Origin of the sequence: Hymenobacter humi (assembly GCF_042665855.1) — a bacterium.
Lineage (GTDB): Bacteria > Bacteroidota > Bacteroidia > Cytophagales > Hymenobacteraceae > Hymenobacter > Hymenobacter humi.
Genome location: NZ_JBHTEK010000001.1, coordinates 1,916,753 through 2,029,758, shown reverse-complemented (window position 1 = coordinate 2,029,758; position 113,006 = coordinate 1,916,753). Strand labels below are relative to the sequence as shown.

At 60.8% G+C, this 113,006-nt stretch carries 110 protein-coding genes and 16 pseudogenes (2 of these 126 running past the window's edge); 50 read left to right on the top strand and 76 right to left on the bottom strand.

Annotation, left to right across the window (positions count from 1 at the left end; all coding sequences use genetic code 11):
• From ACFQT0_RS11350 to ACFQT0_RS11310, 9 genes and pseudogenes are all read right to left on the bottom strand, one after another.
• A protein-coding gene (locus tag ACFQT0_RS11350; protein ID WP_380202821.1) for a branched-chain amino acid aminotransferase crosses the window boundary here: on the bottom strand, positions 1–711 show its 5' portion. It extends 354 nt beyond the left edge of the window; only the first 711 of its 1,065 coding nucleotides appear in the window; its start codon is at positions 709–711; its stop codon lies beyond the left edge, outside the window.
• Between the two features lie 160 nt (positions 712–871).
• Positions 872–1,427: pseudogene (locus tag ACFQT0_RS11345) on the bottom strand (cob(I)yrinic acid a,c-diamide adenosyltransferase).
• A 49-nt stretch (positions 1,428–1,476) separates the two neighbouring features.
• Positions 1,477–2,196 (bottom strand): ABC transporter ATP-binding protein, encoded by a 720-nt coding sequence (locus ACFQT0_RS11340; protein WP_380205988.1) that lies wholly within the window; start codon positions 2,194–2,196, stop codon positions 1,477–1,479.
• A 505-nt stretch (positions 2,197–2,701) separates the two neighbouring features.
• Positions 2,702–3,367 (bottom strand): hypothetical protein, encoded by a 666-nt coding sequence (locus ACFQT0_RS11335; RefSeq protein WP_380202819.1) that lies wholly within the window; start codon positions 3,365–3,367, stop codon positions 2,702–2,704.
• A complete protein-coding gene (locus ACFQT0_RS11330) occupies positions 3,286–4,854 on the bottom strand; it encodes a hypothetical protein (RefSeq protein WP_380202817.1) in 1,569 nt (522 codons plus the stop codon). Before ACFQT0_RS11330 ends, ACFQT0_RS11335 begins: the two co-directional genes overlap by 82 nt.
• Positions 4,855–4,985: 131 nt before the next feature.
• Positions 4,986–5,165, bottom strand: coding sequence for an Asp-tRNA(Asn)/Glu-tRNA(Gln) amidotransferase subunit GatC (gene gatC, locus ACFQT0_RS11325; protein WP_380202815.1), 180 nt, complete (start codon positions 5,163–5,165; stop codon positions 4,986–4,988).
• Between the two features lie 129 nt (positions 5,166–5,294).
• A complete protein-coding gene (locus ACFQT0_RS11320) occupies positions 5,295–5,420 on the bottom strand; it encodes a hypothetical protein (RefSeq protein ID WP_380202813.1) in 126 nt (41 codons plus the stop codon).
• Between the two features lie 8 nt (positions 5,421–5,428).
• Positions 5,429–6,124 carry a lysophospholipid acyltransferase family protein gene (locus ACFQT0_RS11315; protein WP_380202811.1) on the bottom strand — a complete coding sequence of 232 codons (696 nt, stop codon included), beginning with the start codon at positions 6,122–6,124 and terminating at the stop codon, positions 5,429–5,431.
• Between the two features lie 74 nt (positions 6,125–6,198).
• Positions 6,199–6,765: an NUDIX domain-containing protein gene (locus ACFQT0_RS11310; RefSeq protein ID WP_380202809.1), complete on the bottom strand. Its 567-nt coding sequence runs from the start codon at positions 6,763–6,765 to the stop codon at positions 6,199–6,201.
• A gap of 472 nt (positions 6,766–7,237) precedes the next feature.
• On the opposite strand from ACFQT0_RS11310, the gene ACFQT0_RS11305 reads away from it, so the two are divergent.
• Both ACFQT0_RS11305 and ACFQT0_RS11300 read left to right on the top strand, forming a co-directional pair.
• Positions 7,238–7,489 carry a hypothetical protein gene (locus tag ACFQT0_RS11305; protein WP_380202807.1) on the top strand — a complete coding sequence of 84 codons (252 nt, stop codon included), beginning with the start codon at positions 7,238–7,240 and terminating at the stop codon, positions 7,487–7,489.
• A 108-nt stretch (positions 7,490–7,597) separates the two neighbouring features.
• The gene (locus ACFQT0_RS11300) at positions 7,598–8,176 is read left to right on the top strand and encodes a ribonuclease HII (RefSeq protein WP_380202805.1); all 579 of its coding nucleotides are present in this window, start codon (positions 7,598–7,600) and stop codon (positions 8,174–8,176) included.
• Between the two features lie 24 nt (positions 8,177–8,200).
• On the opposite strand, the gene ACFQT0_RS11295 is transcribed toward ACFQT0_RS11300, so the two are convergent.
• The 5 genes and pseudogenes from ACFQT0_RS11295 to ACFQT0_RS11275 form a co-directional block, all read right to left on the bottom strand.
• Positions 8,201–8,644, bottom strand: coding sequence for a response regulator (locus ACFQT0_RS11295; RefSeq protein ID WP_380202803.1), 444 nt, complete (start codon positions 8,642–8,644; stop codon positions 8,201–8,203).
• Positions 8,645–8,701: 57 nt separating this feature from the next.
• On the bottom strand, positions 8,702–9,235 hold the full coding sequence (locus ACFQT0_RS11290; protein WP_380205987.1) for a sensor histidine kinase: 534 nt from the start codon (positions 9,233–9,235) through the stop codon (positions 8,702–8,704).
• 57 nt (positions 9,236–9,292) lie between these two features.
• A pseudogene (locus tag ACFQT0_RS11285) lies at positions 9,293–9,412 on the bottom strand (histidine kinase); the annotation flags it as partial.
• A gap of 124 nt (positions 9,413–9,536) precedes the next feature.
• Positions 9,537–10,079 (bottom strand): annotated as a pseudogene (locus ACFQT0_RS11280) (CHASE3 domain-containing protein); the annotation flags it as partial.
• 183 nt (positions 10,080–10,262) lie between these two features.
• Entirely contained in the window at positions 10,263–10,499 is a 237-nt protein-coding gene (locus ACFQT0_RS11275; protein ID WP_380202801.1) for a hypothetical protein, read from the bottom strand.
• Between the two features lie 386 nt (positions 10,500–10,885).
• On the opposite strand from ACFQT0_RS11275, the gene prfB reads away from it, so the two are divergent.
• Positions 10,886–11,963, top strand: a protein-coding gene (gene prfB / locus ACFQT0_RS11270; protein WP_380202799.1) for a peptide chain release factor 2 whose coding sequence is annotated in 2 segments (ribosomal slippage) — positions 10,886–10,945 and positions 10,947–11,963 — 1,077 coding nt in all. Because the reading frame shifts where the segments join, the coding sequence is not laid out codon by codon here.
• Between the two features lie 106 nt (positions 11,964–12,069).
• On the opposite strand, the gene ACFQT0_RS11265 is transcribed toward prfB, so the two are convergent.
• Genes ACFQT0_RS11265 through ACFQT0_RS11250 form a run of 4 tightly spaced genes read right to left on the bottom strand, consistent with a single transcriptional unit; the run spans position 12,070 to position 16,872 of the window.
• On the bottom strand, positions 12,070–13,602 hold the full coding sequence (locus tag ACFQT0_RS11265; protein ID WP_380202797.1) for a SusD/RagB family nutrient-binding outer membrane lipoprotein: 1,533 nt from the start codon (positions 13,600–13,602) through the stop codon (positions 12,070–12,072).
• Between the two features lie 45 nt (positions 13,603–13,647).
• The gene (locus tag ACFQT0_RS11260) at positions 13,648–15,072 is read right to left on the bottom strand and encodes a hypothetical protein (RefSeq protein WP_380202795.1); all 1,425 of its coding nucleotides are present in this window, start codon (positions 15,070–15,072) and stop codon (positions 13,648–13,650) included.
• A complete protein-coding gene (locus ACFQT0_RS11255; RefSeq protein ID WP_380202793.1) occupies positions 15,048–15,917 on the bottom strand; it encodes a hypothetical protein in 870 nt (289 codons plus the stop codon). The genes ACFQT0_RS11260 and ACFQT0_RS11255 overlap by 25 nt, the downstream gene beginning before the upstream one ends.
• Positions 15,889–16,872 carry a carboxypeptidase-like regulatory domain-containing protein gene (locus ACFQT0_RS11250; RefSeq protein WP_380202791.1) on the bottom strand — a complete coding sequence of 328 codons (984 nt, stop codon included), beginning with the start codon at positions 16,870–16,872 and terminating at the stop codon, positions 15,889–15,891. Before ACFQT0_RS11250 ends, ACFQT0_RS11255 begins: the two co-directional genes overlap by 29 nt.
• A 1,364-nt stretch (positions 16,873–18,236) precedes the next feature.
• Between ACFQT0_RS11250 and ACFQT0_RS11245 the strand changes: the two genes are divergently transcribed.
• The 7 genes from ACFQT0_RS11245 (at position 18,237) to ACFQT0_RS11215 (ending at position 28,736) form a co-directional block, all read left to right on the top strand.
• A complete protein-coding gene (locus ACFQT0_RS11245) occupies positions 18,237–20,492 on the top strand; it encodes a SusC/RagA family TonB-linked outer membrane protein (RefSeq protein ID WP_380205986.1) in 2,256 nt (751 codons plus the stop codon).
• A 234-nt stretch (positions 20,493–20,726) separates the two neighbouring features.
• On the top strand, positions 20,727–21,380 hold the full coding sequence (locus ACFQT0_RS11240; RefSeq protein WP_380202789.1) for a hypothetical protein: 654 nt from the start codon (positions 20,727–20,729) through the stop codon (positions 21,378–21,380).
• A gap of 222 nt (positions 21,381–21,602) precedes the next feature.
• Positions 21,603–22,895: a SusD/RagB family nutrient-binding outer membrane lipoprotein gene (locus ACFQT0_RS11235; protein WP_380202787.1), complete on the top strand. Its 1,293-nt coding sequence runs from the start codon at positions 21,603–21,605 to the stop codon at positions 22,893–22,895.
• Between the two features lie 38 nt (positions 22,896–22,933).
• Complete coding sequence (locus ACFQT0_RS11230) at positions 22,934–23,533, top strand: hypothetical protein (RefSeq protein ID WP_380202786.1); 600 nt, start codon at positions 22,934–22,936, stop codon at positions 23,531–23,533.
• A gap of 569 nt (positions 23,534–24,102) precedes the next feature.
• The gene (locus tag ACFQT0_RS11225) at positions 24,103–26,631 is read left to right on the top strand and encodes a SusC/RagA family TonB-linked outer membrane protein (RefSeq protein ID WP_380202784.1); all 2,529 of its coding nucleotides are present in this window, start codon (positions 24,103–24,105) and stop codon (positions 26,629–26,631) included.
• Between the two features lie 113 nt (positions 26,632–26,744).
• Positions 26,745–27,314, top strand: coding sequence for a hypothetical protein (locus tag ACFQT0_RS11220; protein ID WP_380202782.1), 570 nt, complete (start codon positions 26,745–26,747; stop codon positions 27,312–27,314).
• A 69-nt stretch (positions 27,315–27,383) separates the two neighbouring features.
• A complete protein-coding gene (locus tag ACFQT0_RS11215; protein ID WP_380202780.1) occupies positions 27,384–28,736 on the top strand; it encodes a RagB/SusD family nutrient uptake outer membrane protein in 1,353 nt (450 codons plus the stop codon).
• Positions 28,737–28,812: 76 nt separating this feature from the next.
• Here the strand turns inward: ACFQT0_RS11215 and hslU are convergent.
• The 4 genes and pseudogenes from hslU to lon all read right to left on the bottom strand — a co-directional run bounded on the left by hslU (position 28,813) and on the right by lon (position 34,214).
• A pseudogene (hslU, locus tag ACFQT0_RS11210) lies at positions 28,813–30,223 on the bottom strand (ATP-dependent protease ATPase subunit HslU).
• Positions 30,224–30,397: 174 nt separating this feature from the next.
• Entirely contained in the window at positions 30,398–30,598 is a 201-nt protein-coding gene (locus ACFQT0_RS11205) for a hypothetical protein (protein ID WP_380202778.1), read from the bottom strand.
• Between the two features lie 18 nt (positions 30,599–30,616).
• The gene (gene porQ / locus ACFQT0_RS11200) at positions 30,617–31,423 is read right to left on the bottom strand and encodes a type IX secretion system protein PorQ (RefSeq protein WP_380202776.1); all 807 of its coding nucleotides are present in this window, start codon (positions 31,421–31,423) and stop codon (positions 30,617–30,619) included.
• A 363-nt stretch (positions 31,424–31,786) separates the two neighbouring features.
• Positions 31,787–34,214, bottom strand: a pseudogene (lon, locus tag ACFQT0_RS11195) (endopeptidase La).
• A gap of 372 nt (positions 34,215–34,586) precedes the next feature.
• Here lon and ACFQT0_RS11190 point away from each other — a divergent pair.
• Together ACFQT0_RS11190 and ACFQT0_RS11185 are read left to right on the top strand one after the other, a co-directional pair.
• Positions 34,587–36,674: an OmpA family protein gene (locus tag ACFQT0_RS11190; protein WP_380202774.1), complete on the top strand. Its 2,088-nt coding sequence runs from the start codon at positions 34,587–34,589 to the stop codon at positions 36,672–36,674.
• Positions 36,675–36,783: 109 nt separating this feature from the next.
• Positions 36,784–37,224 (top strand): hypothetical protein, encoded by a 441-nt coding sequence (locus tag ACFQT0_RS11185; protein ID WP_380202772.1) that lies wholly within the window; start codon positions 36,784–36,786, stop codon positions 37,222–37,224.
• Between the two features lie 8 nt (positions 37,225–37,232).
• Here ACFQT0_RS11185 and ACFQT0_RS11180 read toward each other — a convergent pair whose 3' ends face one another.
• The 5 genes from ACFQT0_RS11180 to ACFQT0_RS11160 form a co-directional block, all read right to left on the bottom strand.
• A complete protein-coding gene (locus ACFQT0_RS11180) occupies positions 37,233–37,415 on the bottom strand; it encodes a hypothetical protein (RefSeq protein ID WP_380202770.1) in 183 nt (60 codons plus the stop codon).
• Positions 37,412–37,687: a hypothetical protein gene (locus tag ACFQT0_RS11175; RefSeq protein WP_380202768.1), complete on the bottom strand. Its 276-nt coding sequence runs from the start codon at positions 37,685–37,687 to the stop codon at positions 37,412–37,414. The genes ACFQT0_RS11180 and ACFQT0_RS11175 overlap by 4 nt, the downstream gene beginning before the upstream one ends.
• Before the next feature lie 147 nt (positions 37,688–37,834).
• Entirely contained in the window at positions 37,835–38,587 is a 753-nt protein-coding gene (locus tag ACFQT0_RS11170) for an IS5 family transposase (protein ID WP_380199736.1), read from the bottom strand.
• A 244-nt stretch (positions 38,588–38,831) separates the two neighbouring features.
• The gene (locus tag ACFQT0_RS11165; RefSeq protein WP_380202766.1) at positions 38,832–39,296 is read right to left on the bottom strand and encodes a nucleotidyltransferase; all 465 of its coding nucleotides are present in this window, start codon (positions 39,294–39,296) and stop codon (positions 38,832–38,834) included.
• A gap of 172 nt (positions 39,297–39,468) precedes the next feature.
• Positions 39,469–40,965 (bottom strand): GH3 family domain-containing protein, encoded by a 1,497-nt coding sequence (locus tag ACFQT0_RS11160; protein WP_380202764.1) that lies wholly within the window; start codon positions 40,963–40,965, stop codon positions 39,469–39,471.
• Positions 40,966–41,109: 144 nt separating this feature from the next.
• Between ACFQT0_RS11160 and ACFQT0_RS11155 the strand changes: the two genes are divergently transcribed.
• Together ACFQT0_RS11155 and ACFQT0_RS11150 are read left to right on the top strand one after the other, a co-directional pair.
• Positions 41,110–41,544 (top strand): OsmC family peroxiredoxin, encoded by a 435-nt coding sequence (locus ACFQT0_RS11155; protein ID WP_380202763.1) that lies wholly within the window; start codon positions 41,110–41,112, stop codon positions 41,542–41,544.
• 203 nt (positions 41,545–41,747) lie between these two features.
• The gene (locus ACFQT0_RS11150; protein WP_380202761.1) at positions 41,748–42,242 is read left to right on the top strand and encodes a hypothetical protein; all 495 of its coding nucleotides are present in this window, start codon (positions 41,748–41,750) and stop codon (positions 42,240–42,242) included.
• A 12-nt stretch (positions 42,243–42,254) separates the two neighbouring features.
• Here the strand turns inward: ACFQT0_RS11150 and dnaA are convergent, their stop codons facing one another.
• The 9 genes and pseudogenes from dnaA to ACFQT0_RS31640 all read right to left on the bottom strand — a co-directional run bounded on the left by dnaA (position 42,255) and on the right by ACFQT0_RS31640 (position 48,779).
• A complete protein-coding gene (dnaA, locus tag ACFQT0_RS11145) occupies positions 42,255–43,700 on the bottom strand; it encodes a chromosomal replication initiator protein DnaA (RefSeq protein WP_380205985.1) in 1,446 nt (481 codons plus the stop codon).
• Between the two features lie 43 nt (positions 43,701–43,743).
• Positions 43,744–43,809 (bottom strand): annotated as a pseudogene (locus tag ACFQT0_RS11140) (hypothetical protein); the annotation flags it as partial.
• 152 nt (positions 43,810–43,961) lie between these two features.
• Positions 43,962–44,904, bottom strand: a pseudogene (locus ACFQT0_RS11135) (bifunctional metallophosphatase/5'-nucleotidase).
• A 101-nt stretch (positions 44,905–45,005) separates the two neighbouring features.
• Positions 45,006–45,728, bottom strand: coding sequence for a 5'-nucleotidase C-terminal domain-containing protein (locus tag ACFQT0_RS11130; RefSeq protein WP_380202759.1), 723 nt, complete (start codon positions 45,726–45,728; stop codon positions 45,006–45,008).
• A gap of 104 nt (positions 45,729–45,832) precedes the next feature.
• Entirely contained in the window at positions 45,833–46,285 is a 453-nt protein-coding gene (locus tag ACFQT0_RS11125; protein WP_380205984.1) for an outer membrane beta-barrel protein, read from the bottom strand.
• Entirely contained in the window at positions 46,171–47,091 is a 921-nt protein-coding gene (locus tag ACFQT0_RS11120) for a hypothetical protein (RefSeq protein ID WP_380202757.1), read from the bottom strand. Before ACFQT0_RS11120 ends, ACFQT0_RS11125 begins: the two co-directional genes overlap by 115 nt.
• Positions 47,092–47,151: 60 nt before the next feature.
• The gene (locus ACFQT0_RS11115; RefSeq protein ID WP_380202755.1) at positions 47,152–48,036 is read right to left on the bottom strand and encodes an outer membrane beta-barrel protein; all 885 of its coding nucleotides are present in this window, start codon (positions 48,034–48,036) and stop codon (positions 47,152–47,154) included.
• The gene (locus ACFQT0_RS11110) at positions 47,982–48,422 is read right to left on the bottom strand and encodes a hypothetical protein (protein WP_380202753.1); all 441 of its coding nucleotides are present in this window, start codon (positions 48,420–48,422) and stop codon (positions 47,982–47,984) included. The genes ACFQT0_RS11115 and ACFQT0_RS11110 overlap by 55 nt, the downstream gene beginning before the upstream one ends.
• A 108-nt stretch (positions 48,423–48,530) precedes the next feature.
• Positions 48,531–48,779: a hypothetical protein gene (locus tag ACFQT0_RS31640; RefSeq protein WP_449272060.1), complete on the bottom strand. Its 249-nt coding sequence runs from the start codon at positions 48,777–48,779 to the stop codon at positions 48,531–48,533.
• Positions 48,780–48,782: 3 nt separating this feature from the next.
• Between ACFQT0_RS31640 and ACFQT0_RS31635 the strand changes: the two genes are divergently transcribed.
• The 4 genes and pseudogenes from ACFQT0_RS31635 (at position 48,783) to ACFQT0_RS11080 (ending at position 54,483) form a co-directional block, all read left to right on the top strand.
• Positions 48,783–50,564, top strand: a complete 1,782-nt coding sequence (locus ACFQT0_RS31635; RefSeq protein ID WP_449272059.1) for a methylmalonyl-CoA mutase family protein — start codon at positions 48,783–48,785, stop codon at positions 50,562–50,564.
• A 134-nt stretch (positions 50,565–50,698) separates the two neighbouring features.
• Positions 50,699–52,907 (top strand): annotated as a pseudogene (gene scpA, locus ACFQT0_RS11090) (methylmalonyl-CoA mutase).
• A 290-nt stretch (positions 52,908–53,197) separates the two neighbouring features.
• Positions 53,198–53,884: an outer membrane beta-barrel protein gene (locus tag ACFQT0_RS11085; protein WP_380202747.1), complete on the top strand. Its 687-nt coding sequence runs from the start codon at positions 53,198–53,200 to the stop codon at positions 53,882–53,884.
• Between the two features lie 179 nt (positions 53,885–54,063).
• The gene (locus ACFQT0_RS11080) at positions 54,064–54,483 is read left to right on the top strand and encodes a DUF1304 domain-containing protein (RefSeq protein WP_380205982.1); all 420 of its coding nucleotides are present in this window, start codon (positions 54,064–54,066) and stop codon (positions 54,481–54,483) included.
• A 145-nt stretch (positions 54,484–54,628) separates the two neighbouring features.
• On the opposite strand, the gene ACFQT0_RS11075 is transcribed toward ACFQT0_RS11080, so the two are convergent.
• Positions 54,629–56,080 carry a S8 family serine peptidase gene (locus ACFQT0_RS11075; protein WP_380202745.1) on the bottom strand — a complete coding sequence of 484 codons (1,452 nt, stop codon included), beginning with the start codon at positions 56,078–56,080 and terminating at the stop codon, positions 54,629–54,631.
• Between the two features lie 400 nt (positions 56,081–56,480).
• Between ACFQT0_RS11075 and ACFQT0_RS11070 the strand changes: the two genes are divergently transcribed.
• The 3 genes from ACFQT0_RS11070 (at position 56,481) to ACFQT0_RS11060 (ending at position 58,510) form a co-directional block, all read left to right on the top strand.
• Positions 56,481–56,882: a hypothetical protein gene (locus tag ACFQT0_RS11070; protein WP_380202743.1), complete on the top strand. Its 402-nt coding sequence runs from the start codon at positions 56,481–56,483 to the stop codon at positions 56,880–56,882.
• Between the two features lie 117 nt (positions 56,883–56,999).
• The gene (locus tag ACFQT0_RS11065) at positions 57,000–57,755 is read left to right on the top strand and encodes an SDR family NAD(P)-dependent oxidoreductase (RefSeq protein ID WP_380202741.1); all 756 of its coding nucleotides are present in this window, start codon (positions 57,000–57,002) and stop codon (positions 57,753–57,755) included.
• 497 nt (positions 57,756–58,252) lie between these two features.
• Positions 58,253–58,510, top strand: coding sequence for a hypothetical protein (locus ACFQT0_RS11060; RefSeq protein WP_380202739.1), 258 nt, complete (start codon positions 58,253–58,255; stop codon positions 58,508–58,510).
• Here ACFQT0_RS11060 and ACFQT0_RS11055 read toward each other — a convergent pair.
• The 5 genes and pseudogenes from ACFQT0_RS11055 to ACFQT0_RS11035 all read right to left on the bottom strand — a co-directional run.
• On the bottom strand, positions 58,507–59,055 hold the full coding sequence (locus ACFQT0_RS11055; protein WP_380202737.1) for an ankyrin repeat domain-containing protein: 549 nt from the start codon (positions 59,053–59,055) through the stop codon (positions 58,507–58,509). The two genes, ACFQT0_RS11060 and ACFQT0_RS11055, sit on opposite strands and share 4 nt — an antisense overlap.
• Before the next feature lie 87 nt (positions 59,056–59,142).
• Positions 59,143–59,883, bottom strand: a complete 741-nt coding sequence (locus ACFQT0_RS11050) for a J domain-containing protein (RefSeq protein WP_380202735.1) — start codon at positions 59,881–59,883, stop codon at positions 59,143–59,145.
• Positions 59,884–60,081: 198 nt separating this feature from the next.
• Positions 60,082–61,107 (bottom strand): aspartate--ammonia ligase, encoded by a 1,026-nt coding sequence (asnA, locus tag ACFQT0_RS11045; protein ID WP_380202733.1) that lies wholly within the window; start codon positions 61,105–61,107, stop codon positions 60,082–60,084.
• A gap of 564 nt (positions 61,108–61,671) precedes the next feature.
• Positions 61,672–62,607: an NAD(P)/FAD-dependent oxidoreductase gene (locus tag ACFQT0_RS11040; protein WP_380202731.1), complete on the bottom strand. Its 936-nt coding sequence runs from the start codon at positions 62,605–62,607 to the stop codon at positions 61,672–61,674.
• A 148-nt stretch (positions 62,608–62,755) separates the two neighbouring features.
• Positions 62,756–62,839: pseudogene (locus tag ACFQT0_RS11035) on the bottom strand (hypothetical protein); the annotation flags it as partial.
• A gap of 289 nt (positions 62,840–63,128) precedes the next feature.
• Here ACFQT0_RS11035 and ACFQT0_RS11030 point away from each other — a divergent pair.
• The 6 genes and pseudogenes from ACFQT0_RS11030 to ACFQT0_RS11005 all read left to right on the top strand — a co-directional run bounded on the left by ACFQT0_RS11030 (position 63,129) and on the right by ACFQT0_RS11005 (position 67,138).
• Complete coding sequence (locus tag ACFQT0_RS11030) at positions 63,129–63,839, top strand: GAF domain-containing protein (protein WP_380202729.1); 711 nt, start codon at positions 63,129–63,131, stop codon at positions 63,837–63,839.
• Positions 63,840–63,892: 53 nt separating this feature from the next.
• Positions 63,893–65,058: pseudogene (locus ACFQT0_RS11025) on the top strand (1-deoxy-D-xylulose-5-phosphate reductoisomerase).
• 130 nt (positions 65,059–65,188) lie between these two features.
• Positions 65,189–66,073, top strand: a complete 885-nt coding sequence (locus tag ACFQT0_RS11020) for a site-2 protease family protein (RefSeq protein WP_380202727.1) — start codon at positions 65,189–65,191, stop codon at positions 66,071–66,073.
• Positions 66,036–66,536, top strand: coding sequence for a site-2 protease family protein (locus tag ACFQT0_RS11015; RefSeq protein ID WP_380202725.1), 501 nt, complete (start codon positions 66,036–66,038; stop codon positions 66,534–66,536). The genes ACFQT0_RS11020 and ACFQT0_RS11015 overlap by 38 nt, the downstream gene beginning before the upstream one ends.
• 87 nt (positions 66,537–66,623) lie before the next feature.
• Positions 66,624–66,866: a DUF6702 family protein gene (locus ACFQT0_RS11010; RefSeq protein WP_380202723.1), complete on the top strand. Its 243-nt coding sequence runs from the start codon at positions 66,624–66,626 to the stop codon at positions 66,864–66,866.
• Positions 66,857–67,138, top strand: a complete 282-nt coding sequence (locus ACFQT0_RS11005; RefSeq protein WP_380205981.1) for a DUF6702 family protein — start codon at positions 66,857–66,859, stop codon at positions 67,136–67,138. Before ACFQT0_RS11010 ends, ACFQT0_RS11005 begins: the two co-directional genes overlap by 10 nt.
• A gap of 23 nt (positions 67,139–67,161) precedes the next feature.
• On the opposite strand, the gene ACFQT0_RS11000 is transcribed toward ACFQT0_RS11005, so the two are convergent.
• The 3 genes from ACFQT0_RS11000 to ACFQT0_RS10990 all read right to left on the bottom strand — a co-directional run bounded on the left by ACFQT0_RS11000 (position 67,162) and on the right by ACFQT0_RS10990 (position 70,457).
• On the bottom strand, positions 67,162–67,827 hold the full coding sequence (locus tag ACFQT0_RS11000) for a DUF2461 domain-containing protein (protein ID WP_380202721.1): 666 nt from the start codon (positions 67,825–67,827) through the stop codon (positions 67,162–67,164).
• 181 nt (positions 67,828–68,008) lie between these two features.
• Positions 68,009–69,349: an alkaline phosphatase family protein gene (locus tag ACFQT0_RS10995; RefSeq protein WP_380202719.1), complete on the bottom strand. Its 1,341-nt coding sequence runs from the start codon at positions 69,347–69,349 to the stop codon at positions 68,009–68,011.
• On the bottom strand, positions 69,303–70,457 hold the full coding sequence (locus ACFQT0_RS10990; RefSeq protein WP_380202717.1) for a beta-propeller fold lactonase family protein: 1,155 nt from the start codon (positions 70,455–70,457) through the stop codon (positions 69,303–69,305). The genes ACFQT0_RS10995 and ACFQT0_RS10990 overlap by 47 nt, the downstream gene beginning before the upstream one ends.
• Before the next feature lie 597 nt (positions 70,458–71,054).
• Here ACFQT0_RS10990 and ACFQT0_RS10985 point away from each other — a divergent pair.
• From ACFQT0_RS10985 to ACFQT0_RS10975, 3 genes are all read left to right on the top strand, one after another.
• Entirely contained in the window at positions 71,055–71,474 is a 420-nt protein-coding gene (locus ACFQT0_RS10985; protein WP_380202715.1) for a L,D-transpeptidase family protein, read from the top strand.
• A 185-nt stretch (positions 71,475–71,659) separates the two neighbouring features.
• Positions 71,660–72,046, top strand: a complete 387-nt coding sequence (locus tag ACFQT0_RS10980) for a hypothetical protein (RefSeq protein WP_380202713.1) — start codon at positions 71,660–71,662, stop codon at positions 72,044–72,046.
• 2 nt (positions 72,047–72,048) lie between these two features.
• Positions 72,049–72,747 (top strand): hypothetical protein, encoded by a 699-nt coding sequence (locus tag ACFQT0_RS10975; RefSeq protein WP_380202711.1) that lies wholly within the window; start codon positions 72,049–72,051, stop codon positions 72,745–72,747.
• 295 nt (positions 72,748–73,042) lie between these two features.
• Here ACFQT0_RS10975 and ACFQT0_RS10970 read toward each other — a convergent pair whose 3' ends face one another.
• Together ACFQT0_RS10970 and ACFQT0_RS10965 are read right to left on the bottom strand one after the other, a co-directional pair.
• Complete coding sequence (locus ACFQT0_RS10970; protein ID WP_380202709.1) at positions 73,043–73,639, bottom strand: DUF5723 family protein; 597 nt, start codon at positions 73,637–73,639, stop codon at positions 73,043–73,045.
• On the bottom strand, positions 73,594–74,454 hold the full coding sequence (locus tag ACFQT0_RS10965; RefSeq protein WP_380202707.1) for a hypothetical protein: 861 nt from the start codon (positions 74,452–74,454) through the stop codon (positions 73,594–73,596). The genes ACFQT0_RS10970 and ACFQT0_RS10965 overlap by 46 nt, the downstream gene beginning before the upstream one ends.
• 129 nt (positions 74,455–74,583) lie before the next feature.
• Here ACFQT0_RS10965 and meaB point away from each other — a divergent pair.
• Positions 74,584–75,590: pseudogene (gene meaB, locus ACFQT0_RS10960) on the top strand (methylmalonyl Co-A mutase-associated GTPase MeaB).
• Here meaB and ACFQT0_RS10955 read toward each other — a convergent pair.
• A complete protein-coding gene (locus tag ACFQT0_RS10955; protein WP_380202705.1) occupies positions 75,574–76,059 on the bottom strand; it encodes a hypothetical protein in 486 nt (161 codons plus the stop codon). The pseudogene meaB and the gene ACFQT0_RS10955 overlap by 17 nt on opposite strands.
• 351 nt (positions 76,060–76,410) lie before the next feature.
• Between ACFQT0_RS10955 and ACFQT0_RS10950 the strand changes: the two genes are divergently transcribed.
• Together ACFQT0_RS10950 and ACFQT0_RS10945 are read left to right on the top strand one after the other, a co-directional pair.
• Positions 76,411–76,944, top strand: a complete 534-nt coding sequence (locus tag ACFQT0_RS10950; RefSeq protein WP_380202703.1) for a carboxypeptidase-like regulatory domain-containing protein — start codon at positions 76,411–76,413, stop codon at positions 76,942–76,944.
• Positions 76,854–77,291 (top strand): hypothetical protein, encoded by a 438-nt coding sequence (locus tag ACFQT0_RS10945; RefSeq protein WP_380206160.1) that lies wholly within the window; start codon positions 76,854–76,856, stop codon positions 77,289–77,291. The genes ACFQT0_RS10950 and ACFQT0_RS10945 overlap by 91 nt, the downstream gene beginning before the upstream one ends.
• A gap of 68 nt (positions 77,292–77,359) precedes the next feature.
• Here ACFQT0_RS10945 and ACFQT0_RS10940 read toward each other — a convergent pair whose 3' ends face one another.
• Complete coding sequence (locus tag ACFQT0_RS10940) at positions 77,360–78,112, bottom strand: IS5 family transposase (RefSeq protein ID WP_380199736.1); 753 nt, start codon at positions 78,110–78,112, stop codon at positions 77,360–77,362.
• A gap of 77 nt (positions 78,113–78,189) precedes the next feature.
• Here ACFQT0_RS10940 and ACFQT0_RS10935 point away from each other — a divergent pair, with 77 nt between their 5' ends.
• Complete coding sequence (locus ACFQT0_RS10935) at positions 78,190–78,477, top strand: DUF202 domain-containing protein (protein ID WP_380202701.1); 288 nt, start codon at positions 78,190–78,192, stop codon at positions 78,475–78,477.
• Between the two features lie 15 nt (positions 78,478–78,492).
• Here the strand turns inward: ACFQT0_RS10935 and ACFQT0_RS10930 are convergent, their stop codons facing one another.
• The 11 genes and pseudogenes from ACFQT0_RS10930 to ACFQT0_RS10880 form a co-directional block, all read right to left on the bottom strand.
• Positions 78,493–80,421: a DUF5916 domain-containing protein gene (locus tag ACFQT0_RS10930; RefSeq protein WP_380202699.1), complete on the bottom strand. Its 1,929-nt coding sequence runs from the start codon at positions 80,419–80,421 to the stop codon at positions 78,493–78,495.
• On the bottom strand, positions 80,394–81,083 hold the full coding sequence (locus ACFQT0_RS10925) for a carbohydrate binding family 9 domain-containing protein (protein ID WP_380202697.1): 690 nt from the start codon (positions 81,081–81,083) through the stop codon (positions 80,394–80,396). The genes ACFQT0_RS10930 and ACFQT0_RS10925 overlap by 28 nt, the downstream gene beginning before the upstream one ends.
• A 167-nt stretch (positions 81,084–81,250) precedes the next feature.
• Positions 81,251–81,418, bottom strand: a complete 168-nt coding sequence (locus tag ACFQT0_RS10920; RefSeq protein ID WP_380202695.1) for a hypothetical protein — start codon at positions 81,416–81,418, stop codon at positions 81,251–81,253.
• Positions 81,415–82,590 (bottom strand): hypothetical protein, encoded by a 1,176-nt coding sequence (locus tag ACFQT0_RS10915; RefSeq protein ID WP_380202693.1) that lies wholly within the window; start codon positions 82,588–82,590, stop codon positions 81,415–81,417. The genes ACFQT0_RS10920 and ACFQT0_RS10915 overlap by 4 nt, the downstream gene beginning before the upstream one ends.
• An 11-nt stretch (positions 82,591–82,601) precedes the next feature.
• Positions 82,602–83,650 (bottom strand): annotated as a pseudogene (locus ACFQT0_RS10910) (M56 family metallopeptidase).
• Positions 83,651–83,658: 8 nt separating this feature from the next.
• Positions 83,659–84,210 carry a hypothetical protein gene (locus ACFQT0_RS10905; RefSeq protein WP_380202691.1) on the bottom strand — a complete coding sequence of 184 codons (552 nt, stop codon included), beginning with the start codon at positions 84,208–84,210 and terminating at the stop codon, positions 83,659–83,661.
• Positions 84,197–84,622, bottom strand: coding sequence for a BlaI/MecI/CopY family transcriptional regulator (locus ACFQT0_RS10900; protein ID WP_380202689.1), 426 nt, complete (start codon positions 84,620–84,622; stop codon positions 84,197–84,199). Before ACFQT0_RS10900 ends, ACFQT0_RS10905 begins: the two co-directional genes overlap by 14 nt.
• 189 nt (positions 84,623–84,811) lie before the next feature.
• Positions 84,812–85,177: a dihydroneopterin aldolase gene (gene folB, locus ACFQT0_RS10895; RefSeq protein ID WP_380202687.1), complete on the bottom strand. Its 366-nt coding sequence runs from the start codon at positions 85,175–85,177 to the stop codon at positions 84,812–84,814.
• Positions 85,178–85,337: 160 nt separating this feature from the next.
• Entirely contained in the window at positions 85,338–85,946 is a 609-nt protein-coding gene (locus ACFQT0_RS10890; RefSeq protein ID WP_380202685.1) for a hypothetical protein, read from the bottom strand.
• A gap of 51 nt (positions 85,947–85,997) precedes the next feature.
• A complete protein-coding gene (locus ACFQT0_RS10885) occupies positions 85,998–86,396 on the bottom strand; it encodes a DivIVA domain-containing protein (RefSeq protein ID WP_380202683.1) in 399 nt (132 codons plus the stop codon).
• 111 nt (positions 86,397–86,507) lie between these two features.
• On the bottom strand, positions 86,508–87,449 hold the full coding sequence (locus tag ACFQT0_RS10880; protein ID WP_380202682.1) for a WD40 repeat domain-containing protein: 942 nt from the start codon (positions 87,447–87,449) through the stop codon (positions 86,508–86,510).
• A 274-nt stretch (positions 87,450–87,723) separates the two neighbouring features.
• Here ACFQT0_RS10880 and ACFQT0_RS10875 point away from each other — a divergent pair, with 274 nt between their 5' ends.
• Both ACFQT0_RS10875 and ACFQT0_RS10870 read left to right on the top strand, forming a co-directional pair.
• On the top strand, positions 87,724–88,293 hold the full coding sequence (locus ACFQT0_RS10875; protein WP_380202680.1) for a 4'-phosphopantetheinyl transferase family protein: 570 nt from the start codon (positions 87,724–87,726) through the stop codon (positions 88,291–88,293).
• Positions 88,294–88,333: 40 nt separating this feature from the next.
• Positions 88,334–88,915: a redoxin domain-containing protein gene (locus tag ACFQT0_RS10870; RefSeq protein WP_380202678.1), complete on the top strand. Its 582-nt coding sequence runs from the start codon at positions 88,334–88,336 to the stop codon at positions 88,913–88,915.
• Between the two features lie 216 nt (positions 88,916–89,131).
• On the opposite strand, the gene ACFQT0_RS10865 is transcribed toward ACFQT0_RS10870, so the two are convergent.
• The 13 genes and pseudogenes from ACFQT0_RS10865 to ACFQT0_RS10805 form a co-directional block, all read right to left on the bottom strand.
• Positions 89,132–89,965, bottom strand: coding sequence for a transglutaminase-like domain-containing protein (locus tag ACFQT0_RS10865; protein WP_380202676.1), 834 nt, complete (start codon positions 89,963–89,965; stop codon positions 89,132–89,134).
• Positions 89,966–90,252: 287 nt separating this feature from the next.
• Positions 90,253–90,978: a hypothetical protein gene (locus ACFQT0_RS10860; protein WP_380202674.1), complete on the bottom strand. Its 726-nt coding sequence runs from the start codon at positions 90,976–90,978 to the stop codon at positions 90,253–90,255.
• Positions 90,975–91,373 (bottom strand): GntR family transcriptional regulator, encoded by a 399-nt coding sequence (locus ACFQT0_RS10855; RefSeq protein ID WP_380202672.1) that lies wholly within the window; start codon positions 91,371–91,373, stop codon positions 90,975–90,977. The genes ACFQT0_RS10860 and ACFQT0_RS10855 overlap by 4 nt, the downstream gene beginning before the upstream one ends.
• 14 nt (positions 91,374–91,387) lie before the next feature.
• Positions 91,388–92,158: a hypothetical protein gene (locus ACFQT0_RS10850; RefSeq protein ID WP_380202670.1), complete on the bottom strand. Its 771-nt coding sequence runs from the start codon at positions 92,156–92,158 to the stop codon at positions 91,388–91,390.
• On the bottom strand, positions 92,142–92,747 hold the full coding sequence (locus ACFQT0_RS10845) for an ATP-binding cassette domain-containing protein (RefSeq protein ID WP_380202668.1): 606 nt from the start codon (positions 92,745–92,747) through the stop codon (positions 92,142–92,144). Before ACFQT0_RS10845 ends, ACFQT0_RS10850 begins: the two co-directional genes overlap by 17 nt.
• 80 nt (positions 92,748–92,827) lie before the next feature.
• A pseudogene (locus tag ACFQT0_RS10840) lies at positions 92,828–92,995 on the bottom strand (ATP-binding cassette domain-containing protein); the annotation flags it as partial.
• 129 nt (positions 92,996–93,124) lie between these two features.
• Positions 93,125–93,709 (bottom strand): hypothetical protein, encoded by a 585-nt coding sequence (locus ACFQT0_RS10835; protein ID WP_380202667.1) that lies wholly within the window; start codon positions 93,707–93,709, stop codon positions 93,125–93,127.
• 235 nt (positions 93,710–93,944) lie between these two features.
• On the bottom strand, positions 93,945–94,130 hold the full coding sequence (locus tag ACFQT0_RS10830) for a hypothetical protein (RefSeq protein ID WP_380202665.1): 186 nt from the start codon (positions 94,128–94,130) through the stop codon (positions 93,945–93,947).
• Positions 94,123–94,695: an AAA family ATPase gene (locus ACFQT0_RS10825; protein WP_380202663.1), complete on the bottom strand. Its 573-nt coding sequence runs from the start codon at positions 94,693–94,695 to the stop codon at positions 94,123–94,125. The genes ACFQT0_RS10830 and ACFQT0_RS10825 overlap by 8 nt, the downstream gene beginning before the upstream one ends.
• A 24-nt stretch (positions 94,696–94,719) precedes the next feature.
• Positions 94,720–95,106, bottom strand: coding sequence for an FEKKY domain-containing protein (locus ACFQT0_RS10820; RefSeq protein ID WP_380202661.1), 387 nt, complete (start codon positions 95,104–95,106; stop codon positions 94,720–94,722).
• A gap of 54 nt (positions 95,107–95,160) precedes the next feature.
• Positions 95,161–96,789 carry an acyl-CoA carboxylase subunit beta gene (locus ACFQT0_RS10815; protein ID WP_380202660.1) on the bottom strand — a complete coding sequence of 543 codons (1,629 nt, stop codon included), beginning with the start codon at positions 96,787–96,789 and terminating at the stop codon, positions 95,161–95,163.
• A gap of 100 nt (positions 96,790–96,889) precedes the next feature.
• Positions 96,890–97,900 carry an MlaD family protein gene (locus ACFQT0_RS10810; RefSeq protein WP_380202658.1) on the bottom strand — a complete coding sequence of 337 codons (1,011 nt, stop codon included), beginning with the start codon at positions 97,898–97,900 and terminating at the stop codon, positions 96,890–96,892.
• 116 nt (positions 97,901–98,016) lie between these two features.
• On the bottom strand, positions 98,017–98,757 hold the full coding sequence (locus tag ACFQT0_RS10805; RefSeq protein ID WP_380205980.1) for an N-acetylmuramoyl-L-alanine amidase family protein: 741 nt from the start codon (positions 98,755–98,757) through the stop codon (positions 98,017–98,019).
• Between the two features lie 303 nt (positions 98,758–99,060).
• Between ACFQT0_RS10805 and ACFQT0_RS10800 the strand changes: the two genes are divergently transcribed.
• The 11 genes and pseudogenes from ACFQT0_RS10800 to rplS all read left to right on the top strand — a co-directional run bounded on the left by ACFQT0_RS10800 (position 99,061) and on the right by rplS (position 110,047).
• Positions 99,061–102,117 (top strand): putative LPS assembly protein LptD, encoded by a 3,057-nt coding sequence (locus tag ACFQT0_RS10800; protein ID WP_380202656.1) that lies wholly within the window; start codon positions 99,061–99,063, stop codon positions 102,115–102,117.
• Between the two features lie 141 nt (positions 102,118–102,258).
• Entirely contained in the window at positions 102,259–102,645 is a 387-nt protein-coding gene (locus ACFQT0_RS10795) for a hypothetical protein (RefSeq protein ID WP_380202654.1), read from the top strand.
• A gap of 161 nt (positions 102,646–102,806) precedes the next feature.
• Positions 102,807–103,619: pseudogene (gene panB, locus ACFQT0_RS10790) on the top strand (3-methyl-2-oxobutanoate hydroxymethyltransferase).
• Positions 103,620–104,053: 434 nt separating this feature from the next.
• A pseudogene (creD, locus tag ACFQT0_RS10785) lies at positions 104,054–105,537 on the top strand (cell envelope integrity protein CreD).
• A 142-nt stretch (positions 105,538–105,679) separates the two neighbouring features.
• A complete protein-coding gene (locus ACFQT0_RS10780) occupies positions 105,680–106,390 on the top strand; it encodes an RluA family pseudouridine synthase (RefSeq protein ID WP_380202652.1) in 711 nt (236 codons plus the stop codon).
• A 227-nt stretch (positions 106,391–106,617) separates the two neighbouring features.
• The gene (locus tag ACFQT0_RS10775) at positions 106,618–107,406 is read left to right on the top strand and encodes an acyl-CoA desaturase (RefSeq protein WP_380202650.1); all 789 of its coding nucleotides are present in this window, start codon (positions 106,618–106,620) and stop codon (positions 107,404–107,406) included.
• 164 nt (positions 107,407–107,570) lie between these two features.
• On the top strand, positions 107,571–108,116 hold the full coding sequence (locus ACFQT0_RS10770) for a 30S ribosomal protein S16 (protein ID WP_380202648.1): 546 nt from the start codon (positions 107,571–107,573) through the stop codon (positions 108,114–108,116).
• Between the two features lie 35 nt (positions 108,117–108,151).
• Positions 108,152–108,373 carry a hypothetical protein gene (locus tag ACFQT0_RS10765; protein WP_380202646.1) on the top strand — a complete coding sequence of 74 codons (222 nt, stop codon included), beginning with the start codon at positions 108,152–108,154 and terminating at the stop codon, positions 108,371–108,373.
• Positions 108,358–108,786, top strand: a complete 429-nt coding sequence (gene rimM, locus ACFQT0_RS10760) for a ribosome maturation factor RimM (protein ID WP_380202644.1) — start codon at positions 108,358–108,360, stop codon at positions 108,784–108,786. The genes ACFQT0_RS10765 and rimM overlap by 16 nt, the downstream gene beginning before the upstream one ends.
• A gap of 81 nt (positions 108,787–108,867) precedes the next feature.
• Entirely contained in the window at positions 108,868–109,545 is a 678-nt protein-coding gene (trmD, locus tag ACFQT0_RS10755; protein WP_380202642.1) for a tRNA (guanosine(37)-N1)-methyltransferase TrmD, read from the top strand.
• Between the two features lie 123 nt (positions 109,546–109,668).
• Positions 109,669–110,047: pseudogene (gene rplS / locus ACFQT0_RS10750) on the top strand (50S ribosomal protein L19).
• 126 nt (positions 110,048–110,173) lie between these two features.
• On the opposite strand, the gene ACFQT0_RS10745 reads toward rplS, so the two are convergent.
• The 3 genes from ACFQT0_RS10745 to ACFQT0_RS10735 all read right to left on the bottom strand — a co-directional run bounded on the left by ACFQT0_RS10745 (position 110,174) and on the right by ACFQT0_RS10735 (position 111,375).
• Entirely contained in the window at positions 110,174–110,422 is a 249-nt protein-coding gene (locus ACFQT0_RS10745) for a hypothetical protein (RefSeq protein ID WP_380202640.1), read from the bottom strand.
• The gene (locus ACFQT0_RS10740) at positions 110,401–110,586 is read right to left on the bottom strand and encodes a hypothetical protein (protein WP_380202638.1); all 186 of its coding nucleotides are present in this window, start codon (positions 110,584–110,586) and stop codon (positions 110,401–110,403) included. The genes ACFQT0_RS10745 and ACFQT0_RS10740 overlap by 22 nt, the downstream gene beginning before the upstream one ends.
• Before the next feature lie 153 nt (positions 110,587–110,739).
• Positions 110,740–111,375 (bottom strand): hypothetical protein, encoded by a 636-nt coding sequence (locus tag ACFQT0_RS10735; protein WP_380202636.1) that lies wholly within the window; start codon positions 111,373–111,375, stop codon positions 110,740–110,742.
• A 336-nt stretch (positions 111,376–111,711) separates the two neighbouring features.
• On the opposite strand from ACFQT0_RS10735, the gene ACFQT0_RS10730 reads away from it, so the two are divergent.
• The 3 genes from ACFQT0_RS10730 to ACFQT0_RS10720 form a co-directional block, all read left to right on the top strand.
• Positions 111,712–112,119, top strand: a complete 408-nt coding sequence (locus ACFQT0_RS10730; protein ID WP_380202634.1) for a 6-pyruvoyl trahydropterin synthase family protein — start codon at positions 111,712–111,714, stop codon at positions 112,117–112,119.
• A complete protein-coding gene (gene folE, locus ACFQT0_RS10725) occupies positions 112,112–112,771 on the top strand; it encodes a GTP cyclohydrolase I FolE (protein WP_380202632.1) in 660 nt (219 codons plus the stop codon). Before ACFQT0_RS10730 ends, folE begins: the two co-directional genes overlap by 8 nt.
• Positions 112,772–112,884: 113 nt before the next feature.
• Positions 112,885–113,006: the 5' end (the start) of a TIGR01777 family oxidoreductase gene (locus ACFQT0_RS10720; RefSeq protein WP_380202630.1), read on the top strand. Its footprint extends 814 nt past the window's final position; the window shows 122 of its 936 coding nt (coding positions 1–122); it begins with the start codon at positions 112,885–112,887; the stop codon falls past the right edge of the window.

The following is a 113,006-nucleotide window of genomic DNA, read 5'->3' as shown; positions in this document are numbered from 1 at the left end:
GGCGTTCATCGTGCCCGACTCCTCCACGTACTGGTGCTCCGAGGCATCGGTCCAGATGAGCTGGTTGTAGCCTTCCTGCTGAGCCAGCTTGGTGGGGTACATGGCCGCGCCGTAGTTGCCGGCGTTTTTGGCGTAGCCGGCGCCGCCCTGGGCCGCCCGCACGTACTTCTGCTCGAAGCGCACGCGCAGGGGCTTGTTGTAGTACAAGCCCACGGGGCTCGTGAAAATCATGAAACGGTACGACTCCGAAGGCCGCACGCCGATGAAGCCATCGGTGGCAAACATGAACGGACGGATGTAGAGCGAGCTGCCCTCGGCGGTGGGCACCCAGGCCGAATCGACGCGGATGAGCTCGCGCAGGCCCTGCATAAACAGCTCCTCGGGCACCGTGGGCATGCACATGCGCTCGGCCGAGGTGTTGAGCCGGGCCCAGTTGTCGAAGGGGCGAAACAAGGCCACGCCGCCGTCTACCTGGTGGTAAGCTTTCATGCCCTCAAAAATGGCCTGGCCGTAGTGCAGGGCCGAGTTGGCGGGGCTCACGGCCATGTTGCCGTAGGGCACAATCTGGGCCTCCTGCCATTCGCCGTTGTGGTAATCCATGGCAAACATGTGGTCGGAGAACACCTTGCCGAACTCCAGGTTGCTGGGGTCGAGCTCGGCGAGGCGCGATGCCGTGGTACGCTGCGTGCGAATGGGGAGAATGTCAATCATAACGTTAATTTTTCGGGGTAAAGTGGGTGGGATTTTCCGCGTACGGAGGATGGAGGGAGTGTGGCTGTAATTATAAAATCAACAGAAAGTTCGGCAAAAAATTTATAGCCTTTCAAGCATTGGCCAAATGTTTTGAAAGGATTGACAACGAGAACCCGAATTAGCTTAAAGTCGTGCCTTCCAGGTCACCTCTTCTACGCCCAGGCTCGTGGGCCATGTAGCGGCTTAGGACGAACAGGTAGTCCGACAAACGGTTCAGGTAAACCACCACCAGGCTCGGCCACGAACGACTCTTCGCTGAGCTGAATGACCATGCGCTCGGCACGGCGGCACACGCAGCGGGCCACGTGGGCGTGGCTCACGGCGGGGTGGCCGCCCGGCAAAATAAACGCCCGCAGCTCGGGCAGCTCGGCATTCATGCGGTCCATTTCGTCTTCGAGCAGCGTCACGTCGGCCTCGTGCAGGTCGGGCAGCTTCATCTTCGACTTCTCCGGGTCGGCGGCCAGGGCCGAGCCCATGGTAAACAGCCGGTCCTGGATTTCCTTGAGCAGCGGGCGGCGCGTGGCGTTCACGTCCTGGTCGCGCACCAGCCCAATGTGCGAGTTGAGCTCGTCTACGGTGCCGTAGCACTCGATGCGCAAGCTGCTCTTCGGCACGCGCGTGCCCCCAATGAGGGAGGTAAGGCCTTTGTCGCCGGTTTTGGTGTAGATTTTCATGGGCTGGGTACGGTTCCGACCACGCTCCCTCTTCGCAGAAGGCGGACGCTTAGTGGTTGGCTAGGATGTGGGTCCGAACTTCGGAGTTGACTTCGTCGGATTCAATCAGGCCGTCGCGCAGGCGCACAATGCGGTGGGCGTAGCGGGCTATGTCCTCTTCGTGCGTAACCATGATGATGGTGTTGCCCTTGGAATACAGGGCCTCGAACAAATCCATGATTTCGTGGCTGGTCTTGGAGTCGAGGGCGCCAGTCGGTTCGTCGGCCAGCAGCACGCTGGGGTTGTTCACCAGGGCCCGGGCAATGGCCACGCGCTGGCGCTGGCCGCCGCTTAGCTCGTTGGGCCGGTGCAGGGCCCGGTCGGCCAGGCCCACGGACCGCAGCGATTCCATGGCCCGCTCGTTGCGCTCGCGCTTGTTCAAGCCGGCGTAAATGAGGGGCAGCGCCACGTTGTCGAGCGCCGAAGCCCGGGGCAGCAGGTTGAAGCTTTGGAAAACGAAGCCAATTTCTTTGTTGCGTACCTCCGCCAGTTGGTTGTCGCTCATGCGGCTCACGTCCTGGCCGTTCAAGATGTACTGCCCCTTAGTGGGCGTATCAAGGCAGCCGATGATGTTCATCAGCGTAGACTTGCCCGAACCCGACGGCCCCATGAAGGCCACGTACTCCCCGCGCGGAATCTGGATGCTCACCGAGCGCAGCGCGTGGATGACCTCCGCCCCCATGACGTAGGTTTTGGCGATTTCCGTGGTTTCAATGACGTTCGTATGCATGGGACAGGGGAGCTTATTGCAGAGGTGAGGAGGCCGGAGCCCCAGAGAAAGATGCCGCCGCCGCCGCGCGGCTGCGCGGTGCGCGGCGTACTCAGCAGCTAAAGTAGCAAAGGTGGAGGAGGATAACTGCCGGCGCAGCTGCGCCAGGGCATCGGCGGCGTACTCGGTCAGTCCCGCATCGGCCGCCGCCAATACGTAGGCCCTCAACAGCGGCAGCGATTCAGGGTTTTCGTCGAGGCCCGCCCGCAGGGTTTCGTACGCCTTGGGAAAGTCGCGGCGGCGCGTGTAGAACGTAGCCGCGGCCAGGATAGCGGGCTCATTGAAAGGCGCTTCCCGCACAATGCGCTGGTAGTTTCGGGCAGCTTCGGCGGCGTGGTTTTGCTGCTCGGCTTGCCGGGCTTGCGCCAGCCAGTTGTTGCCAATGCGAGTGGTGGGCACCGCGGCCGGGGCAAAGCTCCCGGCCGCCTGCTGCAGCGCAAACCGCCCCCGCTGCCGTTGGGCCGAATCAGTAGAAGTCGCCAAGCGGGCTGCCACTGCGCGGGCCGAATCGGGTCGGCCGCTTAGCGCCAGCGCGTACACCCGCGGCTCCCAGGCCTCGGTAGCTCCGTGCGCGGCCGCAAACGCGAGCTGGTCGGCCGCTGTGGCGTACTGCCCCTGCTGGAGCTGCCACAGCCCCAGCAGCTGCTGGTAGTACGCGGCACCGGCTTCGGTGCCGGTGGCCAGGGGCAACAATAGGTGGCGAGCGGTTTGCTCCTCCCCGCGCATGCCACGCCAGGGCCTGCAGAAACAGCAACTGTTCGTAGTAGTTGGCGTTGGCCGGCTCGTTGGCTATCTGCGACAGCCGCCGGAGCAGCGCGGGCGTAAGCTGGTCTTTACGCTTGGTCACGTTGAACAGCACCACGTGGTAGAGTTGGGCAAAGCTGGCGTCGTCCAGTTGCTGCACGCTCGCGGGCAGCACCACGGGCGCAGCGCCGGCGGCCGAATCCACTTGCAGCTGCAGCAGTGTGTAGTTGCTTGCCACGGCGGGTTCGTCGGCTTTCACCTGGAGTTCCTGGCTCAATTTCCGGGCTTCGGCCAGCAGGTTCTGGCTCAATAAAAACCCAAACTGATTGGTGCGGCTGGGGTAGCTGCCCGGGGCCGCCTGCTCGGCCTTGTCCAGGTAAAACGCCACCGAATCGGTGAGCGAGGTCCGGGTAAATAGTTGAGCCAGGTCGCTGGCCAGGGCGCGCTGCGCGGCTGCGCTTTCAGCCCGCGCCGCAGCACGTCGAGGCCCTCAAACAAGTCGGTGGGCTGGTCGTAGAGGCCGGCCAGGCGCAAGGCCACTTTCTCGTTGGGCTCGCGCCGCAGGGCGCGGTGCAGGGCGTTGATTTCGTTCTGGCGCTGCTGGCGGAAGCGGTACAGCGCCGCCCGGCCCGGGGCGTGCAAGTCGCCGCGGTAAAGCACGTCGCCGGCTTCGGCGTAGTAGCGCTCGGCCAGCAGGGCCAGGCTTGCGTCGTCGGGCGTGGCTTCGCTTTGCTGGCGCGTCAGGTCGCCGAGGTTGTTGTACTCGCCGGCGGCCACCTGGTCGGGCAGCGGGCGGTTGTTGCGCACCTGCACCATGATGAGGGCGCCCACCGCCAGAATGTACACCGGATAAAGTGGCAGCCGGCGCGGCTCAAACACCACCTTGTACACCCGCAGCCGCTTGCCGATGAGCGGCGCAAAGTTCATGAGCACATACGCCAGAAAGGCCCCGCCCAGAAACAGCAGCGCCTGGGCCGTGAAGTCGCGCGCCGCCCGCAGCAGCGGCGTATTGGCCGTGGCAAAAGCATAGCCCAACGCACCGCCTGCCGCCATGAGCAGCAGCGGGTACAGCTGGGCGGCCCGGGTGTACGGCACCCAGTCGCCATACGAGGGCGCGCGCAGGCGCAAGCCCAGGCCGGCCGCCACCACGGCCGGTAGCAGCAGAACCAGGGGGTCGAGGTTTACCCCGGGGAAGAGCTGCAGCGTGCCGTTGTTCCAGACCAGCCAGAACAAGGCGCCCAGGTACAGCCCACTAGCCAGCAAAAAAGGCCCCAGCCCAAACCGGTTGCCCGGCTGCTCGGCCTGGGTGTTGAACCAAAGCAGCGCCCGGATATTCTCAAAACCCACCCACAGCACCAGCAGCGCCACGCTTACTGCGCCACTCGTGGTGGCGTAAGCAGCGAGCTGCAGGGTCGTTTCGGTGGCCGACAGGTCGCTTTTCGCAAACAGCAGCGCGCACAGGCCCGCTACCAATACCCCAAAAATCAGCCAGCGCCACACCAGGCGCACGCCCTCGGCGAAGGCGTGCAGCCCAAAAGCCACGCCGCCCAGCAGCCCCAGCGCCAGGTACAGGAAGTAGCGCTTGTCGCTCTCGAATACGCCCAGCACGTCGAGGTTGAGCGACATCAGCAGGAATATCACTGGCACCATACCCGCCACAAACGGCGTGCGCTCGAGCGTGCTCACCACGGCCACCCAGCCCGCCAGCGCAAACGCCAGCAGCAGCAAAAACACGCCCGCCGCCAAGGGCTGCGTAAATGGGCCGGCCACGTCGTGGGTCAAACTCACAACAAAGCCGCTTGCCTGCACGGGCAGGCGCACGGGGCCCGCCACCACGTGCTCTATCGTGAGCGGCACCGCCTCCAGGTGGGGCACGAGCCTGCAGGGGCAGCGTGGCATCGTTGCCCGTGAAATAGTAAAAGATGGCCAGCCCAACGGCCAGCGCCGCTAGTACGGCGAGCCAGCCGGGCAGCCCCAGCCGCTTCGAGAGGTGTGGCGTCACTCCGTTATTCCAGCACTTTGGGCACCCGGAAATAATCCGAGTCCTTGCGCGGGGCGTTGCGCAGGCCATCCTGGTGGCTCACGGTGTTGCGGGCTTCGTCGTCGCGCAGCACGTTTATCTCCTGCGACAGATGCACCAGCGGCTCCACGCCCGTCGTGTCGAGGCCTTCGAGCCTGGGCCACAAAATCGAGGATGTTGTTCAGGTCGCCGAGCATTTGCTTCTCGCGGGTTTCGTCAAATTCGAGGCGGGCCAGATGGGCCAGGCCGCGCAGGGTGCCAAGGTCGGTGCTCAAGGGAAGTGCAGAAATATGAGTTACAAATCAGAAACCACCGACTGCGATGGCTCCGGGGAAATGGGGCGTTTTGGGGCGCGCCACGTGCTGGGGCCGGGCTTCACGGCCCCGTGGGGCAGGAAGTCGCCCGCGAGTTGGGCTGCCACGTGCTGCTTCAGGGCCGGCAGGTCGGCCAGGGTGAGCCCCGCGGTGGGAATGGGCGGATGAAAAACGATTTTGAGGGGGTGGAAGCGCACGCGCAGGCTTTTTCCACGTCGGGCATGAACATGTGGTTCAGGGGCATGCCCACCGGCACCAGGGGTACGCCGGCCTCGATGGCCAGCTGAAAGGCGCCGTCGCGCAGGGGCAGCAGCTCTTTGCCCGGGTTAGGCGAAATGCGACCCTCGGCAAAAATGGCGATGCTTTGGCCCGCGGCCAGGGCCCGCCGGGCCTCCACCATGGCGCGGCCCCGGCTCACGGCGCTGCTGCGGTCTACGGTGATGTACACCCGGCCAAAAATGGGGCCCCACACCGGCACCTTGGCCAGCGAAGCCTTGCCCATCATTTGCAAAAAGCCGGGGATGTACTTAAACAGCATCATGATGTCGATGTAGGAGCCGTGGTTGGCCACGTACACGCACGGCTGCGGGTTGGGCCCGGGGCTTTCGCGCACCACTTCTACCGGCACGCCCCACATCGTGATGGAGAGCTTCGACCAAAACCGGTTCAGGGCATGCACCACGCCGCCACCGTCCGGGCGCCGGCTAAAAAACCACTGCAACGGATACGTGAGCACAAACGGCACCAGGAACCAGAACGTGGCCCAAGTGGTGTACAAACGATGGCCGAGGTAACGAAGCAGGTGGCGCATAGCCGCAAAGTTAAGCACTCGGGCACAGGCATGGTGCAATGCAGTAAAAAGGCCGGGGCGGGCCCGCTCCTGCCTCAGCCTTGCCGACTTGCCAGCACTCTTTCGGCCTTCAGCAAGCCCGCCACACTGATGCCGTCGGTGATGCGGTCGTCCATGGCCATGCGCACGGCTTCGGCCAGGGGCAGTTTCCAGAGGCGCAGGTCCTCGGTTTCTTCGGGCTCCAGGTCACCCTGGGTCAGCTCTTCGGCCAGGTACACAAAGCCTTCTTCGTCGGTCACCGAGTTGGAAGTGTGCAGGCGGGCGATGCGCGTCCAGCGGGCGGCCGTGAGGCCGGTTTCTTCCTTGAGCTCGCGTTGAGCCGATTCCAGAATGTCGCGCTCTATCAGGCCGCCGCCCATGGGAATCTCCCAGCTGTATTCGTTGAGCGGGTAGCGGTACTGGCCCACCAGCCAGGTATTGCCCTCCGCATCCACCGGCACAATACCCAGGGCCTTGTTTTTCATGCTCACCACCCCGTAGATGCCCCGCCCGCCGCCGGGGTTCAGCACCTGGTCTTCGCGCACCGAAATCCACGGGTTCTGGTATTTCACTTCTGTGCTCAGGGTTTGCCAGGGGTTGTGGGTTTCGTCGAAATCGGACACAGTAATTAGCGTTATTAAAGAAGAATCAATTCAAAGGAAGACGTAAAATTACGCCTGGCGGCGCAACGCCAAGCCGCCCGCGGTTCTTGGTATTGTTCCATACGCCGGGCTCAGGTGTTCATTGGCGGGGTAAAATTTACGGTTAGTCCATATTTTCTTGCAAACCCCCTTATGATTTTGTACCTTTGAGTCATAAGTACCCCCGCACGGGCTGGAAATGTGGAAAGGAAGGACCTCTCGTGCGGCGGCGTTCTGGCTGAAAAGGTGGGGTAGACACCTTCAAGCCAGACCCGCCACTTTAAGGCCACTGCACTTGTGCAGTGGCCTTTTTTATGCGCAATTCGCGGCGAAAAAGCTGGGAGAATTCGTAATGCATTGGGAATAAAACCGGTGCACTTAAGCTTTCAACCCTGGCCTGTGCCGGGCCGTACCACTGGTACCGGCCGCCCACATTCCGGCCGGCATCTTACCTATGGCTCAGTCGAAGTCCAAATCCACTCAGAATTCCAACTCCCAGGAACACGACCCGCTCTTTAACCTCAAGCATGCGCAGGCAGAGGCCGACCTGGCGGCAAAAACCCAGGGCCTCGGCCCAATCACGAATGAGTACGTGAGCACCGACGAAGACAGCGAAATCGACGAGGGCCCGCGCGACAGCCAGGGCTTCCGCCGCGGCGAAAACGGCAGCGACATCATTGGCAGCAGCGCCGGCGACCACAAGTAAGCTTGCCTTGCCAACACTTCCGACGCCCGGTCGGCCGCCTCTACTGCGGCCGACCGGGCGTTGTTTTTAGCTCAACCCGGGCTCTCCCATCGTTATTTTTGTGCCCTTATGCCTCTTTTAGCCAGCCACACCGGCCACCCTCTCGAAGCCGGCCTCGACGAAGCCGGACGCGGCTGCCTGGCCGGACCCGTGTTTGCGGCCGCCGTTATTCTGCCCTCGGATTTCAACCCGCGCTTTCTCAACGATTCCAAGCAGCTCACGGCCAAGCGGCGCGAGGCCCTTCGCCCCATCATCTGCGCCGAGGCCGTAGCCTGGGCCGTGGGGCAAGCCTCGGTCGAAGAAATTGGCAGCCTGAACATTGCGCAGGCCAGCTACCTGGCCATGCACCGGGCCGTGGCGGCGTTATCGCCGGTGCCCACCCACCTGCTGGTCGATGGCAACCGGTTTAAGCCGATGGCCGGGTTTGCGCACACCTGCATTATTGGCGGCGATGGCATCTACCGCAACATCGCGGCCGCTTCCATCCTGGCCAAGACCTTTCGCGACGAGCACATGCAAGAGCTGGCGGCCGCATTTCCCGGCTACGGCTGGGAGCAAAATGCCGGCTACCCGACCCAAAGCCACCGCGCCGCCATTCGCGCACACGGGCCCAGCCCGCACCACCGCATGGGGTTTCGGCTGCTGTAGCTAGCAGATTGAGTTAACCGTAACCTAGTCCTTCAGCCGAAGCAGGTCCAGAAACAGACTGAAGCCGTCGACACTGGTCCCGCCTTCGCCAAATTTATCAAAGCTTAACGGCTTGATGATGTAGCCGCTCACGGCCGCCTGCTGTGCCTTGAGTCGTTCCGACTCCAGATCCGACGTCGTCATAATGAAGACGTTGAGCCCCACGAACTCGGGGTCGGAACGCAGGATTTCGAGTAATTCCAGGCCGTTCATGCGGGGCATGTTGATGTCGAGCATCACCACATTAGGCTTGGCAATTTTTGTTTCGTCGCCCTCGCCACGGAGCATTTTGAGGGCATCGCGGCCGTTGCGGGCGTGCACCAGGGGAACGTTGATGTTTTGGCGGCGCAGTTCACGCTGCACGTTCATGACGTCCATCTGGTCGTCTTCCACGAGCAGAATGCTGGGCGTGGGATTATCGGAGGACATAGGCTAAGTAGATGTCAACAGCGGGAATATGCCCGCAAAAGCAGCACGAAGCTGTTATCAAGTAGGCAGTGGTACGGCAGAATTGGCAGCGGCGGCCATCGCCGGGGCCGGGGTCTTCACTTTGGGTGGATGCTTGGGCCAGGTAAAAACAAACTTAGCGCCCTGTCCCTCCGCCGATTTCACCCCAATACGGCCGCCTTGGCGCTCCACAATTTTTTTCACAATGGCTAGGCCCACGCCGGTGCTTTCCAGGGTGTCGCGCTCGGTGAGGGTCTGGAATATCACGAAAATACGGTCGTGGTATTCCGGGTCGATGCCGGGCCCGTCGTCCTTTACCGAAAACAGGTAGAACTCGCCCGCGTCGTCGCAGCCTATCTGCACGGTTCCGGTCTCGGGGTGGTCGTGGTACTTGAGGGCGTTGCTGATGAGGTTGGTGAACACCTGCTGCAGCTGCACGACATTGGTGACGAGCGTAGGCAGGAAAAACGGCAGCTCAACTTTGAAGCCGGCCGGCGGGTTGAGCGAGTCGACCACCTCCCGCAGCAGGGTGCGCACAAACACGGTTTCGTCGGCCTGCGCCACCCGGCCCACGCGTGCCAGGTCCAGAATGCCGGAGATGAGCTTCTCCATGCGGTGCACGCGCTGACGCATCATGCCCAGAAACTCGCGAATGTGCACGGGCAGCTCGTCCTTGCCCATGTCTTCCTCTATCCAGCGCGAGGCGCTCTCGATGCCCCGTAGCGGGGCTTTCAGGTCGTGCGATACCACGTAGGCAAACTGGTCGAGCTCTTGGTTGCGGCTTTCGAGCCTGGGCGATGTTGGCCCCCACGGTGCGCGCCATCACGTTCAGCGCCGAGGTGAGCTCGCTCACTTCGTCGTGCTCGGTGTCCACAATCTGGCTGCTGTAGTCCCCGCCGGCCATTCGCTGGGCCAGGTCCAGCATGCTGCGCAGGCGCCGCGCAAACACCCGCACAATGTAGAGCGCCCACAGCAGCCCCAGCACCAGGGCGGCCACGGCCAGTCCCGCCGACAGCCACTGGGCCCGGTTGATGCTCTCGTCAAGCCGCTGGCGCAGCAGCGCGCGGGTTTGGGCCTCGCGCTGCTCGAATGCCGCCAGCCGCTGCCGGATGTTGTCCATTATCTGCTTGCCGGTGAGGCTTTCGGTGAGCCGGCGGTGGGGCATGCCCTCCAGGCCGCTCTGCCGCACATCGCGGCGGCGGGCCTCCCGCTTTTCCGCTATCAGCAAGTGGCTGTAGCCCGACCACTGCTGAAACAGCCGCTGGGTCTGGTCCACGAGCTCGACCTGCGGCGGCGCGTCGGCCACCAGGGTGCGGAGCTGGGCAAACCGGCCCACCAGCTCCCGCTCGCTTTCGTAGTACGGCCCCAGGGTCTGCTCATTGCCAATCAGCAAGTAACCCCGAAAGCCCGTTTCCATGTCGATGATGTTGCGCAGCAAAGTGCCCGCCTGGTTTGTGACGCGTTGGGAAGCTTCCACCCCTGCGAATTGCGCAGCACCTGGCCCGCCAGCTGGTAGTAGAATAACACCACCACGGCAAATAGCGCCAGCAACAGCACAAACCCGGCAAATAGCTTTGTAGTAAGCGTGACTTTCATTTGGTTAGCGCCCGTGCGCATCGTTCAGGCCTCCCGTACGCAGCTTGGCTTCCATGGTTCGGAGTAGCGCGGCCATTTCGTCGGATATCACCTGGAGCTTGCCATACCCGGCGGTCGATTCCCCTACCTGGCCGGCTCGGTGCATGTCCATCAGGCGGTTTGCTTCCTGATGGATGAGTACGTGCTGCCGGTCAAACTGCCGGGCTTCGGGCAGGTGCGCGTACGCGCCGGTGCCGCGCATGCGCTCGGCTATCCACAGGCCCAGGCTGCACTGCTCGGGGTTGCGCAGGGGCCTTCGTCGCCCCCGTTGCCAAACAGAAAGGAACGCAGCTTGCTTTTAAAATGCACGTGCTTGATGTGCGCGGATTCAAAATCCCGTTTTACCTCTTCAATCGTCATAAGCCAAGTGGTACGGCCCGGGCCAATCCTTCTTTTTTAGTTAGGGAGTGTACGGCCGTTCTGCAAAACGTATGGTCCGTTCCGGTAATTCGGCCCCAATTTAAGCCGCAGCCCGCTTGCAAGACGGCACCCTGCGCCAGAATGCGGTACTTTCGTGCTTTGACCACCCCTGGGCTCGGCCAGTGTTGCATTCCGCAGTGCTGTGCCCCCTTTCACTTTTCCCCCACCATGACCCAAGACCAGATAAAGGACTTGAAGGGCCGCGCCGAGGCCCTGAGGAGGTATCTTTGACTACGATGCCCGCAAAGAACAAATAGCCACGGCCGAGGCCCAAACCATGGCTCCCGGCTTCTGGGATGACTCGAAAGCTGCCGAAGCCACGCTGCGCGAAGTAAAGGCCATTAAGACCTGGACCGACGACTTTGAGGCGGTGCAGCAGGCCCTGGCCGACACCGAAGTGCTCTTCGATTTCTACAAGGAAGGCGACGTGCCCGAAGCCGAAATGCAGGCCGACTACGAGGCGACTACCAAAAAGGTAGAAGAGCTCGAGTTTAAGCGCATGCTCTCCGACGAGGAAGACCAGTTGTCGGCCATCATCGACATCAACCCCGGCGCCGGTGGCACCGAAAGCCAGGATTGGGCCGAGATGCTGATGCGCATGTACATCATGTGGGCCGAAAGCCACGGCTTTGGCGTGAAGCAAATCAGCTACCAGCCCGGCGAAGGCGCGGGCATCAAGTCGGCGTCGTTGGAAATCGACGGCGACTTTGCCTACGGTTACCTCAAAAGCGAGATTGGGGTGCACCGGCTGGTGCGCATGTCGCCGTTCGACAGCAGCGGCCGGCGCCACACCTCGTTCGCGTCGGTGTTCGCTTACCCGGTGATTGATGACACCATCAACATCGAAATCAACCCGGCCGATATCTCCTGGGACACGTTCCGGGCCGGCGGCGCCGGTGGCCAGAACGTGAACAAGGTGGAAACGGCCGTGCGCCTCACGCACGCTCCGTCGGGCATCATCATCGCCGTGCAGATTGAGCGCAGCCAGCTCATGAACAAGGAGCACGCCCTGCGCATGCTCAAGTCGCGCCTCTACCAGATAGAGATGGACAAGCGCCACGCCGAGCGCGACAAGGTGGAAGCCACCAAGAAGCGCATCGACTTCGGCTCGCAGATTCGGAACTACGTGCTGCACCCCTACAAGCTCATCAAGGACCTGCGCACCGGCATCGAGCGTACCGACGTGCAAAACGTGCTCGACGGCGACCTGGATGAGTTCATCAAGGGCTTCCTGATGCAGAGCTAGCTCAATTTCGGCGGGCCTGCTGCTAAAAGCCAGTTGGCCGTTTTAGCTCAATAAAAAAGGGCTGCCCGATTGGGCAGCCCTTTTTTATATTCCGGTTGAGCTAGAACTAGTCTAGAACGTCCCAGAAAATGGGGGTGTACTGGTCGGTTCCAGCAGGGATGTTCTTCTCGTTCGTGCTTACCTCAGACAGTGGGTAAATCAAACGCTTCGAAATCTTGCCGGGCGTGGTAGCCTCCAGCGAAATGTTGAATTTCGGCTGGCCCGTGCGGCGGAAGTCAGCCCAAGCCTCAGTGCTGGCAACCGAGTTCATAGCCAGGTACTTCTGGTACAGAATAACGTTCTGCTTCGAAGGAGCCAGGGTGTAGTCAACCTTGGGGTTGGCAGCGTTGTCCAGGATGTACTTTTCGTACTCCGGAACACCAGCCGTGGTAGCCGTAGCGGCAGCAATGGAAGTAGCAGCGCCAGTGGCCGAACGGTAGAAGTACATGAAGGAAGCTTTGATGCCATTCATGTAGTCATCTTTAGCAACACCGGTCAGGCCTAAGCTACGAGCTTCAACTTCAGCTTTCGAGAAGAGGTGCTCGGAGAGCAACATCAGAACCGTAGGAGCGTTGGCGCCCTTCAGCAAGCCACCACCGTTGAGGAAGCGCGAAGCAACCAACGGAGCAGTGAAGGAAGGAGGGCTACGCTCACCCAGGTCGGTACCGATGTAACCGGGAGTGGTAACACCAGCTACCGTTCTGCCACCTACCGTGTACAGACGAACTACGCGTGGGTCTTTGTTCTCCACGTACTGGTTGATGATGTAGTTGGTAGGCAGCTGATAGAGCTGCTCCAGGGCGTTCGAACCAGCCGACGTAAAGCCGTAGCGGTTGTAGAAGGGGTTTTGCTGGCCAGCGGCCTGGGCGTAGCCGGGCTGAGCTACCACGTCGGTAGTGATGAAACCATCCTTCGCGGTTTGCAGAGCAGCCAGCTCCGTTTTCACATAGGGAAGTAGGCTTGCCACTTCGGCCTGGCGCAACAACACGCGCAGTTTCAGGCTGTTGGCAAACTGCTTCCATTTTACCATGTCGCCGCGGAACACGATGTCCTCGTTGCCTACCAGCGTACCGGTAGTGCCGGCTGCATCGATATCGGCAATGGCACCGTTCAGCTGCACGATGAAGTCCTTGTAGATATCCTGGGCTTTATCGTAAGTCGGAGCCGTGTTGGCGGCACCCTGCAAAGCGGTGAAATAAGGAATATCACCGTACTCGTCTACCAGCAGCTGAAAGTTGTAAACCTTCATGATGCGGGCAATGGCCGCGTGGCGGGGATAGCCATTGGCCGTGCCTTCCGTCTGAATGAGGTTATAGTCATTCAGGTTGTCGTAGGTAGCCGACCACAAACCCTGCTGGAACGTGTTGGTGTAGTTGTAGGTACGCTCTTCGGTGTAACCGTTTACTACGCCCGACTTACCCCAATAGCCGGCAGCAAAGCTGGCGAAGTGGTTGTAGCTGGGGTTGTTGCCGTTGTAGTTGGCAGCGGTGGTAGACAGGGCCGAGGCGAGGATGGCATCAGGCAACACCTTCGTAGGGCTGTTGACGTTGGTGTTGATGTCCAGGAAATCCTTACAACCCGTGGCAGCAGTGGCGAGCACTGCTACACAAAGCATTCTGAAAAGTATTTTCATTGATAAATAAGATTAGAAAGTTGCGTTGAGGCTAGCACCGTAGAACTTGGTCGGAGGCGTCTGCAGGTTGGTGTTGATACCAATAGCGTTCGAGTTCGAGAAGCTGAATTCCGGGTCGGTGTAGATGTTCTCCTTGGGCACCCAAGTGAACAGGTTCCGGCCGTAAAGATTCACCGATACGCCTTTTACAAAGCTGGCTTTCTCCAACAGGGTGGCAGGCAGAGCATAGCTCAGCGACACCTCACGAATCTTGAAGAATTTGCCCGAGGTCACGAAGTTCTCAGCAACGCCACGGTTGTAGGCCGTGCTGGCCCAGAACTCGGCACCGCCGGGAGTCAGACCAGCCGAGTTGGGCACGTAGGTTTTGCCATCGGCACCGAGGATAGCCGAATTCGGGAACACGAAGTCCTGACGGCCATAGGTAGCGCTGCGCTGGCCACGGCCGGTGAAGTCGAGGTCTTCGCCGATGCTGTTGTACACCACATAGCCGGTGCGGAGTTCGCCCTGGCCAGCCAGGGTCAGGCCTTTGTAGCCGATGCTGGCGTTCATGCCATACTTGTGCTTGGGCTGGGTGTTGCCGAATACTTTAGAGTCGGTAGCACGCAGGGGCACGTAGCGGGCTTCGCCGGTGAAGGGGTCCTTGATGGTGGTCATTTTCACCAGGCCGTCTTCGGTGCGCTGGTAGTACGAGCCACGCAGCACGGGGTAAGGCTGGCCGGGGATGGCGTACAGCTGGGCGTTGCCACCCGTGGAGAGAGCCAGCTGGGAGATGCCTGCGGGCAGCGAAATAACTTCGTTGTTGTTGTAGTTGTAGTTACCACCTACGGTCACGGTCAGGCCGTTCTCAACACGAATGGGGGTCAGGTTCAGGTCAGCTTCGAAACCACGGTTCTGCACTTCGCCAGCGTTGAGCAGCAAACCGCTATAGCCGGAAGCAGTCGAGATGCTGGTGTTAACCGTTTGGTTGGTGCTTTTCTGGGCGTAGTACGTAACGGCACCCGAAACACGACGCTGCAGGAAGCTCATTTCCAGACCGGCTTCGAACGACTGGGTTTCCTCGGGCTTGAGGCCGGGCTGAACCAGGCCGCCGTTTGCCGAGAAGGATGCCAACGAACCGAAGGGGTAGCCAGGGCCGAGGCCATACGTAGAGTTCAGCGCGTAAGCACCGGCCGTGTTGTACACGCCAATACCGGTTGCGCCACCCAAGTTCACCTGGCTCACTTTGGTGATACCAGCGCGGATTTTACCATAGTCCAGGAAGGAAACATCCTTCAGGGTCGGAATGGCGTTGGTGAAGATGAACGATGCATCAACGCCGGGGTAGAAGAAGCTGCGATTCGACGCGTCCAGGATGGAGATGTTGTCGTTGCGGCCCGAGCCGTGCAGGTAGAAGAAGTCCTTGTAGCCCAAGGTCAGGTCGGCGTAGAAGGCGTACACACGCGTTTTGGCGCTGCCGTCGCCGCCACCCAGGTTACCGATGCGGTTGCCGAGGTTGAACAGGCCGGGGTAGCCAAAGCAGTCGACGATACCGAGTTGAAGCGGCTGTCGGTCTGCTGCACGTTGTTGCCGAGGATAGCCTGTACGGTGATGTCACCGAAGGTTTTGTCCAGGCTCAGGAACAAGTCCGAGTTGATGCGGGTGAAGCTGCTGGCCAGGTCCTGCACGTAACCGTTTACGCCGGTGCCCGACTTGTTGGTGTTGTGGTCCTGAGTGTACTTGTCGTAGGTGAACTTGTCCTGGGTCACCAGGCTGTTCTGCGAGATAGAGGTAGTACCCAGGCGGTAATTGGCGCGCAGGTAGTCCGTCACTTTGTACGACAGGTCCACGTTACCCTGAACCGTGTTGCGCTTGTCACGCGTGCGGTTGTTGTCAATCAGGAAGTAAGGGTTCTGGTAGAAGGCGTTGTAGTAGCCGTTCGGGTTAGCGAACTTGTTGGTACGCCAGTCTTTGTACGAAGTGAGGGGAGCCATCACCGTCGTGTTGATCAGGCCCCAGTAAATGGAGCTGGCCTGGTCCAGGTTAGAGGTAGCATTCACGTCCGACTGCGAGTACGAAGCGTTGATGCCAGCCGTCAGGCGGCCCAGCTCACGCGAAGCGTTCAGGCGGAAGGTGTTACGGTCGAACTTATCGTTCGGGATGATGCCGTTGTTGTGCACGTTCTGGTACGAAGCAAAGAACTTGCTCTTCTCGTCGCCACCCGAGAACGTCACCCCGTTCTGCGTCTGGTAGCCTTTGTTGAAGAACTTGTTCACTTCATCCGGACGGGCTTTGTACTCTAGCATCTGTACCGAACCGTCGGCCAGAGGCTCGCCGAAAGAGCGCATGGAACCGTCGAAACGGGGGCCATACTGCTGGTTTTCGAAGCCCTGGTACTGGGTGTCGTAGTTCTGGTCGGGCGTGTTGTCGGCCGTGAACTTGGGCAGGGTGCTGGTGTAGGTGTTGGCACCGGGGCCAAACTCGGTCTGGAACTTGGGCAGGAACGAAACCGACTCCAGCCTGCGAAGTGTGCGAGAACGTAACCTGGGGCGTGGTACCACCCTTCTTGGTGGTGATAATCAAGGCGCCGTTGGAAGCCTGCGAACCGTACAGGGCCGCAGCGTTAGCACCTTTCAGTACCGAGATAGCAGCGATGTCGTCGGGGTTCAAAGCAACCAGAACGTCGTTCGTGGAGATGATACCGTCGATTACGATGAGGGCTTCGTTGTTACCGGTCAGCGAGCGGGTACCACGCAGGGTAACACGCACGCTGGGGTTCACGCCCGAGTTCAGCGTCTGAATCTGCAGACCCGAAACCTTACCGGCCAGACCGTTGGTCACGTTGGTGGTACGAGCCTGGGTAATCTCCTTGGTGTCAAGCGTAGCGGTGGCATAACCCACTTGCTGCGACTGACGCTGGATGCCCAGTGCACCGGTTACCACTACTTCGCCCAGCTCCTTGGCATCCGCTGCCAGGGCAACGTTGTAAGTAGCGTCGGCGCTGATGGGCTGCTCAACAGTCGAGAAACCGATTGAGCTGAAGCTGAGCGTGGTGGCCGAAGTGGGCACGCTCAAGGTGAAGCTACCATCGGCATTCGTGGAAGCTCCCACAGTAGTCCCCTTCACGAGGACGGTGGCTCCGGGCAGACCCTGACCGGTGGACCGGTCAGTTACGCGCCCCGATATGGAGCGGTCCTGCGCATAAACCTGCTGCAACAGGCCGGTCATCAGGAGCATGACCATACATAAGAGTTTTTTCATTTGGTTGGTTTGTTGGTGAGTGAAAAGGTGAAAAAAGAAAACAAAAGTGGGTGAATTAGCAATTATAGCCAAAAAATGGAGTCCTTGGTAAGCCATGCCTACTTAAACCCGCAATTTCTGTCATGTGATGGCTGCTTTGAGAATCCTTCGTTAGCACGTAGGCCAGTGCTACTGCCTGCTAACCGGGAACTATAGCACAAACGGCAACTGCCGCATAAATTACTACTAAAGAGCATGTTGACTTAATTGAGCCGGCTGCAACCGGCTAGCTACGCCTTGTAAATTGACCCTTGCCGCTTGTAGGTCTTGCTGTACTATGGTCAGCTGCTACCGCTCTTTCTGTCATTCAGCAATGGCATAGACAGTTCTAAAAGCAAAACAAAGACAACTAAGTAACCCAGCAGAAGACCTCCCTTTTAGGCTCAATTAGTTGGCAAGGTATTACAAGTTTTTCTTATCTGAGAGTAATGCAGTTGATTTTTTGATTAGCGCTAAGTTATCAGGAGTTAAAAGATTTTGTTTTAGCGTTTTCGCACAGCAGTCCCGCCCACGTTTCAGGGTGCGCCTACTTTCCCTGAATAGCTCAGCTTTTCCGACAAAGCACCTGGCCTTCATTTGCCAAAGGCCGGGTGCACGGGGTTGGCCCTATCTGTATTGCCTCGCGCCCGGGCCCGCTAGCCAAGAACAAGCCATCCTGCTTTATCTGGCATCCGCTAGCCCAGGCGCCTCTATTACTTCAGCTGCCATCCTGAACCTTGGACCTATCGCGCATCAAGCCGGGTGGAAAGACCTTCTCACGTGTGCACGCATCGTTGAGCCGGGAGAAGATGCTGCCTTTAGGAAGTCGGATGAGCGGGACAACGAAGCAGGCAAGGTGCGCCGCTCGGCATGACGGCCTGTTTGGATGCGCTCTCAGGACGAGAAGACGTTTAGCCCTCGGTCCGGTGGGAGCATCCCGACCAACTATGGGCGCGTCCCAAATCACCCGAACGGCCTACCCGGGTGCAATGCTCCGCCCGCCACACCGCGGCAAGTAGGCAACAAGCCCGAGCTTACCCTCACGGGCAGAATTGTTTACGGAGTTAATTAGCATTATAATCACATTCGTTTAATACCATATTTAATTTTAAACTAATTTAAATCCTTCGATATACAACTAACTCAACCTTTCGAATGCGCCACGAAATGACAATATCTACAACATAAGCAAAGAATTGTTGCCAATTTTTGATAATTCATACGTTTCTCCAATAGGCATTAGGGGTTTTCATTTATTATTCAATTTTTTTCGCAAATTCATTTTCTGCGGCTTATTTTTGAACACATAAGCTTCTCTCACCTTTTTTTACTTCATTTTTTTGTCCATGAAAAAAGTCATACTCATGAGTTTTGTGCTCATGTTTACCTTCCTTCAAGGGGTACTCGCGCAAACGCGAACTATCTCGGGGCGGGTAACCGACCAGAAGACCGGCGATGGATTACCAGGAGTAACCGTGCTGCTAAAAGGCACGACCAACGGCATTTCCACCGGCGCCGATGGCGCTTATACCCTGACTGTACCCGAAAGCGGCGGTACGCTCGTTTTTTCTTCCGTGGGCATGACTACCCAGGAACGGCCAATTGGCAGTGGGGCGCAAATCAATGTCAACCTGGTCCAGGACAGCAAGCAGCTCAGCGAGGTGGTAGTAACCGCCATGGGTATTGAGCGGGACAAGCGCACGCTGGGCTACGCCACCCAAGAGATTAAAGGCGGAGACCTTGCTCAAAAGTCTGAGCCCAATGTGGTAAATGCCCTACAAGGCAAGGTTTCCGGGGTTAACATCACCGGTGCCAGTGGATTGGCAGGCTCCTCAACGAACATCAACATCCGCGGCATTACCTCATTAACGGGCAGCAATCAGCCTTTGTTTGTGGTAGATGGTATTCCCATCAGCAACGAAACCGACCGCACTAACGGCGGCGCGGCCGGAACCCTTTACGGGGCACAGACTGCTAACCGGGCGGCCGACATCGACCCCGAAAACATTGCCAGCATTAGCATTCTGAAAGGTCCGGCTGCCGCGGCCCTCTATGGCTCGCGGGCTTCCTCAGGCGCTATTCTAATCACTACGAAATCGGGCGCTAACATCAGCAAAAAGCTGGAAATAAACGCTACGACGGGCGTCAACATTCAAAACGTACTCGGCTTGCCGGATTTTCAGAACGATTACGGCCAAGGGAATGCAGGCACGAACACCACGGCCAATGGCGCGGGTGATATATTCTCCGGCTCCCGGAATTCCTGGGGCCCCCGCTTTGGCACCACACCCACCCGGGCCAACGGCTTATTGCTTGCCGACGGCAGCTTATTGCCCTACCAGGCATATCCGGACAATATCCGCGACTTTTTCCGCCAGGGAGTCCTGTATACGAATGGGGTGCAGCTAGCCGGTAATAACGGGGCGTCGAATTTTTCGCTCAACGTCAACAATACCAACCAGAAGGGTATTACCGAAGTGTCCACCCTCAAGCGCACGAACGTGCAGTTGGGCGGAGCCACGACCCTACAAAACAAAGTAAAGATTTCGGGCTCGGTCAACTTTTCTCAAACCGACCAGCTGGGTCCTCAAACCGGTAACGGTGGCAGCGCATTTGGCACCTTAGGGGCGGTTCCGCGGAGCTTCGACTTGCAGGGACAGCCTTACCAATCGGCTACGGGCGCCAACTTGTTCTTCCCCGGCGCAGATAACCCGAACTGGAACCTTCGCAATGCAAACACCACCAGCAATGTAACCCGCTTCATTAACGTAGCCAGCATTGGTTACGATTTTACCCCGTGGCTGAGTGTTACTTACCGCGCAGGCCTGGACGCTTATACCGACCGGCGCAAACAAATAGCTGCCATTGGTTCCGCGCGGAACCCAAGCGGTCTGATTTTTCAGGATAACATTCAATACGCCGAATTTACCGGTGACCTTTTGGTTACAGCCAAAAAGGAAAACCTTTTCCTGGATAAGTTAAACTCAACGTTGGTAGTCGGCCAGCAAATCAACCAGCGACGTCGCAACGAGCAATACGTCTCGGCACAATCGCTTTCTTTGCCCGGCTTCTTTAACACAAGCAACGCTGCCAACTTTAACGGTAGCGGGGAGAATACTTCGGTTCGGCGTCTGCTGGGCTATTACGCTGACTTAACGCTGGCTTACAACAATTATCTGTTTTTGGAAGGAACAGCTCGTGTTGACCAATCATCAACGCTACCCAAAAACAACAACACCTACCTGTATCCCTCTCTGTCAACCGGCTTCGTATTTACCGATGCCTTCAACATTGACACGGACTTTTTCTCCTACGGTAAAATTCGGGCGAACGTAGCTCGCGTTGGCCGAGATGCAGACCCGTATGTGTTGGACACTTACTATGCGCAGGCTGGCCAGGGCAACAACGTGGCCAACGTTACCTTCCCTTTCAACGGGATAGTGGGCTTCACTCCAAGCACTACCCTGGGTGGCGGCGAAGTGCTAAAACCAGAATTCACCAAATCGGCAGAAATTGGGATTAACCTGGGTTTTTTCAATAACCGACTGACCCTGGATGGTACCTACTTCAAAACCATCACTCGAACCAGATTCTGCCGGTAACTCTCCCCGCTACCACCGGCTACACCAGCTTCTACACCAATGCGGGCCGGCTCGACAACAAGGGCTTTGAGGTGTTGGCCACAATTACGCCCGTAAAGTCCGCTTCGGGATTCAACTGGGACATTACGGCTAACTATACCCGGCTGCGCAACAAAGTGGTATCCATCTATCCAGGCATCACCAGGCTCGCGGGTTCCGGGTAGCGGATTTATTGGCTCCCTCCCCTCCTTTGTGGTGGGCCAGCCCTATGGGGTTATCCTGGGCCAGAAGAAAGCTACGGCCCCAGATGGTCAGTATCTGATTAATGGCAAAACCGGGCTCTGGGAGCCCGAACTCAGTGCACAGGTCACGGCCGACCCCAACGTGGACTGGCAGGGTGGCGTGACGAACTCCATGTCCTATAAGGGGGTTTCGTTCTCTTTCCTGGTTGACGCCATCGTAGGCGGCGACATTCTTTCCTTCACGCAGGCTGCTTATCGCAACGCCGGCATGCTGAAAGAAACGGGTAAGGACCGTGAACTCCCCCGTATCATTCCGGGTGTAATCAAGAACGCGGACGGCACTTATCGGCCCAACAACATTCAGATTGACGCGCAAAGCTTCTGGAGCAACCAGGGCCTGCAAAGTGAACTGAGTATTTTCGATGGTACCCATTATACCCTGCGGGAAGTGTCTTTGGGTTATACCCTGCCTAAGGGTTTACTCGAGCGCACTCCGTTCGGTAATGTCTCCCTCTCCCTCTCCGGCCGCAACCTGTTCTACATTGCCCCCAATGCCAACTTCTTCCCGGAAGTAAACACGCAAGGAGCCGGCAACATTCGTAGTCTGGACTTGCAAGGTCCGCCCAGCGTGCGCAGCTATGGCGCTTACCTGCGGTTTACTCTCTAAAGGAATTCTGAAATTTCATATGAAGAATCTATCTGTTCTCCGGTATTCTGCATTTTTCGCAGTTGCCGTAGCAGCTGTGAGCTGCTCTCCTGACAAGTTTCTGGATGTCAATACAAGCCCCAACCAGACAAACAAAGTACCCCCTCCGTACAGCTGCCTACCATTACCATTGGCACGGGCTTCGTACTAGGCAACACCCTGGGCCGCGACGCCGGCCTGTTTGTGCAGCACTATGCTGGCCTGGCCAACCAGCCCGCCACCGAGGACCGGTACGTTATCAACGGCAACTTCGATAACGAGTGGCGTTTCGATCTGTACACTTACAACCTGAACGGTGCCCAGACCCTGATTAAGAGCACCCAGGAGACCAGCCCCGCCTATGCTGGTATTGCCAAGCTCATTAAGGCCTATAACTTTGCGTTGACGACGGACTTTTGGGGCGATATTCCTTACTCGAAAGCCTTACAGGGATTAGAGACGCTGCAGCCGACCTTCGATAAGCAGGAAGACATCTACAAAGGTGCAACCGGTATTCAAAGCCTTTTCGACCTCGTGCGGGAGGGCATGGCCGACCTGGATAAAACCAGCAACACGTTTACTCCGGGCGCTGATGACATCGTTTACAAAGGGAACCTGGCCAAATGGAAGAAAGTGGGCAACATGCTGCTGCTCAAGTTCGCCAACACCATCAGCCGAAGAGACCCCGCCCTGGCCACGAAGGTTATCAACGAGGTGCTCGCAAAAGGAGCTAACGGCAGCGCTGCAATCGATGCAAATGCGGATGACTTTGAAATCCCCTTTGGTACGGCAGTAGGCAATACGAATCCTTTCTATTCCTACAACATCACGAACCGGCCCGACGACCAGATGGCCAGCACGCGCTTCCTGGACTCGCTTACCGCCTTGAAAGACCCACGTCTGCCCAAGTACTTCACGACAACACCGAACAATACATCCGCCACAAATACTACAGCGTTTGGCAAATTCACTGGGTTTGAAAATGGCAACAATGCTACCCCACCAGTGAGGACCAACCGCTCGGTATACAGTACTTATGTACTGGGGGCGGGAGGCCAGGCACCCGTTCGCGTTCTCACCAACTTTCAACGGGCCTTTATTCTGGCTGAATCGGCTATAAGCCTTAAAACCGCTGGCGACGCCAACAAGCTTTTTCAGGAAGGCATTCGTCGGTCGATGGAAAAAACAGGCCTTACCACTGCCGAGATAGATGCGTACTTCGCGGCCAACCCTGGTATTGTAAACCTGGGCGGTACCGATACGCACAAAATCAACCAGATAATTACCCAGAAATGGATTGCTTGGGTAGGCAATGGCTACGAAGCGTACAACGATTACCGGCGTACAGGCTTCCCACGTTTGCAGCCGGCGTTAAATGTCACCGTTACGCCGAATATTCCAAACCGTCTCCTGTACCCGCCGGCTGAAGTATCTGCAAACGAAAAAAATATTCCTGCTGCCGTAATTACTGACCGTGTTTGGTGGGATGTTGACTAACGTCCTTCTGCTTCACCCACTTTCACTCGCTTTTCGTCATGAAAAATCTTGCTTTAAAGTTTTTTGTCCTTGTCCTCTTATCTGCAAGCTTTGCAGCCTGCAAAAAGGATTATGGCAATGTGCTCGGTCCTCTTGAGGACAGCGTTGCTCCTATTCCTGTTACGGTTACCAACCAGGAGTTTTTTGAGCGCTTTCCCATCGTAACAACTAAGGTGGATGCTGCCGGCAATGGCAACTTCTCCATTGTCTTCAGCATTCCTGCTGATAAAGGCAAAATCAAGGAGATTACAAAAGTGGCTATGGGCAACAGCGGGGTAGAATACCTGCAGGATTCGCGCTACCCCAACTACCTGACTGTGGCCAAAGCTGGCAATGGCTCCAACACCATCACGTTCGAGTCGGATCTGAACGCCGTGCGGGATTATAGCAAGCGGCTTACGGCTGCATTTGCAACTTTGCCGTCCAGCGCAACCAAGGCAGCGGCCTTTTCTTTCACAGGCACCTCGACGGGTGGAGCCGGCACGCTCACGCCGAACACCAACCCCCAAACGCCGAACCAGCTGCGGTTCTTCTTCCTCTTGACGCTGGACAATGGCCAGCAACTTATCCCAACGGAGGTGGATGTACGGCTGCTGTAGCCCACGCGCTGCGAAGGCATAGGCAAGGCTATTGCTCCGCTTTAGCTCTACAAACCATAGAAGTCCCGGCGCTCCGTCGGGACTTTTTGCCCTATCTACTGCTGCAGTTCAACAGCCAAACAGCTGATATGCACTGGAACGGCTTAAAAGGAGCAGCCACCTGTGGGAGGCAACGCCTCTGCTTTAAGGGCGCTGTGCATGCACCTTGGCACGAAAGAATCAGCCCGATTCGAAGTCTGGCAGAAAACAGCTCTGCATTCTGCAAGGAGCTGTTTTTTATTTTGTAGGCACTTAGCAACAGCTTAACTGGCTGCCGGACAATACCTAAGCCAAAAATTAAAATAATTCAATTGTCACTATCTATTGCCCAGTTTATTTGGAAGTTTTCAGCTTTAACTATGAAAAAGCTAATTCCACAAAAACTCTGTTTTTTTATCAAACTCAAAAGAATTTTATCAAAAATTGAAAGTTTTTTCTTCAATACAGCAACTGCCCCTTATTTTTGACAATACAATAATCACCCAACACTCTTTTAACTTCAAGTTTCTGTTCATGAAAAAATCTTACTCATGAGTCTCGTGCTCATGTTTACTCTCCTTCACGGCGCGATGGCTCAAACCCGCACCGTATCAGGTCGGGTAACTGACCAAGCTACTGGCGGCGGTTTGCCCGGCGTTACAGTACTATTGAAAGGCACCACCAATGGGGTTTCCACCAATGCAGACGGTGCTTTCAGCCTAAGTGTACCTGAGGCAGGCGGCACTTTGGTATTTAGCTCAGTGGGCATGACCACGGTAGAGCGCGCCATCGGAACCGACTCGCAGTTTGCAATTGCCCTGGCAACCGACGCCAAGCAGCTGACGGAAGTAATCGTGACCGGTTACGGTGCCCAGCAGGAGCGCCGCGACGTTATCGGTTCCATTGCTTCGGTAAAAGCAGCGGACTTCAAAGACCAGCCCATTGTGGGTGTTGACCAGGCCCTGCAGGGCCGGGCAACTGGTGTGCAGGTTTCGCAAAACTCGGGCACGCCCGGCGGCAGCATCAGCGTTCGGGTGCGTGGTGCGGCTTCCATTGGCGCCAGCAACGAGCCTCTGTATGTAGTTGACGGTCTGCCCGTTGTTACAGGCAACACGTCGCAGCTTGGTGCCGGCAACCAGCAGACCAACGGTCTGACCGATATCAACCCCAACGACATCGAATCCATTGAAGTACTGAAGGATGCTGCCTCGGCTGCCATCTATGGTTCGCGTGCTTCCAACGGCGTGGTGCTCATCACCACCAAGCGTGGCAAGTCTGGCAAAGCCCGCATCGACCTGGACTACTACACCGGCGCCCAGAGCGTATGGAAGCGTCCTGAGGTAATCACCGGCTCTCAGCAAACCCAGCTTTTCCTGGAAGCTGCCGCCAACCGCTACCCTGCTAATGCTAACGGTAACTATCCTACCAACTTTGGCCCTGCGGCGGCTCCTTACGTATTCCGCACCAATGCTGACCTGGCTGCTTATATCTACGGCCCCGGCAACGTAGGTGCCGCCGACGCTAATGGCGTACGTGACTACGTTACCCCCGCTGGCAACCCTATCCGCCCGCTCAGCCAGTTCCAAAACCCCAGCATGGCTACCAACACCGACTTTATCAGCAAAGTGTTGCGCACGGCTCCCATCAACAACTACGGCCTGACGTTCTCGGGCGGTACGGACGCTAACCGCTTCCGCGTTGCCGTAAACTACTTCGACCAGCAGGGCACCATCGTGGGCTCAGGCTTCAAGCGCGGCAGCGCCCGCCTGACCATGGACAACAAGCTCTCGGAGAAGGTCCGCATGGGGGCTTCCATGGGCCTGACCCAGAGCAACAACAACCGTATCAACAACGACAACAGCATCTACGGCGTGCTCACCACGGCCCGTCTGTACGCTACCGACCTACCGGTTTACAACCAGGACGGCACCTACTACAAGAACGGTTCGATTGAAAACCCCGTCGCTGCGGCTCGGGAGCCTTTCATCAAGAGCACCAACAACCGTTTGCTTGCCAGCCAGTACACGGAGTTTGAAATCATCAAAAACCTGAAGTACCGCGCTACTTTCGGCCTCGACTACACTTACGGCCGCGACGACCGTTTCTACTCGACGCTGACCAACGCCGGTCTCGCTGTGCGCGGTGAGGCCACCCTGGCCACGGTACAGGACCTGAACTACAACCACATCAGCGCCTTAAACTACTCGAAGACGTTTGCCGAAGACCACACCGTGAGCGCGCTGCTCGTGGGTGAGTACCAGCGCGACAACTACCGTGATGCGTACCTGCAGGCTACCGGCTTCCCCAGCAACGCCATTCGCGAACTCTCGGCTGGTGCTACCAAAGTAGCCGCTACTTCCAGCTCCACGGGCAACGCTTTGCTCGGCGCCCTGGCCAAAATCGACTACTCGTTTAAGGGCCGCTACTTGCTGGGTGCTTCGGTACGTCGTGACCAGGGCTCCCGTTTTGGTGCCGACAAACAGGTTGGTTACTTCCCGTCTGCTTCGGCCGGCTGGCGTGTATTGGATGAGTCTTTCCTGAAAGACCAGACCATCGTGAGTGAACTGAAGCTGCGCGGCAGCTATGGCCAAACCGGCAACCAGCCCTCCGGCAACTTCGGCTCGCGCGGCCTGATTGGCCCCGGCGCCAATTACCTCGACCAGGGCGGCCTGGCCCTGACCCAGCTTGCTAACCCCGACCTGAAGTGGGAGCGCACCAAGCAGACCAACGTAGGCCTTGACCTCGGCTTCCTGCAGAACCGCTTCTACATCTCGGCCGACGTGTACCAGCGCAAGACCGATGACCTGCTGCTCGCCCAGCGCCTCCCCAGCGACACCGGCTTCCTGAGCTACAGCGCCAACATTGGCAACATCGAGAACAAAGGCATTGAGCTGGCCCTGACGACCATCAACTTCCGCAACGAAGGCACTGGCTTCAACTGGGAAACCAACTTCAACTTCAGCGTAAACCGCAACAAGGTGACGAAACTGTCTGACCCCAGCATTACGGGTTCGGCCCAGGGCTTCGGCAGCCGCCTCATTGTGGGTCACCCCTCGGTGCTTTCTACGGCTACCGTGTAGACCACATCTTCCAGTCGCAGGAAGAAATCAATGCCCTCGACGCCAACGCTAAAGCCAAGAGCGGTTCTACCTCGGCGCTTTACCAGACCAGCCTGACCAAGCCCGGCGACATCATGTTCAAGGACCTGAACGGCGACGGCCGCATCACGGCCGACGACCAGGAGGTTATCGGCAACGCGCAGCCCAAGTTCTATGGCGGCATCACCAACAAGGTTAGCTTCATGAACTTTGACTTCAGCGCTTTCCTGCAGTACAACGTGGGCAACAAAATCCTGAACACTGGCAAGAGCTACACCCAGGGCATGAGCACCACCTACAGCCAGGATATTGCAGTGCTGAACCGCTGGACCCCGGCCAACACCAACACCGACATTCCGCGTGCTGTGTACGGCGACCCCAACCAGAACAACCGTGGCTCGGACCGCTTCCTGGAAGATGGTTCGTACGCTCGCCTGAAGAGCGTAACCCTGGGCTATACCCTGCCCTCGGTGCTGGCTACCCGCGCTCACCTGCGCACGGTTCGCGTGTTCGCACAGGCTCAGAACCTGGTAACCTTCACCAACTACTCGGGCCTCGACCCGGAGGTAAGCACCTTCAGCGGTTCGAACACCTCGATTGGTACCGACTTCTTTACTTATCCCCAGGCCCGCACCATCACCGGTGGTGTTACGCTCGGCTTCTAATCTTTTTGCTTCACTATAACCATGCAAATAATGAATTTTCGTCAGCTTGCTACGCGTTCGGCCCTGCTCTTGAGCCTGGGACTGACGGTAGGGGCGTGTGACAAATTGGTGAATGTTGAGCCCCAAAACAGCATCAGCTCGGACAAAGGCTTCACCACCAAAGAAGACGCAGCAGCCGGCTTGCTGGGTGCTTACGATGCTACGCAATCTTCGGACTATTATGGTCTGGCATTCCCGACCATGGCCGATTTGATTTCGGGTGATGTTCGCCACGTGGGCACGTTCGTTACTACCTACGGCGTAATCGGCGCGAACCAGACATTGCCCGACAATATTCAGGTCGGCAACACCTGGAATTCCATCTATCTCGCTATCGGCCGTGCTAATTACTTAATCAAGGAGAGCGAGAAGATTAATGACCCGGCTTTTCCAAAGCTCACGACCCAGGGTGAGGCGCGTGCTCTGCGTGCCCTGCACTACATGAACCTGATTGGTTTATGGGGCGGTACTCCCCAAGGTTATGGCTACGCCGGGGGTCTCGGTGTTCCGCTGCGCCTGCTGCCTACCACGGCCATTGGCCCCGAAACTGAAGCCATCGGCCGGGCTTCGGAAGCCGACGTAGCAGCCGCCATCCGTGAAGACCTCGACTTTGCCATTGCCAACCTGCCCACCGGTGCCGGTGGCAACCGGGTTACCAAGAACGCAGCCCTGGCACTGCGCGCTCGTTTTGAGCTGCGCGAGCGCAAGTACGCCGATGCCCTGAAGTTTGCCCAGCAGGTGCCCGCTATTCCAAACTTTGCTACCTCGGCAAACACCGGCACCACGGCTCCCGATGCCATCTGGCAGCTGTTCTTCTCGAACACAGACCAGAGCCAGTACGCTTTCTACTGGTACCCCTCGCCCAGCCGTAACGAGTTTGACCCAGGCAGCAGCATTGCGGCCGCTCACCCTGCCGGTGACAAGCGCCTGCCCATCAACGTGGTTTCAGCTTCTACCGCCGTTACTGTAGCTGGGTCTCCCTACACCTTGGCAGCTGGCACCACGCAGAAGTACTACCGTACCTCGACGCGTGATGACCGTTTCAACATGGTTCGCTACGCTGAGGTGGTCCTGACCATTGCCGAAGCCGCAGCTCAAACCGGTGACCTTATCACCGCCAAGACGCAGCTCGACATCATCCGGACCCGCGCTGGCCTGGCTCCCACCACGGCCATTACGGCACCGGCCCTGATTACCGATATTCTGTTGCAGCGCCGCCTGGAGTTTGCTTACGAAGGTTTGTACTGGTTCGACCTGCGCCGTACCAACACGGTACAGACTGCCCTGCCCAGCTACACCCAGTCGTTCCGGAACCTGTTCCCCATTCCGTTCCGCGAGGTAAGCCTGACCAACGGCCTGATTGCTCAGAACCCGCTGTACTAAGCGGCTCTCGGAGTCAGCCACAAAAAAGCCCCGGCCATCTGGTCGGGGCTTTTTTATGCAGCCTGCTCGGGCTTGCTCAGAGAATGTACTGGCTCAGGTCGCGGTTTTTGACCATGCTGTTGAGCCGTTCGTTAACCAGGTCGGCCGTGATGAGGATGTGGGCATTGGCGCCAATCTTATCGGGCACGTCGAAGAGGATGTCGTTCAGCAGCCGGCTCATCACCGTGTGTAGGCGGCGGGCGCCGATGTTCTCGACCTCGGCGTTGACTTCAGAGGCGATTTCGGCCACTCGCTCCAGCGCAGCGTCCTCGAAGGTTAGCTCAACTTCTTCGGCTTTGAGTAGGGCTTCGTACTGCTTGGTAAGGGCGTTTTTGGGGTCTTTCAGAATGCGGAAGAAGTCGTCCTTCGTCAGGCTCTGCAGCTCCACGCGGATGGGGAAGCGGCCCTGCAGCTCCGGAATCAGGTCGGACGGCTTGCTGACGTGGAAGGCGCCGGCGGCGATGAACAGGATGTGGTCGGTGTTGACGATGCCGTACTTGGTGCTCACGGCCGAGCCTTCCACGATGGGCAGCAGGTCGCGCTGCACGCCCTGGCGGCTTACGTCGGGCCCGCCGCCGGACTTGCTGCCGCCGCTGCTGGCCACTTTGTCGATTTCGTCGATGAAGATGATGCCGGCATTCTCGGCCTGGCGGATGGCTTCTTCCTTCACCTCGTCCATGTCGATGAGCTTGGCGGCTTCCTCTTCCAACAGGAGCTTGCGGGCTTCGGCCACGGTCACTTTGCGCTTGCGGGTTTTCTTGGGCAGCATGTTGCCCAGCATGTCCTGCAAGCCCGAGAGCGTGCCTTCGTCCATGCCGGGAGGCGCGCCCATCACGCCGATGCTGGGGCCGGCCTGCGCCACCTGAATTTCGATGCGGCGGTCTTCGAGCCTCGCCGTTCTTGATTTTCTGGCGGAACCGCTCGCGCGTGCGCTCGTTGAGCTCGGCATCCGATTGGGGCATGTCATCATCTCCCCCACTGCTGCCGAAGCCCACGCCGGCTTTGGAACCGGCCGGCCGGGGCACGGCAGGAATCAACGCGTCAAGAATCAATTCTTCCACCGCATCGGCGGCCTGGGCTTTCACGGCTTCCTGGCGTCGCTGGCGCACGCGGGCCACGCTTTGCTCGGCCAGGTCGCGCACCATGCTTTCCACGTCGCGGCCCACGTAGCCCACTTCGGTGAATTTGCTGGCTTCCACCTTTACAAAGGGGGCGTCGGCAAGGTGGGCCAGGCGGCGGGCAATCTCGGTTTTGCCCACGCCGGTGGCCCCAATCATGAGGATGTTGTTGGGTACGATTTCGGCCTGCATGTCGGCCGGGGCGTGCAGGCGGCGCCAACGGTTGCGCAAGGCAATGGCCACGTGGCGCTTGGCTTCGTGCTGGCCGATGATGTATTTGTCGAGCTCGGCCACAATCTGGGCCGGGGTCAGGAAATCTTGGTTGAGCATAAGTGGTGAATGAGGAAAGCGGATAAAGGACCCGTCATCCTGAGCATTCCGCGCATCAAGCGGCGGCGAAGGACCTTAGGAAGACAGAACGGCTTACAGCAATTACAACCCTTCTACGGTGATAAGGTCCTTCGCAAGCTCAGGATGACAGTTCTTTTCAATTCAAACAGAATTTTACTCTTTCTTCTTAAACAAAGAATCTAGGCTGCGCGACAGCGTGAAGTACTCGCTGGAGCCGGCCGCCTGCAGCACGGCGTGGGTATAATCGATTTGAAAGGCACTGATTTTTAGCATGATGCCAAAGCTGAAACCGGCGCCGCCGCTGGTATTCTCCAAGCGCAGGCTCGCGGCGCTGCAGGTGGTTATAACCAGCACGTAGCTGGAAGTTCTTGCTCAATTCGAGAGCGGCGCTGACAGTGAAGTGCCGGGCCAGATTGTCGCCGAAGCTTTTGCCCGGTTTTTGCGGGTAGTGTCGGCAGCGAACCCGCTACGCTGGTTGGGGTCGAGGTATTGAATGTCCCACTGCTGCAGGTGGTGGGCGGTGAGAGAAAAGCGCAGCGGCATGTGCTCGGGCTTGATGGTGGCCCCAATTTGCACATCCAGCGGCAGCGGCCCGCGGTCGGTGCCCGGGTACGGCGAAAACTGATAGCCGGCGCTCTTCACGGCCAAGCCCGCCGTGAAATCCTGCGTTGGATGCTTGTAAACCACCCCAACATCGCCCACACCGGCAACCGACCGGCTGCCCGCGATGCTGGAAACGGCCAGCTTGGTGGTGGCGCCGAAGGTGAACTTGCCCTTGGTATAAGAGTCCGACACGCCCACGGTGTACTCGTTCACGCCAAAAGAGCCCAGGCTGTTGCCGGCCGCGTCGTAGCTCTGAAAATCGCCGTAGTTGAGGTAGGTGATGCCGACGCCGAAGCGCCCGGCCTTGGCCGTATTGAAGACGTAGGCCGCGGTGCTTTGCTTGATATCGGCCACGTAGGCGGCATAGCTCAGGGCCAGGCGGCCGTCCATGTCCGGGTTCAGCAAGGCCGGATTGGCAAACAGCATGGTGGGGTCGTCGTTGCGGGCCGAGACGCTCATGCCGCCCAAAGCCGCCAGCTGTGCGCCGGTGGACAGGTCGAGAAAGGGAAACACGGCGCGGCCGCCCGCTGCTGCGCCACGGCCCCCTGACCCCCCATTATGCCAAACAACAAGCAAAACCCGGCAACCCGGCAAGCGGAAAAGTGCTTCATCGGTCTAAGATAAGGGAGAAGCAGAGCCTCCCGCGGCCCCCAACGCCTCGTTGGGCTGAAACGTACCTGCAGGCTCCATTCTCAGCAGTGCGAACTGAAAAAGAACGTCATGCTGAGCGCAGCGAAACATTTCGCGTGCTCAACTACCTCAATCGCCTGTCATGCTCATCTGGCGTCCGCTCGCGAAGCATCTTATCACGTTCGAACGAATCGTTCTTCGGTCATAAGACGCTTCGCAGGCGGACGCCAGATGAGCATGGCAGGCGATTGGGTTAGTTGAGCCAACAAGATGCTTAAGCATCAGAGCCGCCAGTTGAGCTAACCCAGACTACTGCACTTCCACGCTGGGCCCAACGGCGGGAATCGGCTCGTCGCGCACCGGCAGCTTCTGCGGGTGCGGCACTAGCTCGTCGAGCAGGGCCACGCGCAGCACGTCGTCGACGCGGTCGGCGTAGTGAATGGTGAGGCCTTTGAGGTAGTCCTCCTGGATTTCCTCAATGTCCTTGCGGTTTTTGGGGCAGAGAATGATATCCTTCATGCCGGCGCGGCGGGCGGCCAGCAGCTTTTCCTTGATGCCGCCTACGGGCAGCACCTTGCCGCGCAGGGTGATTTCGCCGGTCATGGCCAGGCGCGGGCGCACGCGGCGCTGCGTGAAGGCCGAAGCCATGCTGGTAAAAATGGCAATACCCGCGCTGGGGCCGTCCTTGGGCACGGCGCCTTCGGGGAAGTGAATGTGCAGGTCGTACTGCTCAAAGAGGCGGTAGTCGATGCCAATCTCATCGGCCCGGCTGCGCAGATAGCTCAACGCCGTGATGGCCGATTCCTTCATCACGTCGCCCACCTGGCCCGAGAGCGTGAGCTTGCCCCGGCCGCGGCTCAGGAGGCTTTCCACGAAGAGGATATCGCCGCCCACGCTGGTCCAGGCCAGGCCCGTTACCACGCCGGCGGTGTCGTTGTCCTGGTACTGGTCGCGGTCGAAGATGGCCGCGCCGAGAATTTTGCGGATATCGGCCGGCTCAATTACGGCGGGCACGGACTCTTTGCCGGCCTTGCGGCGGGCCAGGTTGCGCGTTACGGCCGCGAGCTTGCGCTCCAGGCCGCGTACGCCGCTTTCCCGGGTGTAGTCGTCGGCCACGCGGTGCAGGGCGGCATCCGTGATTTTCACTTCTGCCTCGCCCAGGCCGTGCTCCTTGAGCTGCTTGGGCCAGAGGTGCTTGCGGGCAATCTGCACCTTCTCTTCCTGGGTATAGCCGGTGAGGTCGATGATTTCCATCCGGTCGCGCAGGGCGGGCTGAATGGTGTCGAGCGAGTTGGCCGTGGCGATGAACAGGACCTTGCTCAAGTCGTACTCTACCTCCAGGTAGTTGTCGGTGAAGGTGGCGTTCTGCTCCGGGTCGAGCACCTCGAGCAGGGCCGAGCCTGGGGTCGCCGCGGAAGTCGCTGCTCACCTTGTCAATCTCATCGAGGATAATGACGGGGTTGCTGGCGCCGGCCTTTTTAATCTGCGAGATAATGCGGCCGGGCATGGCGCCCACGTAGGTTTTGCGGTGGCCGCGGATTTCGGCTTCGTCACGCACCCCACCCAGGCTCATGCGCACGTACTTGCGGCCCATGGCGGCCGCGATGCTGCGGCCCAGGGAGGTTTTGCCTACGCCGGGAGGGCCGTAGAGGCACAGAATGGGCGCCTTCAGGTCCTGCTTGAGCTTGAGCACGGCGATGTACTCCAGAATCCGCTCCTTCACCTTTTCGAGGCCGAAGTGGTCGGCGTCGAGGATTTTCTTGGTTTGCTTGAGGTTGAACTTGTCCTTGGTGTACTCGCCCCAGGGCAGGTCGAGCAGGAACTCGACGTAGTTGATGCTCACCGAATAATCGGGGGCCATGGGGTTGGTGCGCGACAGCTTGTCCATTTCCTTTTTGAAATGAAGCGCCACCGACTCGGGCCATTTTTGGTTTCGGCGCGGGCGCGCAGGCGGTGCATGTCCTCGTCGGGGCCTTCCTGGCCCAGGCTCGTCCTGCAGGGTCTTGAGCTGCTGGCGCAGGAAGTACTCGCGCTGCTGGGCGTCGATGCCGGTGTGGGTCTTAGACCGAATGTCCTGCTTGATTTCCAGCAGTTCGGCCTGGCTCAACAGCGCTTCGAGCAGCTGGCGGGCTTGCTGCTCGGGGTCGGCCAGCTCCAGCAGCTTTTGCTTGGCAGCCAGGTCGAGCCTGCACGTTCGAAGACAGGAAATGCGTGAGGAACGCCGGCGACTGGATGCCGTCGAGCATGGCCCGGGCTTCCATGGGGATTTCGGGGGTCAGCTCCAGCACCTTGGTAGCCGCTTCGCGCAGGGCTTGCAGCAGGCCAAACTCGCCGGGAATCTCGGGGTTCAGCGCCACTTCGGAGAAGTAGCTGACGCGCGCCGTGAGCCTGGGGCGTGAAGGTGAGCTGCTCTTCGATGGTGAAGCGCACTTGGCCCTGCAGGATGATGGTGACCTGGCCGTCGGGCTGCTCGAGCAGCTTGAGAATGCGCGCCAGCGTGCCCACGGGGTGCAGGCTCGTCGGTGGTGGGCTCGTCGGCGTCGGGGCTTTGCTGGGCTACTACGCCCAGGAGCTTGTCGGCGGCGTAGGCCTTGCGCACGAGCTTGATGCTCTTTTTGCGGGTGACCGTGACCGGCAGCACCACGCCCGGAAATAGGACGGTGTTGCGCACAGGTAGCAAGGGCAAAGTGGGCGGGGCGTCATCGCCGCGCAGGAGGTGGTCGGGGTCGGCGGCCATGATGGCGATGGCTTCGGGTTGGGAATTAGAATCGCTGAACGCTTGGATGGAAGACGCAGCGGAGGAAGAAACGGATGCCAGACGCATGGACGAGGATAAAGCCAAAAACAACGGCAGCGGGTGCCAGATTGGCAGCCCGCCGCCTACTGAAGCGGGAAGTACAAGGTACGGTTTCCCGGCGCCTTTGTGCTTCAAGGGCCGTGCCAGCCGGGACGCCCCGCCAAAGCGGCGCACTAGATGACACCAGTTGGGCCCGCAACAGTTCATAAATCGTTAAATTGTTGGCAACTTGCGTGAATTATTGTTTTCATTACTTTTCCAATGTCCCTTTTATTGCGTCGGTGCCCATTTCTTTTCCTGCTCCTGTTAGGAATGGCCGTCGCTCCGTTGGCGCAAGCCCAACGGCGGCCCACGAAAAGCACTCCGGCCGCTGCCAATCTGCCCGCTGATACCGCTAGGACCGGTGCCCCGGCTAGTCGCAAAGCCGGTTCTGCGAAGCCAGGAGCTAAGGCGGCCCGCCCGGCCATTGCTCCCGGCTCTTACCGGGTGGCCAGCCTGAGCAACCACACGCGCCGCAAGCTGCGCATGCGCCGCGACGGCACCCCGGACTTTGTCAAAATCAATGAATATCAATTTTTCGAGAACAAAAAGTCTCTGCGCGCCATTGCCAAGGCCGAGCGTCGGCATGACTACCGCTCGGCGCGCGTGCTGCTCGAAAAATATGTAGCTCAATTCGGCACCACGAATTTTGCCCGCAACACCGACATGCTCTGGCGCCTGGGCCAGCTGCTGGAGCGCGAAAACCAGCCGGAAAAAGCCAAAGCGTACTACCGCCTCGCCCTCAAGCACCACCGCACCGACATCACCAAGGTGCAGCTCTACTACGATTCGCTGGAGCAGAAAAACCAGGACCTGTACGTGCCCCTGAAAACGTACTACGACATCGTGGAGTACCGCAAGAACATCAACACGTTTCACCCGCCTCGGGGCGTGTACACGAGCATGGGCGACGGCATCAACAGCAAGCTGCCGGACTACGGGCCCGCGCTGAGCGGCAACGACTCCACCATTATTTTCAGCAGCAAGCGCAAGCGCCGCGGTATCACGGGCGTCATCGACGAAGACCTGTACACCTCGCACCGAGAAGGCATCAACTGGTCCGATGCCGAGCCGCTGCCCAAGCCCATCAACTCGCCCAACAACGAAGGCTCGGCCTGCCTGAGCAAAGACGGCAAAACGATTTTCTTCGCCCGCTGCGAGTGCGCCACCTGCCACGGCAACTGCGACTTGTTTACGGCCACCAAGGGCAAAGACGGCAAGTGGAGCGCCCCCAAAAGCCTCGGCACGGCCGTGAACTCGCCGGCCTGGGACTCGCAGCCCACCCTCTCCCAAAACGAGGACACACTCTACTTCGCCTCCGACCGCCTGGGCGGCTTCGGGCTTTCCGACATCTACTTCACCCACAAGCTGCGCAACGGCGAGTGGAGCCAGGCCCAGAACGCCGGCCCGGTGGTGAATACCCGCGAGAGCGAGGTGAGCCCCTTCTACCACCCGCTCTACCACGTGCTGTACTTCAGCTCGCGCGGACAGCTGCTCAATTTCGGCGACTTTGACATCTACAAAACCTACCGGGTGCAAGGCCTCTGGCAGGAGCCCAAAAACATCGGCCCGCTGGTAAACGGCAAGGGTTCTGAGTATTACTTCACTATCGACCGCGACAGCAAAAACCTCTACTACGCCCGTTCCGAAGCTCAGGACCTCAACAACCTGGACCTCTACTCCTTCCCGCTGCCCATGGAGGCCCAGCCCCTGGCCACCACGCACGTAGAAGGCACCTTGCTGGACTCGGTATCCAGCAAGCCGCTCAAGGGCATTGTGAGCATCATCGATACCGACAACGGCATTGAGGTCGCCAGCAAGTTCATCCGGCCCGATGGCACGTTCGACTTTGAGCTGATTGAGGGCTCGCACTACGCCATGCTCATCCAGAGCACTGACTTTTTCTCGGTGGAAAAGCAGTTTGAGCTGAAGGGCGACACGGTGATGACGCTGCTCACCAACAGCATCGACTACAAGCTGCCGCTCATTTTCAAGAACATCGAGTTTCAGCAGGGCAAGTCGGCCATTTTGCCGTCTATGCACACCACGCTCGACCGCATTGCCATTTTCCTGGTCGACCACCCCACGTTCCGGCTCAACATCGGGGGCCACACCGATACCAGCGGCGACCCCGACGTGAACGAGCAGCTCTCGCAGGACCGCGCCGAGGAAATCCGCAAGTACATCGAGCGCAAAGGCAAGCTCAAGCCCGACCGCATCGAAAGCCTGGGCTACGGCTCCTCGCGCCCCCTCAAAGACGAGCTGACCGAAGCCGACGCCCGCGTGAACCGCCGGGTAGAATTTCGGCTCATCAAGCCCGAAAATGAAAAGCCCGTCGAGGGCGGTGGCGAGTGGAAATAAGGCGCGGCCCGGCGCCCGGATTTCTCTGAACCACCAAAACCAGCCACCGCAGCCAGTGCGTAGAGCTTGCACCCGCGTTGGCACCCGCGCGTGTTGAATTCAGCTCCTTGTGATAATCAGCCACATTCCGGACTTTAGTTTGCAGTACGACGCCGCGCTGGGCCTGCTGCGTCTGGAATGGATTTCCGGCGAGGGCACCAAAACCCTCCGCACCAGTGCCGCGCAACTGCTGGACCTGGCCCGCCAACTGACCGTGCGCGCCCTGCTCATCGACATGAACAGCGTGCCCAATATTCCGGTAGAAGACGAACTGTGGCTGGGCACCCACTGGATGCCCAATATTGTGCAGCTGCCGCTGGAGCATCTGATACTGGCCATCGACAGCAACCGCATTCACAACCAGTTGGCCATCGACGCACTTCACGATTTGGTGCAGCCCAGCATCCGGTTTGAGTCGCACTATTTTTCCGATGCCGCTTCGGCTATGCACTGGCTCACCGAAGGCACAAGCCGGCTCCCCGCGCTGCTGGCCGAGTGGCACGCCCGGTAGCCGGGCCCCTACTCCACCGCCGTTACCCGCACCGCCTTGCCGTTGAACACGGCCTCCTCCACTGCCCGCAGGCCCTTGAGCGCCAACGCCACCGGCGCCGCGACCGATACGGCAAACACCTCGGGAGCGCCGTCCACCGCCAGCTTGCCCGCGCTGATGCTGATGTAGAACCGGCCCATGCTGGTGGTCACCAGCGCGCCGGGCCGCACGGTATCACAAGGCGCCTCGGGGCTGATGCGGGCCACTCAACTTGCAGCTGCTGGGCCTGCTGCATATGCGCGGCGTTGCGGTCGCGTTCGGCGTTGGCCATTTCGCGGCCGGTTTCATACTTGTCGCCGGCGCTGCTCTTGGTTTCGGAGCTGGAAGATTCCTGGGCTGCCTGCATGGCCGTGCGGGCCGCGTCGATGCGCTCCTGAATGAAGGCTTGGCAGGCGGCATGGAGGGCGCGTTTTGGAAGAGGCATCAGACGCTAAAGAAAATGATAGTTCCCGCCAAAGAGCCCACTATCGAAGCTAATGCAGCTTTGCGCGCCACCCAATAGGCCGTAGTAACAGGCAGCGAAATACTCCAAGCGGCAAGCAGATTAATCAGCATAAGTAGTTAGGAAGTGTTAACAGTCACGGAGCCACAAAACGGTCGCCGCCAAATGAACAAAGGCCAAGAAATGCGCATCGAGCTTGTCGTAACGGGTGGCCACGCGGCGAAACTGCTTGAGGCGGCTGAAGAGTCGCTCGACGGGGTGGCGCTGGGCGTAGCGGGCCGCGTCGTAAGCCCGCGGGGTGCGGCGCTTGCACCGGGGCGGAATCACGGCGCAGGTGCCGCGGGCGGCGAGCGCGGCCACGAGCGGGTCGGAATCGTAGCCGCGGTCGGCGACGAGGTGCGTCGGGGCCAGCCCCTCGAGCAGCGGCAAGGCCTGCGGGGCGTCGTGGCGCTGGCCGGCTGTCAGCCGGCAGCGCACAAGCCGCCCCTGCGCATCGGCGGCCACGTGCAGCTTGCTGGTCAAGCCGCCGCGGCTGCGCCCGAGGGCTTGCGGTCCGTTTTTGCGCGCGCCGCTCGCGTGCTGGTGGGCCCGCACGGTGGTCGAATCGACCAGCAGCGTGTGCAGCGCGTCGTCCTGCTGCACGGCCGCCAGCACCCGGGCCCACACGCCGGACGCGGCCCAGCGCTGGAAGCGCGTGTACGTCGTGTGCCAGTTGCCCCATTCGGCCGGCAAGGCCCGCCAGCGGCAACCGTTGCGCGTCAACCAGAGCACCGCCTCCACGAAACGCCGGTTGTCGTGGCCCCGGCCCCCGCTCGTGCCTTCTCGACCCGGCAGCAGGGGCGCGATGCGTGCCCACTGCGCTTCCGTTAGCAGAAAATCCATGCTCCAATTTACTTCTCACTGTTAACACTTCCTAGTTAGCGCAAGTCCAAATGAGACGAACGCACCGAAACGTCCAAAAAAGTTCTTCATCAAATGCTGCTTTAATTCTTGGTGCATCTCTGGAGTTCCCAAATAAAAAGCGCAAGAGAGAAAAGCCACACAGGCAAAAATTAGCCCGACCGCGACGATATTAAATATTCTCAGGGGCAAGAGAAGCTTGGACACGAAAGGATAGACTGTTAGCTTATTTCCGCTTCACTTTATTGAGGTTACGTAAATCGGCGGCGTCTTTGGCGCGGCCGGTACTGGCTTTGTTCTTGCGCAGGTCGGCCAAGCTGATGAAATTGATGGGAACGCCGTCCCAAACAGTCGCCTCAAGGGCCGGAAAGCAGTCGGAGAAGGTTACGCCGTCCACGTCGTTCAGGATATCAATCCGAACCGGCGCCACGCCGAGTTGAATAAAATGCCCCGGCTGCAAGAAATCGGCTTCCCGGTACATGTTTCCAAAGCCAAACGCCTGCATCACGCGCACCAGCCGGGCCGCGTTTTCTTCGGAAATTTCGACCCACACATCGATGTCGCCAGTCTGGCGGATGTAGCCGTGGTAGGCCACCGCATAGCCGCCCACCACCATATACCTAACGCCGTGCGCGTTTAACAACTCGATAAACTCTTTGTAATCTTGGTCCAGAGAATTGGCTAGGGTCATGGCGGAAATAGAACCATAAAGAGTGGGCACGCAAGTATTCGAGCGCATCAAGGCGTTCCTGCGGCGTTTTCGTGAGCCAGTATGCTACGTCTTCCGCATCTTGGTCATGGTGCAGTAGCACTTTCCGGGTAACGGTTCTATCGAGGCGAGGCATGCTGAAAGTTACGAATTTCTAGCCTGCTTTAGCCAAACCCTCCGCTACCTTCCTATCATTTCCCAGCCGCGGCACCTTGTTCTGCCCGCCCAGCTTGCCCAGGCTTTTCATGTACCGCTGAAACGCCCCCACCGGCAACTGCGTGAGTTGCAGCGGCGCCAGAATATTCCCCTTGCGCAAGTCGTCGTAATACGAGTTGCGGCGGCGCAGCGCGGCATCCAGCGCGGCGGCAAAAGCAGCAGCATCGCGCGGCGGGCGGGCAAATTCCATTAGCCACTCGTGGCGCGAGGGCGTGGCGGGGTCGTCGCTCACCAGCGGCGCCACGGTGAATTCGATGACCTCCACTTCCGGAAATTGAGCCATGGTTTCGCGCAGCGCCTGCTCCACTTCCTCGCCGATGACGTGCTCGCCGAAGGCAGAAAGGAAGTGCTTGATGCGGCCGGTGACTACCACGCGGTGCGGCCGCAGGCTCACGAAGCGCACGGTATCGCCCAGCGAGTAGGCCCACAGCCCCGCATTTGAGGTGAGCAGCACGGCGTACTGCTTATCCAGCTCAACATCGGCAATGGTGAGGCGGGGCGCGTTGGGCTCGAAAAACCGCTCGGCGGGGACGAATTCGAAGAAGATGCCGCTGTTGAGCAGCAGCAGCAACCCCGGGTTGCCGGGCTCGTCCTGGAAGGCCAGGAAGCCTTCGGAGGCCGGAAACAGCTCAATACTATCCACGGGCCGGCCGATGCTTTCGAATAGCTTGGCGCGGTAAGGCTCGAAGTTGACGCCGCCGTAGACGAACAGGTTGAAGTCGGGGAATATGTCCTTGATGGGCCGGCCGGTGCGGGCGGTGAGGCGGTCAAAGTACATCTGCACCCAGGGCGGAATGCCCGAAATCAGGGTCATTTGCTGGCCCAGAGTTTCGTCCACGATGCGCTCGAGCTTGGTTTCCCAGTCTTCGATGATGTTGGTGGCGTAGCTGGGCAGCTGGTTGCGGCGCAGGTAGGCCGGCACGTGGTGGTTGGCAATGCCCGAAAGCCGGCCGGTGCGGATACCATGGTGCAGTTCCAGCTCCGGCGAGCCCGACAGGAAAATCAGCTTGCCATCGAGAAACTGGCTGCGGCCGGTGCGGTAGATGTAGTGAAACAGCGCATCGCGGGCGCCTTCGATGTGGTTGGGAATGCTGGCCCGCGTGATGGGGATGTACTTGGTGCCGGAAGTGGTGCCGCTGGTTTTGGCCAGGTACAGCGGGTGGCCGGGCCAGAGCACGTCGGCCTCGCCGGCCTGGGTGCGGTCAAACCAGGGTTTGAGGGCTTCGTAGTCGCGCACGGGCACCTGCCGGGCCAGGTCGGTGGGTGTGCGCACGCTGCCCAGGTCGTGGGCGCGGCCAAACGCGGTGCCGGCGGCCGTGGCCGTGAGCTGGCGCAGCAGGTTGAGCTGGGTGGCTTCGGGCCGGTGCTGCCAGCGCTGGTAGCGCCGGGCAATGTACCGGGCCAGCGGCCGGCTCAGCGCAGATTTCAATCCCATAATCCAAATAAAAACGCCATTTGAGGGGCTGCGAAGGTACGTTGGCGGGGTTCAGCGGTTTGCGGGCGCGGCAACCCCGCCAACTTGTGGCCGTTAGGCATGTTTCCTAATCTCAACAATTAACTCACCAATTACCAAAGCATCATGGCAGACCACAAAGGCACCGCCGCCTGGACCGGCGACATCAAAGGCAGCGGCACGCTCACCACCGAAAGCGGCTTGCTCAACGCCCCTTACTCCGTCGGCAGCCGCTTCGAAGGCAAGCCCGGCACCAACCCCGAAGAGCTCATCGGCGCGGCCCACGCCGGCTGCTACACCATGTACCTGGCGGGTGCGCTCACCCGGCACGGCCACCAAGTGCAGAGCATCAACACCACGTCGACGGTGACGATGAACCCCAACAACGGCAACCCCGTCATCGAGCACATCCACATCAGCACCGAAGGCCACGTGAGCGGCGGCAACATCACGTCCGAGGATTTCCAGAAGCACGCCGAAGACGCCAAGGCCAACTGCCCCGTTTCGAAGCTGCTCGCCGCCGTGCCCAAGATGACCCTGGAAGCCAAGTTTGTCGGCTAAAGGACGCCCCAAACTGGGCCTTGAATAGAACGTCATGCTGAGCGGAGCGAAGCATCTTTCCCGTGTAAGTAATTACTCTCGTGGTAAAGATGCTTCGCTCCGCTCAGCATGACGTTCTTCCTTTCCCGAGCCTTTTTTCGTTCGCCACTGAGGCTCCTGGATTTCCGCACGGCCGTTCCTGCTTTCCGCACTAAATTTGCCCCATGCCCACTGGTACCACTCGCATCCGCCTTCGCCCCGCCAATACTTCCCGCATTCCCTTTTGGGGACAATTAGCCATCGGCGGCTTTTGGCTGGCGTACGTGCTGTTCTCCATGTGGGGCGACACCAACGCCAACGACTATCACTTCCTGCACTGGGTGTTCCTGGTGTTCACGTTTGTGTACATCGGCTACGTACTGGTGCACAATGCGCCCATTTTTGGCACCCAGAGCTACCTGGAGTTTGCGCCCGGCTACCTCGTGCACAAGAGCGGCCTCTTCCGGGCCAAGCAAGTGTTTGCCGCCGAGAAAATCGCCGCCCTGGAGCTGCGCCCATCCATGCTACGCGTGCAGCAAAAAGACGGCGAAGTGTATGCCCTGAACCTGCGCGAGGTGAAAGGCAAGATGCGTAAAAACCGCTTCCGGGAGCAGGTGCGGCAATTTGCCGCCAAGCACGGCGTGCAATTGGTAGAAAGCAATTCGGCGGCTACCGCCTAAAACGCCCGCGCCCTACTTTGCGAACTTCTTCCGGAGCTCTTCTACCTGCTCGCGGAATTTCTTGTCCGAATCCACCAAATCCGACACCGTCTGCACCGAGTGCATCACGGTGGTGTGGTCGCGCCCACCGAAATGGAAACCGATGGTTTTCAGCGTGTGCGCGGTGTGGTGCTTGGCAAAGTACATAGCCACCTGCCGGGCCGTCACCACTTCTTTCTTGCGGGTTTTGTCTTTCAGCAGCTCCACGGAGATGTTGAAATAAGCGGCCACGGTCTTCTGAATGAAGTCGAGGTTGACCTCGGCTTCCACTTCCTCGATGATGTGGCGCAGGGCCTGCTTCACCATTTCCAGGTCGATGTCGCGGCGGCTCAGGCTGCTTTGGGCCACCAGCGAGGCAATCACGCCTTCCAGCTCGCGCACGTTGGTGTGCACCGAGTTGGCGAGGTAGTCCACCACGTGGTCTGGCGGAATGTCGATGCCGTCCTGCTCCATCTTGTTGCGGATGATGGCCACCCGCGTCTCGAAGTCGGGGCTTTGCACATCGGCCGTCAGGCCCCACTTAAAGCGATTCAGCAACCGGTCTTCCAGACCCTGCAGGTCCTTGGGCGGCCGGTCGGAAGTCATCACAATCTGCTTGCCGGACTGGTGCAAGTGGTTGAAGATGTGAAAGAACATCTCCTGCGTCTTGCCCTTGTTGGCCAGAAACTGCACGTCGTCGAGAATGAGGGCATCTACCTGCAGGTAGAAGTTGGCGAAGTCCTGCACCTGCGCGCGCTGCACGCTGTCAATGAATTGGTTCGTGAACTTCTCGGCCGACACGTACAGCACAAACCGCTCGGGCGCGGTGGCCTTGATGTGGTTGCCGATGGCCTGCACCAGGTGCGTTTTGCCCAGGCCCACGCCGCCGTACACCATCAGCGGGTTGAAGCTGGTGGTGCCGGGCTTGTTGGCCACCGCGAGGCCAGCCGAGCGGGCGAGGCGGTTGCAGTCGCCCTCAATGTAGTTGTCGAAGGTGTACGAGCCGTTGAGCTGCGACGGCACGAGGTTGCCGTCCATAGGGCGGGCCGTGTCGAAGGGGTTGCGCGGCGGGGCCATGGTGTCGGCCGACTGGTTGTTGATGCCAAAGTTGCCGCGCGGCGTGGTGCGCACCGCCTGCGAGTTCACGTAGCGCGCCGAGGCGGCCCGGCCGCTGCCCGCCAGCGGGTTGCCCACGGTACTGGGCATGGGCTGGGGTGCGTCGCGCGGGTCGGGCGCCGAGGTTTTGCGGGAGGGCGGCAGGTGCAGCGCGCGGGGCGGGGCCTGCTCGTTGCCCTGGTCCACCACCACGCTGTATTCGAGCCGGCCGTCGGTGCCCAATTCTTTGAGCAGGGCGCGGCGCAGCTCGTCCACGTAGTGCTCCTCCAGCCAGTCGTAGAAATAGGCGCTCGGCACCTGAATGGTGAGCACGTTGCCCTTCAGGCTCGACCGGCACGATGGGCTGAAACCACGTCTTAAAGCTCTGCTCCCCGATTTCCGCCGAGATGCTGCGCAAGCAGCCAGCCCAAACCGTGCGAAAATCTTTGAGCATAAGTGCAGTTAGACAACAGCCGGGTGCGGACCGGGAGCGAAAAAAGTAATAAAAGCAGGCGCCCGAAAGCAGCCCAATTTTTTAGAGGGGCACAAAATTGTGGAAAACTCCGCACTTAAAAAAGCCGCGGCTTCCTTGTTTTTGTCGTGCTTTTAACAGGCTGCCCGTACCGGCACCACGGAGGCACTGGCTAAACCGGCCCGTTTGGTTTTCGGGGAAAATTCATAATCCAGTCTTCCCAAATTTATACCCGACCAGCCCACCTGGTTGATGAGCGTGGAGCGGCCATCGGGGCTGGCAATGGGCTCCGGGGCATCCATGAAGGTGTGGGTGTGCCCGCCCAGTATTAGGTCGATGCCGGCTACCTGGGCTGCCAGCTTGCGGTCGTCGAGCTTGGCGCTTTCGTACTTGTAGCCCAGGTGCGAGAGGCAGATAACCAGGTCGCACTTTTCGGGGCCGCGCAGGCTGGGCGGCCATCTCCTTGGCCTTGGCCACGGGGTCGAGGTACACGGTGGCGCCAAAATTCTTGTCGCCCACCAGCCCGGCCAGCTCAATGCCCAGGCCGAACACGCCGATGCGGATGCCCTGCTTCTCAAACACCTTGTAGGGCGCAAAACGGCCGGCCAAAGGGGTTTTCGAGAAGTCGTAGTTGGCAATCAGGAACGGGAAGGTGGCGTTTGGCAGCTGGCGCTGCAGGCCATCGAGGCCGTTGTCGAAATCGTGGTTGCCCAGGGTGCTGGCGTCGTAATTCATCTGGCTCATCAGCTTGTATTCCAGCTCCCCGCCAAAGAAGTTGAAATACGGCGTGCCCTGGAAGATGTCGCCCGAGTCGAGCAGCAGCACGTTGGGTTCCTTGCTGCGGATTTCCTTCACGAGGGCCGCGCGGCGCGCCATGCCACCCAGCCCGGCCCACTGCCCGCCGTTGTCGGGAAAAGGCTCGATGCGCGAGTGCATGTCGTTTGTGTGCAGGATGGTAAGCTTGACGGGCGCTTTGGCAGCGGCAGCGGCTTCGGCCGAATTGGCCAGGCCGCCCAGCACGGTGAGGCCGGCGGTGCCGAGCAGGGAGTTGCGGAGAAATTCGCGGCGAGTAGTCATTTTGAATGAGGAATGAAGAATCAGGAAGGAAGAACTAAGCGGAAAGGAGGAATGAAGCGTTTCGCACGGTATGCCAATTCTTCATTCCTCATTCTTCATTCTTAATTAGCCTTAACACGGCCTTCCACCTGGGCCGTCACGGGTTTGCCGGCCTTGGTGAGGCCGCGGATGTAGTCGGCAATGGCGTTGCGCAGCAGGATGTTGGTGTGGCGGGGCGTGAGTTCCTTGAAGAACACCATGTTGTCGCCGCCCGAAGCCAGGTAATCGGAGATGGCAATGGGCCAGGTTTTGTTCTGGTTGGCGTCGAAGGGCTGGCCGCCGATGCGGATGTCCTTGGGCAGGCCGTCGAAGGTGACGGTATAGGTCGCGCCTGACACCGCCATCTTGATGCGGGCCGCGTACTCAAACAGCCGCTGCACTACCGGGCCGGGCGCGTCGAGCACCACCAGTTCGTTCTCAAACGGCATCAGCTCAAACACCGAGCCCAGCGTAACCGGCCCGGCCGGCAGGCCGGCGCGCAGGCCGCCGTTGGTCATCACACCCAGCGGAACGGGCTGGCCCAACGCCTGGCTGGCGCGGGCACGCTGCAAGTCGGCCACGAAATTGGCCAGGGGCGACTCGCCTGGCATTTTCACCAAGGCCGACGGCGCATTGCCCAATACCTCCTGCATCTGGGTGGTCACCTTGTCGTGGTAAGGCGCGATGAGGGCCGCCGCGGCGGGGTCCTCGGCCTGGGTTTTGCCCACGGTCTGGCTGGTGACGGGCGCAAAGTGAGCCGTGGGCGCGTAGGCCGCACGCTGGCAGCCGGAGGCCAGGGCCAGCACTAAGGCGGGAACAAGGGAGAAACCTAAACGACGGAAGAGCATGAGAAAACGTAAACAAAGGGGACAGTAAAACACTGCCGTGAAGTTCAATACCAGGGAAATGGTTACTTGGTCAGGTCAAAGCTAAGCAGGCCGTAAAGGTGCAGAACGCTAACTCCGATTTGCTGGCTGTTGCTGAAGCCATCGGTCTGCTCGGCGCGCATTAAAAAGGAAAGGGCATGTCCGTCAGCAACGTGAGTACTTAACCCCAGGCCGGCCCCTATGCCTAGCTGGTTGCGGCGAAAAGAATCACCGGTGGCGCCTTCCAGAGTCTGGATTTGGGAGTACTTGCCATTTCTGTCCATTTGCTCAGCGGTGGTATTGTTTTTCACTGCGTAGGCTACGGTGAAACCTATCTCAGCTACCGGCACCACTTTGCCCCGGGGGTAAGTGTAGCGTACCATCACGGGAAGGCGCAGGTAAGCGACGTCGAAGCGGTGGCGGAAGCGGAGCCCAACAAAACCGTTGGAATTTCTACCGTCGCCTTCAATCTCATACTTTTCGGGCTCGTAGAGCAGGCCCACCCCAGCGACAGCCGCTGGCTCACGCGGCTCGAGCTCACCTGGAACACGGGCCCAACTGCTAGCCCCGAATGCGTTTGATGGGTGGTTTCGCCGTCTTTGTATGGAAAGCCGGTGTAAGACAACCGATGCTGAACTGCTCCAGCCATCAGGCCCCACGTTACGTGTGTCGTTGTAGCGCCGGGCTGGGGCCGTAGTGGTTGGTAGCCGGCGCAGTCGCTGTTATACAGGCTTACTATTTTGCGCAGGGCGTTTTCCTGAAACGGCAAACGCGGCAACTGGCCCTGCACCACCGGGCACCCGGCCAGGGCAGCAGCCAGCATGTTGCGGTAGGTTTTCTGCTCCCGCATGTAGGTCTGGCCATTCTTTACCTCCTGCTGCATGCCGTGCTCCAGGGGCGCGAGCGGAAGCTTGGCCGAGGCCACGTAATACATCTCGCGCTGCTCAGAATCGCGCATGAAGAACAAGCTGGCGGGCCCGTCAACCAGTATTTCCAGGAAGTATGGTTTGGATGCCGCCCCTCCCACCGCTACGGGAAGGCTGCGATAGTGCCTGTTCTCGGCCGTCAGTCCGTACCCTTTCAACTCAGCGGGCGAGTAGGTGGTAACGGGTGCTTCTGCCGAAGTCCGGAACCGGGCGCGTTGCGCATTGAGCCGGCCCTCGCGGGAGTCTACTTCCCCGTGCAACGTGTCACCGGCCAAGGGCAGGACGTATCCGGGGCGAAAATTGGTTTGGGCCTGGGCATCGTGGGCAAACGATAGAAGAAAGCCGTAGGAAACAAGAAACAGGTAGTTATTTCTCAAAATTCAAGGATAAAAGGTCAGCGTATTACACTGCCGTGAAGTTCAATACCAAGGAAATGGTTACTTGGTCAGGTCAAAGCTAAGCAGGCCGTAAAGGTGCAGAACGGTGGTGGTAATACTGGGGCTTTTGCTGAATCCATTGGCCGCTTCGGCTCGCAACAGCAAAGACATGAAGCGTCCGTTTACCATGGTTCCCGCCCCTACCCCGGCCCCAACGCCTGTCTCGAGGGCGCGGAAGCTCCGGCCGGTTGTGCCTTCAACGGTGGTAGCTGAAGGCTTAAAAGCCTTGGCGTAGGAATCGTATTGCTCTGCCCTGGTGGTTTCTTTTATAGCGTAAGCTACGGTCAAGCCGGCTTCGGCAAACGGCATCACTTTGCCGCGGATAAACTTGTAGCGCACCGTGAGCGGCAGGCGCAAATAAGCCAGGTCGAAGGCGTGCCGAAACGCAGGGGCCGGGAAGCCGTTGTTGCTAATGCCGGTGCCCCCAATCTCAAATTTTTCGGGTTCATAAAGCAACGCTGCGCCGAACGATAAGCGCTGGCCCAGCCGGCCCGAAGTATAGCGTAGCGTGGGTCCCAGGGCAATGCCCACGTGCGTTTCACGGGCGCTCCCGCCCTTGGGATAGGGAAAGCCGTCGTACTTCAGGGTTTGTTGAGCCACTCCGGCCATCAGGCCAAAAACCAAGTGCGATTTGGTAGCAGTAGACAGGGGCTTGATGGGCACGTAGCCAGCACACTCGCGGTTGTAGGTGCCGACCAGGTTAATCAGTGTGCTTTCCTGAAACGACAGCGTCGCGAGTTTTTTCTCCACCACTGGGCAGTTCGTCAGCACGGCCCTTAAGGTATTGCGGTAACCCGTCTCCACTACCGTAGTGGGCTGGTTGTTGCGCATTACCTGTACCAGGCCGTGCTTAAGCAGCGCCAGCGGCTGATTTGGCAGGCCCACCAGATAATGCTCCCCTGCGTGGCATCGCGGAAGAAGTACAAGCTAACCGGGCCTTCAGCCAGAACCTCCAGGAAATAGGGCTGGGGCGAAGCCGTTTCTATCACGGCCACGGGCATGGCGCGGAAGTACCGCGTGTCGGTGCTGAAGCCGTAGCCCCGCAGCTCCGTGGGCTGGTACGTCACGATTTCGGCTTGGGCATTGGGCCGGAAACTGCAGCGCTGTGCGCTGAGCCGCCCTTCCCGAAAATCGACCTCCCCACGCAGGGTATCGCCGCTGAGGGGCAGTACGTATCCTGGCCGAAAATTGGCCTGCGCCCAGGTGCTGGTGCTTTTCAGTAGAACAGCAAGCAGCAGGAATGTAAAAGAAACGGGTAGAGTATTCTTCATGCTGGAAAAGGGAAGTAGGTAGATTTTATCAATAAAACAACTTGGGGCATTACGTGGAAGCGCAAAGCTACGGTAGCGGGTATGGCGGACCTTCCCGACGACATGTTTTTATATTCCGGCAGGGTTGCGCCCGGCTTTGAAAAGCTGGAAGCTTTGATGCACCAGCATATTCAGCAACTGAAACCAAGCCAGTACCAGCACATTGGTGATGAACGGATGTATTGTACAGCCGCTTGTGCGGGGCAGACGGCTCTGCACGGGCCGCTTCGGGGCCCACGCGGTATCTTTCGGCCCCTTTTGGGCGGTTGCGCGTATTAGTTGGGCACTGCCGCATTGCCAGCAGCCGAAGCGTTTCATTCTATGTCTGATATTCCCGTAGCCGCACCTGTTTCTTTTGCCGAGTTTCCGGCCGTGACCACTGCCGAGTGGCAGGCCCGCCTGGCCCGCGACCTGAAAGGCCAGGACCCCGCCACGCTGCGCTGGCCCCTGCCCGATGGCTTCATCTTGGAGCCTTTTTACCACCGTGAGGCCCTGGCCGCGCTGGGAGGCCCGCCAGCGCCTCTGTCTCACCCGCAGGCACCGTGGCTGAATGTGCCCGCCCTGCACGTGCCCGAGGGCGAAGGCCGCGTTGAAATCGACCAGGCCGTGGCCGCCCTGGCCAACGGCGCCGACGGCATCCACTTCGTGCTGACGGACGCCAGCGCGTTTGCGGTGCACTACCTGGCCGAGCAGCTGCCGCTGGAGCGCACCTACATCGGCTACACCGTGATGGCGGGCCCCGACCAGCTGCTGGCTCAACTGGTAGACGCGGCCCCCGGCACGTCGCTGCGCGGGTTCCTGCGCTTTGCGCCCGGCGCCATGCCCGAGGGCGCCGAGCCTGGCCGACTACCGCACGGCCCTGCGCCGCTGCATCAGCCTGACGGCGGGCATGCCCGATTTCCAGGCGCTGGCCGTGAACGGGGCGTTTTTTGGCAACCGGGGCGCGACGGCTACCCAGCAAATTGCTTTCAGCCTCAACACCGCTGCGGCCCTGCTGGCCGAGCTGCCCAACGACGAAATCACCCTCGCGCAGGTAGCGGCGGCGCTGCATGTGCACGTGGCCATCACGCCCAGCTATTTCCCCGAAATGGCCAAGCTGCGGGCGCTGCGCCGGCTATGGGCCACGCTGCTGCACGCTTTTGGTTTGCCCCCGAGTTGAGCCAGAATCTGCGCATCCACGCGCAAACCGCTTCCTGGACGCAGACGACGCTCGACTCGCACACCAACCTGCTGCGCCACACCACTGAGGCCATGAGCGCCGTGCTGGGCGGCGCCGACACCGTGTCGGTAGCGCCGTTTGATGCGCTGTATGCCGTGCCCAACGACTTTTCGGCTCGCCTGGCGCGCAACCTCTCGGTGCTGCTGCGCGAAGAATCGGCCCTGGGCGGGGTGCAGGACCCGGCCGCGGGCTCCTACTTCGTCGAAACGCTCACCGACCAGCTGGCCCGCGAGGCCTGGGGCTTGTTTCAGCGCATGGAAGAGGCCGGCGGCCTGCCCAAAGTGCGGGCCGAGATGCTGGAGGAAGTCAAGACCGTGGCCACCGACACGTTCCGGCGCATTGCCAGCGGCCAGCAGGTGGTGGTGGGCACCAACCGGTTTCAGAATCGGGCCGAGCAGTTCAGCTTCCACCCCAAGAAGCTGCTGCGCTCGGCGGCCTTCGATGTGACTCGGGCCACCTACCCTACCGAGGTGCTGCGCCTGGCCACGGCCCTGCACTTTGAGCGCCGGGAAAAGAAAAGCAAGCGCGCGGCCGTGGTGCTGCTGGGCACCAATACAAACCAGGTTATTCTGGAGTCGTTCCTGAACATGCTGCAGCCCCACGAGCGGCCCGAGATTGCGGCCAGCCACCCCAAGGGCACGCTGTCGCTGCTGTACTCCTCGCCCGAGGAAGCCACGCTGATGTACGCCACGCCCGAGCAGTTTCAGCGCTTCGCCCGCTTCATCTACCAGATTCCGACCGAGAAGCAGGTGTTCATCCCGCCCACGCTGCTCAGCTCCGACATGCCCACGCTGCAGGAAGCCGTGCGGGTTTTCGGCTTCCAGGAAATGAAGGTGCAGGGCTACACCACCGAACAAGTGCTCGACCGCCTGCAGGGGCGGTAATTTTAATGAGCAATGAAGAGTGAGAAATGAAGAATGGGGTTGACCCCTGCTTCATTCCTCACTCTTCTTCCTCGCCATGCAAGAGTGACGGTTTCATTCCTCACTCTGCATTCCTCATTCTTCATTGAATCAAAATGAAACCCGATTTCTCCACCATTCCCTACGACGCGGCTCCGGCGCCCAGCGCCGCTGCCGTTGCTGCTAAAAACGCTGCCACGCTCACGCCCGAGGGCATTGCGGTGAAGCCCGTGTACACGGCCGACGACATAGCCGGGCTCGACCACCTGGGTTTTGGGGCGGGGCAGGCGCCGTACCTGCGCGGGCCCTACGCCAGCATGTACGTGCAGAATCCGTGGACCATTCGGCAGTACGCCGGCTTTTCCACGGCCGAGGCCAGCAACGCCTTCTACCGCCGCAACCTGGCGGGCGGGCAAAAAGGATTGAGCGTGGCGTTTGACCTGGCCACACACCGGGGCTACGACTCCGACCACCCGCGGGTGCAGGGCGACGTGGGCAAGGCAGGCGTGGCCATCGACTCGGTGGAGGACATGAAAATCCTCTTCGACCAGATTCCGCTTGGCGAGATGTCAGTGTCGATGACAATGAACGGGGCCGTGCTGCCGGTACTGGCCTTCTATATAGTGGCGGCTGAGGAGCAGGGTGTGACGCCCGAAAAGCTGGCCGGCACCATTCAGAACGACATTCTGAAGGAGTTCATGGTGCGCAACACCTACATCTACCCGCCCGCGCCGAGCATGCGCATCATCGCCGATATTTTCAGCTACACGGCGGCGAATATGCCCAAATTCAACTCCATTTCCATCTCGGGCTACCACATGCAGGAAGCCGGCGCTACCGCCGATTTGGAGCTGGCCTACACCCTGGCCGACGGCCTGGAGTACGTGCGTGCCGGCCTCGCCGCGGGCATGAAGATTGACGAATTTGCCCCGCGCCTGTCCTTTTTCTGGGCCATTGGCATGAACCACTTCATGGAGATTGCCAAGCTGCGCGCCGGCCGCCTGCTCTGGGCCAAGCTCATGCAGCAGTTCAACCCGAGCAACCCGAAAAGCCTGGCCCTGCGCACGCACTGCCAGACCTCTGGCTACTCGCTCACCGAGCAGGACCCGTACAACAACGTGGCCCGCACCGCCATCGAGGCGCTCGCGGCCGTGCTCGGCGGCACCCAGAGCCTGCACACCAATGCCCTCGACGAGGCCATTGCCCTGCCTACCGACTTCTCGGCGCGCATTGCCCGCAACACCCAGCTCTACCTGCAGCATGAAACCGACATCACCAAAGTCGTAGACCCCTGGGGCGGCTCCTACTACGTGGAAAGCCTCACCCACGAGCCTGGCCGACAAGGCCTGGGCCCTCATCCAGGAAGTGGAGGAGCTGGGCGGCATGGCCAAGGCCATCGAAACCGGCCTGCCCAAGCTGCGCATCGAGGAAGCCGCGGCCCGCAAGCAGGCCCGCATCGACTCGGGCAAGGAGGTAATCGTGGGCGTGAACAAGTATAAGACCACCGAGAAAACGGAGGTGGAAGTGCTCGACATCGACAACGACGCCGTGCGCACCAGCCAGATTGAGCGGCTCAACCAGATACGGGCCACCCGCGACACGGCCGCCGTACAAGCCGCCCTAGCCGCCCTCACGGAAGCCGCCCGGGCGGGTAATGAAGAATTAAGAATGAAGAATGAGGAATTAACGCCGGACAACTCCTCATTCCCTATTCCTCATTCCTCATTCAATTCAAAGAATCTGCTCGCCCTTGCCGTGGATGCCGCCCGCGTGCGCGCCACGCTGGGCGAAATCTCCGACGCCCTGGAAGTGGCTTACGGCCGCCACCAGGCCACCACCCGCACCGTTTCGGGCGTTTACAGCAGCGAAATGGACTACGACCAGGAATTTGCCAAGGCTCGCACTGCCGCCGAAGAATTTGCGGCTCGCGAAGGGCGCCGCCCCCGCATGCTGGTTGCCAAGATGGGCCAGGACGGCCACGACCGCGGCGCCAAAATCATCGCCACCAGCTTCGCCGATGTGGGCTTCGACGTGGATATTGCGCCCCTCTTCCAAACGCCCGCCGAAGTAGCCCGCCAGGCCGCCGACAACGACGTGCACGTGGTGGGCGTGAGCAGCCTCGCCGCCGGCCACAAAACCCTGCTCCCGCAGTTGCTCACGGAGCTCAAGCAGCTCGGCCGCGAGGACATTCTGGTCATCGCCGGCGGCGTGATTCCAGCTCAAGATTATCCGTTTCTGTACGCAGCCGGCGTGGCCGGCGTGTACGGTCCGGGCACGGTGATAGCGACGGCGGCGCAGGAGATTCTGGGGAAGCTGGGGGAATAGTTCAGGCAATTGTAAAGTCCCTTCACTCCAGGTGCTGCAATAAATATAAATTACTATTCCTCAGCACACAATGCTTTAATCCAAAGACGCAGGCGCTAAAAGTAGTAGCTGAAGTAAGGTCTGATAAACGCAAAAGTTAAGCTGCTGACAGATTGGATAAGCACTTTCTTTACGTCCTTATACAAAAGCTATATTTCAATGCAACTGATTTTGCGCCATTGCCTCCTGGCCGGTTTATCAGGCTCATTGCCCGCGATGGCCCAGCAGACGACTCCCCTCCTTCTACTACTGTGAGCCTGGGGCTGTCGGCAGGGTCAGCCATTCTATTTACCCCGATGAGTCCGACCCACTTGGACTTAGGCGGTGTTTCTCAAGTTCGTACCAATGCCAAGGCAGGCTGGCTTACTGGCACCGGTAAAGAAGCCTACTCGATAAACCTGTTCTCGCGCCTGGCCCGCGGCAAGTGGTTTTTGCAGCCGGAAGCAGGATACCAATCTTTGCTCTCATCGCCAATTGCGTATGAGGATGACTACCCCAATGGTTTCGGAGGAATCATCACCGCAGGCAGGGAGGACTTCCACAATTTCCGGTCCGACCAGCTAGGTCTGGGAACATTAGCTGGTTGCTATCTGGGGGCTGGAGAGCATTTCTATGTCTTGGCGGGTCCCTCCGTAGGCTTTCGCGTGGGTGGCAGTGATTACGGCACTTCACGGACGGAGCTGGGCAATGAAATAAGAGCCAGCCTGAACCGAGCGCCCGCAACGACTCGATTTTTTGTACAGGGCGGCCTCGGCTACTGGGGCGTGGCGAGGCACCTGGATTTTGAGCTGCGCTACCTCCACGGCCTTACTCCGCTGGTACGGAGCGTTACGTTTCGAGACCAAAAATATGCGTTGAAAGCGCAGGCCCACATGCTGCTGTTAACAATGGCCTTTACTTACGATTTTCGACGCAAAGTCACGGCTGCCACCCCTTGAATCTATCTTGATTTAGCAAACCCACCCCTGAGTCCCTCCCCATCCTCGACCGCCTCAAAGCTGAACTTGATGCTTTGCGGCCGCTCGCTTTGGAACAGGAGGAATGGCTGATGCAGGAATTGCGGCTGAAATAGCTGTAAGTTGGCCGGGCAAACCTCAACCCGCCGGCCGCTATGAACATGCATCTTCTCAGCCAAGCCCTTATCGGCCTGGTGGCGCTCATTCACCTCTACATTTTGTGGCTGGAGATGTTTGCCTGGACCACCCGCGGGCCGAAGACGTTTCGGTCGTTGCGGCCGGAGCTGTTTGAGCCCACCAAGGTGCTGGCGGCCAACCAGGGGCTCTACAACGGCTTTCTGGTGGCGGGCCTGGTCTGGTCGCTGCTAATTAAGGACCCAGTCTGGCATTTCAACGTGGCCGTTTTCTTTCTGGCTTGCGTGGTGGTGGCCGGCCTGTACGGAGCCTTCACGGCGGGGCCGCGCATTCTGCTGGTGCAATCGGTACCGGCCCTGCTGGCTCTGGCGGCGTTGCAATTAGCCCAGGCGGAGGCCGCCGGCCGCTTGCCGGTTATCACCCAGAAAATTCAGGGGGTTCACTAAGGCCACGCTTCGTTGTGCCCGGCCGCCTCAAAGTGGGCGCTTACACCGCAGCCCACTCCGCAACAGAACGCCCGGTGATGCACAAGCTTCACCGGGCGTTCTGTTGCGGAGTGGGCTGCTGCCTTCCGTCCGTTGCATTTAAGGATTACATCCCGGCCACGGCACCTTTCTGGCCTTGCGTAACTGCCTTGTAGGCGTTGATGCGGCCATAGCCATAATAAGGGTCGCGGCCGGGCTTGCCCAAATCATCAGCCGACGCGCGCAGGATGGCTTCCACCTGCGCGGGGTCCATGTGGCCGCCGTTTTTGCCGATAATGAGGGCGGCCACGCCGCTGGCGTGCGGGGCCGCCATGCTCGTGCCGGCCAGCCAGGTGTAGCCACCGTTGATGTCGGTGCTCAGCACCATGTCCATGGCCCAGGTGTAGCCATAAAAGCCCGCCATGGTCGTCACTTCGGTGAAGTTGGAATAGGCATAATCGCCGCCGGGGGCAGCAAAGCTCACCGCCGGCGTGCCGTAGTTGGAGTAGGAAGCAAAGCGGTCCAGGTCGCAGGTATTGGGCGACTTAGCCCAGCCCATGGGGCCGGTGGCCGAAATGGAGATAACGCCGGTGGCATCGGCCGGAATGCGCACCCACGACTGGTCCTTGTTGCCGTCGTTGCCCTCGTTGCCGGCCGAGGCAATTATGGTGACGCCGCGCTTGGTGGCGTAGCTCGTGGCTTTGCTCAGGGCCACCAGCAGCTCCTGCGTGGCCTTGGTGTTGTTGATGGTGTTGCCCTGCTCGTCGAGGTACTTGCCGTTGCGGGGCAGCGAGGCCACCAGGCTCATGTTGATGACGTCGGCGTTGTGGTCGGCGGCGTAGATAATGCCGTTGATAACCCAGGAGAAAGAGCCTTCGCCGGCGTCGCCGAGCACTTTCAGCAGCATGAGTTTGGCTTTAGGAGCCACGCCAATCACGCCAATGCTGTTGTCGGCCGCGGCGATGGTGCCGGCCGTGTGCGTGCCGTGGCTGGAACCCAGGCCGCGGTACTGCGCATCCTGGTCCTGGCCGGGCAGCATTACAAACGAGGCGCTGCTGATGATGTTGGGCTGCAAGTCGGGGTGCGTCAGGTCGAAGCCCGTGTCCAGGTCGGCCACTACCACGTCGGCGCCTTGGGCGCCGGTGCGCCAGGCGGCCGGGGCCTGAATGGCCGTCAGGCCCCACTGAAACGGCAGAAACGGGTTGCCGGTCGGGTTGGCAACTCCCGTCTGGTGCGAAGCGGGCAAAGCGGCCGTGCGCTCCTGCCGGGCATCGAAGGCCTGAAACAGGCAGTCGTTTATCACGGTGCGGACGCCGGGGATTTTGGCGGCTTTGGTAGCAAAATTGGGGTCATCGGACGTGGCCATGGCCAGGCCGGCTTCGCCGAGCAGCGAGGTCACGGTGCCGTTGGCCTGCTTGGTTTGAGCGGCCATGCCCGCGGGCAGGGCGTCGCCCGAGGCGATGATGATGTAATGCTTGGAACGCAGCTTTACCGCATTGGCCAGGGCCGTCCCGGGGCGGCGCCTTGCGCGCCGGCCGCGCTCAGCGAGGGCGCAGGGGTTGGGTCTTGCTTGCTGCACCCGAATGCGGCGAGCAGGCTTAAACCGAGGACAGGAATGATGCGGTGGGTAAAGGATTTGGCAACCATGCGGGATAGAGAAAATGGATAATGTGGATAAAGCAGTAGCAACTTATCGCGGGCGTTGTAGCGTAATCCAAGTTAAATGGTTTTGCTTATTTCAACTAATTATTTTCACAAATAGCAGGTAACAGCCAATATGTTATGAGCATTTCATAAACTAACATCGGCCTTAGATGTAAGCAGAACACTCATAACTAGCGCACTACGTTCTTCATTGAAAAATATGAATTTTACTGAATTCAGTTTGTCATTTTTTAGCAGGAAAATATTCGCTTAGAGCATTTTTACTTGCTCTTTAGCTCAAGCATTAGGTATCAGTAGGGGCTTATCTTTACCTGGTGATATCGACCCTACACTACTTCAGCAACGCGGCAGCGGTCATTTCCTACGCGCCGGCGAGCTACATCCGGCTCGAGTGGCTGTCGGCGCCGGCTACCGTGGCCGAGCTCCGCTCTATCTACGAGCACGTGCTGCGGGCCATGCAGCACCACCGCGTCATCCGCCTGATGAGCGTGCACAACCAGCGCCCGCCCATACCCCCGGAAATCCAAACCTGGCTGACCCAGGAATGGCTGCCGCGCGCCGTGGCGGAAGTTGGCTATAGGTATTGCGCCGTGGTGGAAGCCACCGCCCCACTTAGCCGGCTGGCGGCCCGAGCCATCGGCACCGGCATGAAAGGACTATTGAGCTACGAGTATTTCGAAACCGATGCCCTGGCCGACGCCTGGCTGCGCCAATAATACAGCCCACTAGCGGGGCTGCGGGATAGTCGCTCGGCCCCACTTGCTGCCTGCGGGCAGCCCAATTCCAAAGGGACACGTTAAGGCAACTGGGTTTTCACTTTAGCCTCGTTCCCCATGGATTTACAACTCACCGATAAAACGGCCCTCGTTACCGGCTCCACGGCCGGAATTGGGCTGGCCATTGCCCGCCGCCTGGCAGCCGAGGGCGCCGAAGTCGTGCTCACGGGCCGCACCGAGGCACGCATTCAGCAGGCCCGGGCCGCTATTCTGGCCGAAACCCCGCAAGCCACGGTGCGCGGCGTGGCCGTCGATTTTGGCAAAGCCGAGGAAGTGGCCGACCTGCTGCACAAAGTGCCCACCGTAGACATACTGGTGAACAACGTCGGCATTTTCGAACCCAAGCCCTTCGTGGAAATATCGGACGAGGACTGGATGCGCTTTTTTGAGGTGAACGTGCTGAGCGGCGTGCGCCTCTCCCGCCATTATTTCCCGATAATGCTGGCCAGCAACTGGGGCCGCGTCCTGTTCATCTCTAGCGAGTCGGCGCTCCAGATTCCACAGGAAATGATTCACTACGGCACCACCAAAACCGCCCAACTTGCCGTGGCCCGCGGCCTGGCCGAGCTCACCAAAGGCACCGGCGTCACGGTAAATTCCGTGCTGCCCGGCCCCACCGCCTCCGAAGGCGTCGACGAATTCATCAAGAAAATGGCCGCTGAAGGCAAAACCAATGAAGAAGCCGAGCACGACTTCTTCCAGAACGACCGGCCGTCGTCGCTGCTCCAGCGCTTCATAACCACCGACGAAGTAGCCAGCATGGTGGCCTACTTGTGCAGCCCCTGGCCGCCGCCACAAACGGCGCCTCCATGAGGGTAGACGGCGGCGTGGTACGCAGCATCGGCTAGCGCCGGCTTTGGCTGGAAGTCATTCTAAGTTAACGGCGCAGCGAGGCTGCCGAAAGTAAATTTCCTGTAGCCGCAGGCAACTCGAACCGGGGCGCCCGCATCTGGCGCTGTGGTACTGGCCTATTCGTGCGGGCCGGGGCCACAGCGCTTTTTCTGCACGATTATCACCTTTCTGCAATGTTCAACGCTCTCCTCCCCTCCTGGCCAGCGCCCTGCTTCTGGGCAGCGCCGCCCACGCCCAGGCCCCGGCCGCCGAAGTGCAGCCCCTCACCAAGCGGCTCAACCAGCTCATGCACTTTCCCAAGTCCGAGGACGACGGGGAAGCCATGGTGTCTTTAGCCGATTGCGGCGTGAAGCAGACCGTGCGCAAATACCGCGGCCCCGACGACCACCAGTCGGCCAACATCTCGGTGAACAGCAACAAAAAAGGCAGCAACCTGGGCCATCAAGTCCGACGACAAGGTGCAGCTGGAGCTCAACCTGAGCCTGGACTGGGCCGAAGTGGGCTCGGTGTCCTACATGCCCAAAAAGCGCGACAAGGACGGCAGCCGCTACTACGACATCATCGTGCAGCGGCGCGACCGGGCCGATGGCAAACCAGCCTCGGGCATCGCCGACAAAATATCCCTCTCCCTCTACACCCAGGACGAAAAAGAAGTAGCCACGCTCGTGAAAAAGCTCGACGCCGTGCGCCGCCACTGCACCAGCAAGCGCGGCTAAATAGCAAAGGCCCGCTTCGCACAATGGTTGCGAAGCGGGCCCTTACTGATATTCTGAGGGCTTACGCCAGCCTGCTTTAGCGCCTCCTCATTGCCCTGCTGCAGAGCCAGGCCGCGGGCGGTGAGGCCGCGGGCATCGGGGATGGTCTGGTCGGCGCCGGCTTCTACCAGGATTTGCACCAGGTTGTTGCGGCCAAACAAGGTGGCAAACATGAGGGCGGTGCCGCCGTTGCCGTTTTGCAGGTTCAGGTTGGCGCCGTGGGCGATGAGCAGGCGGGCGATTTCGGGGTAGCCCTTGAAGCTGACGCCCATCAGGGCGGTGTTGCCGCTCACGTCCTGCACGTTGGGGTCGGCGCCGGCTTCGAGCAGGAACTTGGTGGCGTCGAGGTGCTCGTCGTATGAAGCCAAAATCAGGGCCGAGAAGCCTTTGCCGTTGGTCACGTTCACGTCGAGGCCCGTGGCCAGCAATTCCTTCAGGGTGGCCACATCGCCACGGCGGGCGGCATCAAACAGCAAATCTTCGGGGCGAGAGGAGGAAAAATCCATTACAAAAACAGGGATAAGAAAGTAAGCGCGGGCTTCTACTACGGCGAAATCAGCAGTTGGGCTGTGATTTTGCGGGGCGTGCCCGCCTCAAAACCACAAGAAGATAATCAGGGTCAGGATGGTCAATAACCCGCTCACGCTTGCAGTGTTTACCACGGTTTCGGGCGAGCGGCCCGGCCACAGCCCCACGGCCGACACTAGGCCCACCAAGAGCGGCAGCAGCGCAAACGTACCGTAAATGGTGCCGCCATAGGGCAAAAACGGCTCGGGCCCGTCGGGCGACTGCGGGGAACTCACGCGGCGCACCACCCCGAAAAGCGGCGTTTTCCATACTGTAATGTGGTCGTCTTCGCGCACGCGGTGGCCGATGCTACTTGGCAGGCGGAACGACGTGCGCTCGGTGTGCACGCGGTAAGCTATCTGCGGGTTGGAGAGCGACGACGATACGGATACCGGAAAGCGGCTCCGCACGGTTTCGTTGGCGAATTCACGCAGCGGCAGGGCCCAGTCGAGGGCCAGCAGCAGGCAGAAGCCCAGCAGCGCCGCGTTGAGGCTGCGCGCCACGCGGGCGTAGCGCAGCATCCGCTCGTCTGGCCGGCGGCGGGGCGCGGGTTCCTCCGGTTCCTGGGCCAGCAGCAGGTCGTAGGCAAGGCGGCGGGGGTTGCCCAGAATATCGAAGCCGGTTTCCACGGCGGCCAGCCTGGCTTTCATGGCCCGGTCGGCCGCGGCCAGGCGCTTGAGCCGGGCGCGCTGCCGCGCGTACGCCTGCTCAATTTCCCCGGCCGTGGCCATGGGGCCAATGCCCAAAACGCGGTAGTAGTTCTGCATAGCCAAGCGCGGGATATGCTCTAAAATACATATTTGCCGCGACTTTAAAAACGCAAACGGCGGCGCACCTATTGCCCACTGTCTCCGGCCGTTGCGCCCACACTTGAGCTAACAAAAAACGGGGTTGAACCGCCCGCTGGCCGTTCAACCCCGTTTCGCTCACTGCAAAGCTCCTGGCTGGCTTCTGCCTACAGCAGCTCAATGCCGGCTTCGGCCATTTCGGCGCGTACCGATTCGGGCCACAAGCTCACCTGCACCTCGCCGATGTGGGCTTTGCGCAGCAAGAACATGCACACCCGCGACTGCCCGATGCCGCCGCCGATGCTCTCGGGCAGCTGGTCGTCGAGCAGCAGGCGGTGGAACTGCAAGTCCTGGCGCTCGGGGCAGCCGCGCAGCTCCAGCCTGGCGGGCCAGAGCCTCTTTGTCGACCCGAATGCCCATGGACGATATTTCGAACGCTGTTCCCAGCACCGGGTTCCAGAGCAGAATGTCGCCGTTCAGGCCGCGGTAGCCGTCCTCGGTGGGCGTGCTCCAGTCGTCGTAGTCGGGGGCGCGGCCGTCGTGGATTTCGCCGTGGCTCAACTCCGCGCCAATGCCCATCAGGAACACCGCGCCGTATTCGCGGGCGGCTTCGTGCTCGCGCTGCTTGGGCGTGAGGTCGGGGTAGCGCGCGAGCAGGTCTTCGGCGTGCAAGAAGGTAATGCTGGGCGGCAGCACCGGCTCAATTCCAAACTCCTGGCTTACCTGGTGCTCGGTCGCTTTCAGGGCGCCGTAAATGGTTTCTACTGTGGCTTTAAGGAAAGGAATGGTGCGCTGCTCGGGCAGCATGTGCTTTTCCCAGTCCCACTGGTCCACGTAGATGGAGTGGATGGGGCTGTAGTCTTCGTCGGGGCGCAGGGCGCGCATGTCCGTCAGCAAGCCGCGGCCGGCCGGGATACCCAGCTCGCGCAGACGCAGGCGTTTCCACTTAGCCAGCGAGTGCACCACCACGGCGCGCTGCTCGTCCAGGGACTTGATGGGGAAGCCCACGGGCCGCTCGATGCCGTTCAAATCGTCGTTGATGCCGGTGCCGTCGAGCACCACCAGCGGGGCCGACACTTTCACCAGGTGCAGCTGCCGGGCCAGTTCCTTGGCAAAGGTTTCCTTCACGAAGGTGATGGCCTCTTCGGTTTCGAGCAGGCCGGCCGCGGCGGGCCAGGCGGAGGGAGATGAAATAGTTTTCATGGGGGTGATATGGGGGTTTAAGATTGAAAATGCTGTTTGGTTGAAGGCAAAGGCTAGGGTTTGGGCAATAGGCGGCCGCCTCCCCGGCAGGGAGTTTTTTTGAATCCGGAAATGCGCCTCAGGGGCTGGGAAGGCCAAAAAAAGCCTTCCGAATTACGAAAGGCTTTTCAAATTGAAATATTGTTCGGTTTTCTCTCCCTGTGAACAATAGCCTCCCAGTCTCGGAATAAATTATTATTATTCGAGTTATTGAAGAGGAAATTGTTGGCGAACAGGAACATAGCTCGTGCTTTTTGTCTTTAGCAAAAGCAAATTAGGCACAATTAATTCAACATCCAAAAATCAAATGCCGGTTGAGCCAATTAATTCCTGTTTTAGAAGCAGTAGGCGTTAGTATTTGCAATAGCCAGAACGGTGTAGAGACGCAATATTTTGCGTCTCTACGTTGAACGACACCCACGCGGCTCGCACGACTAGACGCAAAATATTGCGTCTCTACACCGCGCTGGCATGCTATACATTTCTAATAAAGCAATTCGGCTCAATTGCAAAGGCACCTCCCTGCTACCCTATCGCCTTCTGCACCCAGGGCTTGAGGCCGGGCACGCGGGCCAGCCGCACGGCGGCATTCACCAGCCACGGCTTGGTGCTCAAGAACCGCATGAGGCGGTAGCTTTTGGCGAGCTTCTTCCCGATTTTCCGGGCTACCTCAGCATCGTATTGAGCCACGTGCGCGGCGCTGAAATCCTGCCGGGCAAAGCACGCCGTAGCCTGAGTCGCCGCCAGAATGCCGCTCTGAATGGCCGTGTCGATGCCGTGCCCCTGCAAGGGGTCAATCAGCGAGGCGGCATCGCCGCAGAGCATAAACCGCGCGCCGCTGATGGGCCGCACCCGCCCGCCGCCCAGCGGCAGCCCAAAGCCCACGGTGGGGCCCAGTTGCCGGGCCTCGGCAAAGCGGCCGGCCAGCTCGGGGTGCGTGGCCAGCAGGCGCTGCAGGGTTTGCTTGAGGTCCACTTTGTGCTCGGCCACTACCTCGGCCAGCATGCCCAGGCCCACGTTGTAGCGCCCCTGCCCCACCGGAAACAGCCAGCAGTAGCCCGCCAGGTAATCGCGGGTGAGGAAAAACTCGGTGGTGCCGCTTTCGGCACCCTTGATGTTTTCGAAGTAAGCCCGCACGCCCACGCAGTGGTGGGCCCGGGCCAGCCGCGGCTCGGGCAGCAGCTTGCGGCCCACCACGGAATTGGCCCCGTCGCAGCCAATCACCAGCTGGCAGGTGATTTCCGAGCCTTGATTGGGCTGCAGCCGCACGTGGTCGGCCTCGATGTGCAGGCCCTTGAGGCTGGTGTTTTCGAGGATGGTGGTGGCGGGCGCGTGGGTGCGCACCAGGGCCAGCAGGGCGTCGTCGAAGGTTTCGCGGGGGCTGTTGAAGCTCGGCAGCTTCCATTGCAGGCTCGAGGCTGCCGCCGTTGGGCGCCACGAGGCGGGACTGGCGCACGGCATCCAGGGGCTCGAGTTGCCAGATGCTGTCGGCAAAGGCGGGGTCGAGCTGGCGCAGGGCCTTCAGGGCGTGGCCGGGAATGGCATCGCCGCACACCTTGTCGCGCGGAAATTGGGCTTTGTCGAGCAGGGCCACGCGCAGGCCGCTGTGGCGCAACCCCAGGGCACAGGCCGCCCCGGCCGGGCCCGCGCCAATGATGGCAACGTCGTAGTCGAAAGAAGGTAAAATGGGCACGGCGCCAAAGGTAGCAGGCCAAGCCGGGCAGAATTGAGCTAAATAAGCTGATTACGCAGCAACCCAGCTCAAATAAATGCGCCCGTTGACTCACAGTAAAAACCTGCGCCCGGGTAAAATCCTTACCTCAATATGGCTTGCAACTAACGACTAGGCCCAAACATCCCTCATATTGAGCCGCGGCCCGGCGCAACCCTCGAGCCTGGGCGCGGGTACACACTAACCCGAGGCGCGCTGTGCTTTCCTACAGCCGGGCCGTCGCCTCGCTTCTTCCTTTTTCTACTTCGCTGTGAGCTCCATTCCTGCCTCCCTTATTCCGGCCAACGACGCAGCGCGTCTGCAGGCGCTGGAACGCTACCAACTCCTTGATGCCCGCAGCGAAAAAGTACTCGACGACGTGGTAGCCGCGGCGGCCCAATTGTTCCGGGTTTCCAACGCCATGCTTTCCATTGTGGAGGAAGACGAGGTGCTCATCAAAGCCCCTTATAATCTGCTGATGGACGTGGAGCGCGTGCCCCGCCATCAAAGCCTGTGCTCGGCCACCATTCTCCAAGAAGACACGGCCGTGTTTGAGGATTTAAACAAAGCCAGCGCGCCCGGCGTCGATATTTCCCTGGTGCAGCAGCTGGGGCTGCATTTTTACGCCGGCCACAACCTGCGCACCTCCGATGGCCACAACATTGGCTCGCTGTGCCTGCTCGACGGCCCGCCCCGGCAGTTCACGCCCGCCGAGCGCACGTTGCTGGGCAAGATGGCTGGCCTGGTGATGCGCCTGCTGGAGTTGCGCCGCACCCTGGGCGCCCACGCCGGAGCCACAGCCATGCTCTGGGAATTCGTGTACCGCGCCATTGGCGAGCAGCTGGCCCGCCTCAAGGCCCTGGGCGAGCGGGTGGTTTCGGCGGGTACTGTGGGGCCGCTCACGCCGGCCGTAGCCAAGGAAGCAGAGGGCATCGTGGGCATCGTCGACCAGTTTGTGGCGGCCACCCTGCGCCGTACCTAAGGCGAGCATGCCGGGGCGCAGTACTTTTACGGCGTTTCTGTGTTTGTAGCATTATGGTCGACAACAACAAGGTAAAAACGCTGGCGCTGCTCGGCTCCACGGGTTCTATTGGCACGCAGGCCCTGGAAGTCGTGCGCCAGCAGCCGGGCCGGTTCCGGGTGGCGGTGCTCAGCGCCCAGCGGCAGTGGGAATTGCTGGCGCAGCAGGCCCGGGAGTTTCGGCCCGCCGTGGTCGTCATCGGCGACGAGAGCTGCTATCAGCCCCTGAAAGCCGCCTTGGCTTCCCAGCCCGAAACGGAGGTACTGGCCGGTGCCGCCACGCTGGCCGAAGTCGTGACCCGGCCCGAAATCGACATTGTGCTCACCGCCTTGGTGGGCTACGCCGGGCTGCTACCCACGGTGGCGGCCATCAAAGCCGGCAAAGACATTGCCCTGGCCAACAAAGAAACCCTGGTAGTGGCCGGCGAGCTCATCACCGGGCTGGTACGCCAGCACAAGGTGCGCCTGCTGCCCGTCGACTCCGAGCATTCGGCCATCTTCCAGTGCTTGGTGGGTGAAGAGCAAAACCCCATCGAGAAAATCATTCTCACGGCCTCGGGAGGCCCTTTCGGGGCCGCTCGGCCCAGCAGATGGAGGCCGTGACCAAGGCCCAGGCCCTCAAGCACCCCAACTGGGACATGGGCGCCAAAATCACCATCGATTCGGCCTCGCTCATGAACAAGGGCCTGGAGGTGATTGAAGCCAAGTGGCTGTTTGGGCTCACCGACGAGCAGATTGACGTGGTGGTGCACCCCCAAAGCATTGTGCATTCGCTGGTGCAGTTCCGCGACGGCTCGCTGAAAGCCCAACTGGGCCTGCCCGACATGAAGCTGCCCATCCAATACGCCCTGGGCTACCCGCAGCGGCTGGCCAACACCTTTCCGCGCTTCTCTTTCCTCGACTACCCCACCCTCACTTTCGAAGCGCCCGACCGCGTGGCGTTCCCCAACCTGGAGTTGGCCTTTGGGGCCATGCGCCGGGGCGGCAACGCGCCCTGCGTGCTCAACGCGGCCAACGAAGTGGCCGTGGCAGCCTTTTTGCGCGAGCAAGTGGGCTTCCGGCAGATGTCGGACCTAGTGGCGGGGTGCCTGGCGCGGGTTTCGTACCTTGCGGAGCCGTTGCTGGCCGACCTGGTGGCCACCGATGCGGAAACGCGCCGGGTAGCCGAAACGCTACTGTAAATACTATTGTCAGGCTGACGAAGGAAGCATCTTATCACGGCGGCTTTCATCAGAACTACTAACTATTGAGGCGCTAGCGTGATAAGGTCCTTCGCTGCGCTCAGGATGACAGATAATTAATACCCCTCCCTTGGAAATTCTCACCATGATTGGCCAGCTGCTGCTGGCCCTGTCGCTACTAGTTGGCTTGCACGAATTCGGTCACTTCGCCTTCGCGAAGCTGTTTAAAATCCGGGTCGATAAATTCTACATCTTCTTCGACTTCCTGTTTCCCATGCCCGGGGTGATGAATTTCGCCCTGCTGAAAAAGAAAGTGGGCGAGACCGAATACGGCATTGGCTGGTTCCCGCTGGGCGGCTACGTGCAGATTCACGGCATGATTGACGAGACGCAGGACGCCTCCTCGCTGGCCGGCCCGCCCAAGCCGGACGAATTCCGCGGCAAGCCGGCCTGGCAGCGCCTGCTGGTGATGCTCGGCGGCATTATCATGAACGTCCTCACCGGCATCGTGATTTTCGCCGCCATGACCTTCCACTACGGCGACGTATTTCTGCCGGCTTCGGAGGCGCGCTACGGCATCCTGCCCAACGGGCTGGGCCGCGAAATCGGCTTTCAGACGGGCGACAAAATCGTAAAAATCAACGGCCGGCCCTTCACCGAGTTCGACGACGTGTACAAGCCCGACGTCATCATGGGCAACAACTCGTTCTACACCGTAGACCGCAACGGGCAGTTGGTCGACATCAACCTCCCGACCAATTTCCTCGACAAATTCGCCAAGCAAAGCGCCGACAGCCTGCTGGTGCGCCCCCGCGAAACCTTCGCCGTAGAGCGCGTGGTACCCGGCGGGGCCGCTGCCAAAGCCGGCCTGAAGGCGGGCGACAAAATCACGACGGTAGCCGGCAAGCCCGTGCAGTTCTTCGACGAGCCTGCAAGCCGCTCTGCTCGCCAACAAAGGCAAGAAAACCGAAGTGGTAGTGGAGCGCGGGGGACAAACCCTGCCCCTAGCCATTGATGTCAGCGAGTCGGGCCGCATCGGCTTCGAGCGCAAATCGACGCTGAAGCTCGGCACCCGCCAGTACTCGCTGGCCGAGTCCATCCCGCAGGGCGTGAGCAAGGCATTTGGGGTAATTGGCTTGCAGGCCCGGGCCTTTGGCAAGATTTTCCGCCGCGAGATTTCGGCCTCCGAGAGCCTCGGCGGCCCCGTAGAAATTGCCCAGCAATTCGGCGGTACCTGGGAGTGGCAGCACTTCTGGGGCCTGGCCGCGGGCCTGAGCATGGTGCTGGCCTTCATGAACCTGCTGCCCATTCCGGCACTAGATGGCGGCCACGTGGTGTTCCTGCTCTACGAAATGATTTTGCGCCGCAAGCCGTCCGACAAGTTTTTGGAGGGCGCGCAGCGTGTCGGCACGGTTCTTATTCTGATGCTGATGGCCTACGTCATCATCCTCAAGCCCCTGCTGAAGGCCATTTCGTAAGGTCGCTTCTACTTGTGCTCCCGTTGGCTTGGGAGCGTGGGCGAGGCGGCCTGTACTGACCTCGTTCCCTTATCCGCCAACTCCTCGTTGGATACCCCTGCCATGCGTTTGCTTTCTCTTTTGCGGCGGTACTGTTGCTGCTTCCCTGGCTGGCGCGGCGCCGGCCCTGCACGCCTACCACTCCTCGCTGACCGCCTGCGCTACAACGCCGCCAAAAAGCAGCTGGAGCTGTCGGTGAAGGTGTTTACCGATGACTTTGAAACGGCCCTGTCTCAGGGCCAGCCGGCCCACGTGAGCCTGGACGCCGCTGGCCCGCGCCCCTGGCCCTGACCACCGCGTACCTGCAGCGCACCCTCAAGTTCAGTACCGCCGCCGGGGCCCCGCTCCCGCTGCAGGTGCTGGGCTTGCAGGCCGAAAAGGACGGCTACTGGCTGTACTGCAAAGTGCCGCTGCCGGGCCCTACGCCCAGCGTGCAGATGCGCCACGCCCTGCTACTCGACGTGTTCGGCGACCAGATGAACATCGTGAACATCGAGGCCGGCGACAAAAAGCAGAGCGTCCTTTTCCGCGCCGGCCACGAGCAGGAACTGCTGAAGTGGTAGGCAGAGCCGCCTGGTAGTCTACGCTACGAAATGGCGCCGCGCAGAAACTGGCAGAACGGCACCATCGCCCGAAACACTTCCACCACGTGGGCCCGAAAATCTTCGTGGCTCAACACGTCCGCATCGGCCATCTGGTGCGTGGCGGTGAAGTTTTTATGCTTCAACAGCTCAATTTCGGGGTGGTCCACCGAGTAGGCAGCGGGGGACTTTTTCAGCTTTTCGCCGCCCATGCCGCCGAAGTAGCGCCGGAAATCGGGCGCGGTCAGCAGGGCTTTTAGCTCGTCGACGTTATAATCGATTTCCTGCCGGATGGCGGCCGCCTGCGTTTTATCGGGCTGGTAGAGGCCGCCGGCAATCAGGGTGTTGCCATTGGGCCCAAGCTGCAGGTAGTAGCCGGGCGCCTCCACTTCCTTGCCGGCGCTGGCGGTGAAGTACACCGAGAAGTGCGTTTTGTAAGGGTCCTTGTTTTTGCTGAAGCGCACGTCGCGGTAGATGCGGAAGATGCTTTTGCGGCCCTCCGGCCCCGCCAGCGCCGGGTCTAGTTGAGCTAATTCGCGGGCCCAGAATTCGGCGTCTTCCACAAACTGCTCGCGCAGCTGGTCATACGTGGCCTTGCGCTCCTGGAACCACGGCCGGTCGTTGTGTTTGGCCAGGCCGCTGAGGAAAGTGAAGAGAGGTTTGAGCTGCATAAGAAACCGTAAGAACAACAAGCTCCCCTCCTTTTTTAAGGAGGGGATGTTCGAGCCGCAAGGCTCGGACGGGGTGGTTGCCCTCGTTGAACGACACCCGAACGAGATGAGCTGGAATCGTTCGAGTGTCGTTCAACGAGGGCAACCACCCCACCTGACGCTTCGCGCCAGCGTCCCCTCCTTAACTAAGGAGGGGAGTTTTGTGGTTAATCTTCTTCCTCCTCCTCGTGCTCGGTCTTGGCTTCGCGCAGGAAGGCGCTGCGCCGGGGGCAGGCATGCGGCTGTGCTCGCCCCGGATGGCCTGCCAGATGTTCTCATTAAAGGCCAGGTCGGGGGCGGCGTCTTCGCGGCTCAGGTCGAACTTGAGGGCGCGGCGGGCGGGGGCGTTGAAGGCGGTGTTGCGGACGGTGAGCGGCGTGGTGGCGGGGCGCAGGTTGTAGGGCGCTAAGTTGGGCTTGCTGGTGAAGCAGGCCCAGAGCGGCACAGCCGCGGCGTCGTACTGGCTCATGGGCGGCAGGCCCAGGATAAGCTCCAACGTGCGCAGCATGCCCGACGTGGTATAGGCAGTGTGCACCACGGTGTGGCGGCGCACATGCGGCCCCACCAAGTAGGCGGTGGAGCGGTGCGCATCGACGTGGTCGGGCCCGTTTTGGGCGTCGTCCTCTACTACCATCACCACCGATTCCTTCCAGACCGGGCTTCTTGACAGGTGCTCGATGAGCCGGCCCAGGGCCAGGTCGTTGTCGGCGGCGAAGGACAACGGATGCAGCGCGCCCTTGATGGCACCGAGGGTGTGGTCGTTGGGCAGGCGGATGATGCTTAGGTTGGGCACGGCCTTCGCTGCCACCAGGCTGTCAAAGTCCTGCTCCCAAATCCGTTCCCGCTCCACGTCGGGAATGTCCATGTCGAAGCCCGGGAATTTCTTGCAGAAGTTTTTGGCAATGGCCGGCAAGGTGGGCTTGCCCTGAAAAACGAACTCGCCGTAGGAGCGGAAGCTGCGGCCGGCGCGCAGGCAGTAGTCCCACAGAAAGCCGTCCTTGGGTTGGGCCACTTCGCCCCGCGCGCCCTCAAAATCGTAGCTGCCGCCGCGGCCGCTGTAGTTGGTGGGCCAGCTTTTCTCCACAAAATCGGTGGCGTAGGCCGCCGTGCTCCAGTTGTGGCCGTCGGCGCTCACTTCGGCATCGACGTAGAAATTATCGAGCAACACAAAATCCCGGGTCAGGGCGTGGTGGTTGGGCGTCACCTTTTCGGGGAACAAGCACAGGCTGGCGTCGCCGTTGCCGGCGGGCACGTCGCCGAGCACCTGGTCGTAGGTGCGGTTTTCCTTGATGATGTAGAAGACGTGCTTGATGGGCGACTTCTCGCCCACACGCTGCGGAATGGGGTTGCCGGCGGGCACGTCGGGCGAGTTTTCGCGCGCTTTGGTGAAGGGCGTGTTGGCATACACTTGAGCTGAAAACGCAGCCAGAGCGGCTTCATCGGGCAGCGGCAGGCGCGCCAGCGAGCCTGCTGAGCAGCCCACCGATGTAGCCGGCCCCCTTCTCGCCCACGTCGCGCACTGGGTTGGGCCCGTTGGGGTTGGGCTTCGAGAGTTGGCCCTTGCCATTGGCCACCAGCAGCTGGGAGCCGGCCACACGCACGGCCGTGGGGTACCAGCCGGTGGGCACAAAGCCCAGGGGGCGGCTGGCAAGCGGCTCGCGCACGTCGAACACGGCCACGCAGTTGTTGTCGGCGTTGGCAATGTAGAGCTGGGTGTCGTCGGCGTTCAGGGCCACACCATCGGGCGTGCTGCCGGCAGGCGAATTCGGGAACAGGGCCGTGTTCAGGGTTTCGGTCACGCGGCCCAGGCGCGTGTCGATGATGGAAACCGAGTTGCTGTTGGCGTTGGCCACAAACAGGCGGCGGCCGTCGCGGGTGAGCACCATGTCGTTGGGGTGGCTCTCGACGGTAATGCTCGGCAGAAGTTTCTGGCTGGCAATGTCGTAGGTGGCTACCGCGTGGCCGCCCCACAAGCTGATGTAGAGCCGGGCGCCGTCGGGGCTCAGCACCACGCCGTAGGCTTCAGCGGGCAGCTTAATGGTGCGCACCACCTGGCGCGTTTTCAGGTCGAGGGTGTAAAGCGAGTTGTCTTCGCGCGTCACGGCATACAGCGCGTTGCGGCGGCCGTCGACTACGAGGCCGGCTACGCCGATTTTCTGCTTGGGCCATTTTTCACCCAGCACCAGGGCACTATCGGGCCGCAGCTTCTGGCCTTCCACTCGGAAGCTATGAATGCGGTTGTGCTGCCCGCCGGAGGCGTACAGCGTGCGGCCATCGGGCCCGAAAGCCAGCCCAACCCAGGCCGCGGGCACCACACGGGTGTCGAGCAGCTGGCCGGTGGCGGCGTCGAGCAGCTGCACTGAATTCTCGCCCCAGCCGGCATTCACGACGGCGGCCAGGCGGCCATCGGGGCTGATTTGCAAGTTGAGCGGCAGGTCGCCGAGGGGCGTGAGGGCGCCCGCGGGGCTCAGTTTCCAGCCGTTGGGCAATAGCGTCTGGCTGGTGCCGGCAATGGGGCCGGGCAGCACGGCAGGCGCCTCGGGTGCGGGCTTGGTGCTGGGGCTACCGCTGCAGCCCAACAGTACCAGCAAGAGCAATAACGGTGCAAAACGACGGCATCGGGAAAGTAGCGGCATGGGAAAGCGGCGGCGCGGAGTGCCTGCCGCGACCGCCGCTGCTAAGGTAACCGGTGGGCAGGTGCGACGGGTTAGATGGCCGCAAAACCAGGACTGCCAAAAACTTAAGCTCCTCATAAAATAGAAACAATTGAATGTCGTTGTAGCGCCATTCACCCTCTTTCTGGTTTGTTCCTATGCTGCGTCGATTGCCGTGTTGCGTGCTGTTGCTTTTGCCTCTTTACCAACTGCTGGCCCAATCCTGCACCGCGCCTTCCGGCGAAGCGGGCGCCGATTCCTTTGCGACGCAGGCGGCGTTTTGGCAGCAGCAGCTCAATTTTCCGCGGGTGCGGGTGGCGCTGGCGGGTACCGGGCCGGCCGTAGCGGAGCTGCTTCGCACGCACAACCTCGACCCCAACCGCCTCGAAATCATGGTGCGCGTCATCAAAACCAACCGGGAGCTGGAGGTGTGGGCCCGCAACCAGGGAGCCACTCGTTTGAACTGCTGCAGGCCTACCCCTGGCCGCCACTTCGGGCCGCCTGGGCCCCAAGCGCCGCGTCGGCGACAAGCAAGTGCCCGAGGGCTTCTACCAAATCGACCGCTTCAACCCCAAAAGCGAGTACCACCTGTCGCTGGGTCTCAACTACCCCAACGCCGCCGACCTGGCCCTGGGCGAGCCAGACCCCGGCGGCGACATTTTTATCCACGGCGGCGAGGTCACCATCGGCTGCCTGCCCATCACCGACATCGGCATTGAGGAAGTCTACCTGATAGCTGTGGCGGCCCGGGCCGCGGGCCAGACGCTTATTCCGGTGCACATTTTCCCGTTTCCCCTCACCGAAAGCGAGCTGGCCAGGCGCACGGCCAGCCCCAACTACGCCTTCTGGCGGGGCTGCTGCCGGGCTACGCGTATTTCGAAAAGCACCACGAAGCCATGGAATCAGCTCAACTGGCGGTGGTGGGAAAATAGCCCAGGCGACAGTCTTGGCTAACTTGCCGCCGCTGTACGCCTGCAGCAGTTTTGCCGACGCTGGCCGCCTTGGTCAACCCGAGCGGTTTGCGCATTTATCAGCTCAGCGCCAACTGCATTAGGTTCAGCTCAACCAGGCCGGCCAGGCGGCGCAGGAGCCGGCATGGTTTTTTCATTTAGGCCGCATACCACTTGCTTTTTGCATTCATGAAACGTCTTTTTCGCCTTACTTCCCTTGCTGCTCACGGTGGCGGCCCGCGCCCAGCGGCCCACCGATATCTGGTATTTCGGCCAGCAGGCTGGCCTCAGCTTTGCCGATGGCACGCCCAAGCCGCTCAACGACGGCAAAATGACCACCTACGAGGGCTGCGCCACGGCCACCAGGCTCCAAGGGCGAGCCTGCTGTTTTACACCAATGGCGAAACCGTGTGGAACCGCAAGCACCAGCCCATGCCCAACGGCCGCAAGCTGATGGGCAGCGGCAGCAGCACACAGTCGGCCCTCATCGTGCCCGACCCCGGCTCGGGCAACGTGTTCTACATCTTCACCGTGGCCCCCAGGGCACGCCCAATGGCCTGCGCTACTCCATTGTAGACATGACCCGCGACAACGGCTTCGGCGACCTGCCGCGCGTGAACCTGCTGCTCATCCAGCCGGTGGCCGAAAAGCTGGCCGCCGTGCGCCACGCCAATGGCCGCGACACCTGGGTGGTGGCCCACCGCTGGAACTCCAATGCCTTCGTGTCGTACCTCGTCACGGCCGACGGCGTGGCCGGCAAGCCCATCATGAGCAACGTGGGCAGCATGAACGCCGGCCCCGGCCGCAACGCCATCGGCGCCCTCAAGTTCTCGCCCGATGGCCGCCACCTGGCCGCCGCGCTCTGGCGCGAAACCAACAAGTTTGAAATCTACGATTTCGACCGCACCACCGGCAAGGTGAGCAACCCCAGCAGCTTCGGTCCCTTCGCCGAGGCCTACGGCGTGGAGTTTTCGCCCGACGGCACCAAGCTCTACGGCACCTGCAACGGCGTGGGCGGCGGCCAAACCGAAATCTGGCAGTTCGACCTCAAAACCAAAGCCAAAACCCTAGTCGGCAAGTCGGCCAACCGCAAAATCGGCGCCCTGCAGCGCGGCCCCGACGGCCGCATCTACGTGGCCCGCGAAGACAACCCCAACCTCGGCGTCATTCAGCTACCCAACGCCCTGGGCAAAGAATGCCAGTACGTGGACGAAGGCTTGAAGCTCGGCGGCCGCCGCAGCAAGCTGGGCCTGCCGGGGTTTGTGGTAATACCCTAAATATGAACATTCAACTCCCTTCCTTACCAAGGAGGGGAGTTTTCGCGCAGCGAAAACAGGGGTGGTTGAGCCGTTGAACTACTCCCGAACGATAAGCTCCCCTCCTTTTTTAAGGAGGGGACGCTCAACTGCCAAGTTGGCTGGGGTGGTTGCTCTCGTTGAACGACACCCGAACGATTCCAGCCCAAATCGTTCTGCCGCGAGTCGTTCGGGTATCGTTCAACGAGGGCAACCACCCCCGTTTGAGCTAAAGCTCAAACATCCCCTCCTTAAAAAAGGAGGGGAGCTTATCGTTCTACTCCCTGTTGCCAATCTTGAACCGCAGGAAGCCCAACCCCAGCGAGTAGTAGGGCGAGTTTTCGCTGAAATAGCCCAACACGTCGCGCGAGCTCACGCCGGCTTCCCAGATGGGCGTAACCACCGTGATGCCCAGCGGCAGGCTGGTGCCGTAGCCCGCGCCGCCGCTCACGCCGCTGCTCAGGCGCAGCCAGCTGACGGGCTTGTAGTCGACGCCCAGGCCCAGGAAGGGAGATGTGAGATTGCCAGCAACTTCGTTGAGCGGCGCGGTAAAGTCCACCCCGGCCTCGAACAGGCTGCTGATGCGGAAGCCGACCCCGAGCCGGAGCTTGGCCGGCAAGCTGGCGGTGCGTTTCTGCTGGGCCTGGTAGGTGAAGATGTTTTGCTGGTCAGTGTCGAACTGCTTGATGACTTCCTTGAGCACGTCGTAGGTTTCGATGCCGTCGGCGCTGGTGGGCTGCAGCTTCTGGTTGGCGGCCGTTACCACGTTGCCCGTCCAGGTCATTTTGCCCAGGTCGGTGAGGGAAGCGGCCACTTGCAAGATTTTGCCTACTTCGGCCGACACGCCCACGTCGGCGCCGTGGCCACTGCCCACGGCCTCCAGCCCCGAGCCCGTTTTGGCCCTGAAATTGGGGTCGGTGGCCAGTGCGCCGTAGTCCACCGAAAAAGCGGCGACAGCGCCGAATACGCGGCCAGGTTGCCGCCTTCGGCCCGGATGTCGGCAATGCCGATGCCCCGAATGTAGCGGTAACCCGCACCGGCCGACAGCTGAAAATTGGGCAGGTCGAGCACGCGCAGCCCGTAGGCAATGTTGTACTCACTGGTCCAGGCCATCTGGATGGCGGTGCCGTCCAGGAATTCGCCCAGGGCCGGAGCCGGCTGCGTGGCGGTGCCCGTGGTGGGGTAATAAGGCTGCAGGCTGGCGGCGTTCTTGCCGTTGAGCAGCACGTCGGCCGCGTTGCGGTTCAGGGCCAGGTGGGCACTAATGCGCTGGCGGTTGCTGAAGGCCACACTGCCCAGCCCGCCGGGCAAGCTCACGGACAGGCCCGCCGTGGTGGCATCGATGTTGAGGTTGAACGCGTCTTTATCGGTGAGGCCGTCCAGCAGCTTTGCTCGGTCGGCCGGCCCTATGGTCTCGGTGCGCTGGAAAATGATGCGCTCGAAAAACGTCTTGGTCAGCGAGCGCGACGCTACGCCCAGCCCAACTTCGCCTATCGTGAACGCTACTTTGGCTTCGCTGTCGCGGCCCAGGTTGGCAGGATTTACGCCGATGGCCTGGTAGTCCTGGGCAAACGTGTTGACGACTCCGCCCCGGCCGGTGGCCGAGAAATTACTTATTTCGTTTTGGGCACGCACGGCGGCGGGCAGGGCAAGCAAAGCGGCCAGGGGCAGGAGGCGGTTTGTTTTCATGCGGAAAATTGGGGTCAGGGTGGTTTTGGCTATGCCTTCGTACGTATCGGTTAGCTTGCCGTTCGATTTCGAAAAATAAGCCGGCATCCGCCAATTACGCGGGCAAGCCAAAGCACCCGTTCCCACCCTATGCCCCCCAAACGCCTTTCTGCCGCCGAGTACGCGGCCGGTATCCTGGCCGGCACCCGCACGGTGCTGGGCCGCGCCATTACCCTGGTCGAAAGCACGTTGCCGGCCGACCAGGCCCTGGCCCAGGAAGTGCTGCAGGCCGTGCTGCCCCACACCGGCCGCAGCCTGCGCGTGGGCATCACGGGCGTGCCCGGCGTGGGAAAAAGCACCTTCATCGAAGCCCTGGGCCGGTATCTGGTCGAAACCCTGGGCAAGAAACTGGCCGTGCTGGCCGTGGACCCCAGCAGCCAGCGCGGCGGCGGCAGCATTCTAGGCGACAAAACCCGGATGCCCTGGCTGGCCGCGCACCACGCGGCGTTTATTCGCCCTCTCCTGCCGCCGGCAGCCTGGGCGGCGTGGCCCGCGCCACCCGCGAGGCCCTGCTGCTGTGCGAAGCGGCCGGGCACGACGTCATTTTTGTGGAAACCGTGGGCGTGGGCCAGTCCGAAACCACCGTGCACGGCATGGTCGATTTCTTCCTGCTGCTGATGCTGGCCGGCGCCGGCGACGAGCTCCAGGGCCTCAAGCGCGGCATCATGGAGATGGCCGACGCCCTGTGCATCACCAAGGCCGACCACGGCAACGAGCAGGCCGCCCGCCGCGCCCGCGTCGATTACCAAAACGCGCTCCACCTGTTTCCGCCCGCGCCCTCGGGCCAGGTGCAGCCCGTGCTGCTCACGTCGGCCGTGAGCGGCACCGGCATTGCGGAGGTGTGGGACGTGATAGAAGCTTACGCCCGTGCTACGCAGGAAAACGGCTACTTCCGGCAGCGGCGCCAGCAGCAGCAGCTCCAGTGGCTGCACCAGAGCATTGTGCAGGAGCTCGAAACGCGGTTTTACGCCGCGGCGGCCGTGCAGGCCCAGCTGCCCGCCGTGCAAGAAGCCGTGGCCGCCGGACGGTTGACACCGTTCGCGGCGGCCACGGAATTGCTGGCGCTTGCTGGCGGGGGCGTTACAACGCCGCAGTAGCCAGCCCGTTCTCGACGCGGCGCGAGGTCGTTTCGCGCACGGCGATGGTGGTCGCGCCGGGGGCTTTGGTTTCTACCTGCACGTTGTAGCGGTAGCGGTCGGGGCCCACGCGCAGGATGACGGCGTAGCGCCCGCTGGGCAGGTTGTTGAACTTCAGGAGCGTGCCGTAGGCGGGCTCGCGGTGGGTTTCGTTCAGCAGCCAGCGGTTGTTGTCCAGCTGCAGAACCCGCAAATAGGCCGGCTTTTTGGTAGCGTTGTTGATGCGTACCCGCAGGCTTTCGGCGTCGGGCTGGGTCACGTATACCGGCTCGGTGGTTTCGGGCGAGGCCGGGCTGGTGAAAGCCGTGCCCGCTACGGCCAACAGGCCGAGCGCGAGGGGCCGCAGGGCCCGGGCGTGCGCCAGGGAGTGGAAAGCCGCAGTGGCTTGGGGACGGAATTGAGCCAGGCGGAAGAAGAACGAAGTTTTCATGACGTAGAAAAAAGGTTGATGAAGGATGAAGACTTCCCTGGCAAGGCCGGCGCAAGACAAATGCTCATGTCCGGTTCTGAGCATCTGCCGCCCAGGGGCATCAGGGTAAATTCCAACTCCGTGCCAAGTTTATAACCATTTAAATCACAGTATTTTGTAACGACATGCACTTGATAACCGGCTTTTAAATTCGTTCGGTTTTGGGCAATTGTCCGCTTACGAACACCTATGGTTTATGCCGCGCCATAATTGAGCTACTGGAGGCACCAAAAGGCGGGAGCCGGCCGGGTAAGTGCACGAAGGTTCGTGCTACCTTCGCCCCTTTCCGGCTCAACCTCTTTTTATTTTTTCGTGCTGCGTTTTTCGATTCTGGCTGCGTTTCTGGTAACCGTAACTGGCCTGCTGCCGCATTCACTCTTCGCCCAAACCATCACGGGCACCGTGACGAGCGCCAGTTCCCACCAGGCCATTCCGTTTGTGAACCTGGGTTTGCCCCGGCGCGGCCTGGGCACAGTGAGCGACGAGCAGGGCCGCTACCAGCTGCCCTACAACGCCGCGTATGCTACTGACACGGTGCGTGTTTCGAGCGTCGGGTTCCGGCCGCTGCTGCTGCCCTTTGCCGCCCTGCTGGCCGCGCCCGCCATCAGCCTTACGCCCGAGGAAGTGCAGCTCAACGAGGTGAGCGTGACGGCGGCGGGCGCCTACCAGCGGCTGCACACCGTGGGGCCCGACAAGCCCGCTCGCGCATTCGTTTCTACCTGGCCGCCAACGAGCTGGGCACTGAGATTGGCACGGTGGTGCACCTGCCGCGGCGCCCCGCGCTGGTGCAGCGCCTGCACGTTGCCGTGGCCCAAAACGAGGCGGGCCCCCTCACCTTCCGCCTGAACCTGTACCGACTGGATGCCCAGGGCCGGCCCACCGCCGAGAAGCTGCTGGCGCACGATGTATTCGTGACGGCGGCGCCCACCGTCGGCGTGCTGGCCGTGGACCTCGCCGCCGACCGCCTGCTGCTGAACGAGGATTTTCTGCTGGCCCTGGAGTGGGTGAAAGCCCCGCCGGCGCCCCCGTGGCCGACCTTACCAAGCGCATCAGCTTCAGGGGCGTGCTCAAGTACGGGGGCGGGCAGCTCTACATGCGCCGCACCAGCCAGGCCGCCTGGACGAAGCCCACCATCAAGAGCAACGTGCCGCTGCTGGGCCTGCGCCCCACCGTGGCGTTCTACGCCACAGTAAAGGACTAACCGCCGCGAGGCCCGGGCGCAGGTGCACCCCAGGGCCGGGCTCCCGCGTACTAGGAAGTGTTAACAGTCACGGAGCCACAAAACGGTCGCCGCCAAATGAACAAAGGCCAAGAAATGCGCATCGAGCTTGTCGTAACGGGTGGCCACGCGGCGAAACTGCTTGAGGCGGCTGAAGAGTCGCTCGACGGGGTGGCGCTGGGCGTAGCGGGCCGCGTCGTAAGCCCGCGGGGTGCGGCGCTTGCACCGGGGCGGAATCACGGCGCAGGTGCCGCGGGCGGCGAGCGCGGCCACGAGCGGGTCGGAATCGTAGCCGCGGTCGGCGACGAGGTGCGTCGGGGCCAGCCCCTCGAGCAGCGGCAAGGCCTGCGGGGCGTCGTGGCGCTGGCCGGCTGTCAGCCGGCAGCGCACAAGCCGCCCCTGCGCATCGGCGGCCACGTGCAGCTTGCTGGTCAAGCCGCCGCGGCTGCGCCCGAGGGCTTGCGGTCCGTTTTTGCGCGCGCCGCTCGCGTGCTGGTGGGCCCGCACGGTGGTCGAATCGACCAGCAGCGTGTGCAGCGCGTCGTCCTGCTGCACGGCCGCCAGCACCCGGGCCCACACGCCGGACGCGGCCCAGCGCTGGAAGCGCGTGTACGTCGTGTGCCAGTTGCCCCATTCGGCCGGCAAGGCCCGCCAGCGGCAACCGTTGCGCGTCAACCAGAGCACCGCCTCCACGAAACGCCGGTTGTCGTGGCCCCGGCCCCCGCTCGTGCCTTCTCGACCCGGCAGCAGGGGCGCGATGCGTGCCCACTGCGCTTCCGTTAGCAGAAAATCCATGCTCCAATTTACTTCTCACTGTTAACACTTCCTAGAAACTCCCTTCCGCCCCCAAACCAAAGCTCCAGCATTGCTCCATGGTTGCTCCCCCTGCTAAGCGCCACCACTCGCTCTCCGACCAGCTGGCGCTGGAGCGCACCCGCATGGCCAACGAGCGCACCATGCTGGCGTACCTGCGCACGGGCCTGGCCATGATTATCGCGGGGTTTTCGCTTATCCAGTTTTTCCGGGCCAACGTCTACGTCTGGGCCGGGGTGCTGGCCATCCCGCTAGGTTTGGGCACCATTCTGCTGGGCTGGATACGGTTCCGCGCCAAAGCCCGGCGCATCTCGCAATCGCTGCTCAATCCGGGGCCCAACGCCTAGACGCCGGAAATTGAGCTAGCCGCGCCGGGGCCGCAGGGCCAGGTAGTCGAGGTAATACAGCACCTTCACCGACACCGAGTTGTTGTGCGGGGTGTTGATGGTATTGCTCAGGTTTTCGAAGTAGAGGGGCGTGGCGGCGTTGGCTTCGAAGTAGGAGGCGCTGGCGTTTTTCCACACCACGCTCACCTGCGAGCCGGGCGCAAACCACCACGAATACACGGCGTCCACGTTGAAGGCGTTGAAGGTGTTGTCGCGGTTGCGCTGGTAGTCCACGGGCGTTTCGAGGCCATCGGGGTGCAGGCGCGAGAAGTCGCGGTAGTGCACGTTGCTCACGTAGTGCCGCACCCGGATGTTGAACGACATGCGGTTGGTGAAGGTGTAGATAGCCGTGGCCGTGTTGGTGATGGTGGTGACGTGGCGGCGGCCCAGCAGCACGTCCTGGCCGAAGGCGCTTTGCAGCGGGGCATCGAGGGGCTGGCTGCCGTTGAGGCCGCCGGCATAGCCAATCTGGTTGCGATTGCGCTCTGCGCTCAGCGCGTACACAAAGCTGAGCTGGTTGCTGGCCCGGTAGCGCGGGCTCAGGGTGAGGGACATGGAGGTGCGGCCGGTGCGGGCACCGTCGGGTGCAAACAGGCGCACGCCGCCGCTGATGTCGTAGGCAAATTTCTTGCGGTAGTCGGAGGAAACGAAGCCGCTCAGGCCAGTATTGGCCGGCTTGCGCACGTAGTACTTGCCGAGCGGGAAGCGGCGCGGGTCGAAGAAGTCGTGGGTAACGGGAATGAACGACAGGTTGACGCCGGTGGTCAGAAAGTTCTTGGTGAACGTGGTGTTGCCGCCGAGGTACAGGCCCACGTCCTGGTAGCGGGTGGGCATTTGCAGCAGCGAGTAGCTGATGCTTCCGTAGGTCCGCAGGTTGTTTACCTTCCAGAACGGCTTGTAGATGTTGTAGTTCGCGTTTACCGACTGCGAGATGTTGTTGTTGTTGAACAGGATGCCCAGGTCGTTGGGGTTGTAAGTGCTGGACTCGATGCCGTGGTCGACGCTCCAGGTGAAGTTGCCGCTGATTTTGCCGTAGCTCAGGTAGTACTTATACCCGTCGCGGTCGGTGATTTCCTGCTCAGAGCCAAAGGCTTTGCCGCGGCGGTTGGAGTACACCACGCGGCCGCTCAGGGCGTAGGAGTTTCGGGCGTTGGCGAGGCGAAACAGGCCGCCGGTCACGTTGGCGTCGTAGGTTGAGCCGGCGCGCGTCACGTTGGTATTGATGAGCGAGACGTAGGAGTTGTTCTTCAAACTCTGGTCCAGCACCACGATGTTGTAGTTCGAAAAGGGCTGGGTGAGCACCTGCCGACGCGCGCCGGTGGCGCTGTCCTGCACCGTGGCGTACACGTCGTTGCTCAGGGCGTTGAATACGCCGATGCCCAGGCCCTTGCTCGTGCGCCCCGATACCTTGGTGGCGTTCAGCAAGCGGGTGATGCCCGGGTTTTCGGCCACAAACTCGCCGGGGTGGCGGCCGTCGCCGTCGGTGGTGCCCGGCCGCGCCTGGCTCGTCACGGTGCCGAAGCCGATGGGCGTGGCGCCCACCCGCCGGGAGTAGAAAAGGCCGCCCTTGTTAAAGAGCTCGGTGCCTTCGGTGAAAAAGCCCCGGTTTTCGTTGTACTGCACTTCAAAGGGCGAGAGGTTGAGCACCTGGTTGTCGCTCTGCACCTGCCCAAAGTCGGGCACCAGCGTGGCGTCGAGCGTGAAGCTTTCGTTGATGCCCCACTTCACGTCGGCCCCGCCGTTGAAACTGGTGCTGGTGTTTTGCTTGCCCTGCTCGTTGAAGGGGTAGTGGTTGACGTAGCTCGACACGTAGGGCGTGAGCGAGAGGCGCAGCGGCGGCTTCACGCCCCGCAGGCCCGTGAGCTCGCCCCACTGGTTCACAAAGCCCGATGCCTGGGGCAGCACGGGGTTCCAGAAAACTTCTGGCGGGTGCTGCGCCGCTGCCGGCCAAAGTTGAGCCCCCAGAGCTGCTCGGGCGCCGCGCTGAAGCGAATGGCCGAGTACGGAATGCGGATTTCGGCCACCCAGTCGTTGCCTTGCAGGCTGGTGCGCGAGTCCCACACGGCGTTCCAGCGGGCGTCTTCGCCGCTGGCCGGCGAGTAGCGCGAATCGACCTGCACCCCGCCCGAGGTCACCAGGAAGCCGTAGCCGTTGATTTGGTCGTGGTAGGTATCAAACCACACCCCAAACCAATCGGAGTTGCCGATGTCGTCGCGCTGGCTCAATTCGCGCAGGATGGAGTCCTGCGACACGTCGTACATGCGGGCGCCCACATAGATGGCGTCGTCGTCGTAGAGCACGCGCACTTCGGTGGGATGCTTTTCGGCGCGGCCGGGCGTGGGTTCCAGCTCCGTAAACTGGCCGGCCAGCGGGGCCTTCTGCCACACCTCGTCGTCGAGCAGGCCGTCGAGCTTGGGCGGGGTGCTGATGCGCAGAGCCTGGAGCTGGCGTTTGGGGGCAAGCTTGGGGGCGGGAGCGGCCGCTGGGGCCGCAACGGGCTGCGCGCCCTGGCCAAACGCCAGATTACCAAACAAACCAAACCCACAAATCAGTAAAAAACGCAGCATGTACCTCACCCTAAAAACCATAGCCTTTTAATTGGGCCATAGATGGGTGCAAAGGTCCGGAAGTTGCGTCCGGCAGGCTAATTCCAGCATAAATAAATTTTCAGAAAACGCAAAAGGCCGGCCTTCCTGAGGAGGGCCGGCCTTTTGCCGCTCAGCTGCCAGCCAGTCTATTCCGTGAATGAAATGTTCAGGTTATAGTTCTGGCCCGCTTTGCCGTCGGGGTTCATCAGCTTGCGGTACTTGGCGGACAGCTCGTCCGGCTGGCGCTTGCCGTTCACCGTCAGGCCCGCGTCGTTGAGCTGCATTTGAAAGCTCTGGTCGTTGGGCCCAATCACGCCGTCCTTGCGCAGCTCGTCGCGCAGCGCTTTCGTGTCTGTACTGGGGGCCTTGGGAGGCCGCGGCGGAGCGGGCGCGTCAAAGGCCGGGGAGGCGTGGGCGCGGCAGGCGGGGGCGGCGGGGCCAGCAGGCCGGTGGCCCCACGAGGCGCTTTGGGCGCACGCGGAGCTTTGGGCGCACGCGGGGTGCCCGGCGCTTGGGGAGGCTGCGGTGCGGTTACGTCGTTGGTTCGGATGTCGCCGTTGCGGCCCATCATCCACGACCCGGTGGCGCTCATCTTGCGGCCGGTGTTGGTTTCGTAGAGCTTCAGGTACTTCTCGAGCACCTTTTTGGGCTGCTCTTTGCCGTCCACTACCAGGCTCCGGCCCGTGAGCTTGAACTGAAAATTATTCTGGTCTTTAATCAGGCCATCCTTCATGAGTTCGGTCACGACGGCATCCTCGTTGGCGCGGGTGCGCTCGGTCCGGCTGCGGTCGATGTCGCGCAGCTCGCGCTCCGATTCGCGGATACGCTGCCGCAATTGCTCGCGGCGCTCTTCACGCACCACCACTTCCTGCCGGTCCTGGTCGCCTTCCTGGCGCAGGCGCAGGGCCCGAAGGTTTTCACCGTTGGCCATATCCAGCGTCTGCAATTCGTCACCGTTGAGGCGCAGCACCCGGGAAGACCCCGCATTTTGTTCGGTCGCCTTCGCCTGGGCCCGCACTTCTTCCAGGCCCTTGCTAATGCCCCTGCGTTCTTCGGCACTCAGGTTTTTGGCCGCGCTGGCTCTGCGCAGGGCGCTTTCGGCGGTACGCAGGGCCTCACGGTTGGCGCGCAGGTCGCTGCTCAGGGTTTGGAGGCCGGGCGTGAGCACCCGGAAAGTGCGGTTGCCGTCGCGCAGCTCTTCCAGGCGGTTGAGCCGGGGCGTCGCGTCCCGATAAATGCGCTGCTCGTAAATGTGCTGCTCGCCCTGCGGAAGGGTGCGGTACCGGAAGTTGCCGGGTCCCTGCCGCTCAAACCGCCCGTTGCCGCCGTCGCTGCGGTACACAAAGCTGCGCGCATCCGGCGAGCTACCCGGCACCACGCGAATGACTTCCACCTGCCGCTCGTCGATATTGCCGCCCTTTTTGTCCTTGATTTTAATCTTGCGCTTGCCGGCTTTGCTGTCGGTTTCCACGCGCTGGCCGTCCACTACGAGGTCGGTCAGGCGCCCTTTTTGTCCTTGGTGATGACCACCGTGCCGGGATTTCCGCGGCGGAAAGCAGCCGGCGCCAGTCGGTCATCCCTTTCGCTGATGACGACGCGGCGACGGCTACGCTCCCGCTCGGCGCGGCGCCGGCTGGCCCGGTCCCGCGGCGTAGTGTCCTGCTCCAGCATCAGCCGGTTTACGCCAAACTCGTCCGGCGCAATAAGGAACTGGTGCGCGTCGCCTTCCAGCGTCGTACCGTTGACGGCTACGTGCAGCAGGCTCGGTGCCGTACCCAACCCGGGCATGAACTTGATGGTATCCCCTGCGCCACTGGCTCGGGGCGCGGCTGGCGCGGCCCCTACCTTCCAGTCAAACGCCGCCGGCCTGGCGGGCGTCAGCGTGGGCTTTGTTAAGGGTCCGGCGAGCGCCACGCTGCTGCCCAGCAGCCCCAGGCCACCCAGTACCAGCGCGCCCGCCATGATGCCTTCGGCCAGGGTGGGAGCGGCCGGGCGGTGCTGCACCAAGCGGCGCACGCGGCTCAATAAGGCTCCCCGCTTGCCAATGGCGGCCAGGGCCAGACGCGGCGTGGCGGGCACCACGGCGCTTTGGCTCCACTCGGCCAGGGCGGTGAGGGCGCGGGCCAGCTGCAGCGAATCACCGCCGCACAGGGCCGTGGCCGTGTCGTCGCAGCAGTTTTCGCGCTCGGTGCGCACGCAGTTGGCCACAAACCACACGGCCGGATGGTAGAAGAACAGCACTTCGGCCACGGTTTGAAGCAGATTCACGAGGTAGTCGCGGCGCAGCACGTGGGCCGCTCGTGGGCCAGAATGGCCTCCAGGCTAGCTGGCGAAAGCCCCGCTACCACGCCCAGGGGCAGCAGAATCACGGGGCGCAGGTGGCCCACCACCAGCGGCACCTGCACCAGGGCCGATTCCAGTAGGGCCACCGGGCGGCGCACGCCGCTGCGTTCGGCCAGCGCCGCAAACCGGGCTTGCCAGGCGGCACTCAGGGGCCGCACGCGGTAGCGACGCAGCCGCTGCACGTACAGCAGGCCGCCCAGCATGCGCAGGCTCATGGCCAGCAGGCCCAGCAGCCAGCCCACCACCAGCAGCGGCAGGTGCTGGTCGAAATAGCGGAGCCCCGCCACAAGCCAGTTGGAAGCGTCGCTCGGAGCCTCGCTGCCGGCCCAGGAACCCGGGCGCAGCAAGCCCGGCTGGCCCACCGGCGCCAGTTGAGCTGAAAACCGGACGCGGCTGACCGTGCTGCGCGGATTTTTACGGCCCCAGCCTGCGCCAACCGAATCGGGCGGGCCACCGTCGTGGGCTTGGCTTTTGGCTTAGCAGGCGAAACCATGCTCGATTTCACAGCGCCCGGCGTCAGCAAATTTTGCTGCTTAGGCCCGGCATTAAAATACAGTCCGAACGTGATGCCAGCCAGCGCCACCACCACGCCCAAAGCGCCGGCCGAAGCCACGTAGCGTACTTCGGCGCGCTGCCGGCGCAGCAGCAACAACGCCCCCGCCAATACCGCCGCCACCAGCGCCCCCTGCCACAGCGAGTGCAGCAGCGTCCAGCCCAGGGCCCGCATGAGCGCGGGCGACACAAAATTCTCAAGCGCGTTCATCGTCGTCGGAATTAGAGGTGGAGTTTTGGATTTCAATGTCGTTGAGCAGGCGCCGGATTTGCGCTAGCTCGTCGGCCGAGGTCTGGCGGCTGCCCAGGGCCTGCATCACCAGCTTCAGGGCCGAGCCGCCGAAGGTGGCGTCCACGAACTTGTCGAGGAGCAGGCCCTGGGTTTCCTGCTCGCGCACCGCGGCCCGGTACACGTGGCTGCGGTCGGCGTCGTCGCGCCGCACCAGGCCCTTTTCCAGCATTAGCTGCAAAATCTTGAGCGTGGTGGTGTAGCCCACTTCGGCTTGCCGGCGCTGGCTCAGGTTGTCATTTATGGCCCGCACCGTGGCGGGCCCGTGCTGCCAGAGCACGTGTAGGATTTCCAATTCGGAGTCCGTAGGTTTGGGGGGCGGTGCTTTGCTCATGCTGGGGAGACGTGAGAGTAGTACGAATTATTTCGTAGTATAAAGCAAAGATGTTACGAAATAGTTCGTAGTTGCAAGGCGCGCCTACGAATCAATTCGTATTAAGCCTCAAAATGTGGACAACCCATTGTTTTTCAGGGAAGTAATTTATAGCCTAATTTTGCTTTCGGCTACGCGGCCCCGCCCCGCCTATTCCAGAATGCGCCGGCGGGCCAGCGTAACGCGGGCGCGGTGGCAGATGCCCCCCAGCGGCGGGTTGAACTTGCTCACGTTGATGCGCACCTTCCGCACGCCGGGCAGTTCGGCCATAATGCGGTCGAGCACGCGGTGGGCCACGTGCTCCAAGAGCCGCGCGGGGGCCCGCATTTCTTCGGCCACGAGGCGGTAGAGCACCTCGTAGTTCACCGTCTGCTGCAGCTTGTCCGATTCGCCGGCCGCCAGCAGGTCGGTTTTGATGTACAGGTCCACGCCGTACTTGTTGCCGATTTTCTGCTCCTCGTCATAATAGCCGTGGAAGGCAAAAAACTCCAGTCCTTCGAGTGCGATTTGGCCCATGCTGCTTGGTGAGATGCTGATGTGAAATGTGCTGGCGGATGCTTGCGCATTAGCCGGGGCAAAGGTGGTGTCATAAAAAAGAAAGCCTACCAATGCGGTAGGCTTTCCCAGGAATCTGCTAAAAACAGAGGCTAGATTTCGTCAAAAAACGACTTCTCCGCTACCGCGGCTTCTGCCGGAGCGGGGGCAGCGCTGCGGCCACGGCCGCCTTCTCCATGCCCGGGTGCATGGGCGGATTGGGCTGGGTGATTTCGGGACGGTCGGGGCCAATGGGGCGAATCTCGGGTTCGGTGGGGTCGACGCGGGGCGCACCGGGGTGAGGCACCTGCGAAGGCGCGGGCGGGTCGATGTGGGGCGCGGGCGAAATGCCGGGGTTTTCGGCCGGCGCGCCGGGCCGCTCAATATCGGGATGGGGAGCCCGGCTGGGGTCGGGCTGCTGGCCCGGCTTGGGGTTGTAGCCTTGCGGCTGGCTGCTTTCGGCCCGGGGCTCGGGCTGGGCGGGGCGGTCGGCCGGCTGCGAAACCGGGCGCGGGGCCTCAAAGGCGGCTGGCGCAGCAGCGGCCACGGCGGCAGCCGAAGAGGTAGAAGTAGTGGAAACCTGCATGGCGGGAGTGGGCTCGGGGGTGGGTTCGGCGGCCGATTCCTTCGGGCGCTCTACCTGTACGCGGGCCGCACGCGAAAGGATGGCCGCCGTGGTGCCCTTGGGCCGGTTGCGGGCTTTCTCTACTTTGTCGAGGGCATCGCTGGCCAGGTGGTGCAGGTCGCGCACGAGGCCGTCGAGCCTGCTGCTCGAGGCGCTGGCACTCCTGGCCCAGGCCGGTTACTTCGCGCTGCATGTCGGCCACGGTTTTCTCGGCCTGCTGGTAGGCCTCGTCCACCACGGAGCGGGCGCGCTGGCGGGCCTCGCCCAGCGCCTGCTCGGCTTGCGCTGGGCTTCGCGCACGCGCAGGGCGGCGTCGCGCTGCGCCTGCTCGGTGATGTTGTTGCCGGTGTCTTCGGCCGTTTTCAGGGTCCGGTACAGGCTGCTTTCTACTTCGCGCATCTTCTGCACATCCTGCTGGGCGTGCTCGAGCTTGAGGCGCAGCTCGCGGTTTTCGTCGCCCAGCCGCTCCCACTGCTGCGAAATCGTGTTCAGGAATGCCTGCACCTCGTCTTTATCAACCCCGCGGAAGGATTTTTCAAACGTTTTCTGGCGGATATCGAGGGCGGTAATTTTCATGTTTCTAATTTCTTGTTGCTGGTTGCTCGTTTCTGGCTACTGTTTTTTGTGGGCTTGCCAAAGTGGATTTTAACGACAAAAACCAGCAATTGCCCAACAAGAACCCAGGAACTAGCCACCAGAAACCTCCCATACCGCCAGGCTGCGGTCGTCGCTACACGAAACTAGCCGGTTTTCGGCGCCCGGCCAAACCAACCGGTTCACCGAAGTGCCGTGCCCGGCCGAGCGTGTACGGTCGAGTACGCGCAGCAGGGTCATGGTGGCCGCATCCCAGAGCTTGATGCTCTTATCGAGGCTGCAGGAAGCCACGTAGCGGCCATCGGGGCTAAAAGCCAGGTGGTTGATGGTGTACATATGCGCCGGCACAACGGTGGCCAACCGGTAGCCCGCGGCCACGTCCCAGGTGCGAATCTGGGCATCGCGCCCGGCCGTGAATAATTGGGCCCCGTCGGGCGAATAGACGACCGAGAAGACGGAATTCGTGCTTTCGCCCAGCGTGTACTTCGTTTCTAGCGAATCCAGGTCCAGGATGCGCGTGAGGGTGTCGGAGCTACCCACGGCCAGCTCGCCGCGCCCTTCGTGCAGGGCCAGGGTGCGCAGGCTTTTGTCAGCGAGGCGCAGGAGCTTGAGCAGCCGGAAATCGGGCAGGCCGAGCACGGCCAGCGTGCCGTCGCCCAAGGCCACATACAGCTGCTGGCGGCTTTCGGAAACCACCATTTCGAAGATGGCCACCGGGGGCAGGGCCGTGGCGTGGGCCAGCTGCCGTTGAGCTAAATCGATGGCCTGAATGCCCTGGAAATTGTGCCCCAGCACCAGCAGGTTCAGCGCCGGCAGGTGGCGCAGGGCATACACCGAGTTTTGGACGCGGGCCAGCAGCACGCCATCGCGGGCGGGGTCGGCCGCATCCCAGCCCACCACCATACCGTCGGCGCTGCCGGAATAAATGGTGGCGTCCGAGCCGCCCGTCAGCGCGTATACCGCGTCGCGGTGGCCGGCCAGGGTGGCGATTTTAGTGACGGGGGACGAAAAATTTCGGACATACAAGCGGCGCAAAGGTAGCTTCGTGATTAATGGTTAGTGATTAGCGGTTAGTTGTGAATGGCTTTATGCAATCCGACAAGGCCTTTTCGCACGCAAAGCAGCCACCTATGCATGTTTGCACCAACGTCCAATAACCGTTAACCATTATTCATTAATCACTAAAAAATGCCGCTTCATTCCCTCCAGCACCTCTCCCCTACTGCCGTGCTGGGCCTGTGGCAGCTCACCGAAACGCCCGCCGAGCCTGTGGCTCAACCTGCCCCAGGCCGAAGCCTATCGGGCCCTGGTGCCCGCCACGGCCGATGCCACCCGCCAGGCCCAGTGGCTGGCCGGCCGGGTGCTTACCCACGCGCTATTGGGAGAAATGCCAGCTCAACCGGCGGAGCTGGTGGTGCAGAACGATGCCACCGGCCGCCCGTGGCTGGATGGCGCTTCTCCGCATCAGCTTACCCTTTCCCTGTCGCACTCCGGGCTGTGGGTGGCGGCTGTGCTGGCGCATGGCGCCCGGGCCGGCGTCGACGTGGAAATGATACGCGACAAAGCCCAGCGACTGGCCAGCAAGTTTCTGAGTCCCGCCGAATGGGAACAGGCCCAAGCTGTGATGCAGCAGAACTCCGAATTGGCTACCGCGCACTACACCCGGCTGTGGAGCGCCAAGGAGACACTTTATAAGCTGGCGGCCCAGCGCGGCATTATTTTTAAGACCCAACTGTTGCTCAGTTCGTTCGCGCCCGCAGAATCCGGCGAAATCCCCGCTACGTTGATACTCGACGGCGCCGAGACCCGGCACTGCATTTGCTATTCTCAGCCGTCGGCCGGCTACGTGCTCACGTATTCCCACGAATCTTCTTCGTAGCAGCCGGCGCTCTCCTTCTTCTATGCCTTACCTTCCCGCCATGTCCTTTCGCCGAATTTCTATTCTTGCCGCCGTGGCCCTGCTGTCGGTGACGCTGGCCGTGGGCGTGGCCCGTGCCCAAACCGGCAACAACATCGCCGACTTTACCCTCAAAACCGCCGCCAACGCCGATGTGGCCCTCAAAAGCTACGCCGGCAACAAGGCCGTGGTGGTGGTGTTTCTGAACCCTGCCTGCGCCTTCTCGCGCCTGTACCAGGAGCGGTTGGCTTCGCTCAGCAACAGCTACCGCGCCAAGGGCGTGGAGTTCCTGTTCATCAACGTGCCCATCAACCTCGACGCCCCCGGCACCGCCGCCCCCGGCGAAGTTGAGCTGCCCACCCTCACCGATGCCAGCCAGCAGGTGAGCGTGCTGCTCGGCGTGAGCAAAACCGCCGAAGCCGTGGTGCTGCAGCCCAGCGCGGGCGGCTTCGCCATCCGCTACCGCGGCGCCATCGACGACAACCCCCAGGTAGCCGGCAGCGTGCAGCAGCACTACCTGCAGCAGGTGCTCGACAATGTGCTGGCCGGCCGCCCTGGAGGGGTAGCCGACAAGCGCGCCGCCGGGTGCTTGATTAAGCGGTAAGGACTAACCTCACCCCCGGCCCCTCTCCAAAAGAGAGGGGAGCCTGACGTGAATTTATTACATAACATAGCAAAAGGCCCGGCTCACTATTGAGCCGGGCCTTTTGCTTTAAAATTGAGCTGAAGCCTGTGCCGTGGCTCCCCTCTCTTTTGGAGAGGGGCCCGCCCCGTAGGGGTCACGTGAGGTTTAACGGGCAGGTTCACGCCCGCCGCTCCGCTACTCCAGAATACTCAGCAGCACCGCTACTTCGGCGGCTTTCATGGGCTCCTGTAGCTTCTCGAAGCTCATTTGCAGGTTGCGCAGGGCGCGGCGCACGATGTCCAGGTTCGTGCACGGCTCGAAGAACATCGGGTTCGACGAAATATTGAGCTGGCTGACGTAGTGCTCGATGTCGGTGCGCGAGAGCACGAGGCCGCGGTTGTAGCAGTTGATGTAGAATGGCTCGGCGCCAGGCAGCTCGGGGCGGAAGGTGAGCACGAACAAATTGGGCAGGTTCACGCCGAACACTGGCAAATGGAGCCGCTGGGCCACCAGCAGGTAAATCACGCAGAGCGTGAGCGGGTTGCCGCGCTTGGTTTCAATCACGCGCTGCAGCATGGAGTTGGCCGGCGAGTGGAAGTGCTGGGTGTTGGCCGCGAACTTGTGCACCCGGAACATGATGTAGTTCAGGGTCTGGACTTGGTCGGCGGGGTGCATTTCGGGGCGCAGCGCCGTCCAGGCTTCGAAGCGGAGCTGCTCGATGGCGCGGTTCAGGGCCTGCAGGTCGGCATCGGGGTATTGGTAGGTATTCAGCAGCCACATGCCTTCGAGCAGGTCGGTGGCGCCGGCTTCGCGCCACACGCGCAGGCGCTGCTGCAAGCCCTCAAACTGCAGGTGGTGAATTAAATCCTCCAGCCGCTGCTGCTGCTGCCCGTCCAGGGTTTCCTCCCACGACTCTTCCAGAAAGGGAATGATGCTTTCGCCCAGGTTCTGGATTTTGTCCTGGATTTGCGGCGCCACTTCCGGGTCGTCCAGCAGCGAGATAAGGGCTTTGATTTCTTTGTTCGTCATTACGCAGGTAGAACGTCCCGACAAATTTACGTCCGGGCGCGGTTTTGGGACACTTCGGCCCTTTTTTCAACGCTCCGACTCCCGAAACAAGTTCGTTTGGGCGGGCTCGTGCGGCCGTTCAGCTCAACCTTTCTGCAGCCTACGCTCCACCTTGCGTCGGCAAATGCAGCTTTCATCGTGGCGCTCAGCGGCCGGCCGGCTCAACAAAAAGGCCCGGCAGAATTTGCCGGACCTTTTGCCTTGGTGATTTTCCCGCTTGGCCAGCTCAGGCAGGCACTGGCCTAAGCCTAGCGCACCACGCCCTTCAGCGCGGCGCCTGATAGCTCAACCCGGGCGCTGTCGCCCAGCTGCCAGCGCACCGCCGGCAGCGCCACGTTCTCCCCCACAAACCGGCCTTGCTTGTCTACCCGAATGGATGCGGAGCGCAAAACATTGGTGGGATTCACCTCGAGTTGAGCCGTGCTCCCAGGGTTTTGGCCCACCACGGCCTGCAGGTTGCCCAGGCGGTTGTGAGCCAGTGCGACTTGGGCCGCGTCGTCTTGCACTAGGCGCAGGCTGTCCTGGGCAAATCCCTGCAAGGTGGTAGTGCTGGAGTAAGTCAGCCGCCGCGGCCGGATGGTGCGCCCAGCCAGGGTGTAGGTAGAGCCGGCCGTGAGGTCCGTGAGCCGGGGACAGCGAATCAGCACCGCGTCGCCGGGGCCCAGGTACTCCTTCTCTTTGGGAAAATTCAGCGCCACGGTCAGTTGGGCACCTTGTTGGCTCACCCGCACATAGTCGGCCGCGCGTTTGTTGACATACACGCCGAAGGGCCCGGCCTCCACTCGCACCTGCATCATGCCCGCGGCGGGCAGGTGCACCGTGCTGAAATCGCGCTGCGGCAGCAGGGTGTAGTTGTGAAGCGGGTTTTTGTAGGCGCCCAGGCGGTATTCGCTGCTTAGGGCGGCGTTGTAGGCGGTGAGGGACCCGAGCAGCAGCAGGCCGGCAGCGGTCAGAAATTTGAGGCTGTTTTTCATGATTGAGCAAGGGTAGCAGGTTCGGATTCGGAATGTTCGGCCAGAAACAGGGCGTAGCGTTGCTCGATTTCGGGCAGGCCCACACCCAGCAGCCGAATGGTGCGGAAAAATGCCGGCAGCTCCTGCTGCAGAAAGCGGGCTTTGCGCTGCTCCTGCACACGTCGGGCCCCATCGGGCGCCACAAAGAAGCCGATGCCGCGCTTGTTGTAAATCACCTGCTGGCCCTGCAGGTGCTCGTAGGTGCGCATCACCGTGTTGGGGTTGACTTGCAGGTCGCCGGCCAGCTCGCGCACCGACGGAATCTTATCATCGGGCGGCCATTGGCCCCGCAGGATGTGCTCGCTCACGTACCCGGCAATCTGCAGGTAAATGGCTTCGTTTTCGTTGAATTCCATAAGGATAGGCCCGCTTATAATTGTTTCTCGGTCAGGCGCGAGTAGGCGCCCAGGCACAGCAGCACGGCCAGCGCCAGCGGCAAGAGCGGCAGCAGCGCCTCCTGGCTTTCTGGCAATTCCATGCGAAACCATTGCTGCCCCGCACCGAACGAAACGCTGCTGAAGGGCAGCGTGGGACTCAGGTCTGCCGGAATCAGCCGCTTCAGCACCTGGTAATTAATTACGACCACCAAGCCCGCCACCCCAAACAGCGCAAAAGCCATTTTCACAGCGTGCAATCGGTTAAAATACAGCGCGCTCCACAGCGCCACTGCGTGTATCAGCAAGTAGCTGAGCAACGCTTTCAGGGGCAAGCTCAGGTCTTTGGTGAAATCGAGCAGCTCACCTTGTTTCCCATCGAGCAGCTGCAGGGCCAGGGCATCCACCGCCAGAAACGCAGCCGTGAAAACCACCAGAAACACGGGCACCGTGTACAGCCAAACCACCAAATACTTTTCCAGGTGCGAGGCCGGCAGCATCAGGGCCGGGGCAGCCTGGCGGGGGTTGCCCAAAGCCGCAAACGCCGAGGACGTGAACACGGCCCCAGCGGCCAACAATAAGAACATGTACAACACCGTCTGCACCTGAATATTCAGCGGCCGGTGGGTGATGTACGTGAGCCCGCACAGCACAACTATCAGCCCGCCCGCCAGCACGGCCGTGCTCATCAGGTAGCTGCGCAGGTGCTCGGCGGTGTGCTTGCGCAGCAGGCGCCCGAAGCGGGAAAGATTAAAATGCTGGTTCATGAGCAGGTTGGGCTAAATGTGTGGATAAAGCGGTGTTGTTGCTGACCAGGGCATTGAAAAGGAGTTCCAAATCGACCCGGCTCGGGCGCCCGTCGGGGTTGGGCCAAATGCCCTGCTGCCCGCGCACGGAGGCTTCGGCGTAGAGCGGCAGTTGGGCCTCGTCGGGGCGGGCAGCGCCGAAACGCAGCCGCTCGGTGAGGTCGTCGATGCTGTGGTTGAGCACAATGCGGCGGTCGTGCACCACCACCACGGTGTCAATCAGCGCGTCGAGGTCGCGGACCTGGTGGGTCGAGATTATCACGCAGCGCTCGTCGCCCAGGGCCGAAGCCACGATTTTGCGGAACTGCGCTTTCGACGGAATGTCGAGGCCGTTGGTGGGCTCGTCGAGCACCAGCAGGCCGGTGTTGGTGGCCAGCGCAAAGGCAATCATGAACTTCTTCTGCTGCCCAAACGATTGGGCCGACAGCTTGGCGTGGGCCGGCACTTCCAGCTCGCGCATGTATTCGGCCGCCTGAGCCCGGTCGAAGCGCGGGTAAAACGGCGCTGTGCTGGCCACAAACTGCTCGGCCGTGAGGGACGGTACGTGCACTTCTTCGGGCAGAAAAAGACATCGGCCAGTACATCGGGGCGGCGCTGAGCTGCCGGCTGCCCGTGCACCGTGCAGGTGCCCGACCACGGAAACGCCAGCCCCACCATGCACTTGAGCAGCGTGGACTTGCCCGCGCCGTTCTTGCCCAACAGGCCATAAATGTGCCCGCGCTCCAGCTGCAGGCTGAGCCCCTCAAAGAGCGGCGCCCGGCGGGAATACCCAAACCGGAGATTTTCGATGACAACCATATGCTTGGTGTTTTAGTGTACCATTGCGCTAGTACACCACAAACATAGCGGGCATTTATGACAAAGCATATGATTGTTACTATTTATTTTTTGGGCAAGAAAAAACCGCTGGTTAGGCGGCTTTTTCACTTATTCACCCTTTTCGAAAAGCGAACACTGATATTCCCAGGGCTTATCAAAACCTCGCTGCCTCTTAAATCGAGCATCTACCCACACCGGCACCCAAAAAGTCGTGTCTGACATAACAGCTAGGTAGCGCGCATCAATACGCACATCATAAACCGAATCATTGATGCGCCGACCTTCTACCACACCTTTTTGAATAAAATAACGCCCGGTGCCTGACTCTAATGCGCCATAAGCGCTGTGTACAGCACTTAGCTTCAACTTTAGCAAATCTTTGTCAACGTAGCGAAATCGATTTTCGAGTGGGAGTTGGAACAAAATGGTTTCCTGCCATTCGCTATCTACCTCCATATGCTCTAGCCTGCCATCCTTAGAGCGGCGCATCGGTGCGCTGAAACTGGAGAAATGGAACAGTAACCTATCCACAGACTGCACCGCAGTTAAGCTGTCCTCATCATAGAAAAATGCATTGAACTTATACCCGCAGCGCGTTGCAACACCTTTTCCTGGCACTTTATCAGACGCCCGGGCCAGACCAAAGCCTGCATGAAATTGAGCCTCTTCGGTTTTGTTGATGGCATCTGGCACCTCATTTATATCCGGGGGTGGGGGCGGCGGAGGCGGTGCCAGTTTGTTCCTTTCTACCTCAGCAACTGACGAGTCATTTGCTTGGCAGCCCCATACACTCACCAACAGTGCGGAGAGCAAAAAGAACAGTCTTATCATACCTGAATGACGCCCACTTTATAAGCCTTTTCAATCGGCGCGTGATTCGCAGCCGCAATCCCCTCCAATACTACGCGGCGGGTTTGCAGCGGCTCAATCACGGCATCGACACTGAAGCGGGCAGCGGCATCTCATCGGCCGGCACGGCCACGATTTTGCCGTCACGGGCGATGACAACCGGGCTGTTCTTGTATTTTTTGAACGCCAGCAGGGCGTTGTACGTCGCTACTAAACCAATTTGCAGTTGCTGGTTGATGTGCGCAGCTTGTTCTTTTTTAGACATGGTACCTGGCCGTTAGGTGTTGCCAAAGAGACTCATTTGTTATAACTGTTTCGCCGGTGGCATTGGTTGCTATTATGTGCCCGGCTCCGTCCGAGTTATCAATAAACGACCAACTATCTACGGCGGTGCAATACGCCGTGAAAAACTGCTGCAAACCGCCTGCATAGCGCCGCCTGATAACTGGTTCAGGAATGTTGTGGCCACCTTCGCGCACCCGCTCTTTCACCCGGCTCACAGCCAAATCCGCCGAACTGAGCCAGAAAAATAACAGGCTAACGAAATACCCCTGCGCCCGCGCCTCCGCAATAAACCGCAAGTAATGCCGCGTGGCCAGCGTGGTTTCCAGCGCAAACGTCTCCCCCGCCGCCCGCAATTCGTGCAGCCGCGCCAGCATCAGCCGGCCCGCCTGGATGCTCACGGTTTCGGGCTGGAATGGCGAGAGGCCGCGGGCTATTTCGTCAGCATTTACAAACTCCCGGCAGTCCAGCAAGCCGGGCAGCAGGGTGAAGGCGGCGGTGGTTTTGCCCGCCCCGTTGCAGCCGGCCATTAGGTAGAGGGTTTTCATGAATTGATTCGACGAGCTGAATTACTATTTAGCTGACTTCTTCCACTCTTTGAACCCAATTACATCTTTCCTCATGTCCTTCCACCAAGCCTTAGCATAGTTGCGCTGTAGATAACGGAAGATGCGGGCGTTATATGCCATCATACATTCCTTGGATGGCGCAGAACACCCTTCGTCAAAATATTGCACTCCGAATCTTTGTTCGAAAGCACTATCTGAAGGATAAACAACGGGACTTATGCCACCTTGCAAAAGCAAAACTGGAGCACCTCTCGCCAAGTCATCCTCGGCTAATCGAACTCCTTGCCTTGCGCAATCAGCACTTGGAACAAAGAGAAGCTGAGTATGGGCAGGACTGCTTGTTCGAACATCTGCTGCTTGGTTGCCTTGACTAAACGCCAGCAGAGGCATAAGCCAAAAGCAAAAGGACGAACATAGAATTTTCATGGTGTTAATGCACTCAACTCACACCTGAATAACCCCCACGTTATACGCCTTCTCAATCGGCGCGTGGTTGGCCGCCGCGATGCCTTCGGAAATCACCTTGCGGGTTTCCAGCGGGTCAATCACGGCATCGACCCAGAGGCGGGCAGCGGCGTAGTAGGGCGAGAGTTGCTCCTCGTAGCGTGCCTTGATGCGGTCCAGTAGCTCCTTTTCGGCTTCGGGGGTGATGACTTCGCCTTTGGCTTTGAGGGACGCTACCTGGATTTGCAGCAGCGTGTTGGCGGCCGCGGCGCCGCTCATTACCGCGAGTTGAGCCGTGGGCCAGGCCACAATGAGGCGAGGGTCGTAGGCTTTGCCGCACATGGCGTAGTTGCCGGCGCCGTAGCTGTTGCCCACGATAACCGTGAACTTGGGCACCACCGAGTTGCTCATGGCATTCACCATCTTGGCGCCGTCCTTGATGATGCCGCCCTGCTCCGAGGCCGAGCCCACCATGAAGCCCGATACGTCGTGCAGGAACACCAGCGGGATGCGCTTCTGGTTGCAGTTCATGATGAAGCGCGCCGCTTTGTCGGCCGAGTCGGAGTAGATGACGCCGCCCATCTGCATGCCGGTTTTCTTGCTTTTCACGATTTTGCGCTGGTTGGCCACGATGCCCACGGCCCAGCCGTCGATGCGGGCCAGCCCGCAGATGAGCGTCTGGCCATACAGGTCTTTGTAGGGCTCAAACTCCGAGTTATCCACCAGGCGGTTGATGATGTCCATCATGTCGTAGGGCTTCACCCGGTCCGACGGCAGCAGGCCGTAGATTTCCTGCTCGCTCAGCGCGGGCTTGGCAGGCGCCACGCGGCTGAAGCCGGCCGTGGCCTGGCCGCCCATCTTGTCGAAGATGTTGCGGATGTGCTGCAGGCACTCTTCGTCGGTGTCGAACTTGTAGTCCGTCACGCCCGAGATTTCGGAGTGCATGCTGGCGCCGCCCAGCGCCTCGTTGTCGATGGTTTCGCCGATGGCGGACTTCACCAGATAAGAGCCGGCCAGGAACACCGAGCCGGTGCCGTTCACTATCATGGCCTCGTCGGACATGATGGGCAGGTAAGCGCCACCAGCCACGCAGGGGCCCATGATGGCCGAAATCTGCACGATGCCCATGCTGCTCATCACCGCGTTGTTGCGAAAGATGCGGCCAAAATGCTCTTTATCCGGGAAAATCTCATCCTGCATAGGCAGGTACACCCCGGCCGAGTCCACGAGGTAGATAATCGGCAGCTTGTTTTCGATGCTGATTTCCTGGGCCCGCAGGTTCTTTTTGGCCGTGATGGGAAACCACGCGCCGGCCTTCACGGTGGCGTCGTTGGCCACCACCACGCACTGCCGGCCCTGCACGTAGCCAATCACTACCACCACGCCGCCGCCCGGGCAGCCGCCCTCCTCTTTGTACATGCCCTCGCCCGCAAACGCACCTATTTCGACCTGGGCCGCGTCCTTGTCGAGCAGAAATTCAATTCGCTCGCGGGCGGTGAGCTTGCCTTTGGCTTTGTGGGCGGCAATGCGCTTCTCGCCCCCGCCGAGGGCTACTTTCTGAAACTTCTGGCTAAGCTTGAAGCTGAGTTGCTTGAGCTGGTCTTCGTTGCGGTTGAACTCGACGTTCATAAATAAAGCGGGGTGGGATTTTGGAAGAATAGGCACAAAAAAATCCGCCCGGGGGCGGATTTCAAAGGTACGGGTAGTTCAGCTTAGCCCAGGACTAAGGCTACTTCACGGTGTTCTTCACTTCCGAGTCGACCTTGCTCCCGTCGGGCTTGAGGGTCGTGGTTTCTACTTCGGTTTTGGTCTTCTTGGCCTTGCCGCCCCCGCCAAATACGGAGAAGTGCACGTAGCGCTTGGGATTGGCCTTGAGGTCTACGAGCAGCTCGTTAGAGCTGGCGGCGGTGGCGTTGAGGTTGTTGTAGAGCAGGGTATCGTTGAGCAGCTTGCCCATCGAGCCTTTTTTGTCGTTCAGCGAGCGGTTCAGGCTGGCCACGGTCGTCTGGGCTTCGGCCATGGTGGCGTTGAGCCGGCGCAGGGCCGGGCCCACGGGCGCCGCCTTGATGGAGTCGGACAGCTGCGAAAAGTTTACGACAATGTTGTCGAGCTTCTTGGTGGTTTTGTTGAGCGCAGCGCTCATTTGCGCCAGGTTGCGGGTAATCTGGTTGATGTTGCGCTGGTTCGACTCGATAAGGAGCTGCATGGCTTCGGTGCTGGCCCGGGCGCTGCGCAGCGTGCCCTGGATGTTGGTTTGCGCGTCCTTGTTCAGGAAGCCGTTGATGTTCGAGAGCGTGGCGCCCACGGTATCGAGCACGGGCAGGGCCTTGGCCTGGAAAGCGTCGGTGATGCTGGTCGGGGTCACGGTCCGGATTTCCTCGCCGCCGACGTATTTGTGCGAGTCGCGGCCCAGCGTGAGCGTAATGCCCTTGGAGCCGAGCAGCGTGCCGCCCAGGCTGGCCGTGGTAGAATCACCAAGCGCAACATCCTTGCTCACGTCGATGGCGACGCGCACGGAATTGCCTTTATCGGGCTGCAGCTCCATGTTCTTCACCTGCCCCACCTTGATGCCGTTGAGCACCACCATGGCTCCTACGTTGAGCCCTTCTACCTTGGGATAAGTAGTGTAGTAGGTGAGGTCAGACGAAAGCAGATTGGTGCCGCGCAGGTAATTAAAGCCCAACACAAGTGCGGCTATGGCTACAAGGGCGAGTAGCCCCACTTTTACTTCTTTAGGCACGGGTAACGATTTTGAAAATGATGGGATGGGAAGCGGTGGCGGCGAATGGTGAGAACGGTACGAGAGAACAGCACTGCCAGATTGAACAGGCCCTGATTCGCGCGCACGGGCCCTTTTCAGGAGCCGCCTTCGAGCTCGCGCTTGTACTCACGGAAGGCGCGGTAAATGCCTGAGGCCATATACGACTGATTAGCTTTGTCGTTGAGGTAACGCTCTTCGCCCGGGTTGGTAAGAAAGCCGGATTCGATGAGCACGGCCGGCATGGTCGACTTCCAAAGCACCAGAAAACCGGCTTGTTTCACGCCGCGGCTGGGCCGCTTCACGGTGGTGCGCAGCTGCCGGTCTACGCGCTGCGCAAAGCGTAAACTATTGGTAATATACGCAGATTGGAACAGGGAAAACAGAATGTGGCTTTGGGGCGAGCGGGGGTCAAAGCCGTCGTAGCGCTTCTGGTAGTCCTTTTCCTGCAGAATAACGGCATTTTCGCGTTGGGCCACGCCCAGGTTGGCGTTGGTTTTGTGCAGGCCCATGGTCCACACTTCGGTGCCGTGGCTTTGGCTGGGCCCGGCGTTGCAGTGGATGGAAATGAACAGGTCGGCGTGGTTGCGGTTGGCAATGGCGGCGCGCTCGTCCAGCTCCACAAACACGTTGGTTTTGCGGGTATAAATAACCTTCACGTCGGGCAGGTTTTCTTCAATCTGGCGGCCCAGGGCCAGCACCAGCTTCAGGGCCACGTCGGCCTCGCGGGCCGAAACGCCGGCGCAGCCGCGGTCTTTGCCGCCGTGCCCGGCGTCGAGCACCACCGTGCGCAGGCGGTAGCGGTAGGGAGCGTTAGCGATATCGGGCGCCGGAAGCACCGAATCGGGAGCAAAGCGGGTAGAATCGGCCGTGGTCTGGGCCTCGGCTTTCCATTCCCCACTGCCGGCGCCGAGCAGCAGCAGGGCGGCACTGGCCAGGATGACAATAATCCGCACGTTGTTCGTTGAAGGGGCGGTAGCGACCTGCTACCTTTGTAGAAGCCCCAAAAGTAAACGAATTAACCGCTACTATATTTTGCCTGCTTGGTTTGGCCTTCCCTCCGAAGCCGGGTTTCGGCCGTGGCCGCGCCGCACGGCCCCATTAGGCGCCCGCGGCAAATTGCTGGGGCTCCTTTTTTATTGATGGCCGGCCTGGCCGATTCAGCTCAGGCCCAGACCCAGCCACCGGCCAAACCGAAAGCCGCGCCCAAAACCACGCGGGCCGCTAAAATCCAGGGCCGCAAAGACCGGCGCCGCGCCATTCTGGCCACGCCCACCACGCCCGCGCCCACGCCGGCCCCACCCCGCCGGGTAGTGGCTCCGGCCAAGCCCGGGCAGCGGCCGGGCAGCGCCCCCACGCCGCCCGTGCGCTACGTCTCGCCCGACCCGCGCGACCCCGTGGGGCCGCCCCCGCCCGGCGTGCGCAACACCGGCCAGCCCCGCGTGCCCGGCACCTCGCACAAGCCGGTGCCCGACACCCTGGCTCCCGGCACCACCACCCGGCAGCCCGGCCTCGCCCCTACCGATACCACCGGCCTAGTAAACGGCGTGGCCCGCAGCGGCGACTCGCTGCAGCTATCGGCCCGGCGCCGGGGTCAGATTGAAACCACGATTAAGTACACGGCCAAGGACTCGATTCAGTTCGACGTGACCAACAAAGTGGCGCGGCTGTACAACAAGGCCAGCGTAGACTACGGCGACACCGACCTGAAAGCGGCCGTCATCACCGTTGACTACGGCCGTAACACCATGACGGCCGACGGCAAGCGCGACTCCCTCACCAACCGGCTGGTCGACCGGCCCGTGCTCAAGGACAAGGGCGGCTTGTACACGGCCAGCAACATTGCGTACAACTTCAAAAGCAAAAAGGCCCGCGTGAGCGACGCCGTGACCACGCAGGGCGAGGGCTACGTGAGTGCCTCCGTCATCAAGCGCCTGCCCAACGGCGACATCAACGGCCTGACCGGGCGCTACACCACCTGCAACCTCGAGCACCCGCACTTCTTCATTCAGGCCAAGCGCATGAAGGTGATTCCGGGCGATAAAGTGGTGACCGGGCCGTTCAACCTCGTCATCGGCGACGTGCCCACGCCGCTGGGCTTTCTGTTCGGCTTCTTCCCCACGCCCACCAAAAGCCGGGGGTCGGGCGTCATCATCCCCACCTTTGGGCAGGCGTCTGACCGGGGCTACTACCTGACCAATGGCGGCTACTACTTTGCCCCGAACGACTACATCGGCGTGCGCCTGACCGGCGACGTGTACGCCGGCAACGCCCAGACCTGGGGCGGCTTCGGGGCCACCGCCGACGTCTCGTACCTGAAGCGCTACGCCTACCAGGGCAACTTCAACTTCCGCTTCTCGAACCGGCCCAGCACCCAGATTCTGGCCACCGACGCCCTGACCACCAGCCCGGTGTACATCAAGCCGCCGGCGGCCAACTCCTTCTGGGTAACCTGGAACCACTCGCCCGTGACCAAGCCCGGCGGCGGCCGTTTCGCGGCCAGCGTGAATGCCGGCACCAGCAGCTTCAACAAAGTCAATAGCCTGGACGCGCGGCGCTACCTGTCCACGCAGTTCAACTCCAGCATCAGCTATTCCAAGCAGATTCGCAACTCGCCGGTGCAGTACAACGTGCGGCTGGCCCAAAGCCAGGGCACCGACGGCTCCATGACCTTCACGCTGCCTGACGTGAGCCTGGGCGTGGCCCGGCAATACCCCTACCAGTGGTTCGGCATCAAGCCCGGCGGCAAGCTGGCGCCTTTCTACGAGCAGTTCACCCTCACATACGACGTGCAGGGCCGCAACGAGGTGAGCAACATCGTGGCCCCGCGGGCCCTCGCAAACGGCCTGCCGCTGCTGGGCGGCACCACCGTGGCAACCAACACTCCGCTCAACCTCGACAACGTGGGCAAACTGCTGCTCAACGGCCGCAACGGCCTGCAGCACACCTTTGGCATTGGCTTGGGCTCCTACCCTATCCTCCAGCATTTCCAGCTCACGCCCTCCGTCAGCTACGGCGAGGTGTGGTACGGCAAGCGCCTCGACTACCGCTTCAGCCCGGTGGCTCAGGCTGTGCGCATCGACACCACCTATGGGTTCAACCGCATCTACAACTACTCGGCCGGGGCCAGCCTGAACACCACGTTCTACGGCACGATTGTGCGCAAGGGCACCCACAAAATCCAGGCAATCCGGCACAAAGTCACGCCGAGCTTCAACTACAACTTCTCGCCGGACCTGACCAAGCGCGACAACGTAAATCCCCAGGGCAGAGACGTTTTGCAAGGCCTCACCGACCGGTTCAACCGCCCGGTCACCGACCCGCTTATTCTTAACAACTACCTGTTCGACAACTTCAGCAACTTCCTCTACGGGGCGCCGGGCGGCTCCAGGCAAAGCCAGCTGTCGTTCTCGCTGCAAAACTCGGTGGAAATGAAGGTGCGCAACTCAAACGACACCACCGGCACCGACCCCTTCAAAAAAGTGAGCCTAATTGACGGGCTCAACTTTAACCTGGGGTACAATTTTGCCGCCCCGGCGTTTAATTTATCGGACCTGGGCGTCACGTTCAACACCCAAATTGCCCAGAAGCTGGGCATTAGCGGCAACGCCCAGTTCTCGCCCTACCAGCGCGACAGCCGGGGCCAGCGCGTCAACAAGTACTTGTTCGAAGCCGACCACCCCCGTCTGGCCCGCTTGAGCACCGCCAGCTTTGGGGCCAACTATGCCTTCAACCCCACCAGCGGCAAGCGCAAGAGCGTGGTGCCCCGCTCGGTAGCCCCCACCAACGACCCCAGCCTGGGCACCGTGGGCCAGCCCAATTACTACGCCGACTACGTCGATTTTGAGATTCCCTGGGAGCTGGCCCTCACCTACGCCGCGGGCTACACCACCAGCCCAATGCCCCGGAAACCCGGCGAAAAAGCCCCGTCGCTGCTGGCCCTCAACAACGTGGGCGCCACGGGCTCGGTGAAGCTCACGCCCAACCTGCGCCTGAGCTACAACCTGGGCTACGACTTCGTGTCGCAGAGCGTCACCTACCCCAACGTCACGTTTTTCCGCGACCTGCACTGCTGGCAAATCTCGGGGCAGTGGATTCCGTTTGGCATCACCAAGGGCTACAACTTCACCATCCAGGCCAAGAGCAGCCTGCTGCAGGACCTGAAGCTGAACCGTAACCGCTTCGCGCAATACCAGTAGCCCGCGCCGCTTTTCAAGCGCTGGCGTAAACCGTTTGTGGGGGCCGGAGCGCCGTTGGGGAAGTCATTGAACCTGTTGGACCTAAAATTGCTTTTTGCACAACTTGTTGTGCTGAGCTTTACGCCCTACTTATCGCATTCTATGTCTGCCTATCCCTTACGTGTGTTATTAGCGGTCGACGACCGGACATTAGCCAAGCAGTTGGCTGGCCCCTTGCGGGAAGCTGGCCACGACGAAATTGTGGTGGTGGAAGCCCGCGGCGAGGCCGCCCTGAAAGCCGCCCGTCTCATTCACCCCGACCTCGTGATACTAAGCGGCCCGCTGCGGGGCAGCCTCGATGTGGTGGCCCTCTCGGCAGCTCTGCAAGGCAGCAGCGCCACGCCCATTCCGGTACTGCTAGTGGCCGACCCCGCCGAGCTGCCCGACTTGCTGGCCCTGCACGCCCACACCCGGCCCGCTGATACCAGCTCCACGGACCCTGGCCCTGCGAAGTCCCTCGACTCGGCCCTGGAGGAAGCGGAACTGTAAGTAAAGCACTCATTCCCGCGGGCCAGCCCGCTCCCCCATTATAGCCCCTGCGCCTCGGCCAGGGGCTTTTTGGTTCCGATACGGCGGAGGCTAACGAAATTGTTGCCAGCTTTGCCCCGCCGTACGGCCCATTACCCCAAAACTGCCCTCCCTCGCCCACCATGTCCCAGCACAAGGAAGTCAAACTCGTTACCACCCACCAAATGCTGGCCATGAAGCAGCGGGGGAAAAATCTCCATGCTCACGGCCTACGACTACTCGATGGCCCAAATCCTCGACGGCGCCGGCATCGACGTGCTGCTCGTCGGCGACTCGGCCTCCAACGTCATGGCGGGCCACGAAACCACCCTGCCCATCACCCTCGACCAGATTATCTACCACGCCCAGGGCGTGGTGCGGGCCGTGAAGCGCGCCTTTGTGGTCGTGGATATGCCGTTTGGCTCGTACCAGGGCAATTCCTCGGAGGCCCTGCGCTCGGCCATCCGCATCATGAAGGAAAGCGGCGGCCACGGCGTGAAGCTCGAAGGCGGCGCCGAAGTGAAGGATTCCATCATCCGCATTCTCACGGCCGGCATCCCGGTCATGGGCCACCTGGGCCTCACGCCCCAGAGCATCTATAAATTCGGCACCTACACCGTGCGCGCCAAGGAAGAAGCCGAGGCCCAGAAGCTGCTCGAAGACGCCCGCCTGCTCCAGGAAATCGGTTGCTTTGGCCTGGTGCTCGAAAAATCCCAGCCGCTCTGGCCAAGCAAGTAGCCGAGGAGTTGACTATTCCCGTCATCGGCATCGGCGCCGGGCGCCATGTCGACGGTCAGGTTTTGGTTGTGCACGATTTGCTGGGCATCACCAAGGAGTTCAAGCCCCGCTTCCTGCGCCGCTACGCCGAGCTGCACGACATCATGACCGAGGCCGTGCAGCACTACGTGGCCGACGTGAAAAGCCGCGAATTCCCCAGCGAAGAGGAAGGCTACTAGATTCCTATCCGAAAAGCAGAACGGCCTAAAACTATAACGTCATGCCGAGCGCCGCGAAGCATGAGCGGTGGAACCTCACCCCCGGCCCCTCTCCAAAAGAGAGGGGAGCCTGACGTTAAACGACAAAAGCCCCAGCTCAATTTTGAGCTGGGGCTTTCTTTTAACAATTGAGCCAACCCGTGTGCCGTGGCTCCCTCTCTTTTGGAGAGGGGCCGGGGGTGAGGTTCCTCCGGCGCAGCCGCTCTGCTTGACCGTTCTTTTTTGTACTTACGGATAGGTTCTAAACCACCGAAGAAAAGTTGAACTAAAAAAGCCAGGTCAGTAGCCACTCATGGTGCTACTGCCCAGGCTTTATTATTTTCTGCAGCTCAATAACAACCAACTCTTTCTTGCGTTAGCTTTGTAATTCAAAGTACTTCTAAAGCAAATCAGCCATGGACGCCTCTCCTACCATATTCGACCGCCTCAACAGCTGGATGAGCGCCTCGGTCACGCTTAAGCTGCTCAGCATCGGGGTGCTGTTGCTGTTACTGCTTATTCCATCGAAAATGGTGGAAGACCTTATCACGGAACGGGCCGAAAACCGCGACGCAGCCACGGCAGAAATCAGCGGCCAGTGGGGCGGCGCGCAGCTGGTCTTGGGCCCCGTGCTGGTGCTGCCGTACACGGCCCGCGTTACGGATGAAAAAGGGAACGTGAGCGAAACCACCCGCTACCTGAGCCTGCTGCCCGATACGCTGGCCACCACCGGCACGCTGGCGCCCGAGCGGCGGCACCGGGGCATCTACGAGGCTGTGGTGTACCGGGCGGGCCTGCATGTGCAGGGCGCTTTCCAGGTGCCGCCCCTGGCCGACCTGGGCGTGCCGGCCGCCAGCGTGCGCTGGGCCGAAGCTTTCGTGGCCGTGGGCATCTCCGACATGAAGGGCATCCGCAACGCCCTGGCGCTGCGCTGGGATGGCCAAACCCACGGGTTTGAGCCCGGCGTGCCCGATGGCGAGGTGCTGCCGTTCGGCACCGCTCCCACGCACACCACCCAGGTGAACGCCGTAATCGAGGAGCGGCAGCGGGCTCCGAAATACCCAGGCGATGAAGACGGAGCCCGGGGCCACGGCCAAACCGCCAACGGCCTCAGCGCCCTAGTGCCGCTGCCCAATGAAGCGGCCCTCACGCACCGCCACACCTTTGCCTTCGACCTTGACCTGAACGGCAGCACCGGCCTGCTGGTGGCACCCCTGGGCCGTCAAACCACCCTGCGCCTGAGCGCCCCCTGGGCCGACCCCAGCTTTATCGGCGCCTTTTTGCCGGCGCACCGCACCGTTGAGCCAAAAAATTCACGGCCGACTGGCGGGTGCTGCACCTGAACCGCAACTACGCGCAGCACTGGCGCACCGACGGCGACCGGCCCAACGTGGATGCTTCCACCTTCGGCGTGCGCCTGCTGGTGCCCGTGAACGAGTACCAGAAAACCATGCGTGCGGCTAAGTACGCCCTGCTGCCGCTCACACTCACGTTCCTCATTTTCTTCTTTGTGGAAGTACTAAACCGTCGGCGCATTCACCCTTTCCAGTACATCTTGGTGGGCCTGGCGCTGGTCATTTTCTACGTGCTGCTGCTGGCTTTGTCCGAACACATGCCGTTCGATGCCGCTTATGGGCTTTCAGCCCTGGTGATTGTGGGGCTGGTAACGGCGTACGCCGCGGCCAGCTTCCGGCAGCGCCGCCTTACGGCTGCTACCGCCGGGGTGCTGGTAGTAGTGTACGGCTTCCTGTTTGTGGTGCTGCAGCTGCAGGATTATGCGCTGCTGGTGGGCAGCCTGGGGCTGGTGGTGGTGCTGGCCGCCGTGATGTTCCTCTCGCGCAACGTGGACTGGTACCACCCGGCCGGCGAGCCTGCGGAGGGTCCGGTCCCGGCCCGATGAAGTTCTGCTGAGCTTCGTATCTTCGCCTTACTAAAAAGCAAGAGCGGAGCGCCCGGTGAGTGTGGTCTGATGACGTGCGGAAGCCCCCGAGTGGGCCCTGGCCCGCTCCTGCTTCTATCCATATCCCGCCCGCACCCGCCGCGTGAATCGTCCCAATATCTGGTCCGAAGGCAGAGAAATTCTGTTTGAAGACAACCACCTCCTCGTTATCAACAAGCCCGCCGGACTGCTCGTGCAGGGCGACGCCACCGGCGACGAGCCCCTTTCCAAGAAAGCCGCCGAGTACCTGCGCTTCAAATACAAGAAGCCCGGCGAAGCCTTCATCGGCGTGTGTCACCGCATCGACCGGCCCGTGAGCGGCATCGTGGTGCTGGCCAAAACCAGCAAGGCCCTGAGCCGGCTCAACGAGATGTTTCGCGACGGCCTGATGACGAAAACCTACTGGGCCCTCACGGGCAAGCCGCCAATTCCTGAAAACGGCAAGCTGGTGCACTGGCTGGTGAAAGACACGGTGCGGAATGTGACCAAAGCCTACTCGGAGAAGCATTCACAGGGCTTGCGCTCGGAGCTGGACTATGAGCTGTTGGGCCAGGCCGGCAACCGCTACCTGCTGCAGGTAAACCCCGTGACTGGCCGCCCGCACCAGATTCGGACCCAGCTGGCTACCGGCCTGGGCACGCCCATCGTGGGCGACGTGAAGTACGGTTTCATCGCGCCGCTGCCCGACGTGAGCATTGCCCTGCATGCCCGCCAGCTCAGGCTGCAGCACCCCGTCACCAAGGAGATGATGACCTTCGTGGCGCCCCTGCCCGATGCGCCTCACTGGGACGCGGCCCGGGAATTTTACAAGTAACCGCGCGGTACCAATCCGCTTTTTAGCTCAATTTGGCCTGCGGCATGCCGAAAATGCCGTTGGGCAGCGCCCAACTTGCAGGTAACGGCCCGTTTGGTGCAACATTTTGGCCTTCGCGGCTCCCCGATATCCGGCGGCGCACGGGGAGGCCGTAATTTTGCGTTACCAATGCTGAACCTTACCACCGGCTTTTTGCTTGTGCGGGCAGTAAGGCTTGCTACTTCTCTATGGCTATTCTCATCTTCTTCGTCGCCCACTACTACTTGTCGCTGTTCACGCAGACGTTTTATCTGCACCGCTACGCGGCGCATAAGATGTTTACGATGAATAAGTTCTGGGAGAAATTCTTCTTCGCTTTCACTTACATCTGCCAGGGCAGCAGCTTCCTTTCGCCCCGGGCCTACGCGCTGCTGCACCGCATGCACCACGCCTATTCCGACACGGCCCTGGACCCGCACTCGCCCCACTTCTCGAACAACGCGTTCGACATGATGTGGAAGACCAAGGTGATTTACAATGACGTGGTGAACGACGTGCACGAAGGCGCCAAGCGCTTCGAAGGCGACATTCCGGAGTGGAAATGGCTCGATAAGTTTGGCGGCACGGTGTACTCCCGCCTGGGCTGGGGCACGGCTTACGTGTTGTTCTACATCAACTTTGCTACGGCCTGGTGGCAGTACCTGCTGCTCCCCATTCACTTCCTGATGGGCCCCATCCACGGCGCCATCGTGAACTGGGGCGGCCACAAGTACGGCTACCAGAACTTCGACAACCGCGACAAATCCAAGAACACGCTGGCCCTTGACTTCCTGGCTTTCGGGGAGCTGTTTCAGAACAACCACCACAAACTGCCCATGCGCGTCAACTTCGGTGTCAAGTGGTGGGAGTTTGACCCGACCTACGTCGCCATCTGGGGCCTCGACAAAGTGGGCATCATCAAGGTGAAGCGCAAAAACATGAACCTGAACACGATTTCCAAACTGTCCAAGCCCAAGCGAGAAGCCATAGCGGCCTAGCCTGGCTTTGCTCAGTGAACGAATACAAAAGCCCTGGTTTCATCGCCAGGGCTTTTTTCGTGCCCTTGTTAGCTAATGCCCTGAACAAACGCTACCTTTGCACTCCAAATTTTTGGATATCTCACTAGACGGACGAGTTCCGTCGCACAAAACCCCAACGGTTTATGGCAGTTAAAATCCGCCTCGCCCGCCGTGGCCGCAAGAAGGCCGCGACTTACGACATCGTAGTAGCTGACGCCCGCGCTCCCCGCGACGGCCGTTTCATCGAGAAGCTCGGCACCTACAACCCCCAAACCAACCCCGCCACCATCAACTACGACGCCGACCGCGCGTTCTACTGGATGATGACCGGTGCTCAGCCTACCGACACCGTTCGGGCCATGCTCAGCTACCGCGGCGTACTGTACCGTCGTCACCTGCAGCTGGGTGTTGACAAGGGCGCTATCACGCAAGAGGTAGCCGACCAGCGTTTCAGCGCTTGGAAAGAAGAGAAAGACGCTAAAATCGAAGGCAAGCGCACTGGCTTGGTTGATGCCAGGGAAGAAGCCCGCAAGGCTGCTTTCGCCGCCGAGACCAAGGTTAAGGAAGCTCGTTCGGAAGCTCAGCGTCAGAAAGCTGCCGCTCTGCTGGCTGCTAACACGCCCGCTCCGGCTGCTGAAGAAGCTACCGAGGCTCCGGCCGAAGAGGCTGCTACCGAAGCTGCCGAGTAGTTTTTAGGTTTCTAAACCGAAAGGGTTTGGGGGTTGTGAGCCGAACCGGCTGGCAGCCCCCAAACTTTTTCGTTATACCCCCTCCCGCCCATGCTTCTCGACGAAACGTATCGCTCGGCTACATCATCAAAACCCACGGCCTGCGCGGCCACGTGGTAGCCCACTTCGATGTAGACGACGCCAAGGCTTACCAAAAGCTCAAAACGGTGTACCTGGCCCTGGCCGGGGCCCCACCAAGCTGGTGGAGCACAAAGTAGAAAAGGTGCAGCCCCAAACCGGCTCCAAAGTACTGCTCAAGCTCAGCGGCATCGACCGCATTGAGGAAGCCGAGCCCCTGCGCGGCTCGCAGCTCCACTTGCCACTCACGGACCTGCCCGAGCTTGAGGAAGACCAGTTCTACTTCCACGACGTCATCGGTTTCACCGTGGTCGACGAAAACCTGGGCGAGTTGGGCACCGTGGAGAACTTCTACGAGCTGCCCCAGCAAGATATGCTGGCCATGCGCTACCAGGGCCAGGAAGTGCTGATTCCGGTGGTTGATGAGCTAGTAAGCCACGCCGACCACGGCAAGAAGCAGATTTACGTGAACCTGCCCGACGGCTTGCTCGACGTGTACCTGAAGCCCTCCTCCCGCGACAAGGACGAGCCCGACGAATTCGACGAAGTATAAAGTAGCGTGGACTCTGCGAGTCCGCGCCTCGGCGAACGTTCCACAATACGCGGACTCGCAGAGTCCACGCTACAGCTCAATATGCGCATCGACATCCTCACCTGCCTGCCGGAGTTGCTGGTCAGCCCCTTCTCCCATTCCATTGTGAAGCGGGCGCAAGACAAGGGCCTGGCCGAAATTCACGTGCACGACCTGCGCCAGCACGCCATCAACAAGCACGGCCAGATTGACGACTATGTATTTGGCGGCGGCGCTGGCATGGTGCTGCGCGTGGAGCCCATTGCGGCCTGGATAGACGAGCTGCAGGCCCAGCGGCCCTACGACGCCATCATCTACCTCACGCCCGACGGCGAGACCCTGCGCCAGCCACTGGCCAACCGGTTGTCGATGTTCCAGAACATCATCATGCTCTGCGGCCACTACAAAGGCATCGACGAGCGGATTCGCCAAACCTACATCACCCACGAAATCAGCGTGGGCGACTACGTGCTGAGCGGCGGTGAGCTGGGAGCGGCCATCCTGGTGGATGCCGTGGTTCGGCTGCTGCCGGGGGTCTTGGGCAATGAAGAGTCGGCGTTGTCGGATTCTTTTCAGGACGATTTGCTGGCACCACCGGTGTATACCCGCCCGGCGGAGTGGCGCGGGCAGGCTGTGCCCGACATTCTTTTATCGGGCAATACGCCCAAAATTGAGGAGTGGCGGCACGACCAAGCCCTGGCCCGCACGCAGGCCCGCCGGCCCGATTTACTGGGCCACTAGGAGTTGGTACCGCTTTGCGTAATAAACACTTGCTATCCTCAACGGAAAGCGCTATCTTTGCGCTCCGTTTCGATAAAATACTAATTCCCGACGGCGGCGCCGTCTTTCGCAATTTTCTCAGCCATGAGCGTACTACTTGACTTTATCCAGGCCGAATCGCAGGAGCGCCGCGCCAGCTTCCCCTTTTCGCCGCCGGCGACACGATTAACGTGCACGTGAAAATCCGCGAGGGCAACAAGGAGCGCATCCAGCAGTTCCAAGGCGTGGTGCTGCAGCGCCGCAACCCGAGCTCCAACGGCGAAACCTTCACCGTTCGCAAGATTTCTAACCAAATCGGCACCGAGCGTATCTTCCCCTGCTCTCGCCTAACATCGACAAAATCGAGGTTATCCGTCGCGGCAAAGTACGTCGTGCCCGTCTGTTCTACCTGCGTGGCCTGTCCGGCAAAGCTTCCCGTATCAAGGAGCGCCGCCTGAACCAGGTTGCCAAGGCTACCGCCTAAGCAATTTGCCGCAACCCTCGGGTTGCTCTACAATAAAAAAGCCGGCCCCACGTGTAGGGCCGGCTTTTTTAGGTTTACGTGGCTACCACCAACTTAACATGAGGAAAGATGGCGGTACCTGGTAGCTTAGCTATGCGAGGAGTAATCCTGGGGCAGGCTGCCGTCTACTTCTACCGAGCCACCGCCCTGCAGCTGCTGCGCAACCGCTGAGAGTACTTCACCGAGCTTGGTGATGCGCGTGGCCGTGTTTACGTTCTCCGCAAAATTGGCGGCCTGGGTGGTGTTGGTACCCAGACGGGCCAGGAGCGGGGCAATGACATTTACGTCGAGCGTACCACCGCCAAAGTGCGCCTTCAGGGCTTGCATGTCGACCACCAGGCCTGGTGGAAAGCGGGGTTGTTGGCATCCTTCAGGTCTTCTATCCAGCGTTGAAACTGGTTGTCGAGGCCGGCGCGGGTGGCGGATTCCGTAAGGTCGCCGGTGAGCAGGCCAATGGCCCCATCGAGGTGTACCTGGTGCTGAACTTCTTTCTTTTCCATGGGTAAGCTGTTGTAATAAGGTAAGCGGCCGCTACGGTTGCGGTCTTTGTAGCCAACGTAGTTCGGGCCCCTGGGGTTGGCAAAGCACCCCAAACAAAAAGCCCCACCGTAACCGGCGGGGCTTTCTATAAAGCATTCGAGTGCGTTGGAAGGCTACTCAATCTTGGTCATGCGGTCTTTCACGGCTTCCAGGGCTACGCGCATGTTCACAATGTCGCCGCGGGCGGCTTCCTGCTCTTTCAGGTTCAGGTCGATGAGGTTGTTGAACTGCTGGAGTTCGGCAGCGTTGGCGGCCAGCATCTGCTGGATTTCAATTTTGCGCGCCTTGTTCTTTTCAATGTCCTTCTTGATGCTGTTGGACTTCTCGATTACCGCGTTGTGGTTGTTTTGCGACGATATCAGGGCGCGCTCGGCTTCGGCAATCTGCGACACCAAATCTTCGCGGTACATCATGCGGGCAAAATCCTTCAGGTACTTCTCGGCTGACTTCCACTGCACGGGCGTTTTGTCTTTTGCGAGGTAGGCGTTGCCCAGGTCAATGCTCCACCACACGGTAGTGCCGGTGGGAGTAGCGTCTACTTTGCTGATGACGCGGATGGGGGTGGGTGCAATTTCTTCAATAATAACCCCGTCCATGGTCAGCACGCCTTTGGCGTTCTTCAGCTTGCTGCCGAACTTCTCGCTGAGCTGCTTGAGCCAGGCGCTTTCCACGCGTTTGTTGTCGAGCTGAATGCTCACCCGCTGGCCGGTGCGGGGAACGTTGTTAATCGACATATCGTACTCGTCCACAAGTGATTTCTGAGCATAGCTGCTCAGCGTCGCCAAGCATAGAACGAACAAGATGAGTAGGCTTTTTTCATGGAGATAATAACTTATGTGTGCTTTAAAAATGGGCAGTGAAAAAGTCTTTTGGCATTGGTACCGTTGTCCGGCATTTCAAATTTAGTGTCTTTCTTCGATGCAACTTCTTTGAACCCCTACTTTTTCTTGGATATCGCTGTTTTTGTTATTTAATTCATATTTGTACTTTCTTAAGTCACAAGAATAACAGTATCTAAAAGCTTGTCCCAAATTTCAGCGCGATTGGCCGTAACAAAGCTCCCCGTCTCCAAGTTGTAAGCCCCTATGCACGTTACCGTTTGCCGCACCGAGCACTTCAATGCCGCCCACCGCCTGGACAACCCCGCCTGGAGCCCCGAGCAAAACCAGCGGGTGTTCGGCAAGTGCAACAACCCCAACTACCACGGCCACAACTACAACCTGACCGTGCGCCTGACCGGCCCCGTGGACCCCGAAACGGGCTACGTCTACGACCTGAAACGGCTTAGCGACCTCATCAAGCACGAGGTGCTGGACCGCTACGACCACCACAACCTGAACCTGGACACGGAAGAGTTCCGTACCTTGAACCCCACGGCCGAAAACATCGCCGTGGTAATTTGGCAGCGCCTGCGCCCGCACCTGGACGCCGGCCTTGCCCTTTCGGTCACCCTCTACGAGACGGACCGCAACTTTGTAGAATACCATGGATAACCCCACCGGACTGGCCCCGGCAACCGACGCACACCTGCCCGAAGGCCTGCGCACCCCCTTCGCGACGACGCCTTCGACCAAGCCGACGAAGCAAAGATTACGGCCATCAGCGGCCATTTTGAGGCCATCATGCGCGAGCCTGGGCCTCGACCTGAGCGACGACAGCCTGGCCGGCACCCCGCGCCGGGTGGCCAAAATGTACGTGCAGGAGTGGTTTAAGGGCCTCGACCCCAGGAACCGGCCCGAGGTGCGCATGTTCCACAACCGCTACAACTACCACCAGCTGCTGGTCGAGCGCGACATTACGCTGTTTTCGTGCTGCGAGCACCACTTCGTGCCCATCATCGGCAAGGCCCACGTGGCTTACCTGCCGAGCGCCAGCGTGGTGGGCCTGAGCAAGCTCAACCGGGTGGTGCAGTACTACGCCCGCCGCCCGCAGGTGCAGGAGCGCCTGACGCGCCAGATTGCCGAGGAGCTCAAGCAAAGCCTGGGCACCGACGATGTGGCCGTGCTCATCGAAGCCGACCACCTCTGCGTGATGAGCCGCGGCGTGAACGACACCAGCAGCTCAACCCTGACGAGTGAGTACGGCGGGCAGTTTGCTACCGACCATGCCCTGCGACAGGAGTTCCTGCGCCAGATTGGCAAGTAAGGCCGCGCTTTTGTAGGTTCATGTTCTGGAACGGCCGCGCTGGGTAGCCCAGCCGTCTGGCGACGACGCCCGCCCCGTTCTACCTTTGTTTGCAATTGCTTGCAATCCCCACCATGACCGAAAATTCACCTCGCAAAGTTCTCATCACCGGCGGCACGGGCCTGATTGGCTCCCGCCTGGCGGAAATGCTGATAGACAGCGGCTACGAGGTGGCCCTGCTCAGCCGCGAGCCCGC

Bases quoted from the DNA above. Each gene is read 5' to 3' on its own strand.
- ACFQT0_RS11340 (WP_380205988.1), bottom strand. From the start codon at position 2,196: ATGCATACGAACGTCATTGAAACCACGGAAATCGCCAAAACCTACGTC.
- ACFQT0_RS11315 (WP_380202811.1), bottom strand. From the start codon at position 6,124: ATGCGCCACCTGCTTCGTTACCTCGGCCATCGTTTGTACACCACTTGG.
- ACFQT0_RS11305 (WP_380202807.1), top strand. From the start codon at position 7,238: ATGGCTCAGTCGAAGTCCAAATCCACTCAGAATTCCAACTCCCAGGAA.
- ACFQT0_RS11300 (WP_380202805.1), top strand. From the start codon at position 7,598: ATGCCTCTTTTAGCCAGCCACACCGGCCACCCTCTCGAAGCCGGCCTC.
- ACFQT0_RS11295 (WP_380202803.1), bottom strand. From the start codon at position 8,644: ATGTCCTCCGATAATCCCACGCCCAGCATTCTGCTCGTGGAAGACGAC.
- ACFQT0_RS11275 (WP_380202801.1), bottom strand. From the start codon at position 10,499: ATGCGCGGCACCGGCGCGTACGCGCACCTGCCCGAAGCCCGGCAGTTT.
- ACFQT0_RS11255 (WP_380202793.1), bottom strand. From the start codon at position 15,917: ATGCTAGAGTACAAAGCCCGTCCGGATGAAGTGAACAAGTTCTTCAAC.
- ACFQT0_RS11250 (WP_380202791.1), bottom strand. From the start codon at position 16,872: ATGAAAAAACTCTTATGTATGGTCATGCTCCTGATGACCGGCCTGTTG.
- ACFQT0_RS11245 (WP_380205986.1), top strand. From the start codon at position 18,237: ATGAAAAAAGTCATACTCATGAGTTTTGTGCTCATGTTTACCTTCCTT.
- ACFQT0_RS11230 (WP_380202786.1), top strand. From the start codon at position 22,934: ATGAAAAATCTTGCTTTAAAGTTTTTTGTCCTTGTCCTCTTATCTGCA.
- ACFQT0_RS11225 (WP_380202784.1), top strand. From the start codon at position 24,103: ATGAGTCTCGTGCTCATGTTTACTCTCCTTCACGGCGCGATGGCTCAA.
- ACFQT0_RS11220 (WP_380202782.1), top strand. From the start codon at position 26,745: ATGTTCAAGGACCTGAACGGCGACGGCCGCATCACGGCCGACGACCAG.
- ACFQT0_RS11190 (WP_380202774.1), top strand. From the start codon at position 34,587: ATGGCCGTCGCTCCGTTGGCGCAAGCCCAACGGCGGCCCACGAAAAGC.
- ACFQT0_RS11175 (WP_380202768.1), bottom strand. From the start codon at position 37,687: ATGCCTCTTCCAAAACGCGCCCTCCATGCCGCCTGCCAAGCCTTCATT.
- ACFQT0_RS11170 (WP_380199736.1), bottom strand. From the start codon at position 38,587: ATGGATTTTCTGCTAACGGAAGCGCAGTGGGCACGCATCGCGCCCCTG.
- ACFQT0_RS11165 (WP_380202766.1), bottom strand. From the start codon at position 39,296: ATGACCCTAGCCAATTCTCTGGACCAAGATTACAAAGAGTTTATCGAG.
- ACFQT0_RS11160 (WP_380202764.1), bottom strand. From the start codon at position 40,965: ATGGGATTGAAATCTGCGCTGAGCCGGCCGCTGGCCCGGTACATTGCC.
- ACFQT0_RS11155 (WP_380202763.1), top strand. From the start codon at position 41,110: ATGGCAGACCACAAAGGCACCGCCGCCTGGACCGGCGACATCAAAGGC.
- ACFQT0_RS11150 (WP_380202761.1), top strand. From the start codon at position 41,748: ATGCCCACTGGTACCACTCGCATCCGCCTTCGCCCCGCCAATACTTCC.
- ACFQT0_RS11110 (WP_380202753.1), bottom strand. From the start codon at position 48,422: ATGAAGAATACTCTACCCGTTTCTTTTACATTCCTGCTGCTTGCTGTT.
- ACFQT0_RS31640 (WP_449272060.1), bottom strand. From the start codon at position 48,779: ATGAAACGCTTCGGCTGCTGGCAATGCGGCAGTGCCCAACTAATACGC.
- ACFQT0_RS31635 (WP_449272059.1), top strand. From the start codon at position 48,783: ATGTCTGATATTCCCGTAGCCGCACCTGTTTCTTTTGCCGAGTTTCCG.
- ACFQT0_RS11080 (WP_380205982.1), top strand. From the start codon at position 54,064: ATGCATCTTCTCAGCCAAGCCCTTATCGGCCTGGTGGCGCTCATTCAC.
- ACFQT0_RS11065 (WP_380202741.1), top strand. From the start codon at position 57,000: ATGGATTTACAACTCACCGATAAAACGGCCCTCGTTACCGGCTCCACG.
- ACFQT0_RS11055 (WP_380202737.1), bottom strand. From the start codon at position 59,055: ATGGATTTTTCCTCCTCTCGCCCCGAAGATTTGCTGTTTGATGCCGCC.
- ACFQT0_RS11050 (WP_380202735.1), bottom strand. From the start codon at position 59,883: ATGCAGAACTACTACCGCGTTTTGGGCATTGGCCCCATGGCCACGGCC.
- asnA (WP_380202733.1), bottom strand. From the start codon at position 61,107: ATGAAAACTATTTCATCTCCCTCCGCCTGGCCCGCCGCGGCCGGCCTG.
- ACFQT0_RS11040 (WP_380202731.1), bottom strand. From the start codon at position 62,607: ATGCCGTGCGCCAGTCCCGCCTCGTGGCGCCCAACGGCGGCAGCCTCG.
- ACFQT0_RS11000 (WP_380202721.1), bottom strand. From the start codon at position 67,827: ATGCAGCTCAAACCTCTCTTCACTTTCCTCAGCGGCCTGGCCAAACAC.
- ACFQT0_RS10980 (WP_380202713.1), top strand. From the start codon at position 71,660: ATGAAACGTCTTTTTCGCCTTACTTCCCTTGCTGCTCACGGTGGCGGC.
- ACFQT0_RS10975 (WP_380202711.1), top strand. From the start codon at position 72,049: ATGACCCGCGACAACGGCTTCGGCGACCTGCCGCGCGTGAACCTGCTG.
- ACFQT0_RS10965 (WP_380202707.1), bottom strand. From the start codon at position 74,454: ATGAAAACAAACCGCCTCCTGCCCCTGGCCGCTTTGCTTGCCCTGCCC.
- ACFQT0_RS10955 (WP_380202705.1), bottom strand. From the start codon at position 76,059: ATGAAAACTTCGTTCTTCTTCCGCCTGGCTCAATTCCGTCCCCAAGCC.
- ACFQT0_RS10940 (WP_380199736.1), bottom strand. From the start codon at position 78,112: ATGGATTTTCTGCTAACGGAAGCGCAGTGGGCACGCATCGCGCCCCTG.
- ACFQT0_RS10935 (WP_380202701.1), top strand. From the start codon at position 78,190: ATGGTTGCTCCCCCTGCTAAGCGCCACCACTCGCTCTCCGACCAGCTG.
- ACFQT0_RS10925 (WP_380202697.1), bottom strand. From the start codon at position 81,083: ATGCTGCGTTTTTTACTGATTTGTGGGTTTGGTTTGTTTGGTAATCTG.
- ACFQT0_RS10905 (WP_380202691.1), bottom strand. From the start codon at position 84,210: ATGAACGCGCTTGAGAATTTTGTGTCGCCCGCGCTCATGCGGGCCCTG.
- ACFQT0_RS10900 (WP_380202689.1), bottom strand. From the start codon at position 84,622: ATGAGCAAAGCACCGCCCCCCAAACCTACGGACTCCGAATTGGAAATC.
- folB (WP_380202687.1), bottom strand. From the start codon at position 85,177: ATGGGCCAAATCGCACTCGAAGGACTGGAGTTTTTTGCCTTCCACGGC.
- ACFQT0_RS10885 (WP_380202683.1), bottom strand. From the start codon at position 86,396: ATGAAAATTACCGCCCTCGATATCCGCCAGAAAACGTTTGAAAAATCC.
- ACFQT0_RS10870 (WP_380202678.1), top strand. From the start codon at position 88,334: ATGTCCTTTCGCCGAATTTCTATTCTTGCCGCCGTGGCCCTGCTGTCG.
- ACFQT0_RS10865 (WP_380202676.1), bottom strand. From the start codon at position 89,965: ATGACGAACAAAGAAATCAAAGCCCTTATCTCGCTGCTGGACGACCCG.
- ACFQT0_RS10860 (WP_380202674.1), bottom strand. From the start codon at position 90,978: ATGAAAAACAGCCTCAAATTTCTGACCGCTGCCGGCCTGCTGCTGCTC.
- ACFQT0_RS10855 (WP_380202672.1), bottom strand. From the start codon at position 91,373: ATGGAATTCAACGAAAACGAAGCCATTTACCTGCAGATTGCCGGGTAC.
- ACFQT0_RS10850 (WP_380202670.1), bottom strand. From the start codon at position 92,158: ATGAACCAGCATTTTAATCTTTCCCGCTTCGGGCGCCTGCTGCGCAAG.
- ACFQT0_RS10830 (WP_380202665.1), bottom strand. From the start codon at position 94,130: ATGTCTAAAAAAGAACAAGCTGCGCACATCAACCAGCAACTGCAAATT.
- ACFQT0_RS10825 (WP_380202663.1), bottom strand. From the start codon at position 94,695: ATGAAAACCCTCTACCTAATGGCCGGCTGCAACGGGGCGGGCAAAACC.
- ACFQT0_RS10820 (WP_380202661.1), bottom strand. From the start codon at position 95,106: ATGCCTCTGCTGGCGTTTAGTCAAGGCAACCAAGCAGCAGATGTTCGA.
- ACFQT0_RS10815 (WP_380202660.1), bottom strand. From the start codon at position 96,789: ATGAACGTCGAGTTCAACCGCAACGAAGACCAGCTCAAGCAACTCAGC.
- ACFQT0_RS10800 (WP_380202656.1), top strand. From the start codon at position 99,061: ATGGCCGGCCTGGCCGATTCAGCTCAGGCCCAGACCCAGCCACCGGCC.
- ACFQT0_RS10795 (WP_380202654.1), top strand. From the start codon at position 102,259: ATGTCTGCCTATCCCTTACGTGTGTTATTAGCGGTCGACGACCGGACA.
- ACFQT0_RS10775 (WP_380202650.1), top strand. From the start codon at position 106,618: ATGGCTATTCTCATCTTCTTCGTCGCCCACTACTACTTGTCGCTGTTC.
- ACFQT0_RS10770 (WP_380202648.1), top strand. From the start codon at position 107,571: ATGGCAGTTAAAATCCGCCTCGCCCGCCGTGGCCGCAAGAAGGCCGCG.
- trmD (WP_380202642.1), top strand. From the start codon at position 108,868: ATGCGCATCGACATCCTCACCTGCCTGCCGGAGTTGCTGGTCAGCCCC.
- ACFQT0_RS10740 (WP_380202638.1), bottom strand. From the start codon at position 110,586: ATGGAAAAGAAAGAAGTTCAGCACCAGGTACACCTCGATGGGGCCATT.
- ACFQT0_RS10730 (WP_380202634.1), top strand. From the start codon at position 111,712: ATGCACGTTACCGTTTGCCGCACCGAGCACTTCAATGCCGCCCACCGC.
- folE (WP_380202632.1), top strand. From the start codon at position 112,112: ATGGATAACCCCACCGGACTGGCCCCGGCAACCGACGCACACCTGCCC.